The sequence below is a fragment of the Pseudomonas syringae KCTC 12500 genome (assembly GCF_000507185.2).
In the GTDB taxonomy this organism is placed as follows: Bacteria; Pseudomonadota; Gammaproteobacteria; order Pseudomonadales; family Pseudomonadaceae; genus Aquipseudomonas; species Aquipseudomonas syringae.
In genome coordinates this window covers 3,852,512-3,966,458 of record NZ_AYTM02000002.1, presented here as the reverse complement: position 1 = coordinate 3,966,458, position 113,947 = coordinate 3,852,512, and the positions used below count along the sequence as shown (strand labels likewise).

Here is a 113,947-nt window from a genome sequence, read left to right as displayed (position 1 = left end):
CTCTTCGCGAACAAGTTCGCTCCTACAAAAGCTCGCGGATAACCTGTAGGAGCGAACTTGTTCGCGAAAGCGCTATTCCTCCTACAAAAGCTCGCGGATAACCTGTAGGAGCGAACTTGTTCGCGAAAGCGCTATTCCTGACGCAGGAAATGCATCGACTCCTTCGCGAACAAGTTCGCGGCTACAAGGCCATCGGAACATCAGCGTGCTTCGCCCACTGTCCACATCAGGCCGCTGGCTCGGGCGCGCTCGTCACAGAGGCCGAGCACCACGCGGCGCTCGTCGTTGCTCATGCGGCTCCAGCGGGTGATTTCGGTGACGGTTCGCTGGCAACCGGTGCATATATCCTGCTCATCCAGTGCACAGATACTTATACATGGGGAACGGACCGGTTTTTCGATCGGGGTATCAGTGCTCATCACTCTTCCTGCACCGCCAGGTCACGGGCGTAACGCTGGGCATTGTGTACGTAATGGGCTGCGCTGGCTTCCAGCATCTTCTTCTGCACGTCGGTGAGTTCGCGCACCACTTTACCCGGTGTCCCCATGACCAGCGAGCCATCAGGAATCACCTTGTTTTCTCCGATCAGCGAATTGGCGCCGATGATGCAGTATTTGCCGATCTTCGCCCCGTTGAGGATGACCGCATTGATACCGATCAGGCTGTAATCATCAACGCTGCAGCCATGCAGCATGGCGTTGTGGCCGATGGTCACGCCTTTGCCGATACTCAGCGGCGACCCCATGTCGGTGTGCATCACCGTACCGTCCTGCACATTACTGTTTTCACCGATGTGAATCAGCTCGTTGTCGCCCCGCAATACCGCGTTGAACCACACACTTGCGCCGGCTTCGAGCCTGACATTGCCGATCAGCGTTGCATTGGGGGCCACCCAGCTCTGCGGATCAGTCTGGACACGGGATTCTCCCAGGCGAAATTTCATGCGGCCTCCTCGGGCGGGTCGTACTCATGGGGGCGAACTATAAACAGTGACGCTTAAGGTGCCAGCGGCTCAGATCGTCGACCGTTCGGGCGGATGATGCAGGCTGATTCTGGTGTCGTACAGCACGTTGACCAGTTCGACGATCATGATCGCGGTAAGCCCCCAGATCTTGTACTCGCCATAACGATAACTGGGCACGTACCAGCTGCGGCCTTCGTAATCGATGCGGTGAGTATGCTCGCGCGTGTCCTGACGAAAGAATTCCAGCGGCACGCTGAATACTGCAGCGATCTCGCCGTCATTGGGCTGGTATTCGACGAAGTCAGGTATCACCCCCACGTAGGGCGTGACCTTGATACCGTGCTTGGAGATCAGCGGACTCAATGGCCCGATCACCTCGACCAGCCCGGGAGGCAGGCCGATTTCCTCCTCGGCTTCGCGCAACGCAGTGAAAATCAGATCGGGGTCGCCGGGGTCGCGCCGGCCACCCGGAAACGCCACCTCACCCCCATGCGTCGACAGGCCACTGGCGCGCAGGGTCAGAATCAGCTCGGGTTGCTCGCTGCGGGTAATCGGCACCAGAACAGCCGCCTCGGGGAATTGTCGATCCGAGTCGAGGGTTTCTGGCGTGTGCCTGACTACACGGCGAAGTAGCTCATCCAGCATGGGAAATCTCGATCTGTTGCCTGTCTGGCATCATGCACCAAAGCAACGCTGCGCCCAAGCCCTTGTAGGACAACTCCTGTCACACAGAGGGTTGCCGAGCCGCTGCACGACAGGCCAAGATAGCGACTGCGTTCACTATCGACTGATCCCATGAAATTTTGCAGCCAGTGCGGCAACCCTGTTATCCAGCGCATTCCCGAAGGCGACAGCCGTTTGCGCTATGTCTGCGAGCATTGCCACACCGTTCATTACCAGAACCCGAACATCGTTGCGGGCTGTCTGGTGACGCTGGGCGGCAAAGTGCTGCTGTGTCGCAGGGCCATCGAGCCGCGCCTGGGTTTCTGGACGCTGCCGGCCGGTTTCATGGAAAACGGCGAAACCATCGAACAGGCTGCACGGCGCGAAACCATGGAGGAAGCCTGCGCCACCCTGAGCGAACTGCATCTGTACACCTTGATCGACGTGCCGCATATCAATCAGGTGCATGTGTTCTATCGTGGAGAGATGGCGAATGAGGCATTCGCCGCAGGCATCGAGAGCCTGGAGGTGCAGTTATTCGACGAAGCAGACATTCCGTGGTCGGACCTGGCTTTCATGACAGTCGGGCGTACCCTAGAATACTTCTTCGCGGATCGGCGTCGCCAGGCCTACCCGGTTCATACTAGCGCCCTTCCCCCGTCACGTCCGTTGCTGGACACCTGAACGCCAGGGTCGCACACAACATCGGCGCTTTTTGTCAAAGAAGTATCTTCAGGGAAATTGTAATGCGCTGGTTGCTCGCCCTCTTTTGCATGTCGTTCATGCCGCTTTCGCAGGCCGCGTTTACTCAAACCATCGTGCCCAAGGGCAGCGAACAGAAAATCATCAATAACAAGGTCATCAATACCGAGAGTATCGCCAGCAAGCCGATCGATAAGGTGCTGGTGCTCAAGTCAGCGCGCCAATTGCAGCTGATCAGCGGTGGCGAGGCCTTGAAGACCTACCGAATCTCGCTGGGCAAGAACCCCAAGGGCACCAAGCTGCAGGAAGGCGACCAACGCACGCCGGAAGGTTTCTACTGGATCGACTGGCGCAAACCCAGCAATAACTACAACCTGTCGATGCACATTTCCTACCCGAATGTCTCGGACTCGGCACGCGCACGCTCCGAGGGCGTGAAACCGGGCAGCATGATCATGCTTCATGGCACACCGGTGGATGAAGAGTATCCGGAATGGTATTTCCACACGCTGGACTGGACCAACGGCTGCATTGCGCTGAAGAACAACGACATGCGGGAAATATGGGATCTGGTGAAAGACGGGACGATGATCGAAATTCGACCTTGAATGTGCGGCGTTGCGCATTCGCGAGCAAGCTCGCTCCCACAAGATTTATGTACAAGTCTGAGTGCGTAGCATTGGCACGATAGTTACAGGATGATTATCGTCCCCACGCTCCAGCGTGGTAACGCATTTGCGGACGCTCTGCGTCCAGCTTTGCAGGCGATTCAGAACTCTGCCAGCCGCCATACTTCGTAAGCAGGCGTTTCGTAAGGATGGCTCTGCTTGAGCGCCACCACCACGTGCTGAATCAGCTCGTCAGCGACGACAAGCTCGACCTTCCACTCTTCCACCGACTCGACCACACCGCTCTGCCCGATAAATGGCTGACTGCCATCCAGCGGGCGGAACTGGCCCTGGCCGAGCACTTGCCACGAGCAGTGATCGTAAGCGCCGATTCGCCCTGCACCAGCAGCGAATACGGCGTTCTTGACCTCGTCCACATGGCTCGGCGGAACGAAGAAGGCGAGCTTGTACACGCGCCTTAGTTAACCCAGGCCCGCGCGTTGCGGAACATGCGCATCCAGGCACCGTCCTCGTTCCAGTCCTCGGGACGCCACGAGTTCTGCACGGCACGGAATACACGCTCCGGGTGCGGCATCATGATGGTCACACGACCGTCGAGGGTGGTCATGCCGCCGATACCGCGTGGCGAGCCATTCGGGTTGGCCGGGTAGGTTTCAGTGACCTTGCCGTGGTTATCGACAAAGCGCAGTGCCACGGTGCCGGACACGTCCGCCTCGAGCAGTGCGTCGTCATTGCGGAACTCCGCGTGCCCCTCGCCATGCGCGATGGCGATTGGCATGCGCGAACCGGCCATGCCCTGCAGGAAGATCGACGCCGACTCCTGAACCTGGACCATGGCCACGCGCGCTTCGAACTGCTCGGAGCGGTTACGCACGAAATGCGGCCAGAACTCGCTACCCGGAATCAGCTCGTGCAGGTTGGACAGCATCTGGCAACCGTTGCACACGCCTAGCGTGAAGCTGTCGGAACGCTCGAAGAAGCCCTGGAACGCATCACGCGCACGGCTGTTGAACAATGCCGACTTGGCCCAGCCTTCGCCGGCACCCAATACGTCACCGTAGGAGAAGCCACCGCAGGCGACCATACCCTTGAAGTCGTTCAGGTCGACACGACCGGCCAGGATATCGCTCATGTGCACGTCGATTGCGTTGAAGCCGGCACGATCAAAGGCTGCCGCCATCTCGACCTGACCGTTGACACCCTGCTCGCGCAGAACGGCAACCTGAGGACGAACACCCGTCTTGATGTACGGCGCGGCGATATCTTCGTTGACGTCGAAGCCCAGCTTGACGGTCAGGCCCGGATTGTCTTCTTCCAGCAGCGCATCGAATTCCTGATCCGCGCATTCGGCGTTGTCACGCAGGCGCTGGATCTGATAGCTGGTCTCGGCCCACTGACGTTGCAACAGACGGCGCTGGCCACTGAATACCGGCTCGCCATGGAAGCTGATCGACACTTCATCGTTGTTGATCGGCTGACCGATCACCGCCACGCAATCCTCCAGACCGGCCGCGCTGAATTGCGCCAGCACCAGTGGAGTAGCGTCCTGACGCACCTGAATGACCGCGCCCAGCTCTTCGTTGAAGAGGATCGCGCTCAGTTCGGAGACGTTGTCGGCAACACCGTCGAGGTGCAGGTTCAGACCGCAGTGACCGGCGAAGGCCATTTCCAGCGTGCTGACCAGCAGACCACCGTCGGAACGGTCGTGATAGGACAGGATATGACCGTCGGAATTGAGGCCCTGAATCACCGCGAAGAAGGCCTTGAGGTCTTCAGCGTCGTCGACGTCCGGAGCGACGCGGCCGAGCTTGCCGTGAGTCTGCGCAAGAATCGAGGCGCCCATGCGGTTCTGGCCACGCCCCAGATCGATCAGGATCAGGTCGGTGATGCCCTTGTCCATGCGCAGCTCGGGCGTCAGGGTCTGACGGATGTCGACCACTGGCGCAAAGCCCGTCACGATCAATGACAGCGGCGAGGTCACGCTCTTTTCGGTGCCCTCGTCGCTCCAGCGGGTCTTCATGGACATCGAGTCCTTGCCCACTGGAATGGTGATCCCCAGTTCCGGACACAGCTCCATGCCGACCGCTTTCACGGTGTCATAAAGACGCGCATCTTCTCCAGGGTGACCAGCCGCCGACATCCAGTTGGCCGACAGTTTGATGTCAGAAAGCTTTTCAATACGCGAGGCCGCGATGTTGGTCAGCGTTTCGCCGATCGCCATACGGCCCGAAGCCGGAGCATCCAGCAACGCCAGCGGAGTCCGCTCGCCCATCGCCATGGCTTCGCCGGTGTTGACGTCGAAGCTGGTGGCGGTGACGGCGCAGTCAGCCACAGGCACCTGCCATGGACCGACCATCTGATCGCGAGCAACCAGGCCGGTAATGCTGCGGTCACCGATGGTGATCAGGAAGCTTTTGCTGGCGACGGCCGGGTGGCGCAATACGCGCTGCACACTTTCTTCGATGTCCAGCGTGCTCGGGTCGAAATCATCGCCGATCTCTTCTTCTCTGGCGACCGAGCGGTGCATGCGCGGCGCCTTGCCCAGCAGGACTTCCAGCGGCATGTCTACCGGACTGTTACCGAAATGACTGTCGGTGACGGTCAGTTGCGGCTCTGCAGTGGCTTCGCCGACAACCGCAAACGGGCAGCGCTCGCGCTCGCAGATAGCCTTGAAGCGCTCGAAGTCTTCGACGCCCACGGCCAGCACGTAACGTTCCTGGGATTCGTTGCTCCAGATTTCCAGCGGGGCCATGCCCGGCTCGTCATTGGGTACGTTACGCAGTTCGAAACGTCCGCCGCGGTCGCCATCGTTGACCAGTTCGGGGAAGGCGTTGGACAGACCACCGGCACCCACGTCGTGGATGAAGCTGATCGGGTTACGGTCGCCCAACTGCCAGCAGCGGTCGATGACTTCCTGGCAACGACGCTCCATCTCGGGGTTTTCACGCTGAACCGAAGCGAAATCCAGGTCTGCAGAACTGGTGCCGGTCGCCATCGAGGAAGCCGCGCCGCCACCCAGGCCGATCAGCATCGCCGGGCCACCCAGTACGATCAGCTTGGAACCTACAGTGATCTCGCCCTTCTGGACGTGATCTTCGCGGATATTGCCCATACCGCCCGCTAGCATGATCGGCTTGTGGTAACCACGAACCTCGTCACCGTGCGGCGTAGTGATGGACTGCTCGAAGGTACGGAAGTAGCCGGTCAGCGCCGGGCGACCGAATTCGTTGTTGAACGCCGCGCCACCCAGCGGGCCTTCAATCATGATGTCCAGCGCAGTCACGATGCGCTCGGGCTTGCCGTACGGCACTTCCCAAGGCTGTACGAAACCGGGGATCTGCAGGTTGGAGACGGTGAAACCGGTCAGCCCCGCCTTGGGCTTGGCACCGCGACCGGTTGCACCTTCGTCGCGAATCTCGCCGCCGGAGCCAGTCGCCGCGCCAGGAAACGGCGCAATGGCGGTCGGGTGGTTGTGGGTCTCGACCTTCATCAGAATGTGCACCGGCTCCTGAACCGCGCCGTACTGACGGGTTTCAGGGTCCGGGAAGAAGCGACCGGCGACGTTGCCGACGATCACCGAAGCGTTGTCCTTGTAAGCGGACAGCACGCCTTCGCTGTGCATCTGGTAGGTGTTCTTGATCATGCCGAACAGGCTTTTTTCCTGGCTCTGGCCGTCGATGTCCCAACTGGCGTTGAAAATCTTGTGGCGGCAGTGCTCGGAGTTCGCCTGGGCAAACATCATCAGCTCGATGTCGTGCGGGTTGCGCCTCAGACCATTGAAGCTGGTGATCAGGTAATCGATTTCATCTTCGGCGAGAGCCAGGCCCAGCTCGACGTTGGCTTTTTCCAGCGCCGCGCGGCCGCCACCCAGAATGTCCACCGCGGTCAGCGGCTTGGGCTGGGCGTGGCTGAACAGGTTGGCAGCCTGCTCGAGGTCGCCCAATACCAGTTGCGTCATGCGGTCGTGCAGGCTGTCGGCGATTACCTGAGCCTCGGTCTCGTTGAACTGGCCTTCTACATAGAAGGCAATCCCGCGCTCGAGGCGCTGGATTTTGCTCAGGCCGCAATTGCGAGCGATGTCGCTGGCCTTGCTCGACCAGGGTGAAATGGTGCCAAAACGCGGCAACACCAGAAACAGACGGCCGCTCGGCTCTTGAACCGGCACGCTGGGGCCGTATTTCAGGAGACGGTCGAGAACCTGCTGTTCTTCGCTGGTCAGAACGTCGTTGACGTCAGCGAAGTGAGCGAATTCGGCGTACAAGCCACTGACAGCTGAAACTTTTTGTTTCAGTTGTTCTAGTAATTTGCTGTGGCGGAAAGCAGAAAGGGCAGGAGCACCGCGCAGGATCAACATCTTCGGGACAGCCTCGAGAAGGGGGTGTGCTTTGAGGCCGCATATTCTAGCCTAAACCGGGCATTTGATCACCCAAAACGGCGGCATCCGCTGCGCCCGAATGTCGCCCCAGGCAAAAAAACTCCGGAAATGCCTGTAAAAGCCACTCGCCTATCAGACGCAAGCTTCACTGTCGAGATATGGCGCCCGGTGCGCTTTGCGTATACTGCACCGATGTTCTTCAAACCAGACTTCCGCCCACGTTGCGCCAAATGGCTCATCGCAACCGGACTCTTCCTGATGCTCGGCGCCTGTGTGGAAAAACCCACCACACTGGAGCGAGTCAAGGAGGACGGCGTACTGCGGGTGATCACTCGCAACAGCCCGGCGACTTATTTCCAGGATCGCAACGGTGAAACCGGCTTCGAATACGAGCTGGTCAAGCGTTTTGCCAAGGACCTGGGCGTCGAATTGAAGATAGAAACGGCTGACAATCTCGACGATCTTTTCGACCAGATGAACAAACCAGGCGGTCCGGTACTCGGTGCCGCCGGCCTGATCGAGACACCAAAGCGCAAATCGCAGGCGCGTTTCTCGCATTCTTATCTGGAAGTCACCCCTCAGGTGGTCTATCGCAACGGTCAGTCGCGGCCGACCGATCCCGGCGATCTGGTGGGCAAGCGCATCATGGTGCTCAAGGGCAGCGCGCATGCCGAGCAACTGGCGGCGCTGAAGGCGCAGAATCCCCGCATTGAATATGAAGAATCTGACGCGGTCGAGGTCGTTGATCTCCTGCGCATGGTCGACGAAGGCCAGCTCGACCTGACCCTGGTCGACTCCAATGAGCTGGCAATGAACCAGGTCTACTTCCAGAACGTGCGCGTCGCCTTCGATCTGGGCGAAGCGCGCGCGCAACGCTGGGCCGTCGCGCCGGGTGAAGACAACAGCCTGCTCAACGAAATCAACGCCTACCTCGACAAGGTCGAAAAGAACGGCACGCTGCAACGCCTGAAAGACCGCTATTACGGTCACGTCGATGTACTCGGCTATGTGGGTGCCTATACCTTTGCCCAGCACCTTCAGGAACGCCTGCCCAAATACGAAAAACACTTCCAGACATCGGCCAAGAAAGAACAGGTCGACTGGAGACTGCTGGCCGCCATTGGCTATCAGGAATCGATGTGGCAGCCGACCGTGACCTCTAAAACCGGCGTGCGCGGCCTGATGATGCTCACCCAGAACACCGCGCAAGCCATGGGTGTATCCAACCGGCTGGACGCGCGCCAGAGCATTCAGGGCGGGGCAAAGTACTTTGCCTACATAAAGGATCAACTGGACGACTCAATTAAGGAGCCGGATCGCACTTGGCTAGCTCTCGCTTCCTACAACATTGGCAGCGGTCACCTAGAAGATGCGCGCAAATTGGCCCAGAACGAGGGGCTGAATCCTGATAAGTGGCTCGACGTGAAAAAAATGCTGCCGCGTCTGGCACAGAAGAAGTGGTACAGCAAAACGCGTTACGGCTATGCCCGAGGCGGTGAGCCGGTGCATTTCGTGGCCAACATCCGTCGTTATTACGACATTCTGACCTGGGTGACGCAGCCCCAGCTTGAAGGCAGTCAGGTCGCCGACGGCAATCTGCACGTTCCAGGTGTCGACAAGACCCAACCGCCCGTCCCGCCAGCCTCTCCCGTCCCATCGTCCAGCAATAGCACGGACGAATCTGCGTTCTAAACGTTGCCTTGGCCTTTGCCAGCGTCCTTGGCTGCCCGTCGCATCCTGAAAAACTCGCTCAACATCGTCCCGCACTCCTCGCCCAGCACGCCGCCTTCGAACAGCACGCGGTGATTGAGAAATGCCTGACTGAAAAACTGCCCTTGGCTCTGCACGATGCCCGCCTTGGGTTCGAGCGCTCCGTAGACCACACGCGCCACCCGTGAGTGCACGATCAGCCCCGCACACATGCTGCACGGCTCCAGCGTCACATAGAGCGTGCTGCCTGGCAGGCGATAATTGTCCAGCGCCTTGGCGGCGTCACGAATCGCGACCATTTCGGCATGCGCGCTGGGGTCGCTACCGCTGATCGGGCAGTTGTAACCACGACCGATGATCTCGCCGTTCTGCACCACCACTGCCCCGACTGGCACTTCACCCAACAGCGCGCCTTGCGCGGCGAGCGCCAGCGCCTCGCGCATGAAGTACTGATCATTGCTGCGGTCGATGATCTGCGGTTGCCGCATCATGCCACCTCGATGGCGGCCATCAGGCCGGTTTCCATGTGATCGATCACGTGGCAATGGAACATCCATACACCGGGGTTATCCGCCACCAGCGCCACTCGCGCCCGCTCGTTACGCCCCAGCAAGAAGGTGTCGGTAAAGTACGGGATGATCTTGCGCCGATTGGAGGCGATCACCTTGAAACTCATACCGTGCAAATGAATCGGGTGCTGATACTGAGTCATGTTCTTCAGTTCGAAGATATAGCTCTTGCCCAGCTTCAACCTGGCGATAGGCCGATCGGCGCAGGTCTTGTCGGTAATGTCCCACGCTTCGCCATTGATCTGCCACAGGCTCGGCGGCTTGCCATTGTCGGTGTTGACCGACATCGAGCCCACCCACTCGAAGTTGAAATTGATCTTCTCGGCGTTTTCCATGTCAGGCTCGGCCACCGGATTGGCCGGCAGCTCGGGCGGCCACTGGCCAGGCGCGTCGTTATTGGCGACCGAGCGGAACGTACCCAAGCGCACTGGGCCGTTACGCAGCGAGATCTCCTCGCCCGCCGGCGGGGCCTTGATTGCCAGACAGATGCGCATGCCCGGCCCCAGCCAGTATTCGTCGCCGAAGGGACGCGGCTTCACCGGATTGCCATCCAGCGCATAGATCTGCGCCTCGGCGTCCGGCAGATTGAGTCTATAGGTCACGGTATTGTCGAGATTGAGCAAGCGCACGCGAGTGATCTGCCCGGCAGGCAGCTCAATTACCGCCTGCGCAATGCCGTTCAACGTTGAAAGCCGCCCCGCCGTGCCCTCACGTGCCGCTTCACGCAGCACACTGAACTCGGTGAACACACCCACTTCGTCCACATGCCAGCTTTTCAGACTGACCGTGCGCTCATGGGCAAAACCGGTCGGCTCGCGTTCTTCGACAATCAGCGGCCCGACCAGACCGCGGCCCAGCTCTTCACTGCTGCTGACGTGCGGGTGATACCAGTAGCTACCGGCGTCCGGCACACGGAATTTGTAATCGAAGTATTCACCCGGCTTGACCGGCAACTGCGACACATACGGCACGCCGTCCATCTCCAGCGGCAAGCGGATGCCGTGCCAGTGAATGGTCGTCTCGACCGGCAACTGATTGATGAAACGCAAGCGCAGCCACTCACCCTGCCGCACGCGCAACTCCGTGCCCGGCGCAGAACCGCCGAAGGCCCAGGCAGGCGTCTTGTGGCCCGCCACCAGTTCCACATCCAGCGGAGCGGCGATCAGAACGAAGTCAGAGCCCGCTTCAGACTCGCGACGCCCCATCCAGTAACGCGAAGCACCACCCGCGCCTAGGCCGACTACGGCCAGACCGGCGATGCCTGTAAGGATTTGACGACGGGTAAAGGACATGAACGGCGCAACCTCGAAAACGACGACTGAGCGCATCTGCGAGCAAATGCGAGGGGCGAATACGATACACCTGCATTTGCGTAAAGATAAGGGTGGATACCACGAACTGAAGTCGAGGCGTAAAAAAGCCGGGCAAGGCAGTGACGCCCGCTCCGGCTTTTTGCATCAATCAACCGCTATGCCTGGCTCACCCGCTCCAGCCATTCGATGTAGGCCGGCTCTGTATCAGGCGGAAGATTGACGCGGTAGTCCTCCAGCTCTGCCTGCATGCCGAACACTTTCCATACCAACGGTGCAAGGCGCCATGCCGGGCTGTTTGCCCGTTCCAGTTCGCTCAGCACTTGCAGGCTTCGTTGCTGGTGCTCGGCCACTGTCTCCGACTTGTAACCGAACGCCTTTCCCAGCCCTGAGATGTACATCAGTTTTGCGGTCTCCATCTCAGGCCACTGGAGCGCCATATTCAGGGGCCATTCGAGCATGGCCCGCTCACCCCACATTGACGACTTGGGCAAATGGTCGTTCGCAAGCAACGTCAGCATGAATGATTGGCCCAACTGGGTCAGATACACCGGCAAGACCTCGGCTGCAGGCTGCTGGTAAAACACATCCAGTGGCTGCTCACGCTTGAGTCCGATACCGGCCAGCAAGCGCTGTTGAAGATCAAGTACCAACGCACCAAGTTCTGCCTTGCCTGCACTACCGTTTTCAACGGTTTGCCGGGTGCGGGTCGCACAATTCCATAGGCTCAGTGAAATCCGCCACTGGGCCTGATCGCCCTCACCCGAACAACCCACTTCGCCCGTCACGAAATACTTCGTCGTTGGCGGGACGATATCGAACAGTGTGTTGCCGTCGACCTCAACCCCCGATACAACCGGCCCCGCACCCTCCGCGACCTGAACATAACAATTGGCTACATAGTCGTTCCAGTAGTGAACCGACTCAGCCATGTAAAGAGGAATGGCACGCGTATAGCGCCCCACATCATCCTCGCGCTGCGATTCGGCAGGCTCTGCTTTCTCCATGATTTTGGACAAGGCGAAGAAACCGATTTCTGGCGCACCTTCCGGTTTTTGCGCGAAGAGCCAGTCAGCATTGCGCAAACCGTAGTGCCAGACCGGCTTGTTCAGCGCCAAGGTACTGATCGTCACGCTGGCAGGATCAATCGGAATGCCTTTGTCTTCCTGCCTGCGCACGTCCTCGAAAGCATGCGCAAACTGGTCAAGATGACTTTTGATAGGCGCAAAGCCGAGTGCATACAAGCGAGTAAGCAACGCCTCGCCTTCATCCACCCTGCCCAGTTCCTGATAGGCACGCAGCAAGTTGAGACCTGCCGTCGAATCATGTTTGTGCTCATCATAAGCAGGCCCGACAATCTCGATGATCAGCGGAATGTGGCCATTGTTGCCCAAGTCACCCGATATCATCTGCAAGGCACTGCGGTCGAAATGACCGCCCGCCAGTACCTCTTCATACAACACACGCGCCTGCGCGACGTTCTGCTGCTGCAGGTAATGCCGCGCCATCCACAACTGCGCACGCCAACTGCCCGGCAACGCCGCTACAGTGCGTAGAGCATCGAGATAGGCGGCCTCACCGCCCCGTTCCTGCTGAATGCTCAGCCACCATAACAGGCCGTTTTCCTGATTCGGATCGGCCTCAACCGCCTGCCAAAGCGTCGCCTCTGCAACTGATTGATCACCACGCTCGGCAAACACCTTGGCCAGATTGGTCAGAATGATTCCCGACACGCCGACTTTAGCCAGCCCTTCGCGCAGCGTGGCTTCTGCAGCATCGAGCAGGGCGTTATGCATCAGCACGATGCCGTTCACCACATAACTGCGCTCGGGATTAGCGTCGATCTCGACCAGTCGTTCGGCGGCAGGCATCAGGTCAGTCGCAAATCCATCGTTGAGCCCCGAAACAATGAGGTTGTAAAGCTCGTCAGCATCACCCCACTGCTGTTTCAGATTGGGCAGGAACACCTTCTCGCGCCACTCGCTCCGAGTGATCTTCATCTCGCGCCCGTAACTGTCGTAGACGGTGATCAACTCGCCGTCGTGAGCTTCTGGCGGCGTCGTAGCAGCAGGCGCGTTATCTGTTGAAGCTTGAGATTTCTTGCCGCTGAGAGCGGACAGAATGCGTTTGAACATAAATGGAGTCGCCGCAGTTTGGGGTTAATGGGCAAGTGGCTTCAGGTGCTTCAGGTCATAACGTGTGCGGAGGGCTAGCGTGTATATTCAGTGAGCTTTTCAGGTGGCTGGTGGATTTACGGCTGCATCTGGTTACAGCGCGGGTTTCTTTTTTAGTAGACCCTTCACAGCGCTATGCGAAGGGTCTGTGCGTGATCAGTCTCGCACGAGCTTCAGCAGTCCGCCGTCATACCAGGAAAGAGCTAACGACCCGTCCTGTGCCAGGAAAAATGCCGGCGTGTCTTTATCAAAAGGACCCCAGCTTCCAGATTTGCATTCAACGCTATAGCGCACAGCTTTTTCGATGCCAAGCTTGTGGAGTTGCGGCTCCAGTTCAGCTCCAGTCATCGCCGGAAGCTTATGAAAAACAGGCCCCTTGCACACATCTTCCGTAGAGTCTGTGGACGCTTTCCATGCAAGCTGGTCGTGATTGAAGTTGAGACGTCGCCCCATAAAGCTCGGATCATCATCCCCCAGTGCCTGCACGCCTGAGTCTGATACCGCTACGCCTGCAACATGCCAACTGCCGTAAAGCGCACTTTCTCCAGGCTGATCGTGCTTTGGAGCATCCATATTCGCTGCGCACCCTGTCAGCGACAACAGGATCAGGAAAGATGAACTGAGAGAAAATCGGGATTTCATGAACGGGGGTCATTGGTTTTTGGGGATGTGAATATCGAATCTTTTTGCTGGGCGCCCCCTGCGTCGATGTTGGGCCTGGGGTGCCTTTGAGCGGATTTTCCTCGAACTTCAAGCCAGTTTCAAATGAGGTGCTTTACGGTCGGTAAGGAGCTGAGACGTCCGTCACGACGGCAGCCTCTTACGCGAAAGTGCTCATTGGGACGTATCACCAGCGGGTAAAGTAGCGCTGATTCCTTTGCGTTCTCGGGCCGTTTGATAGATCACATAAGCCCCAACCCTGATTGATTTTTGCCCAGCATCTAGCGTGAAGTTCGAGGTGGTGATTGGCGGAAGTTCCGTTATAGCTCACCTGTTAGAAATTGAGCGCGCCCCAGACCGAAACTCCAGTCTTCGTCACTGTTGATCACTATCGAAACCATGACGTCCTCTGCTGCGATGCCACAGTTGCGCTCCAATCCTTCTGCTATCAGGGCATAAAACCGCTTTTTCATCTCTGCTGGACGCGGCCTGCTAATGGCGGTGATGACAACGACTTTGTCGGACCGCGTAAATCCAAGCCCCGTATCCTGAATGATCAGTCGATCTCTTTTGTGTTCATTCAACACCTGGTATCGGTCACGTTCAGGAACCTGGAATGCGTTCACCATCGCGTCGTGGATCGCATCCAGCAACGTCTCGATTTCCTGATCCGAACGGCCCTCTATTACATCAATTTTCAGCAATGGCATTGATTGTCTCTCTACAGGAAGGTTGTGGATTTAGACGCTGAACGCATCTCTTCCACCAGGGTTTTGATCAATTCTGCTGCAGGGAGTGCGCGTGCGAGCGGCGCCCCTTGCCCGGCCCATTGAGCGGCAAAATCATGACAGCCTTTTAGAACAGCGGCGGCGTGCAGTGCTTTGGTCACATCATAAGCCAAGGGATATTCGGCTGGGACAGGGATCTGCTGTCCAGTGCTTTCCAGGTACAAACGATTCGCCAAGCCACGGGCAGGACGGCCGGATACATAGCTGGTTACTCGAGTTTCATGGGCTCTTGCGGAGATAAGCGCTGCGCGATGCTCGGGCGTAGCTGAGGACTCCGGACACAGGATAAAGGCGGTTCCCATTTGTACCCCTGCGGCTCCTAGTGCCAATGCTGCATTAATGCTTGCGCCGTCCATGATCCCACCGGCTGCGATCACCGGTAAGCGTATGTGCGTTGTCAGCATGCGGGTCAATGGGAACAACCCAAGCTCGTGGTCCTGATTGGGCGCATCGTCGAATACGCCACGGTGCCCACCTGCCTCATAGCCTTGCGCGACAATGGCATCTACGCCGGCCTTCTGAAGCATTTGTGCTTCTTTAAGCGTGGTGGCACAACCCAGCGTAACAATGCCCGCCTCTCGTAGCTCAGCTACCCAGGCCGAGTCGGGTGTGCCGAAGTGGAAGCTGACTACGGCGGGCCGCTCGGCTAACAGCACTTCAAGCATCACCCGGTCACTCAGAAAACTTTTATAAATTTCGCGTATTTCTTGAGGAGGCGCTGCATCGAATTCGGAGAACCATTTTGCGGTATAGGCCAGCCAGGCATCATTCTGCGTATGGCTAAAACGGGCAGGTCTATGGCAGAACATGTTCACGTTGAACGGTTGGTCAGTCAGTTCGCGCGTCTGTTTTATAAGGGCTCGTGCCTGATCCGGGGTGCTGGCGCCAAGGCCGATCGATCCCAGGGCTCCTGCGTTACTAACCTCGGCAGCAAGTACTGGAGTTGAAACGCCAACCATCGGCGCCTGAATAATGGGTAGCCGAACCCCTATGCTGGACCAGAAATTAGTGGTGTTCATGTCACTACCTGCCTGTCTGGAGTGGTGAAGGAAGTCGAACGGTCAGCAGTGTCGAGAGCAGCAGGCCAACGCCTGCGGCGATCAGCGAGGTGTTAAACGAGCCGCTGTATGCGAACAGGTAGCTCGCTAATAACGGCCCAATGATTTGACCTATGCCATAGGCTGCAGTCATGACAGCGATAAGGTTGTGCTTAATAGTGTGTGAAACGCGTTTTGCGGCGGGCATGGCTATGGTTACGGTGCCCATGAATGTTCCGCCGACAATTATCGCGCTGCCCACGTATCCCACCACGGTAGGTGATATAACTGGCAGAATGACGCCGAACGCTTGAAGCAGAAGGTTTGCACGGAGCGCAACGTGAGTACCAAATCTCAGGTGAAGTGTGTGCCAGAGGTAGCAGGAGGGCGCGGCTCCAAGACCGAAAATAGCCCAGATGTGAACGGGGTTCATATCTCCAAAGGCGCTTTTCACCAGCATCGGAAGGTACGTCGCCGTAATAATGTAGCCAAAACCCGCCAACCCATAGGCCGCAATTAAAGGCCACGCGCCTAACACCATATGACGCCCAGGAGCCTCACTGGCTGATGGGGCTATTAAATGGGTGGAGCGCTTATCCAGTTTCTTTATGGCAATGCCGCTTAGTACGGCGCTGCTCGCGCCCAGCGTAAGCCACAGACTAAAACTGTTAAGTCCGACGCCTTGAGCAATGGCCAAAATTTCTGCTGACAAGAAGATTCCTATGCCCACTCCTGAAAAGAGTATGGGGGCTCCCTCATGATGCCCCTTGTGCTGCAACAACCACTGCGATGCGGCGATCATGGACAGCGCACTGAAGAGCCCTGCCACGCCTCGAATGCTGATAATTAGCCAAGGCAGTGCGGTATAGGCCAGCGCAATCAGGCACGCCACGCTGGCGAGGATAGAGACCACTATCCACCTGCGTGAATGACCGCTTGATAAGCGCGCAGCCAGTAAAGCGCCTAACAAGTATCCGGCATAATTGGCTGATGCAGCCAAAGTGCCGTCATGCAGGCTCACTATGCCCTCGTGAACCATCACAGGATAGACGCCGGTATAAGCAAAACGTCCAAAGCCCATGCCAATGGCCATTACCATGGCCGCAGCGACCGCAGACCATAGCAAGTTCTGGTTTTGATTATTTCGTGCAGGTAACGCCTGGTTATGCATCACTCTGATCTCATTTATTGTCTTTGAGCCGAATCTGCCAAAGCAAATACGAACTCTTTAGCCACTGCCCTAGAGTTGCCTTGCAACCTCACGCCAAGGCTTGCGCGGGACCGAAAAACTCATACCGGGCCTGCTTCTCTGGTACTCCCAGATCCTTTAAGGCCCGTTTCATGAATGCCATGAATGGTTTGGGTCCCAGGAAATAAACGTCGACATCGCGGTCGGCCGGCAGCCATTGTTCAAGGTGAGTGATTAAGGGAAAGCCAATGGCGTCTGGCGTGTAGACTTCATGATCGGCCCGCTCTGCATAAACGACATGAGCCCTGAACAGCGGATAGCGTTGTTGCCAGTCTCGCAGGAGGTCTGAGAACGCATGCACCTGACCATTACGTGCGTAGTGAATGAAGGTTAATGGTCGCTCCCCGGACTCCAGCGCTTGCTCGGCCATTGCCAACGTTGGCGTGATACCGACGCCGCCGCTGATAAGTATCAGTGGCTTGATATGGTCGTTAAGCGTGAAATCCCCGGAGGGAGGAAACACATCGAGGGTGCTTCCCTCTTCCACATAATCATGCAGATAAGTAGACGCGAGTCCCCCCAGCTCACGCTTGACGCTGATTCGATATCGAACACCGTTAGCCTGCTCACTCAAAGAGTAGTTACGCCGCACTTCCTTACCATCGATCATGAGCCGTACGCCGATGTACTGGCCGGCTTTATGCCGGATAACGGGCTGATGATCAGTGGGCGCAAGATAAAATGACGTAATTTCAGCGCTTTCGGCCACCTTTCTCAGAACTGTGAATGGGCGGGCACCCCGCCATCCGCCCGGTGCTGCAGCAATGGCGTCATAGGCACTCTGCTCACCGGCGATGAGGATATCTGCAAGCTGTTGATAGGCTGCGGCCCACGCTGCGATGACTTCATCTGTCGCGATTTCTGCGCCCAGCACCTCGCGGATAGCCTGCAAAAGGCAGGAGCCGACAATAGGGTAATGCTCGGGAAGGATCTGCAGCGCCACATGCTTGTTGATTATCTGGCTCGCCAGCCCTCCCAGATTTTCGAGCCTGTCGATGTTCCTGGCATACATCAGCACGCCATTGGCAAGCGCACGGGGCTGCGCCCCGTTAGCTTGATGCGCCTCATTGAACAACGGACGCACCTCAGGGTGCGTATCGAGCATGAGTTGATAAAAATAAGTGATCAGCGCTTCCCCTCCTGTTTCAAGCAGAGGCACAGTTGCTTTGATGATGTCGCGCTGGACTGAGGTCAGCATGGTGGGCTCCAGAGGGTAGGAATCTATACCCTGGTTAGAGCAACCGCCGTGCCAGGCATAAAAGCCTTGTAAAACAGCAAGCCGAAGGCGTATAGAGTCTTTATGACTGTGTTATTAAGACCTGATCCGTGAAAAAAGATGTCATTTCGACTCATCAATTGAAGGCGTTGCATGCCCTTCTTCCGCTCTTGGGGGATTTAGCAGTAGAGCTGCCTGCCGAGCATCGTTACTACCGTGTTCTGGACGCGTTACGAGAGCTGGTCCCCTCGGATGCTGTGGCATTACTGCGCTTGGAGCAGGGCGAACTTATTCCTGTTGCCGCGCATGGTTTGGCCGGTGACGCAATGGCCCGACGCTACCGTGTCGCAAACCATCCTCGACTGAAGGCAATCATTGAAGCGCAGGGGGCCGTTCTGTTTCCACCGAACTGTGATCTTCCAGACCCCTATGACGGACTGATCGGTTCAAGCGCCTTGCCCGTGCACGACTGCATGGGCTGCTCGTTGCGGATCAATGACAAAACCTGGGGGGTTCTGACCCTGGACGCCCTGACCGTGGGGCAGTTCTCCGAGCAGGATCTTCAAACCGTCGAGACCTTTGCCATGTTCGCCGCGGCGACCGTCGTAGCGGCATCCCGATTTGATGATCTATTGCGCACCGTTGCCGGAGAACGGAAACGAGCAGAAGCCTATCGACTCTCTGCACGCAGGCCCAAGCCTGAAATGATTGGGAACAGCGACAATTTCAGGCAACTCCTCTCTGAAATCGATCTGGTCGCTTCAAGCGACCTCACGGTTTTGATTACCGGCGAAACCGGAGTAGGTAAGGAACTGGTTGCCCAGCGGCTGCACGATCTCTCGGCGCGAGCGGACAAACCGTTCATAACGGTCAATTGCGCCGCCCTTCCTGAGCACCTGATTGAAAGCGAGCTTTTCGGACACGTCAAAGGCGCCTTTTCGGGAGCCATCGAAAATCGGCTGGGTAAATTTGAAGTGGCCAGCACTGGCACACTATTTCTGGATGAGATCGGCGAGCTGCCGTTGGCCGCACAAGCCACCCTGCTTAGAGTACTTCAGGGCGGCCAGCTTCAGCGGGTCGGTTCCGACAAGCTCCATGTCGTCGATATTCGTTTGATTGCCGCCACCAACCGAGACCTGATTGAGGAAGTGCGTGCGGGTCGCTTTCGAGCAGACTTGTATCACCGACTAAGCGTCTACCCATTACGCGTCCCCTCTTTGAAAGAACGTCGGGACGACATCATGTTGCTGGCCGGAGCTTTCGCGGAAGAAAACCGCTGGAGGGTCGGCGTACCTTCGTTGCGATTTTCCGACTCCGCCCGCCAGGCATTAGTCGGCTACTCGTGGCCAGGGAATATTCGGGAGCTGGAACACCTGATGGCAAGGGCGGCGCTGAAGGCAAAAAAAAGAGCGGCGTCTTTGAAAAGGCAGAGTGTCTTGTCGCTGGAATTGCAGGACCTTGACCTCCTGGAATCGCCCTCCGAGAGGGTTGCGGAAAAGTCAGGCTCTATCCTTGCACAGCAGCTCCCGTCTCACGATTTCAAATCATCTGTCGACGGATACAAGAAAGCGATATTGGAAGAGGCTCTCAGGCTTTCAGAAGGCAATGTTTCTGCTGCAGCTAGAGGTCTTAATCTGGATCGCGCGAACCTGACTCGGCTCGCAGGTAGGCTGGGGGTGAGCATATTGCGTGAAAAGTAATCACATCATTCTCAAAAAGAGATCGGCCAGACCCAAAAAGCCCGCAATTAAGCGGGCTCCATGGCATTTCTTGCTAGTGGGTGCCGGACAATGCCGGACGTCCAATCATTCCCACTCTATTATCAATAAAAAATAAAAACCAATATAAATCAATTAGTTATAAACAACACAAATGTAGAAATCATGAAATATACCATTCAAATCCTGACTGATGCTTGCCTGCCTACCATCAGATACGTCTGTCGATTGGCAAGGCTCATGACAACCTCTCAACGTCCGACCAACCTAAGCACATGTCGGGCTGGTAATTCGTGCTGAAATTCAGTTAGTGTTCTGACCAAATTTTATGAAAAGCAGGGAGCAAACCATGTCATTTGATGCATTTATGAAGGTTGATGGGGTTGAGGGCGAGTCGCTGGACGACGGGCACAAAGGTTGGATTGAGCTGCTTTCCTATCACTACGATGCTATGCAGTCCATTAGTCAGACAGCCAGCTCCAGTGGCGGTGCTACCGCTGGAGGTGTTTCCCTCGGGGATTTTCAGATCAGCAAGTACATTGACCGTGCCACTCCTAAGATATTTGAGCTTTGCTGCACAGGCTCGCATATCAAAACCGTGACAATTCGAGTCCATCGTGCAGGAACAGAAAAATTTAAGTATTTGGACATCGTGCTTGAAGAGGTGCTGATCGCATTGGTCAGCGGACAAGGCGCAGAAAACTCCGGCTTCCCTGTCGAAGTCGTAACCCTGAATTACGGGCGCATTAAATTCGAATACACGCAGCAAAGACGTTCAGATGGCGGCAGTGCCGGTATCGTCTCGGGCGGCTGGGACCGGACCGCTAAAAAGCCTTTTGCGTAAGGAAACGCGTCATGTCTGACTTTGAGGATGGAGATTTTCGCGTTGCCCTCAGCTTCGCACAACTAGCTGCTATCTTAACGCAAGAGTCGCTTACGCCTGCGGAGATAAGGTCAAATCGTATATTTGGAAGCCTTCGGCTGGTCGGCGGAATCATTGAGCTTGCTGGTTCTGGCGTATTATTTGCATTACCTGAGCCAACGATGATTTCAAAAGTCGGGTGCGTGGCCATGGGCGTTCATGCATCTGACCAGCTTTCGGCAGCTACCACGCAAATCGTTACGGGCAGGCAAACCGATTCATATGCATTCAAAGCCGGGGCAACTGTTGCAGAGGTATTGGGGGCTTCAAGAACAACTGGTCAGGTAATTGGCTTGGCCACCGAATTTGCGGTTCCTCTTACCACTGCTTCGCTTTATAACGCTTTTCGAGCTTCATCAGTAAGAGCAGGACGCATATCCGTTATTACCAGTGAAAAACCACTTCAAGCGCCTAAAAAACTGGGCGGCGGGCATACAATTTTAAAGCACGTCGATAAAAATATAGAAAATTTGAAAACACGATTTTCATCAAAAAAAGTTCACATCTCATCTACATTTTATGATCTAGAAACGGCAGAATGGGCGGTAAGCCAAGTCCTACAAAGAAACAGACTTAAAATACTAATGCAATCTAAAGCCAGGCTTATCCTTAAAGAAAAGCGACTTGAGCTTTCGACAACTTTGGAAAAACCAATTGGCTGGGGTATAAAAAGAGAAGCGCCCAACACTAAAATAAACATGTCAAAAGTAACAGTAGTGATTAAATTTGTTGAGTACAACCATATGCCATACTTCATAGTAACTGCCTTTCCATCAATATGAGACTAGAGTTATGGCATACGGGTTAATAATTGACTTCATTTATGATGTGGGTGAGGGTGTCGGGGAGTTCCTACCAGATGATGAGAAGGCGCAGTTTACGCCTTTGAGCCTGGACCAAATAGTTAAGAGCTACATTGATGAACGCAACCTGCTTAATGTCTTCTTCCTAAAGAGACAAATCAAAAGATATATCAAAAATCACATGACCTCGGAAGGTTTGGAATATGTAGCTCCCCCGTTCGGGCAAGAAACATCTTTCGTTGAAGATTATTTTGATGGAGATCTGCATGTATTTTTAACGAATGTTGTAAGTTTGCTTGATAAAGAATACGAAGTCCGCGTACAAAACTTTTTATCAAAATTTACAAGGCAGGGTTGAGAAAGTGTTCCATACCGGCAATTCAGCCCCTGACCACATCTGCAAAATTAACACTCTCCATACCATGCCGGCATTACTAATGCCGAACATGGTATCGAGGCACTTCTCTGCTGATACCAACCATGCGCACCATGAAAAACGACATTGATGACCTAGTAAGCATCACTATCTAGTTTTATTTTTCACAAAAAATCAAATAGATGACAATAATCCCTACTCCCACTCAATAGTAGCCGGCGGCTTGCTCGACACATCATAAGTCACCCGCGAGATCCCTTCGATCTCATTGATGATCCGGCCGCTCACCGTCTCCAGCAGCTCATAAGGCAGGTGTGCCCAACGAGCAGTCATGAAGTCGATGGTTTCCACCGCGCGCAGTGCGACGACCCAGGCGTAGCGGCGGCCGTCGCCGACGACGCCGACTGATTTGACCGGCTGGAACACGACGAATGCCTGGCTGACCTTGTGGTACCAGTCGGCCTTGCGCAGTTCTTCGATGAAGATGTGGTCGGCACGACGCAGGATGTCGGCGTATTCCTTCTTCACTTCGCCGAGGATGCGCACGCCCAGGCCTGGGCCTGGGAATGGGTGGCGGTAGACCATGTCGTAGGGCAGGCCGAGTTCGAGGCCCAGGCGGCGGACTTCGTCCTTGAACAGCTCGCGCAGTGGCTCGACCAGCTTGAGGTTCATTTCTTCCGGCAGGCCGCCCACGTTGTGGTGCGACTTGATGACGTGGGCCTTGCCGCTTTTCGCGCCAGCCGACTCGATGACGTCCGGGTAGATGGTGCCTTGCGCCAGGTACTTGATGTTGTCCAGCTTGCAGGACTCGGCATCGAACACGTCGATGAAGGTGCGGCCGATGATCTTGCGCTTCTTCTCTGGATCGCTCTCGCCTGCCAGGTTGTTCAGGAACTGCTCTTCGGCGTTGGCGCGGATCACCTTGACGCCCATGTTCTCGGCGAACATGGCCATCACTTGCTCGCCTTCATGCAGGCGCAGCAGGCCGTTGTCGACGAATACGCAGGTCAGTTGATCGCCGATGGCCTTGTGCAGCAGCGCCGCGACCACAGAGGAGTCAACGCCGCCGGACAGGCCCAGCAACACGTTGTCAGTACCCACTTGGGCGCGAACCTGAGCGATAGCGTCTTCAGCAATCTTCGAAGGGGTCCACAGGGCTTCACAGCCGCAGATGTCGAGGATGAAGCGCGACAGGATGCGACCGCCCTGCTTGGTGTGGGTCACTTCCGGGTGGAACTGCACGCCGTAGTAACCGCGAGCGTCGTCAGCCATACCGGCAATCGGGCAGCTCGGGGTGCTGGCCAGAATGTGGAAGTTTTCCGGCAGTTTGGTGACCTTGTCACCGTGACTCATCCATACGTCGAGGCCAAACAGGCCGTCTGCGTCAATATGGTCTTCGATACCATCGAGCAGACGGCTTTTGCCGACTACGTCAACGCGAGCGTAGCCGAACTCGCGCAGCTCGGAACCGGCAACCTTGCCGCCCAACTGCTCGGCCATGGTCTGCATGCCGTAGCAGATACCGAAAACCGGCACACCCAGGTCAAATACCGCTTGCGGGCAGCGCGGGCTGTCGGCTTCGTGTACGGACTCGGGGCCGCCGGCGAGGATCACGCCTTTTGGAGCGAATTCGCGAATCGCTTCGTCGTCCATGTCAAACGGATGCAGCTCGCAATACACGCCGATTTCGCGCACGCGGCGGGCGATCAGCTGGGTGTACTGGGAACCGAAGTCGAGGATCAGGATACGGTGGGCGTGAATGTCGAGGGCCATGGAAACTCTCTGAGCAGCTGCAAGCTATACGCTGCAAGCGGCAAGTTGTCGGAATCAATGCGGTAGTTACACTTGCGTAACTACCGCTTGTAGCTGATTGCTTGGGGCTTGAAGCTGGAGGCTTTAGCCGACGCGATAGTTCGGCGCTTCCTTGGTGATCTGCACGTCATGGACGTGGGACTCAGCCATGCCGGCACCGGTGATGCGAACAAACTCGGGCTTGGTGCGCATCTGCTCGATGTCGGCACTGCCGGTGTAACCCATGGAGGAACGCAGGCCGCCCATCAACTGATGGATGATGGCCGACAACGGACCTTTATAGGCCACACGGCCTTCGATGCCTTCCGGCACCAGCTTCTCGGCACCAGCGGACGAATCCTGGAAGTAGCGATCGGACGAGCCTTGCGCCTGGGACATCGCACCCAGCGAGCCCATGCCGCGATAGGCCTTGTAGGAACGGCCCTGAAACAGTTCGATCTCGCCTGGCGCTTCTTCAGTACCGGCGAACATCGAGCCCATCATCACGCAGGAGGCGCCAGCCACGATGGCCTTGGACAGGTCACCGGAGAAGCGGATACCGCCGTCGGCGATCATCGGCACGCCAGTGCCTTCAAGGGCAGCGGAGACGTTGGCGATGGCGCTGATCTGCGGCACGCCGACACCAGCAACGATACGCGTGGTGCAGATGGAGCCCGGGCCGATACCGACCTTGACTGCATCGGCGCCTGCGGCAACCAGTGCCCTGGCTGCTTCGCCAGTGGCTATGTTGCCGCCGATGACCTGCACCTGCGGGAAGTTTTCCTTGACCCAGCGGACGCGGTCGATCACGCCTTTGGAATGGCCGTGAGCAGTATCGACGACCACGACGTCAACGCCAGCCGCGACCAGTGCGGTGACGCGCTCGCCGGTGTCCTTGCCGGTACCGACTGCAGCGCCGACACGCAGGCGAGCCTGATCGTCCTTGCTGGCCAGCGGGTAAGCCTTGGCTTTCTCGATGTCCTTGACGGTCATCATGCCCTTGAGCGCGAAATTGGCATCCACGATCAGGACTTTTTCAAGACGGTGCTTGTGCAGCAGTTCGCGCACTTCGTTCTTGTCGGCGCCTTCACGCACGGTGACCAGACGCTCTTTGGGCGTCATCACTTCGCGGACAGGGACATCAAGACGATTTTCGAAGCGTACGTCGCGGGACGTCACGATGCCGACCAGGTCGCCATTGTGCAGGACCGGTACGCCGGAAATGTTGTGCATGCGGGTGAGTTCGAACAGATCGCGAACAGTGGCGTCGGCTTCGATCGTGATCGGGTCCTTGACGACACCGGCCTCGAACTTCTTGACCTTGCGCACTTCGGCAGCTTGCTGCTCGATGGTCATGTTCTTGTGGATGATACCGATACCGCCTTCCTGGGCCATGGCAATTGCCAGACGGGCCTCGGTGACTGTATCCATTGCAGCAGAGACCAAAGGTATATTCAGCTCGATGCCACGGGTCAAACGGGTTTTCAGACTGACTTCGTTAGGGAGTACCTCGGAATAACCGGGCACAAGGAGAATGTCGTCGAATGTAAGGGCTTCTTGACTGATACGCAGCATCGCGGGGGCTCCCGGGCGGGAAATTGGAAGCGCGCCATTATACCCACAGACCCCGCCCGGCTCAATGTAAACCTCAGCCTATTATCAAAGCTGTTTATAGACGCACATTAACGCAGGAGACCGGGCGATCCAGACGTTCGGCGAAGTCATCCAGAAAGGTCTGCGTGAACGACGCATCCAGCCAGTTGTTGAAGATGAAACCGAGGTTGGAAAACCCGCAGGCGTCGAGAAAAAGAAAGCCGTTGATGTCATCTTCGTGGCGGCATTCGGGGCAGGTGAAATTATCGGTGTGACCGGGCATCCAGTCTTCCAGGCTGTCGAACAGCGCCTCCCCCACTTCGCGGCGACACTCCGGGCAACCGGCCTCTTCGGCAAAGTCGTTCAGCGGGGTATAGATGCAGCGCTTGGTGACGATTTCCAGGCCGTTGACGACCTGTCCGAACGGCAACGCATCGGGATTCTTCACCACCCGCTTCGCGCCGGGAGCCACTGCGTAGGCCATCTTGTTATAGGTACGCCCGCACGTGGTCAGCTCCGGCTCGACCACATTGAGCTTGACCAACCAGCGCAGGATCAGCCGCGCCCTGGCCTCGTGCCCGGGAAAGGTGGAGATTTGCGGGACGATGATGCTTTGGGTGTTCATAACGGAGCGTCGCTTAAAGCTGTTCGAGGCCGCAGCTTAATGGGCTGGCCATTCAGGTCAAGAAGCAATCCTGCCTTTACCGACGAGACAGGCCTGTGCGCCAGACCGGCATTGCCATTATGATGCCCGACATGATCAAAGACCCTTTCGCAAGACTCGGCCTCGACCGGGAAGTCCTTACTGTCAGCCAGCTCAACGGCCGCGCCCGCGTGCTGCTGGAAGACGTGTTCAGCAGCATCTGGGTCGAGGGCGAGATCTCCAACCTCTCGCGCCCGGCGTCGGGCCATGTGTACTTCACGCTGAAGGACTCTGGCGCACAGGTACGCTGCGCGTTGTTCCGGCAGAGCGCAGCGCGGGTGCGTCAGGCGCTCAAGGACGGCTTGCAGGTCAAGGTGCGCGGCAAGGTTTCGCTGTTTGAAGGTCGTGGCGACTATCAGCTGATTCTCGATACGGTGGAACCTGCCGGTGATGGTGCGTTACGCCTGGCGTTCGATGCGCTGAAGGCCAAGCTCAGCGACGAAGGCCTGTTCAGCGCCGAGCGCAAGGTCGCACTGCCGCTGCACCCGCAACGTATCGGGATTATCAGTTCTCCGACGGGTGCGGTGATCCGCGACATCATCAGCGTGTTCCGCCGTCGCGCGCCACGGGTCGAGCTGACCTTGATTCCCACAGCCGTTCAGGGCCGCGAGGCGATCAACCAGATTGTCCGCGCACTGAAGCTGGCCGACAGCAGGGGCTTCGATGCATTGATCCTGGCTCGTGGCGGCGGCTCACTGGAGGACCTGTGGTGCTTCAACGAAGAAGCCGTCGCCCGCGCCATCGACGCGTGCGTGACTCCGATTGTCAGCGCTGTCGGGCATGAAACCGATGTGTCCATCAGCGACTTTGTCGCCGACGTGCGTGCACCGACGCCCTCCGCTGCCGCCGAACTGCTCGCCCCGGATTCCAGCGACCTGCATCGACGCGTCGACAACCTGCACCGGCGACTGGTCAGTCGCATGCAGGACCGTCTGATGCGCGAGCGGTTGCGTCTTGAGGGTATTTCCCGGCGTCTGCGCCACCCTGGCGAGCGCTTGCGTCAGCAGTCGCAACGGCTGGACGACCTGGACATGCGCCTGCGCCGCGCCTTCGAACAGAACATGCATCAACGTCAGCTGCGTCTGGCGCACATGCAAAGCCGCCTTGCTGCCCAGCATCCAGGCCGAACCCTGGCCTTTTTGCGCCAGCGTCTGGATGCCCTGGCCGAGCGTCTGCCGAGAGCCATTCGCGAACAGATCAAGGCGCGCAAGCTGCAACTGCAAAGTCAGGTGCAGACCCTCAACGTGGTCAGCCCACTCGCCACACTGGGACGCGGTTACAGCATCCTGCTCGACGAGCGCGGTCACGCGATCCGCAACGCTGCACAGACGCAAACGGGCCAACGGCTTACCGCCAGGCTCGGCGAAGGCGAACTGCACGTGCGCGTCGAAGACAATCACCTCACACCCGTGACCCTCTCCCTTCTGGACTGACTGCCTGATGCTACGTTTTATCGCCCCGCTGTTCGCCCTGCTGCTCTGTCTCCCGGCCCACGCCGACAGTTTCATCACTCGCGCACTCGACAAGCCGGTGCCCGGCGGTGTCGCGGTTATCGACCTGGGCACGGGCGCTCAGGCACCGACCGCCACCTATCAAGGCAAACCGGTGCTGGTGGTCAAGGAACAGGGCACACGCTGGCTGGCCATCGTCGGCATTCCGCTGACCGTCAAACCCGGCACCCAGCAAGTCACGTCCGGCGGGCGCACGCTCAACTTCACCGTTGGCAGCAAGAAGTACCCGGAACAGCACATCACGCTCAAGAACAAACGTCAGGTCAATCCCAATCCTGAAGACAACAAACGTATCGAGGGCGAACTGGCCGAGCAACTGCGCGCCTACCGCAGTTTCAGCCCGGGCACGCCAAGCAATCTGATTCTGGACAAGCCGGTCAACGGCCCGTTGTCGAGCAAGTTCGGTGTGCGTCGCTTCTTCAACGGCGAAGAGCGCAACCCGCATTCGGGCCTCGACTTCGCGGTTCCTGCAGGCACGCCGATCAAATCTCCGGCAGCGGGTAAGGTCATCCTGACCGGCAATTACTTCTTCAATGGCAACACGGTATTCGTTGATCATGGTCAAGGCTTCATCAGCATGTTTTGCCACATGTCGAAGATCGACGTGAAGGTCGGCGACCTCGTCCCGCGTGGCGGAGTGGTTGGCAAAGTCGGCGCAACCGGTCGCGCAACCGGGCCGCACATGCACTGGAACGTCAGCCTCAACGATGCGCGTGTGGACCCGGCGATCTTCATCGGCGCGTTTCAGCCGTAAGCCTGTTGGTGAGCGAGTGTTACCCCGCTCGCTCACCTGCCCCCTCATTGCGCACATCGCTTTCGTCCAACAACAACCTGTACATAAAGCGTCATATCCCGCTATAAAAAATCGCTAAAAGCGCCTTTTCGAGAATTTATTCCAATCTTTTTCAAATGCTTGCCATCATCCATGCCAATGGTTACGGTTGGCCTCATGAAAACCTCTCAAACCCTTATTCTGTTGCGCCAACATCGGTGCCTCAGCCTGGTCAGCGCCCGACTGCCTGGCTAGCATGCTGTGCCTCGTCCCTGTGTTCGCAACTCCCTGTGCTATCTATCCAGAACGGCAGGCCGCCCAACCCGGCCCCGTGAATACAAAAGGATTTCCTGATGACTATGCTCAAAGATCCCTCGAAGAAGTACCGTGCGTTCCCGACCATTGATCTGCCTGACCGCACCTGGCCTTCGAAGACCATCGACGCAGTGCCGATCTGGTGCAGTTCCGATCTGCGTGATGGCAACCAGTCGCTGATCGAGCCGATGGACGCGGCCAAGAAGCTGCGCTTCTGGAAAGCCCTGGTCAGCGTCGGCGTCAAGGAAATCGAGGCATCCTTTCCATCGGCTTCGCAGACTGACTTCGACTTCGTGCGTACTCTGATCGAAGACGGCCACATCCCGGATGACACCACCATCCAGGTACTGACCCAGGCTCGCGAAGACCTGATCGCCCGCACCTTCGAATCACTGCGCGGCGCCAAAAAAGCTATTGTTCACCTGTATAACGCGACCTGCCCGTCGTTCCGCCGCATTGTCTTCAATCAGGACAAGGCCGGGGTGAAGGAGATCGCGGTCAACGCGGCCAAGCTGTTCGTTAAATACGCAGCACAACAGCCGGAAACCCAGTGGACCTTCCAGTACTCGCCGGAAACCTTCAGTGCGACCGAGCTGGAATTCGCCAAGGAAGTCTGCGATGCGGTAATCGAGGTGTGGAACCCGACGCCCGAGAACAAGGTGATCCTCAACCTCCCGGCGACCGTGGAAGTAGCGACACCCAACATTTACGCCGACCAGATCGAGTGGTTCGGCCGCAACATTACCCGCCGCGACAGCGTGCTGATCAGCCTGCATACCCACAACGACCGTGGCACGGGCGTTGCCGCCACCGAACTGGGCCTGATGGCCGGTGCGGATCGCGTCGAGGGCTGCCTGTTCGGTAACGGCGAGCGGACCGGCAACGTCGACCTGGTCACCGTAGCGCTGAACCTCTACACCCAGGGCATCAATCCCGGGCTGGACTTCTCGGACATCGACGGCGTGCGCAAGGTCGTCGAAGAGTGCAACCAGATCCCGGTTCACCCACGTCACCCGTACGTTGGCGACCTGGTTCATACCGCGTTCTCCGGCTCGCACCAGGATGCGATCCGCAAGGGTTTCACCCAGCAGAAGGAAGGCGAGTTGTGGGAAGTGCCTTACTTGCCGATCGACCCGGCTGACATCGGTCGCAGCTACGAGGCGGTGATCCGCGTCAACAGCCAGTCGGGCAAAGGTGGCATCGCTTACCTGCTGGAACAGGAATATGGCATTTCCCTGCCACGCCGCATGCAGATCGAGTTCAGCCAGGTGGTTCAGGGTGAAACCGATCGTCTGGGTCTGGAGATGACGGCCGAGCAGATTCACTCGCTGTTGCGTCGTGAATACCTGCAAGCCAACGTTCCTTATGCGCTGATCAGCCATAAGTTGCAGGAAGAGAACGGCAACAGCTCGGTGGATGCCGAGGTGCACGTCGACGGTGAAACCCAGCACTGGCGCGGCAAGGGCAAGGGCGCCCTGGAAGCACTGGTGGCCGGCCTGCCATTGGCCGTGGAAATCATGGACTACAACGAGCATGCGATCGGCTCGGGTACCACCGCCAAGGCAGCTGCCTACATCGAGCTGCGCGTGAATGGCGAACGCGCCGTGCATGGTGTGGGCATCGATGAAAACATCACCACGGCGAGCTTCCGCGCCCTGTTCAGTGCTCTGAATCGTTCAATCAGTCAGACGCAAGCCAAGGCTGCCTGATTCGATAGCCGGATGGCGGACGCAGGTCCGTCATCCGCATCGCACTCTTCCCTCCCCGCCTCACGCTGCACCCACCTCTTGCATTCCGCGCATGACCCTGCCTGTTTCGGCATAATCTTTTTCATTTATGCTGTGGTAGCATGCTGCCCTTACTCCAGAGCGCGCCCAATCCAACAGCAATTCATATGCTGACGATGCCTGCTCGGACTTACCTGCCAGCTGCACCTTTCCTATAAAACCAAGACGACTATTGCATTGATTTCCGGACGAAAAGAATGCTCGGGCAGACCCACCGTGCATTGAAATTACCATCGGCCTCGGTACGCTGAGCTGATCCAATCACATTTGGAGCGATTATGCCCAAGGCTTCCCATCAAGATTTGCGCCGCAGCTTCCGTGCGCTCACCTCGTCGAACGCTTGCTTTCACACAGCCTCGGTGTTCGACCCCATGTCAGCGCGAATCGCAGCGGACCTAGGCTTTGAAGTAGGCATCCTCGGCGGCTCCGTGGCGTCGCTGCAAGTCCTGGCAGCCCCTGACTTCGCCCTGATCACCCTGAGCGAATTCGTTGAACAGGCCACGCGCATCGGCCGTGTCGCACAGCTCCCGGTCATCGCGGACGCAGACCATGGTTATGGCAATGCCCTTAACGTCATGCGCACCGTTGTCGAACTGGAACGTGCCGGTATTTCTGCACTGACGATCGAAGATACCCTGCTGCCGGCGCAGTTCGGACGCAAATCCACTGACCTGATTTCCACTGCAGAAGGTGTTGGCAAGATCCGCGCAGCGCTGGAAGCGCGTGTCGATCCGGAGATGTCGATTTTCGCTCGCACCAACGCGGCAATCATTCCGGTTCAGGAAGCCATCAGCCGGGTTCAGCAGTACCAGGCTGCCGGGGCTGACGGTATTACTATCGTCGGCATTCGCGACTTCGATCACCTGGCGCAGATATCCGAAGGCGTGACCGTGCCGCTGATGCTGGTGACATACGGCAACCCGGAACTGCACGACAACGCGCGTCTTGCCGAGATGGGCGTGAGGGTCTGCGTACATGGTCACGCGGCGTACTTCGCTGCGATCAAGGCCACCTATGACTGCCTGCGCGAGCAGCGTCAGATCCTGGGCAGCGAATCGAACATGAGCGCGACCGAACTGACCCACACCTATACGCAGCCTGAAGACTACGTAGAGTGGGCCCGCAAGTTCATGAACGTCAACGAGTGACAGGCAACGCTGGACGCTGCGCCACCTGATCAGGGGCGCAAGCAGCTGAATGCCCGCGCAACACTGTGCGCGGGCATGATGAGCGTCACTTCGGACGCAAAGCAGGCGATATCACGCGGTGGTGTTTACACCGCCACCGGTTTCCAGCTGCAGCAACGAGGCCTGCAACGTCTGCAGGTTAGCGCTGATGGTCGCGATCTGGCCCTGAATCGCCATGGATTTCTGCGCCTTTTCTTCCGCTGAGCCGTTACCGCTTTGAGCAGCAGCCAACTGCGCCTTCTGCTCGGCGAGTTGCTTCTGAGCGTCCTTGATCTGCTGCTTTATCTGTTCGATGGTCTGATTGAGCGACGATTCGCTGGAACCACCCACGCTGCCACCACCACCCGCCGCACCGGCCTTGCCACCTTCGGTGGACGCCTGATCAGAGCTTTTCTCTGTTTCAGTAGTCGTGGTGGCAGCAGCAGTCGCGGCCTTGGCTGTTTCAGCGTCAGTAGGTTTGATCGCTAAGGTCAACGAGCTTGTGTAACTGTTCAGCGTGGAGGTGTTGATAATAGTCATAACGGTCTCCTGGAGGTCTGGAACAGCTATCGGCCGACTTGAAACATTCTGAAGTACTTTTATTCAATATTAAACGAATCCGCATCCAGCCCGGCTGGAAACCGTGTGCGATAGGCATGCAAGTCTGCCGCGCCAAGCGTCGCCTTGAACACCCCGTCCGCTTCGCCCACGCTCAACAGGCTCTCGCCCTGGAAATCCAGGACCTGACTGTCACCGGTGTACGCAAAGCCCTTGCCGTCCGACCCAACGCGATTGACTGCCGCCACATAGCACAGGTTTTCAATGGCTCTGGCAGGCAGCAGGCGGTTCCAGTGCAGGCGCCGAGCACCCGGCCAGTTGGCGGTGTACAGCAACAGGTCGGTATCCTGGGAGTCACGGCTCCAGACCGGAAAACGCAGGTCGTAGCAGATCAGCGGCCGTACGCGCCAGCCGTTGAGTTCAAACATCACCTGGCGATCGCCCGGCGTGTAGTGCTGGTGTTCACCGGCCATGCGAAACAGATGACGCTTGTCGTAATGCAGCAGCTCACCATCCGGTCGCGCCCACAGCAGGCGATTGCGATGACTACCATCGGCCGCGCGCATCATGACGCTGCCGGTCACCACGGCGTCGATACGCTTGGCCTGAGCCAATAGCCATACCGATGTAGGCCCGGCTTCCGGTTCTGACAGGGCCTCGGACTCCATAGAGAACCCGGTGGTGAACATCTCTGGCAGGATCACCAGGTCCGCGCCGCGCGCCTGATCCAGCAATGGCTCGAAATGCTCGAGATTGGCCTCGCGATCATGCCACGCCAGCGTGGTCTGGATCAGCGCTAGGTTGAGGTTCGGCAGCCCGCTTATATCGCGCATAGTTTCTCCGCCGCCTGACGCAGCGTCTCTTCCTGTTTGGCGAAGCACAGGCGGATCAGGCGCTGGCCTGCTGGAGGGCTCTGGTAGAACACAGAAATCGGAATGCTCGCCACACCATGCTCGCGGGTCATCCACAAGGCCATGTCGACGTCGTTCAGGTCGGGCCTGATCTGCGAGTAGTCGACCAACTGGAAATAAGTCCCGCCCACCGGCCGGAAGCTGAAACGCGACTCAGCCAGATGACCACAGAAAAAGTCGCGCTTGGCCTGATAGAAGCCTGGCAGCTCGTCGACATGTTCCGGGTGTTCGGCCATGAAGTCGGCCAACGCGTACTGCAACGGCGTGACACCGCAGAAGCTCACGTATTGGTGCACCTTGCGCAGCTCGGACGTCAGCGCAGGCGGCGCGACCACGTAACCGGTTTTCCAGCCTGTGACGTGATAGGTCTTGCCGAACGAACTGACGACGAAGGCGCGCTGATACAGCGCTTCGTGGTCGAGCACGCTGACATGGCCTGCGCCGTCAAACACCAGGTGTTCATAGACTTCATCGCTGAGCAGGTAGATATCACGATCCGCGATCAGCGCGGCCAGCCGATCGAGCTCTGCACGGCTGATCAACGCGCCGCTGGGGTTGTGCGGACTGTTGATGACGATCATGCGGGTACGCGGGCTCAGCGCATCGCTCAGCTTTTGCCAGTCGATGGCGAAGTCATCCAGCCCCAGTTGCACATGGACGCAACGCCCACCGGCCAGTTCGACGGCGGGCTCGTAGCTGTCATAGCAAGGGTCGAAAATGATCACTTCGTCGCCAGCGCGAATCACGCTGTGGATCGCGCAGAAAATCGCCTGCGTAGCACCCGGCGTGATAGTGATTTCGCTGTCCGGATTGACCGTACGCCCATAGCTGCGGGCGATCTTTGCCGCGACTTGCTGACGAAGCGCAGGCAGCCCGGTCATCGGGGAGTATTGGTTGTGGCCTTGGGTGACATGTCGGCAGACCGCATCACGCAGCGCCTGCGGCCCGTCAAAATCGGGAAACCCTTGGGACAGGTTGATAGCCCCGGTTTCGGCGGCCAGCTGTGACATGACGGTGAAGATAGTGGTGCCCACGTTGGGCAACTTGCTGTCGATCATGGAACCCTTTTCCTGCAATCTCCCGGCACCGGGCGGCACGGGTCAAGCAGGATAGCCCATTAAACGGCCACAAAAAAAGGCGCCGAAGCGCCTTTTTCCCGATGCTGACTCAGCGCTTGTCGCGGCGCTTCTTGTCGGCCTTCTTGTGGTGCGACATCATCCGACGCTTCTTGTTGACCTGACGGTCAGTGAGCGTGTTCTTGTTGCCTTCATACGGGTTCTCGCCGCCCTTGAACTCGATACGGATCGGCGTACCGACCAGTTTGAGCACACGCCGGTAGGTGTTTTCCAGGTAGCGGACGTAGGACTTGGGTACCTTCTCGACCTGGTTACCGTGAATCACGATCAGCGGCGGGTTGGCACCCCCCAGGTGGGCGTAGCGCAGCTTGATGCGGCGGCTGCCGACCATCGGTGGTGCATGCTCGCTGACCGCATCTTCGAGAATCTGCGTCAGGCGGCTGGTTGGCCAGCGTGTGACCGCGGACTTGAACGAGTTCTGTACCGACTGATACAGGTTGCCCACGCCCGTGCCGTGCAGCGCGGAGATGAAGTGGATGTCGGCGAAGTCGACGAAGAACAAGCGGCGCTCCAGCTCGATCTTCACGAAATCGCGTTCGCCCGGCGTCATGCCGTCCCACTTGTTCAGCGCGATGACCAGCGCACGACCTGCTTCAAGGGCGAAGCCCAGCAGGTTCAGGTCGTGGTCGACCACACCTTCGCGGGCGTCCATCACAAAGATCACCACGTTGGCGTCCTTGATGGCCTGCAGCGTCTTGACCACCGAGAACTTTTCGACTTCCTCGTGGATCTTGCCGCGCTTGCGCACACCGGCGGTGTCGATCAGCGTGTACTTCTCTTCGTTACGCTCGAAGGGAATGTAGATACTGTCACGCGTGGTGCCTGGCTCGTCATAGACGATAACCCGGTCTTCACCCAGCATACGGTTGACCAGCGTCGACTTGCCGACGTTGGGACGACCGATGATGGCGATCTTGATGCCGTCTTTCTCGCTCGGGCCGGGGATGCGCTTGGCTTCCTGACCTTCGGCGACTTCCTCGACCTCAGCGCCCTCTTCAAGCTCGTCCTCGTCCCTGGGGAATTCCCGCAGGGCGATTTCGAGCATCTGCGAGATGCCACGGCCGTGGGCACCGGCCACCGGAATGGCGTCGCCCAGACCCATCGGGCTGAACTCGGCACGCGCCAGGTTCTCGTCGATGTTGTCGATCTTGTTGGCAACCACGTAGGAACGCTTGTTGCGCTTGCGCAGGTGCTCACCAATCATCTGATCAGCAGCGGTGTAGCCCGCACGGGCGTCCACCAGAAACAGCACCACATCGGCTTCTTCAATGGCCAGCAGCGACTGCTCGGCCATCTTTTCGTCCATGCCATGCTCGTCACCGGAGATACCGCCGGTGTCGATCAGAATATAGGAGCGCCCTTGCCACTTCGCCTCTCCGTATTGGCGATCACGGGTAAGACCGGACAGATCGCCGACAATGGCGTCGCGAGTCCTGGTCAGGCGGTTGAACATGGTGGACTTGCCGACGTTCGGTCGACCCACCAGGGCGATTACGGGAACCATGCGGCTCTCCACTTCGTTATTTCAGAAAATACAAAAGCCGCTGCAGGGCAGCGGCCGGAGTTCGGGGCGATGCCACAAAGGCACCGCAGCCTTGCCGAAGCAAGGGCACCCGAGGCCAATGGCCCCGGGCATGGACACTTATTGCTTGATGGTCAGGGCTTCCAGTTTGCCGCTGTTGCCATACACGTAAATCATGTCCCCAACCACCAGCGGACGCGCACGCAGGCCGTCGCTGTCGATACGTTCGCGACCGACAAAACGACCGTCCACCTGGCTCAACAGGTGCAGGTAGCCTTCCATGTCACCGACCGCTACGTAGCTGGAATACACTTCCGGCGCGCCGAGCTGGCGGCGAGCCAGTGATTCGTTGCTCCACAGTGCAGAGGACGAACGCTCGTCGATACCTTCGACAGTACCGGAGGCCAGAGTGGCATAGACGCTGCCAAAGCCCTGGGCGACACCCGAGTAGCTCGAAGCATCACGCTGCCAGAGCACACGACCGCTTTCCAGATCGAGACCGGCGACGCGACCCTGATAGGTAGCGACGTACAGCGTACCGCCGGACAGCAACAGGCCACCGTCGATATCGACGACACGATCCAGTTCCGAGCGACCTTGCGGGATGGCAACGCGCTGTTCCCAGACCGGCACGCCGTTGGTGATGTCCAGAGCGACGACCTTGCCGGTCGACAGACCCGCTACGGCAAGACGGTTGGTTGCCAGTGGAGCACCAGTGCCGCGCAGGGTCAGCACCGCTGGGGTACTTTCGTAGATCCAGAGCTGCGAACCGGTAGAGGCGTCGAAACCGACGATACGGTCATCCTGAGTCTGGACAACGACCACAGAACCGTTGGTGGCAGGCGGAGCCAGCACTTCGCTGGTGACACGAGCGCGCCACTTTTCCTCACCGGACGTGGCGTCCATGGCAATCACTTCACCCTTGAGGGTGCCGATCATTACCAGACCATAGCCCACGCCGACTGCGCCGGAAACGGGCAGGTCGAGATCTTTCTTCCAGATCACGTCGCCGGTCAGACGGTCCAGCGACACGACTTCGCCCGTGACGTCAGCCGCATAGATGCGGTCGCCATCAATGGCCGGCACGAGCATGTTGTAAGTCTTGCCCTGACCGTCGCCGACGGAACGGCTCCACTGCTTGTGCAAAACCACTTCTTCTTTGAAGTCGGTCAGCTCGGCCGGAGGCAATTCCTTTTTGCTGTTGCTGCTGCAACCCGCGGCCAGAATGGCCAGAGCCAGCAATGCTGCATGTTTCCAACGAATCACGTCACGCATCCCCTTTCGCCAGATCGTCGAGCTTCATTTGCAGGCCACCCACTGCTGCGTCTTCGGACAGAGCAGATTTGGCCTTTTGGTATGCAGCATACGCCTCGTCGGTACGACCCAGCTGTACCAGCAGGTCACCCTTGAGTTCTTCACGACTGGCGAGGAAAGCCTTGTCGGCATCGCCGTCGAGCAGCTTCAGCGCGTCATCGGTCTTGTTCTGCGCAGCCAGCACGCGTGCCAGACGCTGACGGGCAATCTCGCCCAGCGTGTCGTTGGCAGGTTTGTCGGCCACGGGTTTCAGCTCGGCTGCAGCATCATCCAGCTTGCCGGCATCGACCGCCACCTTGGCGACGAACAGGCTACCGAACTGTGCGTAGGTAGTGCCACCGAATTCGCTTTTCAGTTTGCCGGAGATCTCGGCGACACGTGCGGTGTCTGCCTGGCCACTGGGCGTCAGTGCGGTTTCCAGCAATTGCTGATAAAGCATCGAGGCGCCTTGCGACTGGCTGGCCTGATACCTGTGCCAGAACTGCCAACCCAGAACCACGACCAGCGCCAGCAGACCGCCGGTCAACAGAGGTTTGCCGTTGCGCTGCCACCAGTCCTTCATTACCGCCAGCTCTTCATCTTCGGTACCCGACACCCCAATACTCCTATTCGCTAAACGGCTGTTAAATCAGCTTCAACCCTGCACGACGCAGGAGGCCAAGTGCTCTGACAGAGCATCCCAGGCAATATTTTGTTGTTCACCCTGGCCACGCAGGGGTTTGACGCCAATGACCTTCGCCGCCAGCTCTTCTTCGCCGAGGATCAGCGCGTACAGCGCACCGCTCTTGTCGGCTTTCTTGAACTGGCTCTTGAAGCTGCCGGCACCGGCGTTGACCTGCAAGCGCAGGGTCGGCAACTGATCACGGACCTTTTCGGTAAGTGCCAGTGCCGCCAGCTCGGCCGCTTCGCCGAATGCGCACAGGTAGACATCGACCTGACGGGCAATTTCTTCCGGCACCTGCTCAAGGGTTTCGAGCAGCAGAACCAGTCGCTCGATGCCCATCGCGAAACCGACGCCTGCAGTAGGCTTGCCACCCATCTGCTCGACCAGACCGTCGTAACGACCGCCTGCACAGACCGTACCCTGGGCACCGAGTTGATCGGTGACCCACTCGAAAACGGTCTTGCTGTAGTAATCCAGGCCACGCACCAGCTTGGGATTGATCACATAAGGAATACCGGCGGCGTCCAGACGGGCCTTCAGGCCTTCGAAGTGAACGCGGGATTCGTCATCCAGGTAGTCCGCCAGCTTCGGCGCATCGACCAGCACAGCCTGGGTTTCAGGGTGCTTGGTGTCCAGCACGCGCAGCGGGTTGGTTTTCAGTCGGCGCTGGCTGTCTTCGTCCAGTTGGTCGAGACGTGCCGTGAGGTATTCGACCAGCGCCTCGCGATAACGCGCACGCGCCTCGCTGGTGCCCAGGCTGTTCAGCTCGAGCTTGACGGCGTTGCGAATACCCAGCAGGCCCCACAGGCGCCAGGTCATGACGATCAGTTCGGCGTCGATATCCGGACCGTCCAGGTTGAAGACCTCGACACCGATCTGGTGAAACTGACGATAACGGCCTTTCTGCGGACGCTCGTGACGGAACATCGGACCTATGTACCACAGCTTCTGAACCTGGCCGCCGCCAGTGATGCCGTGCTCGAGGACTGCACGCACACACGCGGCAGTGCCTTCAGGGCGCAGGGTCAGAGAGTCGCCGTTGCGGTCGGCGAAGGTGTACATCTCTTTCTCGACGATATCAGTCACTTCACCGATGGAGCGCTTGAACAGCTCGGTGAATTCGACGATAGGCATACGAATCTGCCGGTAACCGTAGTTATCCAGCAGACGGGCAACAGTGCCTTCGAAGTGACGCCACAGCGGCGTCTGCTCGGGCAGAATGTCGTTCATGCCACGAATGGCTTGTAGAGACTTACTCACAGAAAATCCTTAGCAATCCGGGTTAGCCGCGCACGATGACCGAGGCGTCGGCTTCGGCTTTTTCAGCCGCTTTCTCGCGAATCAAGCGTTCCAGCTCATTCACGAGATTGTCATTGGTCAGTTTCTGCGCGGGTTTGCCGTCGATGTAGATCAGGTTCGGCGTGCCACCGGTCAGGCCGATATGCGCCTCTTTGGCTTCGCCCGGACCATTGACCACACAACCGATGACCGCGACATCGAGCGGAACCAGCAAATCCTCGAGTCGACCTTCCAGCTCGTTCATGGTCTTGACCACATCGAAGTTCTGCCGCGAGCAGCTCGGGCAGGCGATGAAGTTGATTCCACGCGAACGAAGGCGCAACGATTTGAGAATGTCGTACCCGACCTTCACTTCCTCGACCGGGTCAGCCGCCAGCGAGATGCGGATAGTATCGCCAATTCCTTCGGCAAGCAGCATACCGAGACCGACAGCCGATTTCACCGTACCCGAACGCAAGCCACCGGCTTCGGTGATGCCCAGGTGCAGCGGCTGAACGATCTCTTTGGCCAGCAGCCGATAGGCAGCGACCGCCATGAACACATCGGAAGCCTTGACGCTGACCTTGAAGTCCTGAAAGTTCAGGCGCTCCAGGTGCTCGACATGGCGCAGCGCAGACTCTACCAGAGCCTCTGGCGTGGGCTCGCCGTACTTCTTCTGCAGGTCTTTTTCCAGCGAACCGGCATTGACGCCGATACGGATCGGGATGCCGCGATCACGCGCAGCATCGACCACGGCCCGCACACGGTCTTCACGACCGATGTTGCCCGGGTTGATACGCAGACAGTCGACGCCCAGCTCCGCCACACGCAAGGCGATGCGGTGATCGAAGTGAATGTCGGCGACCAGCGGCACCTTGACCAGTTGCTTGATGCGGCCGAATGCTTCGGCAGCGTCCATGTCCGGCACCGAAACACGCACGATGTCGACACCTGCCGCTTCGAGACGATTGATCTGTGCCACGGTAGCGGCGACATCGTTGGTATCACTGTTGGTCATGCTCTGCACCGCGATCGGCGCATCACCGCCGACAGGTACGGAACCGACCCATATTTTCCGGGATTCGCGACGCTTGATTGGAGATTCGCCGTGCATGACTTATTGCCCTAGCTTCAGGCGAGCAGTTTCGCCGCTGGTAAAAGGTGCTACATCCACAGGCTGACCGTTGTAGCTGACCTGCGCACCACGCGCGTAACCCAGACGCAGGGTCAACGGCGGCTTGCCGTTGACGTCCAGACTCTCGCCCTTGCGCTTGAGGCCGCTGACCAGCACCTTGCCGTTCCCGTCAGTGACCTGGGTCCAGCAGTCGGCAACGAACTGGACGGTCACCTGACCGGCACCCGCTACGACAGGCGCCGGCTGCTCGGCAGGTGCAGCCGGCATCGACGGCACGTTCGGCGCAGCAACGGGGGCCTGAGGCGCGCTCGCCGGCGGCGTAGCGGCAGCAGGTGTCTGCGGTTGTGCGGTTGCGTGACTGGTGACGCTGGAAGCCGGGGCCGCAGGCGCAGCTGCTGGCGCCTCACTGGCAGGCGCACCGGTATTCAACGGCAAGGAGGTTTGTCCGGAGGCAGGCGTTTCAGCCACAGCAGGCTCGTCCGGTTCGTCAAGCGGGTGAATCTGCGTGGTGCCGTCAGCGCTTTCGACTTCGACGTGCTCCATGTTCAGCCCGGACTGATCCTTGCCGCGCAAGGTCGCCTGATCCTGCCACCAGAAGAAACCACCGCCAACCAGAATCACCAGCAACAGCAGGCTGACGATACGCAGAATGTTGTGCGACAGCCTGACCGGCTCTTCGATACGGCCCAGCGCATGAACCGAACTGCCTTTACCGTCAGTGCCGGTGAACTGGTCGAACTGTTCGACCAGCGCCGCCTGATCAAGCTCAAGCAGTTTGGCGTAGGCACGCACGTAGCCCCTGGCAAACGTATGCCCAGGCAGCTTTTCAAACTGGCCGTTCTCCAGATTGGTCAGGGAGGTCACGGTGAGATTGAGTCTCAAGGCCACATCTGGCAGCGACCAGCTCCTGCTCTCGCGGGCCTGGCGCAGGGTTTCTCCAGGATTCACGCGATTGGTTGCTACAACTTCGGGATGCGCCGCTTTCATCATTGCTCCGACAGGTATTGCTGATATTCCGGCGTACCGGGATAGAGTCTTTTCAACAGCAGGCCAAAGCTGGCCGCCTTGTTACGATCATCATATATCTTCGCCAGCCGTGTACCGAGCAATAGACTACGTGCATTTTGCTCGCTGAGCTGGCTAAAACGGTCGTAATAGTCACGCGCCGGCACATATTGCTTGTCTTCGTAGGACAGCTGAGCCATTTCCAGCAAGGATAACGGCAACTGACGGTCCAGGCGCAATGCCTTGGTAAAATGCTCGCGAGCCTGCTCGCGGTTGCCCAGTTTCAGCGAGGTCATGCCCAGGCTTTCAAAAACCCGTGACCGCTCAGGATACAGGTTGTCAGCAGCCGCCTGTTCAAAACGCTCGTAGGCTTCCTTGTAACGCTTTTGTTCGAACAGAAAACTGCCGTAATTGTTGACGATGCGTGTTTCGTTATTGCTGGCGGCCAACGCCTTGCGAAAGTACTGCTCGGCCAGCTCTGGCTCCATCTCTGTCTGGAACACCAGGGCCAGCGCGGCGTTGGCCTGTGCATCCGAGTTGTCGAGTTCCAGCGCCTTTTTCAGCGGAACCTTGGCTCGCTCGGTCTGGCCCTGCTGAAAATAACCCAGCCCCAGTTGAACGTAAGCCTTGCGCGCTTCCTCGCGCCCCTGGGCCGTCGTCAGCGGGTTGACATTGCCGGTGGATACGCACGCTGTCAGCAAAACGACAACACAGAGCAGCAGCGAGGCACGCACAGGCATGGGGTCTCTCTCGATCAGGTTCGCAGTCAGGTTCGAGTCACCGCGACAGGGGCCGCATCGACCTCGGCGCTCAACTCACGCACGGCTATATAGCGTTCGCTACGACGTGTGCGGTCCATCACCTGCCCGACCAGTTGGCCGCATGCAGCATCGATGTCCTCACCACGTGTGGTACGCACAGTGACGTTATAACCGGCCTGATGCAACAGGTCCTGAAAACGACGTATCGCGTTATTGCTGGGACGCTCGTAACCGGAGTGCGGAAACGGGTTGAACGGGATCAGGTTGATCTTGCAAGGCGTGTCCTTGAGCAGTTCGATCATCTCGACCGCGTGCTCTACCTTGTCGTTGATGTCCTTGAGCATGGTGTACTCGATGGTGAGCACACGTTTTTCGCCCAGACTGGACATGTAGCGACGGCAGGACTCGAGAAGCACTTTCAACGGGTATTTCTTGTTGAGCGGCACCAACTGGTTGCGCAGCGCATCGTTAGGTGCGTGCAGCGACAAGGCCAGGGATACGTCGATGTGCTTGGAAAGCTCATCGATCATCGGTACCACACCGGAAGTGGACAAGGTCACCCGGCGTTTGGAAATGCCATACCCCAGGTCATCCATCATCAGATGCATGGCGGCAATGACATTGTCGAAGTTCAGCAGCGGCTCACCCATGCCCATCATCACCACGTTGGTGATGGCACGGTCGACGGTCGCCGGGACGCTGCCAAAGGATTTGTTGGCAATCCACACCTGACCGATGACTTCGGCGGCGGTGAGGTTGCTGTTGAAGCCTTGCTTGCCCGTGGAGCAGAAACTGCAATCCAGAGCACAGCCCGCCTGGGACGAAACACACAAGGTGCCGCGCTTGCCCTGCGGGATATAGACGGTCTCGACACAGCTGCCGGACTCTACGCGCACCACCCATTTACGGGTGCCGTCGCTGGAGATGTCCTCGCTGACCACTTCAGGACCGCGAACTTCAGCACAGGCCTTGAGCTTTTCGCGCAAGGCCTTGCTGACGTTCGTCATCGCGTCGAAATCGTCGACGCCGAAGTGGTGAATCCACTTCATGACCTGACCGGCACGGAAGCGCTTCTCCCCGATAGAGTCGAAGAATTTCTCCATTTCCTGTTGAGTCAGCCCCAGCAGGTTGGTTTTACCAGTCGATGCAATCATGAATTCACCCTTCACTCGTCAGTCAAAAATGACTTAGCGAGCGGTTACTTCGGTAGCTGCGAAGAAGTACGAGATTTCGCGAGCGGCGGCTGCTTCGGAATCGGAGCCGTGAACAGCGTTGGCGTCGATGGAATCAGCGAAATCAGCACGGATGGTGCCGGCAGCTGCTTCTTTAGGGTTGGTAGCGCCCATCAGCTCACGGTTCAGAGCGATAGCGTTTTCGCCTTCCAGAACCTGAACGACAACCGGACCGGAGATCATGAAAGCAACCAGGTCGCCGAAGAAACCGCGAGCGCTGTGCTCAGCGTAGAAACCTTCAGCTTCGGCCTTGGACAGTTGCTTCAGCTTGGAAGCGACAACGCGAAGACCGGCTTTTTCGAAACGAGTGGTGATCTCGCCGATTACGTTCTTGGCAACGGCGTCAGGCTTGATGATGGAGAAAGTACGTTGAACAGCCATGGTGAAACTCCAGAAGCAGTGATTGAAGCGAAAAATTAAACCCGCGAATTATACGCGGGTTCTGGTGTATTGCCTAACTGCGCGCGTTACTGAACGTCAATCCAGCTCTTCGATCCACAATGTCTGGATCGCTTCCAGGACCTTTTCCCCGCTGCGGTCCGGATGGTCATCGAATTCAGGCAAGGCCATGACCAGACCACGTAACCTGGGGAAGCTCACGGTGAGCGGATTTACTTCCGGGTGGCTTTCAGCCAGCTGGATGGCGATTTCCTGCACATCAACCCATTTGAGACTCATGAGCAATCCTTGAATCAGTGCGGCGCTTCAGCGGCGTGGTTGAGCGAATACTTGGGTATTTCGACCGTGAGGTCTTCGTTGCCGACAATGGCCTGACAGGACAGACGCGACTGCGGCTCCAGCCCCCACGCCTTGTCGAGCATGTCTTCTTCCAGCTCATCGGCTTCATTCAGCGAATTGAACCCTTCGCGAATGACGCAATGGCAGGTAGTGCACGCACACACGCCACCACAGGCGCTTTCAATCTCGATGTGGTGCTCGTGGGCAATGTCGAGAATAGACGTGCCGGGCTCCACTTCTACAACCAGCCCGTCCGGGCAATGCTCGGCGTGGGGCAGAAAAATTACCTGCGGCATCAGTTATTCCTCAATCTCATTCAAGTTGCGCCCGGCCAGTGCGGCTTTTACCGTCGAATCTAGGCGTCGGGCAGCAAATGCATCGGTCACCTGCGACAGACGCTTGGCCTGCTGCTCGATGGCATAACCATCGGTGCCTTGCATCAGTTCACGGAGTTCGTCCATCTGCAGGTTGATAACCAGGCGCTCTTCTTCGTCGAGAAGACGCTCGCCATCGGCGTCCAGGGCACCCTGAACAGCTTCGAGCAGGCGCTCGGCATCAACCTGATGCTCACGCAGCACACGAGCGACCTTGTCGTCGCCGGCATACTCGAAGGAATCCTTGAGCATACGAGTGACCTCGTCATCGGTCAGCCCGTAGGACGGCTTGACCTGAATGCTCGACTCGATACCCGAGCCCATTTCACGCGCCGAAACGCTGAGCAAACCGTCTGCATCGACCTGGAAGGTGACACGAATCTTTGCCGCACCCGCGACCATCGGCGGGATGCCACGCAGTTCGAAGCGCGCCAGCGAACGACAGTCGCTGATCAATTCACGCTCGCCCTGCAGGACATGAATCTTCATGGCCGTCTGGCCATCCTTGTACGTGGTGAATTCCTGACCACGTGCCACAGGAATGGTGGTGTTGCGCGGAATGACCTTCTCCATCAGCCCGCCCATGGTTTCCAGCCCCAGCGAGAGCGGAATCACATCGAGGAGCAGCAGTTCGCCACCGTCACGCTTGTTGCCGGCCAGAGTATCGGCCTGGATCGCAGCCCCGATGGCCACCACTTGATCCGGGTCGATCTCGGTCAACGGCTGACGACCGAACAGCTCGGCCACCGCTTCGCGCACGCGTGGAACACGGGTCGAACCGCCGACCATGACCACCGCCTCGACTTCTTCAAGCTCGATACCGGTATCACGTACTGCTCGGCGACAGGCCTTGAGGCTGCGCGCAACCATAGGTTCGATCAGCGCATTGAGTGCCTCGCGAGTCAGCGTGCCACGCCACTCACCGTAGGCGACCTCGACAGACTCGGCGTCAGTCAGCGCTTCCTTGGCCGAGCAGGCAGCCTGCAGCAGGCTGCGTTGCGCAGAAGGGTCGATATCGGCAGACAGCCCGGCATCGGTGACAATCCAGCTGGCGATCGCATGATCGAAGTCATCGCCACCCAGAGCGGTATCGCCGCCAGTGGCCAGTACTTCAAACACACCACCGGTCAGGCGCAGGATAGAGATGTCGAAGGTTCCGCCGCCCAGGTCGTAGATGGCAACCACGCCTTCGGCCTTTTGATCCAGGCCGTAGGCCACCGCCGCAGCCGTGGGCTCATTGAGCAGGCGCAGTACATTGAGGCCCGCCAGCCTGGCAGCGTCCTTGGTCGCCTGACGCTGAGCATCATCGAAGTAGGCGGGAACGGTGATCACCGCGCCTACCAACTCGCCACCCAGTGAGGCTTCTGCACGCTGGCGCAGAACCTTGAGGATGTCGGCAGACACTTCGACCGGGCTTTTCGGCCCCTGCACGGTGTCGATGAACGGCATGTGCGACTCACCGCCGACGAACCGGTACGGCAGCTGCTCGCCCAGTTGCTTGACGTCGGTCAGACCACGCCCCATGAGACGCTTGACCGAAAGAACGGTATTGAACGGGTCCTGGGAGGCGGCGATCTTCGCTGACTGCCCTACTTCGACACGATCAGCGTGATAGCGCACGGCAGAAGGCAGAATTACCTGCCCCTCTGCATCGGCCAGCGGTTCGGACAGGCCGCTGCGTACTGCAGCGACCAGAGAATTGGTAGTGCCCAGGTCGATACCCACAGCCAGACGACGCTGGTGCGGTTGAGGACTCAGGCCGGGTTCGGCGATCTGCAGTAAAGCCATGCTGTTCAGAATAATCACTGGCGCGCGGCAGAAGCCGCGCGGGGTTAATCGTCGAGGCGCTCTTCTAACTGGCGCACTTCGTGAGAGAGCTTGTCGAGAAACTGCATACGCCGCATCAGCTTTTCAGCGTGCTCGCGTTGTGCAGCATCATTCCAACAGGCTGCGAAGCTCTGGTTCAGTTCGTCCTGAGCGATCTTGAGCTGACGCTTGAAGGTCGCAACGCCGGCCAGATCGGCCTCGTCCTGCAAGTCCTCGAGGTCTTCGCGCAATTGCATCTGCTGCAGAAGAAACTCGGGATCATGCACCGTGACTTCGAGCGGCACTTCGTTGCCGTTCATTGCCAGCAGATAACGCGCCCTTTTCGGCGGGCTTTTCAGGGTCTGATAGGCCTCGTTGAGACTGGCCGAGCGCTCCAGCGCCACACGCTGCTCACGCTCGGGGGCATCCGCAAAACGATCCGGATGCACGTTGCGCGCAAGCTCACGGTAACGCGTGGCCAACTGGTCAAGATCAAGCTGAAACTCGGGCTTGAGGTCGAACAGGGCGAAGTGACAGGGAGTACCCACAATAAAAGCCTCAGACGTTGAAGCTTTCGCCACAGCCGCACTCACCGCGCGAGTTGGGATTGTTGAACTTGAAGCCTTCGTTCAACCCTTCGCGCACGAAGTCGAGCTCGGTGCCATCCAGATAGACCAGACTTTTCGGGTCAATGATCACCTTGACGCCGTGCAGTTCAAACACGGTGTCTTCGCTGGCCGCCTCATCGACGAACTCGAGCACATAGGCAAGACCTGAACAGCCTGTGGTGCGAACACCCAGACGAACGCCGTCACCCTTGCCGCGCCCCTCAAGGGAACGTCGTACGTGGTTAGCGGCAGCTTCTGTCATGCTGATAGCCATCGGAACTCCTTAGCCTGTTGCATTAGCCTGTTGCAGTTAACTCTGTCGCAAGCTTCTGTTGAAAAGCCTGCTTACAGCAGACCTTTCTTCTGCTTGTAGTCGCGCACGGCCGCCTTGATGGCATCTTCAGCGAGTACCGAGCAGTGAATCTTCACTGGCGGCAGTGCCAGCTCTTCAGCCAGTTGAGTGTTCTTGATGGTCTCTGCTTCATCCAGAGTCTTGCCTTTCATCCACTCGGTCGCCAGGGAGCTGGACGCAATGGCCGAACCACAGCCGTAGGTCTTGAACTTGGCGTCTTCGATAACGCCCTGCTCGTTGACCTTGATCTGCAGGCGCATCACGTCGCCGCACGCAGGAGCGCCGACCATGCCGGTGCCCACATCAGGATCTTCCGCGTTCATCTTGCCGACGTTACGTGGATTTTCGTAGTGGTCGATGACCTTTTCGCTGTAAGCCATGATTCTATTCCTCTCACATCAGGGAGCCGCTCTGCAGGTCACGCGCAATTGCCCATGACCTGTATTGGAGGCGACTTTAAATTAGTGCGCCGCCCACTCGATCTTGGAGATGTCGACGCCGTCTTTGAACATGTCCCACAGCGGCGACAGTGTGCGCAGCCGGGTAACCGCCTCGCAAACCTTCTGCGCGGCGTAATCGATTTCTTCTTCGGTGCTGAAGCGGCCGAAGGTGAAACGAATCGAGCTGTGTGCCAGCTCATCGTTGCGACCCAGGGCACGCAGCACGTACGAAGGCTCAAGCGACGCCGAGGTACAGGCCGAACCGGACGATACCGCCAGATCCTTGAGCGCCATGATCAGCGACTCGCCTTCGACGTAGTTGAAGCTCAGGTTCAGGTTGTGCGGTACGCGGGCAGTCAGGCTGCCGTTGACGTACAGCTCTTCCAGATTTTCGACCTGTTTGAAGAAACGATCGCTGAGTGCCTTGATGCGCACGTTTTCAGCAGCCATTTCTTCTTTGGCGATACGGAATGCTTCGCCCATGCCGACGATCTGGTGAGTCGCCAGGGTGCCGGAACGCATGCCCCGCTCATGACCACCGCCGTGCATGGTCGCTTCAAGGCGAACACGAGGCTTGCGGCTGACGTAGAGTGCGCCGATGCCTTTAGGGCCGTAGGTCTTGTGTGCAGAGAACGACATCAGGTCAACCTTGAGGCTGGCCAGATCGATTTCAACCTTGCCGGTCGACTGCGCGCCATCGACGTGGAACAGCACACCGCGCGAGCGGGTCAGTTCACCGATCGCGGCGATATCGTTGATGGTGCCGATCTCGTTGTTCACATGCATGATCGAAACCAGAATGGTGTCGTCGCGCAGTGCCGCCTCAATCATGGAAGGCGTGATCAGACCGTCTTCACCTGGCTCGATGTAGGTCACTTCGAAACCTTCGCGTTCCAGCTGGCGAGTGGTGTCGAGGACAGCCTTGTGTTCAACCTTGGAGGTGATCAGGTGCTTGCCTTTGCTGGCGTAGAAATGCGCAACACCCTTGATAGCCAGGTTGTTGGATTCGGTAGCACCCGAGGTCCAGACGATTTCGCGCGGATCGGCGCTGACCAGATCAGCGACCTGACGACGGGCATTCTCGACCGCTTCTTCGGCTTTCCAGCCAAAGACGTGGGAGCGCGAGGCCGGGTTGCCGAAGTTTCCTTCGACGGTCAGGCAATCGATCATTTTCTGCGCGACACGCGGATCGACCGGGGTCGTCGCGGAGTAGTCGAGGTAAATTGGCAATTTCATTGAAGCTCTCCTATCAGGCAGGCGCACCGCTCATTCATCTGCGTTCATTCGACGGCGGACGTTTCGATCTTACCCAGTTGCGACATGTGGTTATGACCACGGCGCATATCCTGGCGCTGAGCGACTTCTTGTACCTCACGGCGAGTGACAAGATCCGCCAAGCTGATACCGCTTAGAAATTCGTGAATCTGCTGGCTCAGGTCGCACCACAAGTGATGGGTCAGGCAGGTATCGCCAGCGTGGCAATCGCCCAGACCCTGACACCGCGTAGCATCGACCGATTCATTGACTGCATCGACAACCTGAGCAACCTGGATGCCTTTCATGTCGCGCGACAGCTGGTAACCACCACCCGGACCACGAACACTGGAAACCAGATTGCCGCGACGCAGCTTGGCGAACAGCTGCTCGAGGTAGGACAGGGAAATACCCTGCCGCTCGGAGATGTCGGCCAGAGACACTGGCCCGTTCTGCGCATGCAACGCCAGGTCAAGCATGGCTGTTACAGCGTATCGGCCTTTAGTAGTCAGTCGCATGGCGTATACCGCAGAGGTTCGGAATGAGAGCGAGTATGCTATTCCCGAGTAAAAGAGTCAACTATTAGACCAAGCAAAACAGTCGGGATTAGCGAAAAGTGCGGGCTGCATCATAGCAAAGGTGCGGCGTAATGGCACGCGCTCGCCCGCTGCAATACCTAGCCGACCTTGTCGTCCTGACGGTCTTTCACGCAGTCGAATACCTCATCGCGCAGCTCCGGCAGCTCCGGCAGCTCCTTGGCGCGGTAGTCGCTGCCAAGCCTGCCGAGCGCATCACACATGCCCTCAAGACGACCGTCGACAGCCTGCAAATGGTCAAGCAACTGGCCAATGGCGCGCGCGACCGGATCAGGCATATCTGCACTGACACCGTAGGCATCAAAGCCGAGCTTCTCGGCCATGGCTTTGCGCCTGGCCTCAACCTCGTCGTCCGACTTGACGATGATCCGCCCCGGGATGCCCACTGCGGTTGCGCCCGCAGGCACAGCCTTGGTGACCACTGCGTTGGAGCCGATCTTGGCGCCCGCCCCCACCGTGAATGGCCCGAGCACCTTGGCACCCGCCCCGACCACTACACCATCTTCCAGCGTCGGATGGCGCTTGCCGGCATTCCAGCTGGTGCCACCCAGGGTCACGCCCTGATAGAGGGTGACGTCATTGCCGATCTCGGCGGTTTCACCGATCACGATGCCCATGCCGTGATCGATGAAAAAACGGCGACCTATACGCGCACCTGGATGGATCTCGATACCGGTCATCCAGCGGCCGAAGTTCGACACCACACGCGCCGGCCATTTCCAGCCGGTGCGCCACAGGATATGGGCGAAGCGGTGCAGCCAGATGGCGTGCATCCCCGGATAGCAGGTCAGGACTTCAAAGGCATTGCGCGCCGCAGGATCGCGGTGGAATACGCTTTGAATGTCTTCTCGCAGACGCTCGAACATCACTGATCCTTTCGCTTGTAGGGTTCACCACGTGCGGCTTTCTGGGTTTCGGTGAGCACACCGCGCAGAATACTCAGCTCGGATCGCTCGACTTCGCTACGCCCGTACAGCCTGCGCAGCCGGGCCATCAGATGCCGCGGCTTTTCCGGATCAAGAAAGCCGATGGCCACAAGCGTGGCCTCAAGATGGGTATAGAAACCTTCCATTTCGTCCATCGTCGCCAGCTCGGCATTGTGCGCCGACGCAGGTCTGGAAGCCTCACCCTGCTCCGTGGCAGCCAGCCAGGCCACGCGCACTTCATAACTGAGCACCTGTACGGCAGCCGCCAGATTGAGCGAGCTAAACGCAGGGTCTGACGGGATGTGCACATGGAAGTGGCAGCGCTGCAGCTCTTCGTTGGTCAGGCCCGCATGTTCGCGACCGAACACCAGCGCCACCTCGGCACCCTCGCCGGCCTGCTCGATGACTTTTTCACCCGAGGCACGCGGATCCAGCATAGGCCACGGCAGGCTTCGATCCCGCGCGCTGGTGCCCAGCACCAGACGGCAGCCGACCAGCGCTTCTTCAAGGGTCGCCACCACCTGCGCGCCCTCGAGAATGTCGGTAGCCCCGGACGCACGCGCATCGGCATCGGGCGAAGGGAAAATGCGCGGATCAACCAGCACCAGACGCGAAAGCCCCATGTTTTTCATGGCGCGAGCAGCCCCGCCGATATTTCCGGGATGGGTAGTGCCGACCAGGACAACACGAATGTTCTGCAACAAAGCGAACGCTCACTGACACGAATTAGGGGGGAAAATCTTACAGAAACGGCTCGGCTAACGCTATGAAGCTGTGCGGAGCGCAACCGCAGAAGCGACCGCACCGGACGCAAAAAAACACACACGAACCCGACAACCGTAACAACGCAAGGCTGGAAATAATTCGAATCAGCCCATAGAATGCCCGGCTCTCTTTAACAACCTTAGGTGAATTATCCATGCAGCCCATGCTGAATATCGCGCTGCGCGCCGCCCGCAGCGCCAGCGAATTGATTTTCCGCTCCATCGAGCGCCTGGATACCATCAAGGTTGACGAAAAAGAAGCCAAAGACTACGTCACAGAGATCGACCGCGCTGCCGAGCAAAGCATCATCACCGCTCTGCGCAAGGCCTACCCGACTCACGGCATTCTCGGCGAAGAAAGCGGCCTGCACGAAGGCAGCGGCGAAGGCACTGACTACCTGTGGATCATCGACCCACTGGACGGCACCACCAACTTCGTTCGCGGCATCCCGCACTTTGCCGTCAGCATCGCCTGCAAATACCGCGGCCGCCTCGAGCACGCCGTGGTTCTCGACCCGGTCCGCCAGGAAGAATTCACCGCCAGCCGTGGTCGTGGCGCAGCCTTGAACGGTCGCCGTCTGCGCGTCAGCCAGCGCAAGAGCCTGGAAGGCGCCCTGCTCGGCACCGGCTTCCCGTTTCGTGACAACCAGATGGACAACATCGAGAACTACCTGGGCATGTTCCGCAGCCTGGTAGGCCAGACCGCCGGCATCCGCCGTGCAGGCGCTGCGAGCCTCGACCTGGCTTATGTCGCTGCCGGCCGCTTCGATGCGTTCTGGGAGTCAGGCCTGTCCGAGTGGGACATGGCTGCAGGCGCCCTGCTGATTCAGGAAGCAGGCGGTTTGGTCAGCGATTTCACCGGTGGTCACGACTTCCTTGAGAAAGGCCACATCGTTGCTGGCAACACCAAGTGCTTCAAGGCGGTACTGACCGCGATCGCACCGCACCTGCCAGCTTCGCTCAAACGTTAAGCTGCAGGCATAAAAAAACCGGCGCAAGCCGGTTTTTTTATGTCTTGTGAAGCCCAGCGGCTGGCGTTACTGCGCCTGACCCAATATCAGCTGACCGTTCTTGTCGACCGGAATCTGGCTACCCGGATCACGCTCCATACGAACCTGACCCACCTTCTCGTTCAACTTGTACTTGACGTTGTAGCCCACAACCTTGTCGCTCACATCGTTGACCGTTGTGCAGCGGTTCTGCGTAGTGGTGTAGGTGTCACGCTCCTGCATGCCTTCCTGAACCTTGTTACCGGCATAACCACCGCCGAGCGCGCCTGCGACCGTTGCGATTTTCTTGCCATTACCACCACCCACCTGATTGCCGAGCAAACCACCGGCAACCGCGCCAATAACGCTACCGACGATCTGATGCTGGTCCTTGACCGGCGCCTGACGGGTAACGGTTACGTCCTTGCAAACTTCACGGGGGGTTTTGATTTGCTGGTTGATCGGCTCTACCGCCAAAACATCCGCATACTCAGGACCACCCTTGACCAAGCTATAGGTGGCAACGGCGCCGCCAGCAGTCACGACAGCAGCACCTAACACAGCACCAACAAGCATAGACTTGTTCACTTGAACCTCCTGACCAATCGAAACGCAGCATGGCTGCGCAATGCCTAGCCTTGGAGCATAAAAAAAGGCGCGAGTTCAGCACTCGCGCCTTTTTTATGATGGCCGGACCTACGGGAGGTCGTCAGCCTTCTCGACGACCACTGGCGGAATCAAATCCTCGGTGGTCAGGTTCAGCCAGATCAGCACTACGTTGGCGATGTAGATGGACGAGTAGGTACCCGCCAGTACACCGATGAACAACGCGATGGAGAAGCCTTCCAGGCTGTCGCCGCCAAACACCCACAATGCCACGATCGCCAACAGGGTCGAAACCGAGGTGGCAATGGTACGCAGCAGCGTCTGCGTGGTGGAGATGTTGATGTTCTCGATCAGCGAAGCCTTGCGCAGCAGGCGGAAGTTTTCGCGTACCCGGTCGAAGACCACGATGGTGTCGTTCAGCGAATAACCGATGATCGCCAGCACCGCCGCCAACACCGTCAGGTCGAAGGTGATCTGGAAGAACGACAGGATACCCATCGTCACCACCACGTCGTGGATCAGCGAGATGATCGCCCCGACTGCGAATTTCCACTGGAAGCGGAATGCCAGGTAGATCAGAACACCGCCCAGCGCCATCAGCATGCCGAGGCCGCCCTGATCGCGCAGCTCTTCACCGACCTGCGGGCCGACGAACTCGACACGCTTGACCACGGCCGGGTTATCGGCACCAGCCTTGCGCAGCGCTTCGGCAACCTGAGTGCCCAGCTGCGGGTCTTCACCCGGCATGCGCACCAGCAAGTCAGTGGTGGCGCCGAAGCTCTGTACAACGGCTTCGTGATAGCCCGCCGAAACCAGCTCCTGACGGACCTTGCCGAGGTCGGCGGGACGCTCGTAGGTCAGCTCGATGAGCGTACCGCCGGTGAAGTCCAGACCAAAGTTGAGCCCTTTATGGAACCAGCTGAACAACGCCAGTGCGGTAAGGAGCATCGTGATGGCGAACGCAACATTGCGAACGCCCATGAAGTTGATGGTACGTAACATGGCAGCCCCTTAAATCCACAACTTCTTGAAGTCACGACCGCCGTAGATCAGGTTGACCATAGCGCGGGTCACCATGATGGCCGTGAACATCGAGGTAAAGATCCCGAGCGACATGGTCACCGCAAACCCTTTGACCGGGCCGGTGCCCATCGCAAAGAGAATGCCGCCGACCAGCAGCGTCGTCAGGTTGGCGTCGAGGATCGCCGTGTAGGCACGATCGAAACCTTCGTTGATAGCACGCTGGACCGTCATGCCGTTGGCGATCTCTTCACGAATCCGCGAGAAGATCAGCACGTTGGCGTCCACCGCCATACCCATGGTCAACACGATACCGGCGATACCCGGCAGGGTCAGTGTGGCACCCAGCAAGGACATCAAGGCCAGCAGCATGACCATATTGAGGGCCAGTGCCACGGTCGCGATCAGACCGAAGAAGCGGTAGATCGCCATGATGAAGATCGAGACGAACAGCATACCCCACAGGGATGCATCGATACCCTTGGTGATGTTGTCGGCACCCAGGCTAGGACCGATGGTGCGCTCTTCAGCGAAGTACATCGGAGCGGCCAGACCACCGGCACGCAACAGCAGCGCCAGCTCGGAAGACTCACCCTGACCATTCAGACCGGTAATCCGGAACTGACTGCCCAGTGGCGACTGAATGGTCGCCAGGCTGATGATTTTCTTGTCTTCCTTGAAGGTCTGGACCGGCACGTCTTTTTCGACGCCGTTGACCATCTGTTTGGTGTAGGTGGTGGTCGGACGCTGTTCGATGAAGATCACCGCCATGCTGCGTCCCACATTGCTGCGGGTTGCACGGCTCATCAGTTCGCCACCGTGACCATCGAGGTTGATGTTCACCTGTGGACGGCCATGCTCGTCGAAGCCGGCCTTGGCGTCAGTCACCTGATCACCGGTAATGATCAGACCGCGCTCCACCGCCGCTGCCGGACGACCGCCTTCGCGGAATTCGAACATCTCGGTGGTGCCTTTCGAATCATCCGGGCCTGCACCCAGACGGAATTCGAGGTTGGCGGTCTTGCCCAGAATACGCTTGGCTTCGGCCGTGTCCTGCACACCCGGCAACTCGACCACGATGCGGTTGGCACCCTGACGCTGAACCAGCGGCTCGGCAACACCCAGCTCGTTGACCCGGTTACGCACGGTGGTCAGGTTCTGCTTGATCGAGTATTCGCGAATCTCGGCCAGCTTGGCCGGCGTCAACGCCATGCGCAGTACCGGGATACCGTTCAGCTCGGCAGGCGTGATTTCGAAATCGGTAAAGGTCTTGCGTACCAGTGCACGCGCCTGCTCACGCTCTGCGTCGTCGGTGAAGCCCAGCTGAATCACATTGCCCAGCTGCGGCAGGCTGCGATAACGCACCTTTTCCTTGCGCAACAGGGATTTGACTTCGCCTTCGTAGACTTTCAGACGTGCATCGATCGCCTTGTCCATGTCGACTTCCAGCAGGAAGTGCACACCGCCGGACAGGTCGAGACCGAGCTTCATCGGGCTTGCACCCAGCTTACGCAACCAGGTCGGCGTGGTACGCGCCAGGTTCAGTGCGACGACATAATCGTCACCCAGCGCCTTGCGCACGACATCCTTGGCTGGCAACTGGTCTTCCTGCTTGCTCAGACGCAACAAACCGCCCTTGCCATTCTCGGCCAGAGAAGAAGCCTTGACCGAGATGCCGGCATCGGCAAGCGCCTTGGCTGCACGATCCACGTCCGCCTGATTGACTTGCAGCGCAGTGCTTGCGCCGCTGATCTGGATGGCAGAATCATCAGGGTAGAGATTGGGTGCGGAATAAATAAAACCGACCACCAGCACCGCCAGGATCAGTACGTATTTCCACAGAGGGTATTTGTTCAGCATCACGCCGCCCGCTTAAAACGCGGGGCGCCTTGCGCGCCCCGTCGATGGGTAAAAAGTTGTTGCTCAGATCGCTTTCAGGGTGCCTTTAGGCAGAGTGGCCGCGATGGCGCCCTTCTGGATTTTCAGCTCAACGGTGTCAGACACTTCGATGACCACGAAGTCATCGGTCACTTTGTTGATCTTGCCCGCGATACCGCCACTGGTGACAACTTCGTCGCCTTTCTGCAGGTTGCCCAGCAGGTTTTTCTGCTCTTTGGCGCGCTTGGCCTGTGGACGCCAGATCATCAGATAGAAGATGACCAGGAAGCCGACCAGGAAGATCCACTCGAAACCACTGCCCGCAGGACCGGCAGCTGGTGCAGCAGCATCCGCAAAAGCGGGAGAGATGAAAAAGCTCATTTGTCGCTCCAGTTACATAATTAGTATAAAAAGCAGGAAAAACTCGTTCTGTTTCAACCCAGAGGCGGCGTTGGAAGGCCGCGTTTGGCATAGAAGGCATCGACGAAGGCGGCCAATGTACCCTGTTGAATAGCCTCGCGCAAACCAGCCATAAGCAGCTGGTAGTGCCGCAAATTGTGGATTGTATTGAGCATGCTCCCCAGCATTTCCCCGCACTTGTCCAGGTGATGCAGATAAGCGCGCGAGAAGTTCTGGCAGGTGTAGCAATCGCAGGTCGGATCCAGCGGCGTATTGTCGTGGCGATGGAACGCGTTACGGATTTTCAATACACCGGTATCGGTGAACAGATGGCCGTTGCGGGCGTTGCGGGTCGGCATCACGCAGTCGAACATGTCGACGCCACGACGCACACCTTCGACCAGATCTTCCGGCTTGCCTACACCCATCAGGTAACGAGGTTTGTCTGCCGGCATGAGGCCTGGCAGGTAGTCCAGCACCTTGATCATCTCGTGCTTGGGTTCGCCCACCGACAGACCGCCAATCGCCAGACCGTCGAAACCGATTTCGTCCAGGCCTTCCAGCGAGCGCTTGCGCAGGTTCTCGTGCATGCCGCCCTGAACGATGCCGAACAGCGCGGCAGTGTTTTCGCCGTGGGCAATCTTGGAACGCTTGGCCCAGCGCAGCGACAGCTCCATGGAGACTCGCGCGACATCTTCGTCGGCCGGGTAAGGCGTGCATTCGTCGAAGATCATCACAACGTCCGACCCCAGATCACGCTGGACCTGCATCGACTCTTCCGGCCCCATGAACACCTTGGCACCATCGACCGGCGAAGCGAACGTCACGCCCTCTTCCTTGATCTTGCGCATGGCGCCCAGGCTGAACACCTGAAAGCCGCCGGAGTCGGTCAGAATCGGCCCCTTCCACTGCATGAAATCGTGCAGGTCGCCGTGGCCCTTGATGACCTCGGTACCCGGACGCAGCCACAGGTGAAACGTATTGCCCAGAATCATCTGTGCACCGGTCGCCTCGATATCACGGGGCAGCATGCCCTTGACCGTGCCATAGGTGCCCACCGGCATGAACGCCGGGGTCTCCACCACACCACGCGGAAAGGTCAGCCGACCGCGACGGGCCTTGCCATCGGTGGCCAACAACTCGAAAGACATACGACAGGTGCGACTCATGCGTGATCCTCTGGTGCCGATTCCTGTGGGGCCGCCGGCGCGGGATTGCGGGTGATGAACATCGCATCACCGTAACTGAAGAAGCGGTAGCCGTGCTCGATGGCCGCCGCGTAGGCCGCCATCGTCTCGGGATAACCGGCGAACGCCGAAACCAGCATCAACAGCGTGGATTCAGGCAAATGGAAATTGGTCACCAGGGCATCGACCACGTGAAACGGCCGGCCTGGATAGATGAAGATGTCGGTATCGCCGCTGAACGGCTTCAGTTCGCCATCACGCGCGGCACTCTCCAGCGAGCGCACGCTGGTGGTCCCGACGGCAATCACCCGCCCGCCCCGTGCACGGCACGCGGCGACGGCGTCGACCACGTCCTGGCCAACTTCCAGCCATTCGCTGTGCATGTGGTGATCTTCGATCTGCTCGACGCGCACCGGCTGGAACGTCCCTGCGCCGACATGCAGGGTGACGAACGCGGTTTCTACACCCTTGGCGGCAATCGCCTCGAGCAGCGGCTGATCGAAATGCAGGCCGGCAGTCGGCGCAGCCACCGCACCGGCACGCTGCGCGTAGACGGTCTGATAGCGCTCGCGATCCGCGCCTTCATCCGGACGGTCTATATAAGGAGGCAACGGCATATGGCCGACACGCTCCAGCAACGGCAGCACCTCTTCGGCGAAACGCAGCTCGAACAGCGCATCGTGCCGAGCGATCATCTCGGCCTCGCCACCGCCATCGATCAGAATCGACGAGCCAGGCTTGGGCGACTTGCTCGAGCGCACATGCGCCAGCACACGATGGCTGTCCAGCACGCGCTCGACCAGAATCTCCAGCTTGCCGCCGGAGGCTTTCTGCCCGAACAGGCGTGCAGGAATGACCCGGGTATTGTTGAACACCATCAAGTCGCCCGGGCGCAAATGCTCGAGCAAATCGGTGAATTGACGATGTGCCAGCGCGCCCGTCGGCCCATCGAGGGTCAACAGACGACTGCTGCGACGCTCGGCCAGCGGATGGCGAGCAATCAGGGAATCGGGGAGTTCGAAGGTAAAGTCAGCGACGCGCATGATCGGGTTCGTTTAGCAGGGCCGGGAAGTTTATCCGGTTTGACGGCATTAGTAAAAAACCTGCGTAAATCCCTGTTGACCAACAGAAAACTCATCCTTATACTTCGCCGCCATTGAGCCCTGATGGCGGAATTGGTAGACGCGGCGGATTCAAAATCCGTTTTCGAAAGAAGTGGGAGTTCGATTCTCCCTCGGGGCACCAGCACAATGAAGAAAGGCCTTGATTATCAAGGCCTTTTTTTTTGCTTGGCGTAAAGTTGGCGTAACGACAACTAAGCGCGCTTTGGGAGAGCTCAAGCCTGATGAAGCCCTGGGCAGGTCGGTTGGACGCATAGGTGCAAACCGGAGAGCCCGAGGTGAAGAAAGACTCCGTAGGAGAAGCGTCTCTAAGGTGAAAAGTGGTACTGCTCAAAATGGAATTTCACTCACAGTCCCAATCATTGAGGCTTAATAACAATGGATTCGTTTACTGTTCCGCTAGCAGATTCCCAGAGCCTTAATATTCCGCTTGCCGCAGGTGACGCTTTATATTTATTAGGAGCGAATGGGACTGGTAAATCTACACTACTATATCAGTGGGCACATTCCAAAAATAATTCTGTGCTTATTTCCGGAAGCAGAGATATAACCTTAGACAGTCCAGCCGTTTCAATTAGTGCTAACCAAGCGCTGTTGGAGGCAGGTTATGCCAAAGGCCAACTTACTCAATCCGGGGCAAGGTATGCTAAAAGCTTTCACAACAATGAATCTTGGCTAAGAACCCTTTTTTTCAAACTGAAAGCGAAGGGCGACTATCAAAATGATCAATATAGAATAGCTGATCAACAAGGTGATGTAGCCGAAAAGAACAATCTGCATGAGACCATGCCCATTGAACTACTGAACAGGGCATTCGAAGCAGCGCATCTACCGCTAGTATTTGGATGGTCAGAACTTTCAGAACTATTGGTTACTAGAAAGACGATTGACAATCCTTACGGAATGAACCAAATGTCCGACGGGGAAAGATCAGCTTGTATTATTGCGGTACAAGTGATTCTTGCTCCCGAGCACACTATCCTTTTCATAGATGAGCCTGAGCGTCACCTACATCGAGCGATTTCAGCCCCGCTTATCAGCTATCTACGTCAGATAAGACCGGACATCAGCTGGGTCATTGCCACGCATGACTTGAGTTTGGCTAGAGATGATTCTAGCTCGTCAAAACTACTCGTATATAGTTATCGTGAGAATTGTTGGAATGCTGACCTAATAACCGGTACGGCAGAGATTACTCACACCATCGCTGAAGCCATTTACGGGGCAAAACAGAAAGTGCTTTTTGTCGAGGGCGACGCTGACAGCTTGGACCTCTCGCTCTACAAATTGCTATACAGTAACATCACAGTCGTTCCGACGGGGTCATGCAAAGAAGTTGAACAGGCCATTGCAGGTCTCAACAATATTCAAAGCATTCACCACATGGATGCTTTTGGCATAGTGGATGCTGACAATCGTGTTAATCTAGAGAATCTGCAAGAAAAAGGAATCTACTCCCTCGGCCTTTATGCAATTGAGTCAATCTACTACCATCCTATCATCATCTATGGGCTGCTAGAGACAGCTGGCACAGATTTATCATTTGAAGAAATAATTGAAGCAGCATGCTTGACCATAAAACCAACGGACGTAACTCGACTGGCGAGAGACGCGGCCTACAAAGCGTTCAGAGCTGCTTATTTAAATGCAATCCCTTCCGTTAACGAATTTTGCGATGGACGGATATTCCAAGAAGCCTCAACGACTCAAGTCGATAGGCCAGAGCAATACGAACAAAATTTCAGGAAAATGATAGATTCAAGAGACTGGGAGTCGGTCCTTACCTCATTCAAAATAAAAACAACTAGCGCACCCAATGAAATCGCGAGAAAGCTAGGCTACACGAACGCTTCGAATTATGTAACCGCCGCTAGAAAGCTGATCAAGAACAACCTGAATATCCGAACCGCTCTTTGTCAAATTTTACCTGACCCATTTGAGATATTTATCAACTTGCAGACCTCATAGTTCAAGTCGCGATTGAACAGGCAATGGAACGCAGGACTTCCACTGCCTTGACTGGCTCAGTTTTCCAAGTCGATAAGGCGCGATGCTACAGCCAGAGGAATCGAGCCGCGCGCTGGATGTCGGTAAGCGTTCGGGGCGAGTCATCTTCTGCCACTCAAATACTTGGCGCGCGCTGAGTGCCCATTTGAACTGACGGGCGAATTCTTCAAGGTGATTTTGGACGACGCGATATAGCGTCACCAGGTCTCCGTTGATGTCATTCAAGACCTCGACGGGAGCTGCCTGGGGACGCAGAAGTAGAGGGCCGCACCGCCTGCGAACACTTCGACAGCATTCGTGAGGTGGGAACAGCGGGATGAGGCGTTTGCCTCCCATCCAAGGGATGATGGGTGTGGACATAGAAAGCAAGACCTTTACTGTATACATAGACAGTTACTAGGCTCGCTTCGCTTTGTGCACGAAGCGAGAGCCTTGGCTGGACTTGCAGGGGTAATCTGCGGGGACGGCGACCAGGCGTGGTGTTGACGCACCATGACTGGTCGCTCTTTTTTCATTTACGGCTACAGCTGATTGACTTGTAACTGACAGAACTTGATCTGCTCAGCCCGATGGAGGTCAGTGAACTGCCGCCACCTTTGCGGCCTACAGCCGATCAATCCGTCTACAGGCCGATTTTGCCCAAAGCTGGCAGGCGCACCACTGAAAAATTATTTTGTGTATGATTGAGAGACAAGGGCCTCATTAAAAGGAATTTACTATGTCATTTGAAGCATATCTCCAGATTGAAGGTGTACCAGGCGAAACCCTCTCCGAGGGCTACGAGAACTGGATCGAATTACAGGATTTCGACCTCTCTGCAAACCAGACAGCATCTGCGACGTCCACCTCAGCTGGTGGCGCGACCTCAGGGCGTGCCTACATGAGTGACATGCTTGTCCGGAAAGCCGTAGATAACGCCACGCCGAAGCTTCATGAAGCTTGCTGCAGCGGTAAGCATTTTAAGCAAGTCTCCGTGCACGTTTTTCGCGCCGGAGATCCGAAAGTCAAATACTTAGAGATAAAACTGGAAGAGGTTATTATTAGTTCATTTACATTGACTGGTAATGGCAATCAACCCGGTGCTTTTCCTAGCGAGCTTGTTGCCTTGAACTATGGGCGCATTCAGGTCGTGTACTCAAAGCAGAGCAGGAAGTCAGGGCAAAGCGCGGGGCAAATTGCGGGCGGCTGGGATGCAATAAGCAACAAAGTCTATTCATGACTATATCCACTTAAGAACAAGGAATAGTTATGGATATTATTATACCGCCCGTTATACCTCCTCACGTGAGTGTTGATGTGCATATGAAGCTGGCCAATGACCGCTGGCAACGAGACCCTGCAACTGGCGCATTTATGAGCTGGTTCTACCAAAAGGTTCGTGGTCGCGGACCATGGGATTACAAGCAGGAAAATCGCAAATGGGAGGACTTCGGTAACTTCCACTACGGTGCTGTTGGTAGAGCTGGTCAGTTATCCGAACAGCTTTTACTAAGAGCTGCCGGCTTTGCTCAAAAGGACGCAGGAACACAAGACCCTGATATTGACTGGGGTCATTGGTTTTGGAGGGCTCCTTATGGTGATGATCCTAAAGATCAGGTATGGATAGAAAGAGGGATCCGCTATGCAGAACTCAAAGGCTATTGAGCTTAAACTAAATTATAAATTTTTCTTCTGGGCGCTAATTATCATAATCGCGCTAAGATTTATTTCTGATGGATTCCTTTTCGGCAGAGGTGATGCTGACGAAGTTGTCATTAAACGTGAGCTTTCTGACGGCGCGTGGCTGTACGTCACCGAATATTTCGCGCCCGCCACCGACCTTAACACGCTTCGCTTTTACATTAGCAAACCCTTAAGCGGCAACGATAAAGAGGTATTGAAAGAGCTAAATAAAGCCGACCTTTTCATGATCACAGATAGCGCTGTCAAGGATGTAAAAATACGTGACACAGAAAACGGCATTGGGATCGAGATAAAAGGCGCTGTATATCGCTACTACAGCAAGCAATACCTCACTGAAGGTGAGACGCTGAAGAGCTATCGCATAACGTTAAGCCAGCAAGATACGACTCCGAGAGATTGACGCACACGCCCCATACACATAACTTCATCAGAAGACAGAATCAAGCAAGCACCTTCAAGGCACGCTCGTAAAGCATTTGCCGATCAGCCTGGCCATTGGTGCCGCCATTGATGCGTTTGGTGATGGTCAGGAAGTCGCCTTTGTCTGCCAGGGTGTTGAGCCCAGCCCGATGCCAGAACCAGGCAGCCGACAAGGCTGCATGCTCTGGACGCTCCATGAGTTCAGGATGCTCTAGCAGATCCGGGCCCAGTGCCTCTGCGCACGCGGCGTAGTTGTCTCGCCCGGTGACCTGAATAAGTCCCCTGCCCCTATACAACTGACCGTCGTCATCGTCCTCTGGCGTGTTATCCAGGCGTTCAGCAAGTCGCCCGGTGTCGTACTTGTCGAGGTATTGATCGCTGCCCAGCTCGCGCACGTACCGGAGCTGGCCGGACTCGTGCCCTACTTGCGCCAGAAATGCAGCTATGCGCAATTTGGTGACGATGGCGTACTTGCTCATCGCAACGTTTAGGACAGGAACAAAAACGCCAGCTCGGGAGCTGGCGTTGGGGAGGATCTGCAGCAACTGCTGCGTGGTAATCGACATGCGTGACTCTCCTGGTGAGTAGGTGATGATCTGTCTGTTTAAAGCTGTACGACCTTGACCGGTTTCTTCTCTTTCTTTTTCTTGCCCTTCGCCTTGGCCTTGCCGGATTTTCCGCCGTTGCACTCCACTGCTGTGGTCCAGCCAGACTGTGTGAAAACCTGTTCAACCGAGTCGACCAGATACTCGCCATCAAGGCCTACCTTGAAGTCCAGGGCATTGATCATTCGCTCTGAGAACAAATCGGTGCGCCCAGCCATTTCCAGCCGAACACCTGCGGTACTGCGATTGAATGCTGCGAGGCGCGCTTTGGCAGCCTGCTCAGCCGCGGACTTATTGGGATGGATATGGCGGTCGGTATGGAAGGGAGGGAGGCCGTTGGGGGATTGATCGTTGCTCAACTCCACCACCTGTAGTTTTCCAGTCTTCTTGCCCAGATGCTTAGTCTGGACGGCTTTCTGTGTGGTCTTGTCGCTGAAACGAAACTGCCACCGCGCCACTTCATGACGACGGATCGTTATGACACCCAGCGCTTTACCGCTAGCGCTCAATCCGTCCTGGCGAGGCAACACCAGCAGCTTGCCGTCTGCGATCTTCGCAGTGCAGTCATACTTCTTGGCCACCCGGGTGATGAAGTTGTAATCCGACTCGTCGAGCTGATCGACACGAGGCACTTTTGTCATGACGGTACACGTGGGCTTCCAGCCATTACGTGCTGCAACGTCGCTGACGATCTGCTGCAGAGTGACGTTCTCCCAACTGCCGGAGCGTGTGGTCCGACCGCTGCCGCGCATATCGCTGGCCTTGCCGCGAATGACTAGGGTGTCCCTGACCCCAACCGCCCCTTAACCACTGGCTGGATCGGGTCGATGCGTCGACCCGGTCCGCGAGGACTGCAAACATGAGCATCACCAAACCTGAAACGCTACCCAAGCCAATCCAGCAAGCGCTAAACCAGATCGCTCACAGCCGGTCCCTGCTCTACCAGGCAGCCTGCCGCGATCAGATCCGGAAGGAAATCGACACGCTACTGGCCAGTGGCATGAGCCACCAGGACGCGATCGAGGCGCTGCGGGCCAGCCCTCCGACCCTGGACCCCGACTACTCAGTCTGATGGCTGCCCACCACGCCGATTCCGTAAGATACGCACGATTTCGGCATCGAATGAGAGTATCTCTCATTCGCATGCGGGGCGGGTCGAGACTTTGGGCCTTTGGCGCCGGACACCGCCCCCGACTGCACGCCGAGATTTTTTCCCCCTCACAGATTTTTTTTAAAAATTTGTCAACCCCCCCCCAAGCCCCCTCCCTCGCCAGAAGCACTGTAGCCAGAGGGCTGCGCTCGCTTTTTAACAAAATTTTTGTTTTAACAATTTCAGAATTTGTTTAACGGTAGATCGCCAATCATGTGGCTCTTGCTTTCTACCTGTGAGTCTGAGAGAAAGAAGGCTAGGAACACCATGTGCTAATTACGCTGAAAAGGAGTTTGCGGAATGATAGGGAAACTGAATATTTGTGAAGAGCTGAGCAGCGGAGCTCGCTTCTACAGAGGCGACCTGCACGTACACTCTTATGGAGCCTCACACGATGTGAATGACCCGAATATGACTCCAGAGGCAATAGTAAGAACAGCCGCACAAGAAAATCTAAGCATCGTCGCGATCGCAGACCATAATGAGATTAGTAACGTTCAAGCGGCATTAGATGTGGGATCAGAGCTAGGAATACTTGTAATACCCGCTATAGAACTATCAACTCCAGAGGGCCACTTACTATGCTATTTCGAAACCATTGAGGCATTATCAACATTCCATGGACGCTTAAATATTGTCGAACGACACACACAGACCAGTCGATGCCAAAATAGTATGCACGATTGATTAAATATTGCAAAGTCCCTTGGAGGATTTGGAATACTTGCACACGTGGATGCTGGAAGTGGGCTAGAAACTAAGCTTCCAGGTGCCACGCCTCACAAGCAAGATATCATCTCCCACGAGGCACTCCTCGGCATCGAACTCAAAGACTCGAAATCCGAAGTTAGTTATTCCAAAAACGATCCAGATCGCGCGCGGCAGGGAATGGGGGAAAAACGTATCAATTCTTTAGGGCTAGGAGAGAGGCAGTACCTAGCTAGGATTCTGAACTCAGACTCGCATACACTCAACGCACTGGGACGAAATGCTATAAATGATCGAAAGCTTACTCGATATAAGATGGCGTCACCTTCATTCCAAAGCCTGCGCCATGCCCTTGAAGAGGGCGACTCACGGATAAGATTGGAAAATGAAATACCTAACTCAACCCCGTTCATTTTAGGAGTCGCTCTAGATGGGGGGTACTTGAGCGGCCAAACTATCCATTTCAGTCAGAATTTGAACTGCATCATAGGCGGTAGAGGGACTGGAAAATCTACTACGTTTGAGGCAGTTCGCTGTTTGACCGGAACTGAGTCTGGAGCTGCTGTTGTAGACTCATCGGTCTGGCCTAACCAACTGCATCTATTCTGGCAAGATGAAGCAGGAACCAAGCACTCATTACTACGCTCAATGGGTAAATCACTGTCAAATGTTGATGACCCTAGCGATGGTCCAATCTCTTTTGAGATAGATTGCTTCGGTCAGGGCGAAGCAGCAAGCGTGAGAGAGCAAGCAAAAAGCAATCCGCTCACCTTATTGAATTACCTGGACAGATTTACCAATGCGGAGGAGCTCCTGAAGGAAGAAGCTTTGGCTCTCAAAGAAATCAAAGCCCATCAACAAAAGATGCTTAAGGCAACAGAGAATATTTCAGAAATACCAAATGCACAGCGGGCGCTGACGGTAATTCAACAGCAGATACAGGCATTTCAGTCGGCGAACGGAGCGGAAGTAATAAAATTACAGCGAAACCTGGCAAGCGAGCAAGCCAAAAAAGAAAGTATTGAAGAGTTCACAAATGAAATTGTAATACTGCTTGGTGATTCAGCAATTGAAGAATTGATCCATCGTGCCAAAGAAACCCTAGCAGCAGGGGACATTGTGAATGGTGCCCTCGAGGCAGCTAATATAGATACAGCGCTGAGTGAATTCGAAGCGGAATTTGCTGCAGCGAAAATTACGCTATCTCATAAATATCGCGAGCTCCAACACGCTGTTGACGCGTCCATCTCAGCTTGGACGGAGAAAGAAAAACCGATACGCGAAGATATTGAAAACAAGCGAGCCGCACTAGAGCTTAAGGCGTGCGGCTTGATATGTCGCACATCACTAAGCTGACAAACGAGGAAAGTAGATTATCAAAAAATCTCGAAGACTTAAAAACTTGGCAGCCACATCTGAAGCAGCTTGAGGTGGCTTACAACACCATGCTCGAGAGTAGACGGAAAGCCCGCATCAAGGTAGCGCGACGCAGGCAAAACTATGCCGTAGCAGCTACCCGCGCTCTTAGTGAGGTATTGAGCGAATTCCAGGTGAAGTTACAATACGCCGAAAGTAGTCACTCTGATGAAGCAGTTCACTTGATTAACAAAGAGATGGGATGGAGAGGCGGGAACAAAGCGAAACTGTTAGTTGAGCAACTTACTACACCTAAATTAATTGACGCTATATCCAAGTCTAACTGGTCAGCGATTACTGCGATTAAGTTAGAAGATGAAGTGCAGCAATTTTCTGAAGCTGAAGCGAAAAGCATCATTGAAACGCTCAAGAGGCCGACTTCTTCATTTAAGCTTCAAGCTTGCCATGTGAATGACCTGCCTCGGTTAACGGTATCTAAGCAGGTAGATAATGCAGGGAAAATTAGAAACTTACAAAGAGAATTCGCAGAGCTTTCTTTGGGGCAGCAGCAGTCCGTACTCCTCGCGCTGATATTATCTGCGGAAAGTACTCGCCCCCTAATTATTGATCAGCCTGAGGACAATCTAGATAGTGAGTTCATCTTTCATACATTCGTTCCTGTATTGCGGCGTGCCAAGGAAAGAAGACAAGTGATAATTATCACCCACAATGCCAATATTGCGGTTCTTGGTGATGCGGAACAGTTAGTCGTTCTAAAGAGCAATAATGACAAGAGTATCATCGCTGCCAGAGGGTCTATTGACGATATTGAGGCACGCGACGCTGCATGTAAGATACTTGAAGGCGCAAAAGAAGCATTTACAAGGCGCGCAAGAATCTATGGAATCCGATGATCGGCGCAGTTGGCCACCCGACGAGCCTTCATGCACTACTCATCGCGTGTAGGCAGCTCCGCAACCATCAGCACAAGCCTTGCGAGCGGGTGGGTTGACCACCTGCTATACGATTTGCGCACTGACGGTTTTCAGTTGCCGAACACATGTCTGCCGATATGCCATGAGCTTATGTCAAAAGCACATCGACATGTGTGAGTAGGAACGGGAGTATAAAGCGAATGAAATACGGCAAACCCCTTGTAAACCAAGCGCTGCAATAGCGGTGTTCGATTCTCCCTCGGGCACCACCTTAAAAAAAGACCTTGAAATTCAAGGTCTTTTTTTCGTCTGGTGGAAAGTGTCTTGTTGTCGTTTACCGCATGCATCTCCTGAAAAAAATCTGCCTGGCTCAATCTCTAAAAACGCCGTTCTCTCCCATGATAGGCTGCCTGGAACCATGAAACAGATTCACGGCAAGCCTGTGTTCGAGCAAGGGAAGAATACGCCGGAGAATGGCCCCTCAGGTCCGTCTTCCTGGCCCCGCGCCTTTGGGATGTTCAGCAATTCATACTCATTCCAACCTGAACGCAGGGTTGTCGGGATTGTATCCGGCGCTCTTGAAAGCATTGCGCAGCTTCTTCTCCAGTGACGACCTGCTGGTGTCTGCCAGTGCCGACTCGATTATGCTGGCGCGCGACATTCCGTGGCTTGTCCTGTCCTGCGGTGTACGCTCGGCGTAACACAGCCCCTTGCCTATGGATTGCATTCCAGCTGGCGTATGATTGATAAACGCATCGTCAGGGAGCAGTGCCTGAAGCTCTTTTGCAAGTGTCTGCGCAGCGGAAAAATCTCCGCTTACATAGAAAACCGCTGCATCTGTAATCGTGCCAATCTTTGCAGGACCTGCCACTTTGGCAGTAATGATATCGTGACGCTCAGCGGTCAACCTGACCGCTGCGTCGACCATGGCCTTCTGGAATTGAGGTTTGACATTTATCGTCAGGCGCGCCTTGACAGCCTCATCCGGAAATTGCGTGCCCGAACGTTCGATCTTGTAGAACTCGTCCGCTGCTTTGGGGTTGTTCATCATGAACACTTTTGTGTCATGTTTTAGCTGCAACCCGCGTACGCCATCCAGAAACTGCGGCCAAATACTGATACCGTCCTTACCGTTCAGCTTATACATATGCGCCAGACACGCCCGGTGCTCAGTGCGTGGCAGCAGTTCTACACGCGGGAGTTCTTTTGCGTAGATCTGATAAAGAGCACTGGAACTTGTGCTGCCATTGGCTTTCGCCTTTTCGGCCCATTGCAAAATACTGCTGTTTACCAAGCGGCCATTGGGCAGCCTGCTGTTCTGTACGGACGTGGCGGCCGAACTGCCTTGCCCCTCTTCGATGTTGAATTGCATACGGCCCAGATGGGTCTGCCCCTGGCGTGTAAGACGGGGAACGGAAGAGCCGCGCTTGTCATTCAGTACCTGCGCAATTTGATCGGACTGACTGCCGGAACTCCCACTTAACCCTGCTTTTTTGAAAAACTTGCTCATCGCCATCTGTTTGTCAGAACGCTGGACAGTCAGGTCGTTATTGGCAGCCGCGCGAATGTCGTAGCATTTGCCACCCACTTCTATTTGACCGTGTGCTTTGAGCTCCTGTACATCCACCTCTGAATGTCTAAGTGCTTCGACGTTAGAGAAACGCGTTTGTATCGGGTTCATGACTCATCCTCTTTCAATGCGCGTCGCGCCACGTTTTTATCCACTCTACAAGTTCAGCGATCGCCTGCTTGAGCGTCACCACACTCACATTTTCTCTGGGAATTGCCTTAAAGCCGATATACAGCTCGCTGCCTGCATGCCATCCCAACCCGGGTCCATCATTGAACAGAGGGTTAAGTGCGCCACTCAACAAACGCTGCAAGGGAAGATCGGGGGAAATGTCCATCAGTCCGATCAGCAACAGACGCTGGAATACGGGGTCCACGACCACTTTCAGCGCAATCTCTTCATCGACCACCACGTCGCAAGCGCCTGTGTCGTCGAACATCAAAGGTTGCATCGTCAAAGACGTTGATAAGTCGGCAAGAACAGTTTTGTATAATCGGTCAGTCATGAGTACACCTCGGTGTCCTGAACACTGTACGAATGAACGAGGTCGATAAATCACTTCCCCAGGCGGGATATTAATCATCGAAGTCTGCAAAACAACGCATGCTCGGAACAGGACGGAAGATAAGGTCGCCGCCCTGCTCCATTGCATCAATGCGCCTTGTCAATCCCGAACTGATCCAGCACCGGGTCAACGTTACGATCAAACGCCTTCTGCGCCTTGTGCTTTTTGACTGCGTCGATAATCGCCGAAATACCAAAACCCAACGCCATGGCGCCGTCGATGGCCCAGCCGATGACCGGGATTGCAGCACCCAGCGCTGCGCCTGCGGCAAGCCCTGTGGCTTCACCGGCAACCAGACCGACGGCACGGCCGATCATCTGGCCGCCCAGACGACCAAGACCCGCGGACGCCTCGCGGCCCATCATTTTCGCGCCGGTGTCTATGCCGCCCTTGATTGCCTCCGCGCCCAACCTGGAGCTGTCGATGATGCCCTGAGCAGCGCCCAGCTTGTCACCGCTGGCGAGCCTGTCAGACACTGACGCAAAGCCCATGACCGAGTTGAATGCCTTGCCTCCGACACCTTGCTCGGCGAGCTGCTCGGCCAGCGAGGGGCCGCCCTCTTCATCGGTCTTGCCCTCCAGCAACTTGCGGCCTTTTTTGGAGTTCTGCAGTTCGGACAAGGTGCTGGCCGTGTAGCTCTCACGCTCATCATTAACGAAATCAGCGGGGAGCACGCTTTCATACGCCGCTTTCTGGTTATCTGCGGTTTGCAAAGACTCGCCGGCGTCAGACTTTTTCTGGCCAAGCAGTTGTTTCAGAGCGCCCCCCTCGCTGAAATTGCGGACGTAGGAGTCGGCGATCTTCGTTTGCAGTTCATCAGACTGGTTGTTGAATACTTGCTGGGCAGTGGGCACCTGGGTATCGGGAAACAGGTCTTTTTGCAGTTGCAGTTGAGCCGACAGGCCGGTGATGGCGCCGCTGTAATCGGGGTTGGGGTTGTGTTTGTCGACGGCCTTGTCTGCGGTTGCCATGTCGGCTTGCAAGGCCTTTCCGCTGTTGACGTTTTGAGCCTGCTCAGTCACGGCCTTCTGCAGCGCCGAATCGCTGCGAACCAGGCTGCGCTCCTGCTCGGGAATGCTTTTGTTGAGGTACTCCTGAACGTCTGGATCCTCTTGCAACCGGGCAATTCGGTCGTTAAGGGCCGCCTCGGTCTTCTCGGTATTGCGCAAATCCCGCCCGGCTATCACGCTTTGCTGGGTCTGCTGCAACTTGATCATCACAGCGGCTTTCTGCGCGCCGGTGTAAGCCTCGGGCTTCTCGAAAACCTGAGCGTTGAGTTTGCTGATATCGATACCGGCTACCGAATTCAACGTCGCGGCATCGCTGAGCATGCTGGCGAACTGGCCACCATTTTTGGGGGCGCTCTTCCTGATCCACTCGCTCATATTGGACGCATCGAACACCTGGTCGGGGCTATGCGCAGCCTTCTTGCGCCCGGTCAGACCGGCTTCATCCACCTGGCTGAGGAAGCCCGCCTGCGACCACATGTTGCAGGACTGTTTGAACGTACCTGACAACCCGGGGTTACTTTTAATCAGCGCTTTCAGCCCCTCGGCGCTGACATTACCATCGACATCGGTTTTGTCCGCCGCCCCGACGGCATGATGAGGGTCGGCTGCCGTCGCCAACGGCATATTGGCGCGCATCACCGCTGCGCTGCGCACCATTTCAAGGGATTGAGGATCAACGCCGGGGTTATCTTCCATGTACTTGGCCACATCCTTGTCGGCATTGTCGGCCGCCTTCTCCATGTTTTTGGCGAACGCCTTGAGGTCTTTGTTGGTGATTTTGCCATCCGCATTACCACCATCCTTGCCGACGTCCACCGCCGTCTTCAACGCAGGGTTGGCATTGATGAACGCCATCGCCTTTTCGGCATTGGGACCATCCTCTCTGGCCATCCACGCTGCGGCGATGGGCCGGTTGAGTTCTTTGGCCGCCTGCTCGCGCTCTTCGGGCGGCAGGTTGGCAACCATCGGCTCCCAGCGCTTGAGCGCCTCGGGCGAAGAATATTCGGAGTTATCGAGAAACGCTGCATCGGTAGCGCTTGGGGCATTCGCCGGGCTGGAGGCCGCCGTGGATGCCGAGCTAGCTGTGGCCGAGACCGATGTCATCGGGGACACCTGATCACCGTCCTGATCGACGCTGGAGGTGCTTTCACTGCTGCTGCTGCGAGTCAGCAGACTCATCAGCGATGAACCGCTTTGCTCGGTTCCCGAAAAGGAAGAGGGGCTGTCGTTGGCCTGGCCGAACTGCACAAAAGCCTGACCACCACCTGCGCTGCCCTGCGTAAGCGAAGCTTTGGCCAATGGCGTCTCAGCAGCCAGTTCGCCAGAGGTGGGTTGATTCACGATGCTGCCGAGGGCAGGACTGGGAGAACTGGATATACGCATGGTTGCCATCCAAGTGGTGAGGGATGGCAACTGTGTGGTTTTGCGCGCAAGTTGGTTCCAGACAGATGTTCACTCAGGCGAACGGGTCTATCTGTTGCTTGAGCTGCACCCGTGCCCGGGACAGTCGGGAGCGGACGGTGCCGATAGGAACACCGAGCATGTTGGCGGTTTCCTGATAATTGCCATCCATTTCCAGAGAAACTTCCAGAACCTTCTGCATGTTTGTCGGCAGGCAGTCGATGGCCTCTATGACGCGTGCCAGCTGTCGGTGCCCGTCTACCTGATGGGTGATATCGCCGTTCGACTCCAGGTCCGTATGGACCTCGTCTTCCCAGCTTTCCTGATAGGGCTGACGATACATTTTGCGAAAGTGATTACGGATCAGATTCAGCGCAATGCCACACAACCAGGTTTGCGGTTTGCTGGCGTGCTGAAACTTGTGCTCATTGCGTAACGCCTCGAGAAACACGCATTGCAGGATGTCATCCACATCATCAGCGTTCTTCACCCGCTTCTGGATGAACGCTCTGAGCATCTGGACCTGATCGGCCGTCAATTGCCGGATACCGGCGGACGACGATGGTTGGCGTGGTTCGGTTGCATCAAGGATCACAAGATTCGGGAGCATGGGCTTGCCTCAATTGATGGAGTGCAAGTCCTATAGCGATAACCATGCCAGTCCAAAAATAATCATAACCACATGATTTATATAACTATTTTAAAATGTGAAATTCTTTGTAATACATTTTTTTGCGCAACATGATTTTTAGCTCTGCAGCTTTTGGCACAAACGCATGAGCCTTCGGCACCAGGGAACCGAACCGGGCCAACGACCCACTCAGCGGTCACACCAGGCCCAGAATCGTCCTATGAAAATTGTCGCCCCGCCTACATTGCCCATTCGTCCGGTAGCGCCAATCCGCGCCATCACACCGGCTGCGCGAGCGATTCCCGGCAGCGGGTTGCCTGATGAAAAAGGCACCTCGTCACTGCAGGTTTCGCGCTTCGCTGCGGCTCTGGTGCAGCACAGCCGGATATTGCGTGAGCGAGAACTGATCGCGAGCAGGAACGCGTTGCAGTCGCGGGCCGTCAAGCTGGGCGAGCTTTATCAGTTGCTGATGAGCACCAGCGACACCGGGCTGGATAACGCCGCCAGACTGCTGCGCAAAAAACTGCTGCAGGACAACGACGCCGATCTGGAACAGGTTCTGGAATTCGCTGACGGCGACGCTGCCAAGGCTCACGTGGTGTTGCAGGCAGCGCGCAAACAGGCAGAAGACGATGGGGCTGAAGCAGAATATGCAGCGCTGACCCAGACGCTCAAACATCTGCGCCGCCAATTCGGCCCGCGCGCACGCGCCGGTATCAATACCGCAAGAGCCTTCGGGCGCCAGAACATCGATAACAAGCGCCGCACGGCCTTGCGCAATCTGTATGGCGTAGCGGTTTCCGGACAACCCAACGTCACGGGCTTGATCGAAGCCTTGATTGGCGAGCAACAGGAACCCGGCGAGTTCGACCTGAACCTGCGCGACATGCGCATCGCCATCGCCGACGATCTTTCGGCGATTACCCCGTCGGCTTCTCATGAACAACTGCGCACGCTGATGCATGGCCTGACCACCGCGCGCCATGTCACTACGCTGTTGCGCGGCTGCGAACACCTGCTGGGGCGCATGCGTAAAAAGAATCCCAAACTGACGGTGGACCCACCGGCCTTCCTCAAACACATGCTGACCCTGACGGCCAATGGCATGAATGTGAATCAGACCTTGCAACTGACCCAGCACATCGGGGGCAACAGGCTCGAACACCAGTTGGCGTTTCTCAATGGCCTGCGGCCGATGCTGATGCAGTTGCCGATCCTGCTCTGGCGGGACCTGAAAAGCCGTCAGGCCGCGCTGAATAATCTACTCACGCTGATGGCCGAGCTCACGCATAAGGAACAGAAGCAATTATACGAGGGGCTTGCCTGATGAACCGGGTCATCAACTTTCTGAACATGGTCGCGCTGTCGGCCATGCGCCGCTCGGAACTGGTCGGTGCGTTTTTTGTGATCGCCATCGTGTTCATGATGATCACGCCGCTGCCCACCGGCTTGATCGACGTGCTGATCGCCGTGAACATCTGTATTTCCTGCCTGCTGATCATGCTGGCGATGCACCTGCCCAGGCCACTGGCGTTCTCGACCTTCCCTGCCGTGCTGCTGCTGACCACGATGTTTCGCCTGGCCCTGTCGGTGTCTACGACGCGGCTGATTCTGCTCAACCAGGACGCCGGGCACATCGTCGAGGCGTTCGGGCAGTTCGTGGTGGGCGGCAACCTGGCGGTGGGTCTGGTGATCTTCCTGATCCTGACGGTGGTCAACTTTCTGGTGATCACCAAAGGCTCGGAACGGGTCGCCGAAGTCGGCGCGCGTTTTACCCTGGACGCGATGCCCGGCAAGCAGATGTCCATCGACAGTGACCTGCGCGCCAACCTGATCACCGTCCACGAGGCCCGTAAACGACGCGCCGAACTGAACAAAGAAAGCCAGTTGTTCGGTGCGATGGACGGCGCCATGAAGTTCGTCAACGGCGATGCGATCGCCAGCCTAATCATTGTGGCCATCAACATGATCGGCGGCATATCCATCGGCGTGCTGCAGCACAACATGGCAGCGGGCGACGCCTTGCAGCTGTATACCGTGCTGACCATCGGTGACGGCCTGATCGCCCAGATTCCTGCGCTGCTGATCTCCGTCACCAGCGGCATGATCATCACTCGCGTGCCCAACACCGAGGCAGGGGCGGAAGCCAATATCGGCCGCGAGATCGCCGAGCAGATCACCAGTCAGCCCAAGGCCTGGATCATCGCCTCGGTGGCCATGCTCGGCTTCGCTGCCCTGCCGGGAATGCCGACCGGTGTTTTCGTCACCATCGCGATCATCTGCGGTGCCGGTGGACTGCTGCAGTTGCAACGGGCAAAACCCAAGGCCGATGAGCAACGTACAGCCGCTGTGGCGCCAGAAATGAACGGCAAGGAAGACCTGCGTACCTTTTCCCCCAGCCGGCAGTTTGTGCTGCAATTCCACCCCGGCCAGGACAGCGCGCAGATCGAAGCGCTGGTCAGCGAAATACGCAAGCGCCGCAACCGTCTGGTGGTGCAGTACGGCCTGACCCTGCCTTCGTTCATCATCGAGCATGTCGATGACATTGCCCCGGATGAGTTTCGCTTCACCGTCTATGACGTACCGATGCTCAAGGCCACCTTCACGCAGAGCCATGTCGCCGTGGAAGCGCGTCAGCTGGAAGGCGAAAACCTTCCGGCGGCCATCCCGGGCAACACCGACCGCCAGGAAGATCAATGGATCTGGCTGCCGGCCGAGCAGTCTGGCGACTTGAACCCGGTCAGCTCCACGACCCTGATCATCGAACGCATGGAGCGCACATTGCAGTCCTGCGCGCCGCAGTTCATCGGCTTGCAGGAAACCAAAGCTATCCTCAGCTGGCTAGAGTCCGAGCAACCGGAACTCGCTCAGGAAATGCAACGGGTCCTCACCCTTACGCGCTTCTCGGCCGTCCTGCAACGCCTGGCCTCGGAGCGTGTGCCGCTGAGGGCGATCCGGGTCATTGCCGAAACCCTGATCGAGCACTGTCAGCATGAACGCGATACCAATGTGCTGACCGACTACGTACGCATTGCGCTCAAGTCGCAGATCTACCACCAGTACTGCGGTGCCGAAGGCCTGCAAGTGTGGCTGCTGACGCCGGAAAGCGAGGGGTTGTTGCGGGATGGCCTGCGCCAGACGCAAACCGAAACATTCTTCGCGCTGAGCAACGAGATCAGCCAGATGCTCGTGCAACAGCTGCACATTGCCTTCCCGGTACGAGCTCCCGAACAGGCGGTTCTGCTGGTGGCACAGGATCTGCGCAGCCCTCTGCGTACCTTGTTGAGGGAGGAGTTCTACCATGTACCCGTACTATCTTTCGCGGAAATCAGCAATGCGGCCAAGGTCAAGGTCATGGGTCGATTCGACCTTGAAGACGATCTCGAGCCGCTGGACAACGAGCATGCTGCTTGAGCCTGCAAGGCCTGAACGCACGGAGACTTTCAGATGTTTGAATTACGCGTACTGAACGGCCAGCACCAAGGCGCGGCATTACCGCTGATCGGTGAGCAATGGTCGATTGGCTCTGCCGGACAACACGATCTGGCGCTGGACGATGCGGGCGTGGAAAGCCTGCATTGCCGCCTGCAACGTGTCGACGACAACTGGACACTGAACGCTGAACAAGGCGCGGTCTGCGACGAACAGGGCAACGCCCGGCCGAGCATCGACCTGACGCTCAACAACGCCTTCATGCTGGGTTCGGTGTGGCTGTGCGTTTCGTCTGCGGGCGATGAATGGCCCTCCGTGCCCGCCGTGATTCCCAAACAGCCTGAGGCCGAATCCGGGCCGGCACGCAACGACGTGCCGCTGGAGAAGGTCAAGTCCCGCTCGCAGTTTCTCAACCGCACCACGGGCATCATCGCCGGGCTGCTGGTGGGCGTCATCGGCAGCGCCTGGAGCCTGACCCGCCCGCCCGCTATTGCGATGGATCAGAGCCCGGCACACCTGACGGCCGCCACGACAGAGGCCTCGCCCGATATACCCAAGGCGCCAGCCAGGGCTGCAAACCCTGTGACCGACAAACGCATACGTCTGAGCAGCGCGGATGACGTCCGCCACCAGTTGAGCACCATGCTCAGCGACCGCCTGCTGACTGATGTCAGCGTAGAAGAGACGCCCGACGGGCTGGTCCTAAACGGCGATCTGAAAGAAGAATCGCTGCTGGTCTACCAGCGCATGCTTCAGCGCTTCAAGACCCTGTACGACTCGCCGGTAACCGTTCTGGACAACGTGGGCAGCAATCGCAACACCCTGCCCTTTGTGGTGGTTCAGATCATGACCGGGCCGCATGCGCATCTGGTGACTGCCGACGGTCGACGGGTTTACGTAGGTGACGAAGTGGATGGCCTGCGCCTCACCCGAATCGATAATCAGCGCCTGCAATTCGACGGTAATCGCCATATCGAGGTGAACTGGTGAATGCAGCACTGAACCTGTGGAAAGACGCGCACGCCAAGCGTTTGAGCCAGTACTGCGCGGTGCGCGTCATTGGCCGCGTCAGCGCCGTGCGCGGAATTCTGCTGGAGTGCAAGATTCCATCGGCCAAGGTCGGCGATCTGTGTGAAGTGAGCAAAGCCGACGGCTCGTTGCTGCTGGCCGAAATCGTCGGCTTCACCCAGGAATGCACGCTGCTCAGTGCCTTGGGCCCACCCGACGGTATTCAGGTCGGCGCGCCGATCCGCCCGCTGGGCGTGGCACACCGGATCGGCGTCGATGACAGCCTGCTCGGCTGTGTACTGGACGGTTTCGGGCGCCCGCTGATGGGCGATTGCCTCGGCGCTTTCGCCGGCCCCGAGGACCGCCGCACGACGCTGCCGGTGATCGCCGACGCCCTGCCGCCGACCCAGCGACCGCGTATCACCCGGGCGTTACCCACCGGGATACGCGCCATCGACAGCGCGATTCTGCTCGGCGAGGGCCAGCGTGTCGGGCTGTTCGCCGGAGCAGGCTGCGGCAAGACCACGCTGATGGCCGAACTGGCGCGCAACATGGATTGTGACGTCATCGTTTTCGGCCTGATTGGCGAACGGGGCCGCGAACTGCGCGAGTTTCTCGACCACGAACTGGACGAAACCCTGCGCCGCCGCTCGGTGCTGGTCTGTGCAACATCCGATCGTTCCAGCATGGAGCGCGCCCGCGCTGCGTTCACCGCGACCGCCATCGCCGAAGCCTTTCGCGCCCGAGGCCAGAAAGTGCTGTTGCTGCTCGACTCGCTGACCCGCTTCGCCCGCGCGCAACGGGAAATCGGCATTGCTTCGGGCGAGCCGCTGGGGCGCGGCGGTCTGCCACCCTCGGTGTACACCCTGCTGCCACGCCTGGTGGAACGCGCCGGGATGAGCGAGAACGGTTCGATCACCGCGCTTTACACGGTGCTGATCGAACAGGACTCGATGAACGATCCGGTCGCCGACGAAGTGCGCTCGCTGCTCGACGGGCACATCGTACTGTCGCGCAAACTGGCCGAGCGCGGGCACTACCCGGCGATCGATGTGTCGGCCAGCATCAGCCGGATTCTGAGCAACGTCACCGGTCGCGAACATCAACGGGCGAACAATCGCCTGCGCCAGTTACTGGCTGCCTATAAACAAGTGGAAATGCTCCTGCGCCTGGGTGAATACCAGGCCGGGGCCGACCCGGTCACCGACTGTGCCGTGCAACTGAACGAGGCCATAAACGCGTTCCTGCGCCAGGACCTGCGTGAACCCGTGCCCTTGCAGGAAACCCTCGACAGGCTGCTGCAACTCACCTCTCAACTGCCGGAGTAGCCATGGACGAACCACTGGAAGACGACCCGCAACAGGTCGCTCTGCAGCAGGTGATCGGTCTGCTCACGCCACTGCGCCAACACCGTCAGGCCAGTGCCGAGCGTGCCCATCGCCAGGCGCAGTTGGAACTGAAATCGATGCTCGACCACTTAGCAGAGACAAGGGCGTCGCTGAATCAGGAACGCGACAACCATAAGCGCCGCCGCGAGAGTCTGTCCCATGCGCATTTGCAAAAGACGCTCAGCCTGACTGATGTCGACGGCTGGCACGAAAAGGAAAGAACCATGCTCGACCGCCTGGCTTACATCCGCCAGGACGTGCAGCAACAGCAAATGCGAGTAGCTGAACAACAGGCGTTGCTTGAACAGAAACGGCTGCAAGCCAAGGCGTCTCAGCGCGCGGTCGAGAAACTCGCCTGCATGGAGGAGACGCTCAACGAAGAAGGTTAAGTGACGATGACCGCACCGATCAAAACCCCTGCCAAAGCGCCACCCGCGCCGAGCGCCCCGCCAGCCACCTCGCGCCCCCTGCCTTCGCTGCGTCAGCCCGCCAGGTCCGATGACCAGCCACCAGCCTTTACCGGAGCACCACGGGGCGATGTGCAGAAGGTTCGTTTCGCGCTGAACCGTTCAGTGGCCGACAGCCCGATGAGCGCCGACGGCATGTTCTTCTCGCAACTGCTGATACCGCTGGTAGGCGAAGAGCCGGATCAGCAGGGCTTCGGAGGCAGCGGTGTGGCCTTCTCTGCACAGTCCGAAAACGTACCGACTCAGCTGATCGACGAGCTGGCGCAGCGTTTGCCCGATCAGCCGGACGGTCCGCTGGCGTTCAGCCTGCTCATGCCCAATCTGGGCAGCGTGCGGGTCAACGCCAGCAAATCCGAAAACCGTTGGAGCATTCAACTGGGGTTTGGCCGACGTGACGTTCTCAAGCGCTTGCAGGGCCAGGTCGGCGCATGCCGGGAATCGCTGGCACAGGCGCTTGGTCAGGACGTCGAGCTGGACATGCATGAAGACTTCACAGCATGAGCGCCCTGCGTCTGCGCAAGGTCGACGCTCTGCTGGCCCAAGCCACACGCGCACTCGGCGCCGGACGACGCCTGGGCTTCAGCGCCCGCGGTTGGCACGCCGAACTGAGCCTGCTGCCGCAGCACGAAGACGCGCGGATACCGGCAGACGGTGTCTGGTTGAATACGGCGGTCGGCCCCTTGTTGCTAAGCGATGCCGAAGCGTTGCTCAGCCTGCTGGGCGAAGTGCCCTTAACGCTCGGCGGCGAGTACCAGGCCTGGTACTGGCAGTTATTCAACCAGCGCCTGAGCCCGGTGATCGCCGATCTGCTGGCGCCTGTTGCGCCGTTTTCAGACGCCCCGACCGAGCCAGCCATCGGCTGCAGGATTCTCGTGCGACTGGGCAGCGAACGACTCGATGCCCACCTGCACGCCGCACCCGCCACCCTGCTCAGGCTTCTGGGTTCGGCTGACTGGCAAGTCTTGAATCGTAACGTGGACGAATCCTGGTCGGTGGCGACACCACTGATCGTCGGCGAACTGTCACTGACTCGGGAACAAATCGCCTCGCTACGCCCCGGTGACGTGGTGCTACCCGCCCGCTGCCGGTTCGACAGCGCCGGACAAGGGTCCGTGACACTCGCTGGACGTCAATGGGCGGCCCGCACCGACCAACAGGCCCAGCATCTTTTTCTGCAGCTCGGTCATGAGGAGCACAGTCACCATGAGTACTGAAGATCTGTATCAGGACGACGTCGAGATGCTCGACGACTATGAAGAACCGGTGCCTGAACAGGCTGATCAGCAACTGCGTGACGACGAGCACGCCGAGCACGCATTCGGCTATGCGGACAGCGAAGCGGAGCATGAAGAGGCGTCGGGAGAACACAACGAGTCGCCGATGCTCGACTCACTGGAGCTGGCCCTGACCTTGCGCTGCGGCGAGCTCAGACTGACCCTTGCCGAACTGCGCCGACTGGACGCCGGAACCATTCTCGAAGTCAGCGGCATCGCGCCAGGCCACGCCACGCTGTGCCATGGCGAGCAGGTGGTTGCCGAAGGCGAGCTGGTCGACGTCGAAGGCCGCCTCGGTTTGCAGATTACCCGGCTGGTGGCGCGCTCATGATCATGGAGGGCGTCAACCCGATCATGCTGGCGCTGTTTCTCGGCTCGCTGTCGCTGATCCCGTTCCTGTTGATCGTCTGCACCGCCTTTCTGAAGATCGCCATGACGCTGCTGATCACCCGCAACGCGATCGGCGTTCAGCAAGTGCCGCCGAACATGGCGTTGTATGGCATCGCCCTGGCCGCGACGATGTTTGTCATGGCCCCGGTGGCGCACGACATACAGCAGCGGGTGCATGAACACCCGCTGGAACTGAGCAACGCCGACAAACTGCAGAGCAGCCTCAAAGTGGTCATCGAGCCGCTGCAACGCTTCATGACACGCAACACCGACCCGGATGTCGTAGCCCATCTGCTGGAAAATACCCAGCGCATGTGGCCCAAGGAAATGGCCGATCAGGCCAACAAAAACGATCTTCTGCTGGCGATCCCGGCCTTTGTTCTGTCGGAGCTGCAGGCCGGTTTCGAGATCGGTTTTCTGATCTATATCCCTTTCATCGTCATTGACCTGATTGTCTCCAACCTGTTGCTGGCACTGGGCATGCAGATGGTCTCGCCGATGACACTGTCGCTGCCGCTCAAACTGCTGCTGTTCGTGCTCGTATCGGGCTGGTCGCGTCTGCTCGACAGCCTGTTCTATTCCTACATGTGAGGCGGTCATGGAAGCGTTGGCGTTGTTCAAGCAAGGCATGTTTCTGGTCGTCATCCTGACCGCCCCGCCGCTGGCCGTTGCGGTGCTCGTGGGTGTGGTCACCTCGCTGCTGCAGGCACTCATGCAGATTCAGGATCAGACATTGCCCTTCGGCATCAAACTGGGGGCCGTTGGACTGACCCTGGCCATGACCGGCCGCTGGATCGGCGTCGAGCTGATCCAGTTCATCAATATGGCCTTCGACCTGATTGCACGCTCCGGGGTCAGTCACTAAATGCCCTTCGACGCGCACAGCGCCTTTCAATTCATGCTGGGCATGGGACTGGCAATGGCACGGCTGATGCCCTGCATGCTGCTGGTGCCAGCCTTTTGCTTCAAATATCTGAAAGGCCCGTTGCGTTATGCCGTCGTGGCGGTGATGGCGATGATCCCGGCACCGGCCATCAGCAAGGCTCTGGAGTCCCTCGACGACAACTGGTTCGCAATCGGCGGCCTGCTGATCAAGGAAGCGGTACTCGGCACGCTACTGGGGCTGTTGCTGTATGCGCCATTCTGGATGTTCGCCTCGGTGGGCGCGCTGCTCGATAGCCAGCGCGGTGCGCTCAGCGGCGGCCAGTTGAACCCGGCGCTGGGCCCTGACGCCACGCCACTGGGCGAACTGTTTCAAGAAACCCTGATCATGCTGGTAATCCTCACCGGGGGGCTTTCGCTGATGACTCAGATCATCTGGGACAGCTACAGCGTCTGGCCTCCGACGGCCTGGATGCCGGGCATGAACGCTGGCGGCCTGGATGTCTTTCTGGAGCAGTTGAACCAGACGATGCAGCACATGCTGCTGTACGCCGCGCCCTTCATCGCGCTGCTGCTGTTGATCGAAGCAGCGTTCGCGATCATCGGCCTGTATGCGCAACAGCTGAACGTTTCGATCCTCGCCATGCCAGCCAAAAGTATGGCCGGCCTCGCTTTTCTGCTGATCTATCTGCCGACGCTGCTGGAACTGGGCACAGGTCAATTGTTGAAGCTGGTTGATCTGAAGTCGCTGCTGACGCTTCTGGTGCAAGTGCCGTGAGCGAAAAAACCGAAAAGGCCACGCCCAAGCAACTGCGCGACGCGCGGGAAAAGGGTCAGGTCGGGCAGAGTCAGGACCTGGGCAAACTGCTGGTGTTGATGGCCGTCAGTGAAATCACCCTGGCCCTGGCTGATGAAAGCGTCAACCGACTGGAGGCACTGTTGTCGCTGTCCTTTAAAGGCATCGACCGCAGCTTTGCCGCGTCGGTCGAGCTGATCGCCAGCGAAGGATTCACCGTACTGCTCAGCTTTACCTTGTGCAGCGTCGGTATAGCGATGCTGATGCGCCTGATCAGCAGCTGGATGCAGATCGGCTTTCTGTTCGCGCCCAAGGCGCTGAAAATCGATCCCAACAAGATCAACCCGTTCTCCCACGCCAAACAGATGTTTTCCGGGCAAAACCTGCTCAACCTGCTGCTCAGTGTTCTCAAGGCCATTGCCATCGGCGCGACGCTGTATGTGCAAGTCAAACCTGTGCTGGGCACCCTGGTGTTGCTGGCCAACAGCGATCTGACGACCTACTGGCATGCCCTGGTCGAGCTGTTCAGGCATATTTTGCGAGTGATATTGGGGCTGCTGCTGGCGATCGCCATGATCGACTTCGCCATGCAGAAATACTTCCATGCGAAAAAACTGCGCATGAGCCACGAAGACATCAAGAAAGAGTACAAGCAATCGGAAGGCGACCCGCACGTCAAAGGCCATCGTCGGCAACTGGCCCAGGAGATCCTCAATCAGGAGCCCAGCGCTGCGCCCAAGCCGGTGGAAGACGCCGACATGCTGCTGGTCAACCCGACCCACTATGCGGTGGCCCTGTATTACCGACCAGGCGAAACGCCTCTGCCGCTGATTCATTGCAAAGGTGAAGACGAGGAAGCCCTGGCATTGATTGCCCGCGCCAAAAAAGCCGGCATCCCGGTGGTGCAGAGCATCTGGCTGACCCGGACGCTATACCGCTCCAAGGTGGGCAAATATATCCCCCGCCCCACACTGCAGGCTGTCGGCCACATCTACAAAGTGGTTCGGCAACTGGACGAAGTCACCGATGAAGTGATTCAGGTCGAAGTCGAGCTGTGATGGCTGTTTAGCCACAGGCGTACTTCCGGCCAAGTCACCTGAACCGACGTCATCTGGTGAACGTCGAAACCCGCATGAATAACCGACAGAGTCACACCGGGCCGCATTGCCCATTGTCGGCCTGGATGTTTGGGACTACCTTGTGCACAACCGGTACGGGACACAGCATCGATGCACAAGATAACCCATTGGCCCCTGACCCTCTATTTTGACGGTGAATGCCCACTCTGCGCGCGCGAAATCAAGATCTTGCGTGCGCGCGCCAAACCCGATCGCCTTCGTTTTGTCGATATCAGTGGTGAAGCGTTTGATGCCGGATCTGTGGGGTTCACGCTTGCGCAGATGGAATCATCATTGCACGCCCGATTTGACGATGGGACATGGGTCACAGGCCTGGACGCTACGCTCTGGAGCTGGCGAGCAGCAGGGCTGGGTGTCTGGGCTGCACCGTTGTCATGGCGCTTGACCAGGCCGCTACTTGATATTGGCTATCGTCTTTTTTGTCGCTGGCGTCCGCATTTGGCCTGGTTGCCCCATCCGGATGGCAGTGCTCGCTGCCGGGGTGACCGCTGTGCAGTGTCGAAAACCGACCGAGCTCCGCACGACCAGTGACTGCCTGACGCTTGTAGATTGCATCTGCGCAAAAAAAGACCGACCCATCTGCACTGGGGCGGTCTTTTTTTCATGCGGGTGTTATCTCCTAAACCAGATGATCCAGGCCTGCCAGTATCAATTCGTTTCGCCGGATATCATCGAGGTTGGTGACGGCATGGGGGGCGTCGCTCACCGCGTGCCACACGACGAAATCACGCCGCATATCCAGGAACAGAAAGTAGTCATTGAATCGTTCGGCTTCTGAGAACCTCAGTTGCAGCGCCTCTCTAAGTTGTTCGGGACGCAGCGCTCGCCCCTCGATGTGCAGCGCAATGCCCCAGTCATGATGCTCGCGCCGGCTGACAAAAGAGACTCCGTTTGCCACCGGCCACACCGCGGGACTCTGCGCCGCAACGTTGTAGTAGAACGCTGTTTTCTCCTCGACCTCGATCATGTCTAGTCCCTTAACTTCACGACGGTGTAATCGCGCTCGTGGTCTTGATCATCAAGACCGTCACGCATGTCCGGAGGCCACCAGATGACCAGTTCACGGCTGGTGGAGTCCGGGCGTTTGCAGGCAGTTCCCGAACAACCGTGGGTGGCGCACCCGATCAGGGTAGCGAACACCACCAACACGACTGCAACGCTGCTGATCTTCATGGCTTTGCCCCCCGGAGCAGTGATGGCCGACTCTCTTTGGCCATTTTTGATATCTGTGGCTGACGTACCGCGATATACACTTCGCTCTCCTCGCCCGGTTGCAGCCATGCGTGGGGCCAGGCGGCGACGCCGATGACCCAGCGACCACCGCAGCGACTCTCGTCGATGCGTACCGGTTTGTCGGTATTGTTACGCGCTACCACAACAGCCACACCCCAGTCCTTGCGTGCATACCATTGCGAGCGCTGGCCATCGAGGGTCAGGCCCTGGCCCGGGTCACACAGGCTGTCGGTTTCAAAGGGCAGTGTTTCGCCGTCATGCATACCCTCTGGCGCAGCGCCATCGACCATCTGCGTGAAGACTTTCTGAATGTCGCCGCGGGTAGGCAGCTCACCGCCGTCACGCCGTTCCTTGATCCTTTTCATCTGGTCATCGACATCGTGAGGGTTGCCGTTCTGCACATAGCGAGCCGGGTTGACCTGGTCGCCAATCAGTCTTGGCGTCAGAATGAACAGGCGCTCGCGCTGGCTCAATTCACGGCTGCGGGACTGGAACAGCAGCTTGCCGACGTAGGGGATATCGCCCAGCAACGGAACCTTGTGGATCTTGTCGTTGGCTTCAAGGCCATGGAAACCGCCGATGACCAGTGAACCGTGTTCGGCTATGACGGCCTGGGTACTGACATTGCCTTTGCGCACACTTGGCTGCGTGTCATTGATGTCGGAGATGTCGATCTGACCATCCTCGATATCGACGATCAGTTGCACCTGAGGCTTGCCATCGTGATCCAGCGAGCGCGGAGTCACCTGCAGACTGGTGCCAGCGGTGATGGGCTCGATATTGGCCACACGTTCCGACGTCGCAGTGAGGTATTCGGTGCGACTGAAGTCAATCACGGCCGGCTGGTTTTCAAGGGTAAGAATCGATGGATTGCCGATCACCGAGGCTGAGCCGTTACCTTCCAGCGCATGCAGTTCGGCAGCGAACTTGCCGGCGTTCTGAATGAACAGAGTGGAGCTGGTGCCCGCGTCGAACATGTTGGCACCCCCGTTGACACTCCCGGCATTGAAGTTCCAGCGGCTGGACAGTTCTGCCAGCTCGTTGCGATCGATGTCGAGAATCACGGCGTCGATTTCGATCAGGTTGCGCGAAACATCCAGCTCTTTGATGAGCTTTTCGTACATGGCCTTGCGTGAGGGCAAGTCATAGATCAGCACAGCATTGTTACGGACATCGGCCGTTACGCGGATGTTGGCCCGACCGCCAGAGCGGCTTTTTCCACCGCTTTTGCTGCCGCCGCCGCCATAGTGCAGCACCTGATCGAGGCCCTGCTCCAACGCATTGGTATCGAGGCCGCTGGAGCTCATCGGCAGACTCGGAGCGTCCGGGGCGCCACCGCCCGCCAGACCGTTACCGCGACCGCCTCGCCCCAGCAGATCCATACCATTGATGGACCCGCCATGAGAACGGGTATCCAGCAAATCCTGGAGAATGCTGGCGACACCGGCGACCACCAGTTGTTGATCGCGATAGCGAATGGTGCGGTCCGCGGCACTGGCGTATTTGAGCGGAAATACGATGATGTCCTGCTTGTCGCCCTTTTCAGGTGCTTCGACTTTCTTGCTGTAATCGCGCACCAGTTCCACATATTTTGCAGGGCCGCGAACCAGAACCACGCCTTCGTTCGGCAGTACACCCCAACCAAAGCGCTTGTCCAGCAGCCCCACATCGGTCAAAGCAGTCTGCAGGTCATCTACCGCGTCGGATGACACTTCGATGCGTGCCGAGGTGTGCTCGCTAGAGGGGCTGACGTACAGCGTGTCGTTATACACAAACCACTGGAAGTGATATTCCTGGCCCAGACGGTCGAGAAACTCTTCCGGACTCTGAGCGCGTATCCGGTCATCGAGGACCCCCGGAATGGGCGGCATATCCAGCGCCATGCCGAATTCTTTGGCGAAGTCGGCCAGCGCTGTCGCCAGCTCGGTCTGCCGGGCATCGTAGGCGTAAGCCGTATGTTTCCAGGCTTCGGGGGTCACCGCCCACGTGGCGGGGGACAGCCCGATCAACAATAAAGGCAACCACATCAAGGCCTTGCGCATTTCAAACTCCCGGTTGCCGGTGATTGAGGGTCGTGCGCCCGGCTAAGGCGGGCACAGAATTGACCAGAGTGGTGTGCATCAGGCTGAGCAAGGCCGCGCGCTGATTGGCCAGGCTTTCCAGACGGTTCAGCAGATCGGCAAGGCTGCAGGGGCCAGGCATCCAGCTGACCAGCACCATGCAGCGCGTTTGCGGATCGATGGCGAACGCGCCGTCACAGGCACACGCCAGGCTGGCACCGCCATGACTGAGCAATGCTTCGATACGCTGAGGGTCGTTGGCGTCATAGGGGTCGAGTAACTCGATGCTGCAACGGACTCCGCCACCCACCATTTCCAGCCGTGCGTTGGCGTCGTCGACCCAGCAGTCGAGCGGGCTCGCCGGACGCTGATCACGCCACAGGCCGACGACCTCCTCGAACTCACTGAAATCCATCGATGACATTTTTGGTCATTTTATAACCAGCCTGCTGGCATTGATCAGCGATGTTGGAGCTGACCGCAGCCTGCTGGCTCGCCTCACTGAAGGCATCGATGTCGTCGGCGGTGAAATGCCCATTGCCCCCGTCCAGCACGTCATCCACGTCGGACAACGCGCGAGTGAGCGTGGAATCGAGGTTATTTTGCAGGGATTTGAAATTTATCATGTCCGGATGCTCCAGCAGAAAGGTTCAAACCTTGAGTGGAGCAAACAGGTGGAGCGGTTCCATTTTCGCCGCAAGAGTCTGTTTCAGGCAGCTGGCTCAGTGCCTGCCAACCCGTTGCGCAGCGTTGCCCAATCGATTTCGAACGCGCCGTTGGCGTCGCTCAGGCGCAGGCTTTCAGTGGTCAGCGTCGCATCACGTTTGAGCTCCCAGTGCTCGGCAAAACGACTCTCTGCCAACCATTCGGCGACTGGCTCGGCCATCTCCGGATGAACGCTGAGCGTGGCCACTGCTTCGTTGAGCTGACTGGCTGCCAGGTTCCTGACCAGTGCCCGAGCGCGCTCGGCAAGGGTCGTTTCGTCGAGCAACTGGCGCAATCCCTCAGTCAACAGCTCCTCGACAGCAGTCATGGCCTGCTGCTGCAAGGCTTCGCGCTGGACGTGCAGCTCGTCCAGAAAGGCATTGGCGCGCTCCCAGAACTGCGCAAGCGCCTCCTGATGCCGACGATCGGCTCTAGCCTGCTCAAGTACCAGCAACTGCTCCGCCTGACGTTGCGCGTCCGTCAGAATATCGCGAGCCAGCAGACTGTTGGCGATGTCTTCACGGCGCAATACCGGCTCGGGCAGCACCGCGTCGGCAGTCAAGGTAATACTGCGTTTGGCAAGCATGGGGAAATTCCTGGTGCAGAGGAAAGCGGATATTCAGGCCGCAGTGACACGCCATAGAACAGCCTGCCACAGCGTCTGAAGTTTATTTTCGGGGGCCGAGCAAGGGCTGTCGGCGACCTCATCGGGCGCCCAGGCCAGACGCAATCGCGGCCAATACTCAGGCCCGAGCCAGGCACCCAACAGCAAGCGCGCATCTTCATGTTCAAGATCCAGCCAGACACCGGGGCGCAACGCCTTGGTCAGGGACCAGCACCACTGTCCGTCATGTCCGTCGCTTTCGTTACGGGAAAAACAGATGCGTTGCGCCAGATCCAGCGCCTGATCACGCTGCACGGTCGTCAGTGCCAGCCAGGTCAACACCGGCGCTGCAGGCATCGGCGGTTGACTTGGCGTGATGCCGACACTCTGCAGGAACACGCTGTGACGGCTGACCATCAGGGCTTCACAGTCGCTGACGGTCAGTCCGCAGCGCTCGGCGAACCGGCTTTGCCAGCCCGCATGCGCCCATGGCCAGGGATTGCACCACCACTGAGTCCAATAGTCCTCGGCGGTCAGGTCCATCACGCGCGCGCCGGTACGGTCGAGCGGCTACGGCCGGCAAAGCCGATCCGCCGAAGCACCGAGGCGCGCCAGTCACTGCGCAACAGCAGCGCGATGATCAGCAGCAACACCGCCAGGCCAACCGGCACCAGCCAAAGCATCAGGTTCCAGAACGGCAGATTGGCGCTGTCCAGCTTGAACGGTCCGAAACTGACCCACTGTGTGGTTTCCTGAAACTCGGTAGCCGGTACGAACACAATGGAAAACTTTTTCGACTCTGCCGATTGCGTCGACATGCCGGGGATACTGCTGGCGACCATCTGTTGAATGCGCCCACGCACGCTGTCCGGGTCAAGCGCTGCGGAGTGTTTGATGAACACCGCAGCAGAAGCAGGTTGCACTGGTTCGCCCGGTGCGATGCGTTCCGGAAGTACCACGTGCACCCTGGCCACGATGACGCCGTCTATCTGCGAAAGCGTCGCTTCGAGTTCCTGAGACAGGGCATAGATGTAGCGGGCGCGCTCTTCGAGCGGGGTCGAAATGACCCCTTCTTTCTTGAAGATATCCCCCAGACTGGCGCGAGACTGCCGTGGCAGGCCGGCAGCGTTGAGCACCCTGACGGCGCGGTTCATATCGCTGGTCGCGACGGTGACGACAACGCCGGTTTTTTCCAGGCGTTTGCGCGCGTCGATATGCTGATCGGCAAGACGGGCAACGACCTCGTTGGAGTCCTGCTCGGACAAGCCGGTGAACAGATCGGTTTCATCACTGCAGCCGCCGAGCAACACCATGCAAATCAGCAGCAGCCCTGCGCTCAGAAATTTCACGGAAACCTCTACTGCAAGTTAGTCAGCTTGTCGAGCGCCTGCGCAGTCTTGCTCACCACCTTGGTCGTGAGCGCAGTCTGCAACGAACATTGCGACAGGGTCCTGGTCATCGCCGCGATATCCAGCGCGTCTCCCGTGCCGGAAGCTTTTTTCATCGATCGCATCGCTTGCTGAGACATTTTTTCGGTTTCGCCCAGACCGCCGGAAATTGCGCTGGCGATATGTTCGGAAAGCGGCGCTCCGCTCGAAACGCCGTCCGGCTGCGTGGCAGCGGTGAAGATGTCGACATCCGCCTGGGCCGGTTCTGAAACGAGCCCCTGTGGCACATCCTGCCCGAGTTCCGGCGAGATGCTTTTAACATTACCAAGGTGGGAAATGGTCACGTGAGTTCTCCGTCAGGCGGTTGTCGGTCAGGCTGCAGCCTGATTGCGGGTGCCTTGCAGCAGCGTACTGACCAGCAAGGTGGCGATTTGCGCAGCGCTCGACTGCACGTCGGTAGCGGTTTGACCGGCATCCTTGAGCGTCGCTTCAAGGCCCTTGAGCAGCAAGCCGCCCAGCAACTGGTCAAGATCCTGAGCGGACTGTCCGCCATTCGCCGCCGTACCGGTCTGCGGGGTGTTTACGGGTGTGCCCAGTCCACCACCGGCCAATACCGATTGCAGGCCACGGTCGATAAGCTCGCCGATCAGTTGCCCCGCCTCACCACTGCTATTGCCGCTGTCACCGGGACCGGTATTGGCGTCGATCAGCGGATCACCCGTCACGGACGAGTTGTTAGAAAAACTGCTCGGAGTGCCCAGACCTCCACCCGTCCCCGCCAGACCGCCAGCGCCACTCTGCTGATTACCCAGTTGCTGGCCAATGATGTCGAGTGCCGAGCGGAACGCAGCCGTTTCGTCGCCATCAAGGAAGTTGTCTTCCTTGAGTTCGTTCACCCAGGAACCCGAGTCCGGCTTGGGAAACTGTGCGGGATTGTCATCCATGAACTGCGCGATCTTGTTCAGCATCGGCATATCGTCTTCGGAGAAGCTTGCCCCGCCATCCTGCTTGGTCAGAAGATCATCGAGCATAGACTTGGCCAGGCCACTGAGCACCTGAGTCATCAGGTCCTGCTGTCCGGTACCCGAGGCGTTGTCCGCAGACGCGCCGAAGTTGTCACCCAGCTTTTCATGAATCAGCTTGTCCAGCGCAGCGATGACATCCTCGATACCGCCGCCTGCCTTGCCATCCGCGGCCATCGACTTGGCCAGCAGTTTGCCCAATGGCGAGCTGTCGTCGAGTTGACCATTGCGCATCAGTTCCTCGGCCAGCTTCACGACAACTTCCTGAAGCGCCTTGCTCGACGTACTGGCGCCAGTCGTCTCGGTTTCAGGACGTACCAGGACAAGGGCCATTGCCGGGGTTTGCAGCGAGCTGCTGTTAAGACTGAGACTCTGCATCACAACCTCCTCAAAGTAGCAGCCCCCTCAGGTGCGAAGGGGCTTCAAGAAATCAGAACTGGACGACCGAGTTCCGGATCTTGCTTGCGACGATCTGGTTGGAAAGCGCCTCTTTCTTGTCCTCAAAGCCCGCCAGCATGCTCGATTCGCGCAGCAGGCCGTTCTCTTCGTTCGCAGTACCATCAAGCTCGGCACTTTTTGCATCGCCTTTGCTGATGCTGGAACGGGTCGCGTCGATACTGTCAGTGCTGCCGGTGTTGCTCACCAGTGCAGCATTACGGTCGGCGCTGCTCTTTACGCTGTTGATGCCTTGAGCGGCACCACCGATCGTGTTGACGACACCGCGACCTGCACCCGCCAGAGAACTCATGATAGTCATAACGTCATACCCCTTCGTCTGTACCAGCGTAATTGCTTGGTACACCTAGGTGGCCTGTGCCCGGGAATCGGTTCCAGATCTTCTGCAAAAAATCAGATGCTCAATTCCTTGATGCGGCGGTAGAGCGTACGACGTGGAATATCGAGCTCCAGGCTGGCCGCGTCGATGCAATTGCAGTGGCGCTTGAGCGCTTGCTGAATCAAGGCCTTTTCGATCGCTCGCAGCTGGAACTTGAGCCCGCACGCCAGGTGATCTTCGGTCTGCGAGTCAGCCCCGAGCAGAGGAAAGCCCAACACATGGCGCTTTGCAGCGGCCTTGAGCTCGCGGATATTGCCGGGCCAGCGATGCCCCGTCAGTACCTGCTGAAGCAACGGACATACATCGGGAATCGCGAGGTTAAGTTCTTTGGCCGACGCCGCCAAAAATCGGGTGAACAACGGCAGGATACGCTCGGGCTGATCGCGCAGCGGCGGCAGTTTGAGGGTCAGTACGTTCAGGCGAAAGTACAGGTCGCGTCGAAACTTCCCCTCTTCGACGGCGTCGTCCAGACAGGCTTGGGCCGAGGCAATCACACAGATATCCAGGTTGATCGTGGAGGTCGAACCCAGACGCTCCAGTGCACGGGTTTCAAGCACCCTCAGCAGCTTGGCCTGCAGGGCGAGCGGCATGCTATCGATCTCATCCAGGTACAAGGTTCCGCCCTGCGCCGCCTCGATGTAGCCCATTCGGGAACGGTCGGCGCCGGTATAGGCCCCACTCACCACTCCGAACAGCTCGCTCTCGGCGAGCGATTCCGGAATGGCTGCGCAGTTCATCGGGACGAAGCGCCCCTGGCGCCCGGACATGTTGTGAATGCGCCGGGCAATGGTGTCTTTACCGGTACCGGTCTCGCCCGACAGCAGGACATCAATGCCGAGCTGCGAAATACTTTCGGCGACGATCCCCAGATTGGGTACGCGCTCCGCATCCAGGTGATCGTCAAACTCATCGTCGAGATTCATTTCATGACTCCAATGGCATCAGCGTTGCGCGAGCGCAGCAGCGATTCAGGACTCGGCTACCAGGTCGATATGCGAAGCAACACCCAGCTCTTTCATGCGGTGGTAGAGGGTGCGCCGGGGCAGTTCGAGCTCCTCGAGCACAGCGTCGAAATTGTGCCGATGTCGCTTCAAGGCATCCTGAATGAGCATTTTCTCGATGACGCGCATCTGCATGCGCAGCCCTGTTACCGGGTCACGCGCTTCGACCGGCTCAGCGCCCAGCAACGGCAACCCCAGGACAAATCGCTTGGCAGCCGACTTCAGTTCGCGCACGTTGCCGGGCCAGTCATGGCTCAACAGGATCTGTACACGTCGATTGTCGAGCGTTGGAACGGAGCGGCCGGCTTCTGCGGCGACGTCCTGGGTGAACTGGTCGAACAATGGCAAAATCTGCTCGCGACGCTTGCGCAAGGCTGGCAACTGCAGTGTCAGCACATTGAGCCTGAAAAACAGGTCACGACGAAAAAGTCCTTGTTCCACCAGTTCATCCAGCGGACGCTGGGCCGAAGCAATCACTCGCAGATCCAGTGGTATGAAATCGGTCGAGCCTAGCCGCTCGACGCCCCTGCTTTCCAGCACCCGCAAGAGCTTGGCCTGAAGGCTCAACGGCATGCTGTCGATTTCATCCAGATAGAGGGTGCCGCCGTTGGAGGCTTCGATGTAGCCCTCGCGAGCCCGGCACACGCCGGTGAACGCACCATTGACCACGCCGAACAACTGGCTCTCTGCCAACGATTCGGGGATGGCCGCACAGTTCATGCCGACAAAGGGCCCGGTCCTGCTCGACAGCTCGTGAATCCGGCTGGCCAGGGTATCTTTGCCGGTGCCGGTTTCCCCGCAAAGAAGCAAGTCCATATCCAGTAGCGCGCTGTTCATTGCAATTTGATGACCAGCCGATAATGCAGTTACGTTCCAACACGTTCGAACGTCGTTATCAATGTCTGTGCTCATCGATCACTCTCATAGCGGGAGGAAGGCGGGATATTAATACCACGTCTTACAAGGCACACATATAGCCATTTAGTTCCCCAGCGACTGTGAAAAATTTCACAAATTCGAGAATCACTATCAAGTAGCGACAGCGCCTTAAGCGCCACTCGGTATAGCGCAAGCGCTTTGAAATGACCCTATTAATATATCCTTATTCCAAAATTATCATAGACTTACGCTGGCTAATCGTCGCTGCAGCCCCCGTGGCTGCACGGGAATCCAGCCCTATGCCCGATCATGGGTCATAATGAAATCGAAAAATTTGTAACTTGCCAATCGCAGAAAAAACAGATAGCCACCCCATGAACCTGATAGCACACTTAATAGGCGCCGCAGCACTTTAGTTCTTTACAGCCATAAAAAATGAGCACCCCACAACAGCCATTTGTACGAACGTACTGTATTAACTTTCCATACACCCACAACTAACACACTCAAGAAAAAACCGGTTAACGTTTAACTTACTCCACACGTCCAAATAGGGAGAACCGGTTGCAAGACAGAACCCGACAACTGGGCTGATATAAACAAGAGTTCAGTCGGATTTCCGAACGAGGTCGCATCTCTGGCTTGGTTGGATCCTGAATTGTCCCAGTTTTTGGGGGCATCTCGCGATAGCTTTTTGCCATCCTCGCATTCGGCAAACCGAACGCGTCACCTTTTGAGAATGTGGATGTGCAGGTTTTGAAAATGGCTAATTAGCTGAAAGGATTCACTGTAGGACAATCTGGCAATCCACGCTTATAGCGCTGTGAAGGCCTACCACCATAAGCAGTGCTGATACCTCATCATCACTGAGATTGTTTCAAAAAATGTGTAAGTATTTCCTTACAATTCTTTACAAAGTTTGCGTGAGCCATTGAGAAACATATTTGGTAAAGCTTGGTCCGCCCCCCTTTTTACGCCCCTATAAAGGCAAAAAAAGGAGCAGAATTTTTCATTCGCAGGTTTTGGGCACACGCTGGTAACGCGAAAAAGCACTAAAAAAGGGCAATTTTCAGGTGCTTTAAGCGCTCAGGAGAAAAAAATCGAGAGGTTATTGGCGTGGATCGCTTGCGTACACCACGACACGAGGACCGTTCGGCAGCTCACGCGGCTCATCGCGGTACGCGATTTCGTCGCGCTTGCGTGGCGACGAACGGTCATCGATGTACAGCCTCTTTTGTATTCGACGGTCCAGCAGCGAACGCTCGTTTGTCGCCTGCGGTGGCGCCTGACGCGCTGGCTGGATGGATTCGGACACAGTCACCTGGTCGGCAGCCTGAACGGGTTGCGCTGGGCCGGGCAAGGGCTCCTGCCTGGCAACCTGGACGACTTTCGGTTGCGGTTCACGTCTGACCGGTTGTACCGATTCCGGTGCAGGCTCGCGCTCAAGCACCTGCATCAGGCCTGCCGTCTGCTCGCGCCCTGCTGCTTGCAACGGTCCAGGCACCGGAGCGCGCTCGGCCAACTGTGACGCTGGCTGGCGCTCGATCACACGCTTTCCGGGGCTTGCCGGGATCACAGCGGTTGTCGGCGACTCTCCGGTGATCCGCTCGATACCTGCCGTCAAGACCTGCGTGTGGGTCTTGGGAATCAGCAAACGTCCCGGCCCATCCGGGGTCTTTTTTCGCAGGAATGCCGGGTTGAGGCGTAACAACTGCGCCTCATCTACCCCGGTTGTGGCGGCGAGCTGAGTCAGGTCTACCGTGTGGTTGAGCTCAACCACATCGAAATACGGCATGTTGGCGACCGGCGTCAGTTGCACGCCGTAGGCGCCTGGATTGCGCACCACCAGCGAGAGTGCCAGCAGGCGCGGAACGTAATCCTGGGTTTCACGGGGTAGATTCAAATGCCAGTAGTCGACAGGCATGCCACGCCGACGGTTGGCGTCAATCGCTCGTGCAACCGTGCCCTCGCCTGCGTTATAGGCCGCCAGTGCCAACAGCCAGTCGTTATTGAACTGATCATGCAGGCGAGTCAGATAGTCCATCGCCGCCTTGCTTGACGCGACGACATCGCGGCGGGCGTCGTAGGTAGCACTCTGGTTCAAGTTGAACTGGCGACCGGTAGACGGGATGAACTGCCAGAGGCCCGCTGCGGCCGCCGGGGAGTTGGCCAAGGGATTGTAAGAGCTCTCGATCATGGGCAGCAGCGCCAGCTCCAATGGCATGTTGCGCTCATCGAGACGTTCGACAATGAAATGCAGGTAAGGCGTGGCACGCTTGCTGGCCCCGGTCAGGAAGCCGCGATTGTTCAGCAGCCAGTCACGCTGGCGAGCGATACGTTCATTAACGCCCTGCCCGTCCACCAGCCGGCATCGCTGCGCCACCCGTTGCCAAACGTCTTCACCGTTGTAGACGGGCAAATCGGAAACAGTCGTTACAGCTCGAGGGTCGGCCTGCGCGTCGTCAGACCTGTGCCCCAGCCCGGCGACCAGTCGCGGCAAGCGGTCAAGGCGCGACTGTGAGTCATCGACTGACTGACAGCCCACGCACAGCGCCCCCAGGGCCAGAACGGCGATCTGTACCGAACGCGCCAGCAAGCGAGGAGACGAAACGTGGAGGGCAACGGCGGCCATGTGCGGAATGTCCTGAACGTGTCCCCCTACGTGGCACGCCCGCCTTTCCAGTTCCTTGCAAGGCATATTTCGCTTGCGTACGCACGAGCCTGAAACGTTTCAGCCAGCTGTTTTTCTTTGGAACCGGTGCCTTTCCCATGCCACACAGGAACTGAAGGACTTTTCAAAGGGTTACACAATCGCCGTCGTCGGGCGGCAAAAGGAAAGGGAGATGCACCGTGCAGGTACCAACGGTCAACCGCGATACCGGAAACGTCATTGCGCCAGAAGCGACAGCAAGAGCCGACAACCCTTCAAATCTCCGGCAGCAAACCGAACAGCCGACCCAGCGCTCATCACATTCCCTAGGGAGCATGGGAAAACGGCTGCTGAAAAGTGTCGGCAAGGTTTTTCAGAAATCCAGGACACCCCGGCAGTCGGCAGCAAGGCCGCCCAGTACACAACCCAACTCAAGCTCAGCGCCGCGCTCCAGTCGCGAGGCCAGCAGAAACACCGCTCATGGCACTCGTTTGCCGGATAACCCGCCACAGCACAGCGATCATCTCCCCAAGTCCATTCTGCGCACCCGTACGAATAGGGCGAACGCTTCAGGAACGACGACGCATGAAATAGAAGAAGAATCGACGCGGACAGACACTGCCCCCCGTAACAATCGCCGTGTCACGTTCAATCTTCCGCAGGATCAGCTCACGCGTAGCGCTTCAGAACAACTATCCGCAGAGCCCATGACTGACGAAGAGGCGGTCGCCAGCGCTATGCGCGAACGCCGTACCCCCGGCGGCCGCCTGAAAGGCTCCGATGGTACACGCCAGTCAATGCAGCCTGTCGACACGAACGCGGCAAGCGGTTCCGGCACCAAAGCCGGCGATCCTGACGGGCCGCTCGCGCTGCGCAACCCCGGGCTGGAACATGGCACCAGCGGGCGCTCCGAGCTCAGGAGTGAGCAACTGATACGCAATGCGCGACCACAGCCCACTGTCAGGCTGAGTGCCGACGGCAAGCCGGATTTCTCTTCGTTCAAGACGCCCGGCATGGCCGCGCTGCTGGACGACATACTCGCCAAGCCCGGACAAACCTATCTGGCGCAGCAGAGTGAGCAAGGCGCGCAGGGCCACCAACTTCTGCAAGCCAACGGGCATCTGCTGCATCTGGCGCAGGGCGACAGCTCGCTGGCCGTCATCCGCAGCAGTGAGCCAACACTGCCGGTACCGGGCGGAAAACCTCCGCCGGTGAACATGCAGCGTGAAGAAAACCACATTCATCTCGACACCCTTGACGGGCGGCGCAGCCAGGAGTTGCCGGGCAAGGCACATATCGCTCACCTCACCGACGTCCATCAGACCACCAACGGCGACCGCCTGCGCGTGCACGAAGACCGGCTGTACCAGTTCGAACCGCTCCCCGCACGCTGGAAGCCGGTGGATGAAATCGAGAACATCGCTTTCAACCGCCTGATAACCGGAGGCAACGGCTCGGTCTACGCCAAAAGTGACGATGTGGTCGTCGATCTCTCCAGCCCGTTCATGCCACACGCCGAGTTCAACGACCTGAAGTCATTTTCGGTCGCACCTGACGATAGCGCGGCACTGCTCAGCGGCTCGGACGTGCAGACCGTCCTGCTGACCGACATGAGTCCGGTGATTGGTGGGCTGACCCCGAAAAAAACCAAAACCCTGGAACTCGACGGCGGTCAGGCACAAGCCGCCGAAGTCGCCCTGAGCAACGACAGGCTATTTATTGCCGACACGCAGGGCAGGCTTTACAGCACTGATCGCAGCGCCTTCGAAAGCAACGATGCAACGTTGCGCCTGATGCCCGAACGGGCCGGCTACAGGCTGGACGACCAACCAATGGGCGGCCACAACAGCGTCAGCGGATTCATCAGCGGCGATGACGGTCGCGTGCACGCACTGATCAGGAATCGTCAGGGCGAGGTGCACTCCCATGCGCTCGACGAGCAGGGTGCGAAGCTGGAAAGCGGCTGGAACCTGACCAATGCGCTGGTTCTGGACAACACACGCGGCCTGACGGTTATGCCTGCGCCCGTCGGGGCCGACCGCCTGCACCTCGACCGTGCAGGTCTGGTCGGTTTGAGCGCCGGTCGCATCCAGCGTTGGGACGCGACGCCGCAGTGCTGGAAAGACGCAGGCATCAAGGATGTCGATCGCTTGCAACGCGGAGCCGACAGCAACGCCTACGTGTTGAAAGGTGGCAAGTTGCTCAGGCTCGACGTGGCCCCTAAACACCCTAATGTCGCCTTCGACCACAATACGGCACTGGCCCAGATAGCGCGCTCGACCAAAGTGGCGATGGGCAAGGAAATCGCAGGGCTGGAGAATCGGGTCGTGACCGCTTTTGCCATGGTCAGCGACAAGCGCTTTGTCGCGCTCGATGATCAGAACAGGTTGACGGCCCATAGCAAGGACCACAAACCCATTGATCTGGATACGTCCGCAATTGACGGTGACATCAAGGAACTGGCACTGGACGAAAAGCACAACCTTTACGCGCTGAGCAGCACCGGCAAGCTGTATCGCATGCCGCGAGAGGCATGGCAGGCAACCCGATTCGGAGGCCAGCTGGCCGCTAAATGGACGCCTCTTGCAGCGCCTGACGGCCAACCGGTCAAAGCGCTGTACAGCAATGATGACAATCGCTTGAGCGTCCAGGTCGAGGACGCCGCCGGTCAAGGCCTGATGCAACTCAAAGAGGGGCAGTGGCAAGCGTTCGAACAGCGTCCCGTAGAAAAAAACGGCTTGAACGACGTTTACAACCGCATCACGCGCGCGCACAAGACCTGGCGGATTCCAGGCACCGGGTTGACAGCAAAGCTGGACATCAATGCATTCGGGCGCAGCGGCATGGAGAAAAGCAATCGCCCCACCGCCAGCGAGGCCATTCGCGCCAACGTTTACAAGCACACGCTGGAACCGCCTCGCTGGATGAAGAACGTCGGCAACAACATCCAGCATCGCTATCATGGTCGCGAGGGCCTGAAGGAGCTCTATAAGAAAGAGCTGATCGCGTTCAAACAACTCGAACTGATTCATGAAGCCGGCGGCGCACCCCCGACTCCGGGCAACGATCTGAAAGCGCGCATTGCGCGCCTGCAGCTTGGCCCTGAGGGCGCTGAGCTGGCAAAAGAACTCGAAGTCTTCCGCGACGAACTGGAAAAGCACGCCAGAACTGCGTTGGAGAACATTGGCAAGGACTACGGCAAGCTCAAAAACCTCAGGCAGAACGACGGTGTGCTCAACCAGCACAGCGCAGTGGCAAAGTCGTCAAAACGCACTCAGCTCGGCAAGAAGCTGGCTGAACTGGGGTCGATGCTCAACTTCAAAAGCTCCGGCCATGATTTCGTGAAAGAGCTGGATGACGCCCTGACGCAAGTCGCCCCATCCGCAGAAAATCCGACGGCCACAACGCTCAAGCGGCTGAAAGACAACGGAGTGAAGCTTTCTCACACCAAAACCGATATCGGTCTGGGACAGCGCCGCGATGCCAACGAAGATCACGGGCTGAGCAAGGCCCGTCTGGCGCTGGATCTGGTCACCCTGAAAGACCTCGGCGTGCTGATCAGCAAGGTTGAGCTGCTGACACGCAGCAGCGACCTGCCCAGGCTGCAAGCGGAATTGACCTCGTTACGCGATGTGACCTATGGCGAGAACCCGGTCAAGCAGGTCACCGACATGGGCTTTACCGATAACGCAGCACTGGAAGGCGCGTATGACGCAGTCAAGGCGTTCTCGAACGCGCTCAAGAAATCCGACCACGCGGTCAGCGTCAATATGCGCGCGGCAACCGGCAGCCAGGATCAGTCCGAACTGGCCGACACGCTCAAGGCCATGCTCAAAAACCTGGAGCATGGCGACGATGAAATCGGCGTGCAACGCAGTTACGGGCTGAACCTCACCAGCCCGTTCGCCGTATTGGCCGACAAGTCGACAGGCCCGTGGCCGACCGCCGGCGCTACCGGCAATCGCAACTACCTCTTCAGTGCCGAACGCTGCGAAGGTGGCGTGACCCTGTACCTGATGAGAGAAGCGGCCGGCAACATCAGCGGCGGCGTGGGCGGCGGCAAGGACTACTGGCCGGGGTTCTTCGACGACAACCACCCTGCCCGCAGCGTCGATATCGGCAACAACCGCAAGATGACCCCGAACTTCCGTCTTGGCGGAGACGTGACCGCAACCGCTGCCGCCAGCCAGCGTGCCGGGGTGATCTTCAATGTGGCGGACGACGAAATCGACGGGTTCGTCGACGATCTGTTCGAAGGCAAGCTCAACCCCTTGCAGCTGTTGAACAAGGTCAAGGACCACGAAACCTATGAAGCGCGCCGCTTCAATTTCGATATCACGACAGGCTTCAGCGCTGATATGCGCGTCGGCTTCGGTCTGTCGGAGGCCGACAGCGCGCCGCTTTCCGCAGTTGCGCGTCTGGGCGTGGCGGCGAATGTCACGGTCAACCTGCTGAGCTACACCGATTACTCCCTGACCCAGAAGAACGACAAGACAGAGCTGCGCGAAGGCGGCAAGAACCGGCCGCGCTTTTTCAACAGCCTGAACGTCGGCGGGCAGGCACGCGGGCAAATCAGTGGCACACATACCAACGCCACAGCGACACCCGCCTCCGCCTCCGCTGCCGGGCCGACGCCAGCGACGCAATCGGCAGCCAATAACCTGGGGGTCGCAGCGAACGTGACCATTGATGACAAAACCGTCAAACGGGTCAAGTTCCGCTTTAACGTAGCGACCCCGATGACCACCGAGAGCCTGGACAAACTATCGAAAAGTCTCGGTGCGGCCTTCAAGGATAAAGCCACGACCGCCCGCCTTGCAGACCTGAAGGATCCGCTGAACGCTCTTTACGCCGACATGAACCCTGAGCAGGCCATTCAGGCTCGACTTGACGGGCTCAAAGCGCTGTTTGCCGACAAACCGTCGCAGAACGACACGCAATACAAGGCGCTTCGAGACCTGAAACGGGCGGGCGTGCAACACGAAGCGTCGATCAACAATCACAGTGTGCTGGACAATGCCCGCTTCCAAACCAGCAAGACCAGCCTGTCCGGCCTGAGCAAGGAAAGCATCCTCACCAGAATCATGGGGTCGATACGCGAAGCCAGTGCGCCCGGCAACGCGGCCAGGGTCGCCGAGTACATGCGTCAGGACCCGACGCTCAGCGCCATGGTCAAGCAGCTTGAAAACAGCCAGGGCACCCTCGCCCGGGTACGCCTTGAACCGAAAGACTCGCTGATCGACGAGATCGACGAAGGCAGCCGCAGGGGTACGCTGACGCAGACCCAACTCTCCGGCCTTCTGGAAAATCGCAACAACATGAGGATCAGAAGGCTGGTGGTGTTCCATGCCCCACCGCAGACCGAGAATTTCACGTCACCCACGCCACTGATCAGCTACAACAGCGGGGCGTCGTTGAGCGTGAACAAGACCCTCGGGCGGATCAATTTCATCTATGGCGAAGATCAGGACAAACCCATTGGCTACACGTTCGACGGGGAGCTGTCGCGGCCCTCGGCGTCGCTGAAAGAGGCGGCAGGCGAGTTGAAACTGTCGGGCTTCGAAGTCAAAAGCTGATAGCTGAAACAACGCAAAAGCGCCGCATGGAAGCGACGCTTTTGCGTGCAACCCCGCCTGTTCAGGCGTGCAGAAATGCGCGGGCTTCGCGTGCCTGAGCAATAAAGCCACGCGTTACGTCGCAAAAGGCTGGCTCATCGAGCGAAACCAGCTCACGTTGCGCACACAGGCGCACATCGCCCTGATCGACGGCAAACCAGCAACCGTGCAAGCGGGCGACGTCGAAGTTCAGGCTCAACAAGTGCTGCAAATCGGCAGAGCGTTGAGGGCATCGCCCGACACGGCAATGAAAGATGACCATCTCACTGTGCTCGGGCAACTCGATGACGGCGGCTTCGTTGTCCTGGCCGTCATACAGCGCGCATACCCCGTTCTGCCAGGTAAGCGAAGTGCCAAGCTGGGCACCCAGCGCAGTGATGAAACGGGAAAACTCATGTTGCGAGGTATTCATCGTCATAGTCCTTTAAGAAAAGCCTGAGCTGACCAGGCATTGAGTGGCTGCCTGGCGTTGTCGGTTCCACAAAAAGGGGCCGCCAGGGACACAGCCCCCCGTGTGTTTATCAGCCTCTCGGTGCGCTGTGGGTCCACACCATTTTTTTGCTGGCGTGTGCGCACTGAGTCGGAGGGCAAGGCGTTTTGGTTCCTTGGCGCGAGTCGGCCTCTCCAGCCCGGTGCAGCGGAGTCATCGCCAGTCAACTCACACAAACGGGAACCCATCCCCCCGTGCTGCCACTCACTTCGGGCAACGCCAAGGCAGAGTCCTCATCGACCTATAGAACCCGACAAGGACGCGGCGATCAACGCCGGTAACTCCGGAAGACGACGCTGGTTCATATGTCCATCCCATCGAGGTAAAGCACCATGAGCATCGGTATCAACTCCTCCACCTCCTACCAACCCGCTTCAACCCAGCTGGACTTCTCGGCGCTGAGCGGCAAAAGCCCGCAGACCAATACGTTCAGCGAGGAGAGCACTGCACAGGCCGTCGACCCGAGTGCCCTGCTGTTCGACACTACCAGCCAGAAAGACGTCAGTTTCGGAAAACCCGACAATACGGTTCAAAGCCCCACCGACAGCAATGCTGCAACTGACCCTCAATCCAATGTCGTCAAGCTGCTCAGCGCGCTCGTCACATCGCTGCTGCAAATGCTCATGAACCTCAATAAAAAACAGGACACGGGTCAGGACGCCAACGAGTGGCAAGACCCGTTTCAGAACAATGGCGGACTCGGTACACCATCGACCGAAGGCGGTGGCGGTGGTACTGAGGCGGCTTCAGGCGGGGACGACGGCGGAGGCGGTACTGAGGCGACTTCAGGCGGTGACGGCGGCGGTACAACAGCGGCGTCGGGTGGTGGCGATGGTGGCGGTACATCCCCGGCCACTGAAGGTGACGGCGGCGGCAGCTATGCGTCGACTGGCGCAGACGGCAGCGGCACGCCTTCGACCGACAACGGAAGCGACAGCGGTGATGGCGTAACACCTCAAGTCACCCCGCAACTGGCCAATCCCGGCCGCAACTCGGGCAACGGAACGGTTTCGGATACAACGGGCTCTCTTGAGCAATCCGGCGAAGTCAATGTCGTGAGAGACACCATCAAAGTCGGTCCTGACCAGGTGTATGACGGCCACGGTGCAACCTTTACCGCCGACAAGTCGATGGGCACCGGCGACCAGGACGAACATCAGAAGCCCCTGTTCGAACTGGCCGAAGGCGCTGTACTGAAAAACGTGAACCTGGGCGAGAACGAAGCCGACGGCATCCACGTGAATGCCAAAAACTCGGAGCAAGTCACCATTGATAACGTGCACGCCCAGAACGTCGGTGAAGACATGATCACGGTCAAGGGCGAAGGAGGCGCAAAGGTCACCAACCTGAACATCACTAACAGCAGCGCCAACGGTGCCGATGACAAGGTCATTCAGCTCAACGCCGATACCCACCTGAAAGTCGACGGTTTCAAGGCCACCGATTTCGGTACGCTGGTCCGCACCAATGGTGGCAAGCAGTTTGATGACATGAGTGTCGAGCTCAATGGCGTGGACGCGACCCATGGCAAGTTCGCCCTCGTCAAAAGCGACAGTGACGATCTGAAACTGGCCACTGGCGACATCGCCATGACCGACGTCAAGCACGCCTATGACAAGACCAAGGCGTCTACCCAGCACACCGAGCTCTGATACGACGCATACATGAGGAACAAGCAAAGGGGCGCATTCCGTAGAGGGCGCCCCTTTCCTTTACCGGCTATGATTGGAGACGCTTATGAGCGCCCTGGCTGGAACGGCACCGCGCTCGGTGAACCCGCTGCAATGCCACCCTCTTCGATGTCCGGCTCACGAGCATTGCGACGACGTAATGTGTCACGCAAGGATGCCCCGGTCGCAGTAATCGCTTCGCCACTCGCGTCAATGCCCGCCTTGGCCAGCTTGACGGTCTGGTCGGCTACATAGCTGGTCGAACTCGACGCCGCCGATTTAACCGTATCCTGCAAGAACGACTCGGCTTTTTTTACTGCGGGATCGGTTGCGACCGCTGCGGTGGTCCAGGCCGCAAAAACGCCTGCCGAGCCGGCCATATTGGTCAGTTGGCTGACCGCCGCCTTGGTGGCCGGGTCAGTGATATTTTTGGTCGCCATCTCCTGTAATTTGCCCACGCCGGCAAAGCCGCCTGCCAGGGCCAACCCGTTTTGCGCAAGACCGGTGGCCGACACCAGGCTTCTCACTGCTTTCAGGCCGTCGGTGGCGACGTCCAGCGGCAGACCCGCCAACCGCTTGCCGGCGTTCAGCGCCGCGCCGGCGTAGCTGGCTGACTTGATCGCATTGTAGGCATCGAGCCAGTCGGTTTCTTCACTCAAGTCTGCCTTGGGTTGCTTGTCCTTGATGCCGAGCACGAATGCACCGCCGCGCAAGTGATCACGCGCCTGCACACTGAGCATCCGATTGCCGAACCCCGCGTTGGCCACCAGGCCGCCTGCCGCCGACACGCTGATGTCGACCGCACCCTGCACGGCGGGTCTGGATCCCAGTGCTGGCGACAGTACGGTACGCACCGCATTACGCGCGCTGTAAGTCTGAACGGCAATGCCCAGATCGACCGCCTGACGCATGACACCCGGCGAATGACGCTTCACGGAAGCAGCCATCGCATCATGCAGTTTCTCAGGCGAGGTGCTCAGGTAGTGCAGGTTGCCCGTGGCGCGATTCATGACCGTGGTGCCGACCTGATCCATGATCCCGGACAGCGCTCCGGACACAAATGGCGTCAGGGGTTTGAGCGGCGTCGGCAGCCAGTCGCCCTTGTTGATGGCAGGCTGCATGTATTGCAGCACTGACGCAGCGGCAAACGGCGTGGCGCGCAGCGCGGTCGAAGCGGTGGTTGCCATCCTGTCGAACTTCTCCGCCTTGGCGAAGGTGTCGGCAATGGTGGCAGGCGTATCCCCCTCGTCCAGCAAACGTCTGGCGCGAGAGTCGATAATGTTGTCGATCTGCTCGTTGTGCGCACGAACGGCATCCTGGTCGACGGTCGACTCACTCAACGGCAGTTTGTGCGCAGCGAACACATGATCTTTCAGGTAATCGGTAATGGAATCCAACATGGTCTGCTCGGCAGGGCTGAGCTCGCGTACGGAACTGGAGGCCAATGATTGCGATGCGGAATAAAAGCGCTCCAGCTCGATGCTGGGCTGCGGGCTGCCGTTTCGGTTGATGTGCATTGAAACTCCCTCTCTATTGCGTAAGTTGCGTAGCAACGCGACGAGACGGGTCTGGCCGGACGACTGGCCTGCGAACAGGCAAGGCAATGGGGCGTCGGTCCGAGAGTGGTAACAATTGCAAACGTCCGGGAGCCCGTCAGCGAAGAAGACCGACAAGGCTGTGTGGTCGCAAGGGTGCCGGGGGTTCCAGCTGTTGAAATGGTCAAGACAGGCGTAACTGTTTCGCCACCATGGAGAATTAAGCGAGCTTTAAGCCTCGGTCAGTAAGTTTGCAGCGTGGTGTGTTGATTGACCGCGCCAAACCCCTTCCAACCCAGCAAAGGAGTGCCGCAATGCCTGGTCCTTTTGAAAAAAAATGGCGGTGCATCAGCAGAACGGTCACCTACGTTGGCTGGTCACTGTTCTGGCTTCTGCTCTGGGACGTGGCCGTGACCATGGACTTCATGTTGATCCAGGGTGCGGGGATAGATCTCCCCCTGATGCCGCTTACGTTGTTGTGCTCGGCGCTTATCGTGCTGATCAGCTTCCGCAATTCCAGCGCCTACAACCGCTGGTGGGAAGCACGCACGTTATGGGGCGCGATGGTCAACAGCTCGCGCAGCTATGGCCGCCAGGTACTGACCTTGATTGAAGGCAATGCCAACGAGCGTGGCAACCCGGTGAAAGAAGTATTGTTCAATCGTCACGTGGCTTACCTGCGGGTACTGCGCGCTCATTTGAAAGGCGATGTCAGCACAGCAAAACTCGAAGGGCTGTTACCGGTTTCCGAGATTCAGCGCGCAAAGGAGAGCAATAACTTTCCCAATGACATCCTCAATGGCTCGGCGGCCATGATCTCCGAAGAATTTGCCGAAGGGCGAATCGACAGCATCCGTCTGGCGCGACTGGAGTCGACCATGGTCGAACTGTCCAACTGCCAGGGCGGCATGGAGCGTATCGCCAATACGCCGCTGCCTTACCCGTATGTCTATTTCCCCAGACTGTTCAGCACGCTGTTCTGCATCATCATGCCGCTGAGCATGGTGACCACTCTGGGCTGGTTCACCCCGGCGATATCCACGGTGGTCGGCTGCATGCTGCTGGCAATGGACCGCATCGGCACTGACCTGCAAGCTCCGTTCGGCGCCAGCCAGCACCGGATCCGCATGGAAGACCTGTGCAACACCATCGAAAAGAACCTGCGCTCGATGTTTGACGCACCGGCAAGGCAAAGTCTGGTGATTGAAGCGCAAGACCAGCAGGACAGCGCCTGGCAACCGCATCGGCTGGTCGTTTAGAAGCGCTTGGCTGGCGTGCCGATATTCAACGTTGGCACGCCACCCGGGACATTGAGCATCCCATTGCCAGACCACAGGCAGCACGGTTCAAAACACAAATCCCTGCCCCAGTTCGCCTTCCATCCATTCAAGAAATCGCCTGACTCTGGGGAAGCTGGAGTGCGCCTTGGGGAATACCAGATGGTGCGCAGCGACCGGTGCAGTCAGGGCTTGAGGGGCAACTTCGATCAGCTCGCCCGTGGCCAGGTATTTTTGCGCCAGCAACGTACTTTCCAGCGCAAACCCCAGCCCGTGGCTGGCCGCTTCGAGTGTCATGTATGAGCGGTCGAAACTCAGCGCGTAGGGTTTTTCCGGGCGAGCCAGGCCATGCCGGGCAAACCATTCAGGCCACTTCAGCAGTGTGGCCTCGGACAGAATCAATTCGCGGTCGAGCAAGCAAGCGGCGCTCTCCACCGGACGGCGCGCCAACAGCTGCGGAGACGCCAGCACAGCGAATTTCTCATCACGCAAGGTGCGCACTTCATAACTCGGCCAGTTCGGCCTGCCATGCCGGATATCGACGTCGATCTTGTCCCTGCTGAAATGCAGCGACTCGTAAGAACACGACAGGTTGATCTGAATGTCCGGGTGGCTTACCCGAAAGGCTTCCAGCCTCGGCATCAGCCACAGCAGCCCGAAACTGGGCGCAGAATGCAGACGCAGGCAATCGAGGCTGACATCGCTGGTGGCACGCTCGGTGGCGACGGCGAGGCTGTGCAGCACTCCAGAGACATCTTTCAGATACTGCTCACCCACCGGCGTAAGGGTCACACCACGCGCGGCCCGAACGAACAGCTGGCGACCAATCAAGGCCTCCAGACGAGCCAGTTGGTGGCTGACTGCCGACGGCGTCAGGTCCAGCACTTCGGCGGCTCTGGCCAAATTGCCAAAACGCGCCGTCTGCTCGAAGGCCTGAAGCGCTTTCAGCGGTGGCAGGCTCAGAGGTGCCTCGTCATCAGGCCGCATGGATGCTCCGCTGTGTCCGATTATTTGAATTTCGTTCATTCAACCACTCACCTGCCGAATTGACGAGAGGTGAATTTTTTTCAGCATCCAGTGATTTTTGCGGCATTGCTCAGGACCGACACCGGGAACACTCTGAAGTCATCGATCACCCGAATCGAACCCATAACAATAATCAGAGGTAACCCTCATGCTTCTTCAAGGCAAAATTGCAGTGATCACCGGTGCGGCATCGGCGCGCGGTATCGGTCGCGCAACTGCGATCACCTTCGCCAACCATGGCGCACGTGTGGTGATCATCGATCTCGACGAGTCCGCAGCACGCGATGCCGCCGCCGCACTGGGCGAAGGTCATCTGGGCCTGGCAGCCAACGTCGCCGACGAACACCAGGTTCACGAGGCCGTCAGCAAAATCATCGCGCACTACGGTCGCATTGACATCCTGGTGAATAACGCCGGTATCACACAGCCCATCAAGACCCTGGACATCCGCCCTGCCGATTACGACAAGGTGCTCGACGTCAGCCTGCGCGGCACCTTGCTCATGTCGCAAGCGGTGATCCCGACCATGCGTGCCCAGTCCTCGGGCAGTATCGTGTGTATGTCTTCGGTTTCCGCCCAGCGCGGCGGCGGCATTTTCGGCGGGCCTCATTACAGCGCCGCGAAAGCCGGCGTGCTGGGACTTGGCAAAGCAATGGCGCGGGAATTCGGACCCGATCAGGTGCGTGTCAACTCCATCGCCCCCGGCCTGATCCATACCGATATCACCGGCGGCCTGATGCAGGACGAGCGACGCCACGCGATCATCGATGGCATCCCGCTGGGTCGTCTGGGCGCGGCGCAGGACGTGGCCAATGCTGCGCTGTTTCTGGCCAGCGACCTGTCGTCCTACCTCACCGGTATAACGCTGGATGTGAACGGCGGCATGCTGATTCACTGACCGCGAGTGGACGGGCTGGCAAACAGCCTGTGTTTGTTCTGGATCGACGATACGCCAGGCGGTTGCCTGGCGATCTATAAAAACAAGAGATCAGACCATCATGATAACCACCATGACCCTCGACGCGGTGTCGACCACGCGCGCCAATGCCTACCGCAAGACCGCCTGGCGACTGATGCCGTTCCTGATGCTGTGCTACCTGTGCGCGTACCTGGACCGGGTCAATGTCGGCTTCGCCAAGCTGCAGATGATGAACGACCTGGCCTTCAGCGAAACCGTCTACGGGCTGGGTGCAGGCATGTTTTTCATCGGTTATTTCCTCTGTGAGGTGCCCAGCAACCTGATCCTTCACCGGGTCGGTGCCAGACGCTGGATCGCCCGCATCATGATCTCCTGGGGGATCATTTCCGCGCTCTTCGCCTTTGTCGAAACTGCCTGGCAGTTCTACGCCCTGCGCTTTCTGCTCGGGGTGGCGGAAGCCGGTCTGGCACCCGGTCTGCTGCTGTACCTGACGTACTGGTTCCCCTCTTATCGCCGCGCGCGCATGACCGTGCTGTGGTTCATCGCCATCCCGCTGTCCGGGATGATCGGCGGCCCGCTGTCGGGCTACATCATGACCCGCTTCGCAGGCGTTCATGGCTGGGCCGGCTGGCAATGGATGTTCGTCCTCGAAGCGATCCCGACGGTGATCGTCGGCTTGCTGGTACTCAGCTATCTGAAGGATGGCGTGCATCAGGCGACATGGTTGTCCGCTGAAGAAAAGGAACTGGTCAACAAAGAGCTGCAAGAGGACAACAACCAGAAAGTGGTACACGCGTCGGTAGGCGCCTTCATTCGCGACAAGCGTCTATGGCTGCTGGCGTGCATCTACTTCTGCGTGGTGATGGGCCAGTACGCGATCACCTTCTGGCTGCCGACGCTGATTCGCAATGCGGGCGTTTCAGACCCGCTGCATATCGGTCTGATGACCAGCCTTCCCTACCTGTGCGCAATCGTCGTGATGCTGTTGATGGGGCGCAGCGGCGACAAGCATCGAGAACGCCGCTGGCACCTGGTCGGCCCGATGATCGCAGGCGCGCTCGGGCTGAGTCTGGCGGCGCTGTTCGGCGGCAATCTGCTGCTGTCGGTGCTCAGCCTGTGCCTCGCTGCAGCGGGCATTCTCTCGGCATCATCAATGTTCTGGATGCTGCCCACCACCCTGCTGGGCGGGGTATCGGCGGCCGCCGGGATCGCCGGAATCAACAGCTTCGCCAATCTCGCCGGCTTCTGTTCGCCCTATCTGATCGGCTGGATCACCACCACGACCGGCTCAAGCGCCATCGGTATGTACCTGATTACCGGCGTGCTGTTCATCGGCGCGTATCTGGTACTGCGCATCCCTGCCGCCTCGGTCAATCGTTGAGTCAACGGAGTAATCACCATGACAGCCACTACTTTATCTGCGCCTTCCACCTCGCTGGCGCAGCGCGCTCATAACATTCGCCGGCACGCATTACGCATGGGCCAGGTTCAGGGCCAGGGTTATGTCGGACAGGCGCTGGGCGCTGCGGACCTGCTCGCCGTGTCCTATTTTCACTCGCTGAACTATCGCCCTGAAGACCCTGAATGGGAACAGCGCGACCGCTTTTATCTGTCGATCGGTCACTACGCCATTGCGCTGTACGCGGCGTTGATCGAGGCGGAAATCATTCCGCTCGATGAGCTGGAAACCTACGGCTCCGACGACAGCCGATTGCCCATGTCCGGCATGGCCACCTACACCCCCGGCATGGAAATCACCGGTGGCTCACTGGGTCATGGGCTGGGCATTGCGGTGGGGGCCTGCCTGGGCTTGAAGCGCAAGAACTCCAGTGCCTTCGTCTACAACCTGCTGTCGGACGGCGAGCTGAACGAAGGCTCCACCTGGGAAGCGGCGATGTCCGCCGCGCACTGGAAGCTGGACAACCTGATCGCGATCATCGATGTGAACAACCAGCAGGCCGATGGCCACTCCAGTGAAGTACTGGCGTTTGAACCCATTGTCGATCGCTGGCAGGCGTTCGGCTGGTTTAGCCAACGGGTCGACGGCAACGATCTGGACGCGCTCGTCGCAGCTTTCGACAACGCGCGCCAGCACGCCGGTACGCAGCCCAGGGTCATCATCTGCGACACAAAAATGGGCAAGGGCGTGGCGTTTCTGGAAACCCGTGAAAAGACCCACTTCATCCGTGTGGATGAGCATGAATGGGACGTCGCACTGAATAACCTCGACGAGGGGAAGACCGTATGAGCTCTGCCAATCACACACCGGCTCCGTCCGGCGCCACGAAGAAAAAACTGACCACCTCGGCGATGATCGCGTCTATCGCGTCCGAGGGTCAGGCCACTCGCCCGGCTCCGTTCGGCCATGCATTGGCGGCGCTCGCTGAGCAACGTCAGGACATCGTCGGACTGTCGGCTGACCTGTCGAAATACACAGACCTGCACATCTTCGCCAAGGCGCATCCCGAACGTTTCTATCAAATGGGCATGGCCGAACAGTTGCTGATGAGCGCAGCGGCCGGCATGGCCAGGGAGGGTTTTGTACCGTTTGCGACCACTTATGCGGTATTCGCCTCCCGACGCGCGTATGACTTCATTTGTATGGCGATTGCCGAAGACAACCTCAATGTCAAAATCGTCTGCGGCCTGCCGGGCCTGACCACCGGTTACGGTCCCAGCCATCAGGCCACCGACGACCTGGCGATCTTTCGCGCCATGCCCAATCTGATGATCGTCGACCCCTGTGATGCACTGGAAATCGAACAGGCGGTTCCGGCAATCGCAGCGCATCAAGGCCCGGTTTACATGCGCCTGCTGCGCGGTAACGTACCCTTGGTGCTGGACGAGTACGGCTACACGTTCGAGATCGGCAAAGCCAAGACACTGCGCACTGGCAACGACGTGCTGATCATTGCCACCGGCCTGATGACCATGCGTGCACTGGAAGCGGCCAAGCAGCTGCAGGCTGACGGTATCGACGTGGCAGTGCTGCACGTCCCCACCATCAAACCGCTGGACGAGCAGACCATACTCGCTGAAGCCAGAAAACCGGGCCGGCTGGTGGTGACGGCCGAAAACCATTCGGTCATTGGCGGGCTGGGCGAGGCAGTGGCGACGGTGCTGCTGCGCAATGGCGTGACGCCCACGTTCAGGCAGATCGCCCTGCCGGACGCTTTTCTCGACGCTGGCGCGCTGCCTACACTGCATGACCGTTATGGCATTTCCACGCCCGCCGTCTGTACGCAGATCAAGGCGTGGCTTTAAGCACTGGCAGGCGCAGGGGCTGATCTCCCTGCGCCTCGGGAGCACGTATTGAACGCCAATGAATTACTGGACCCGGCCTATCGTTGGTTCATGGACGAGCCGTCGAGCAACTGGACGCTGCACACCCTTGCCGACATCAGGGCTCGCGTCAGCGCCACCTGGGCCACCGCCGCCACAGCGCGCGGCGAGCAACACTGGACCTCCTCCGATCCGGACAATGGCATCAGGCTATGTCTTTATCGCCCGGACCTTTCACACCCTCACACCGACCTCCCGGTCATTTTGTATATCCATGGCGGCGGCTTTGTACTGGGCAGCCCGGAGATGGCCGATGATGACCTGGCCAAGCTGGCCGTCGAGCTCCAGGCAATCGTCATTGCCGTCGATTACCGGCTTGCCCCCGAGCATCCGTTCCCGATCCCGCTGGAGGACTGTTACGCAGCGCTGGAATGGATATTCTGCAACGGAGCGGCGCAGGGCATGAACACCAGCAATCTGGTGATCATGGGCCACAGCGCCGGCGGCGGGCTTGCTGCCGCGCTCGCCCTGCTGGCAAGAGACAGAGGTCTGCGGACCATCGCCGGCCTGGTGCTGATCTACCCGATGCTGGATCACCGCACAGGCACACCCGACGCTCCGCCAGCCAACCCGACTACCGGCACTTTCAGCTGGTCGCGTCAGGCCAATCATTTTTGCTGGGAATGCCTGCGCGGTGCCTACGCAGTGGACGATGATCGCAAGGCCCTGTTCTCCCCCGCACTGGCCACCGACCTGAGCGATCTACCGCCCACTTTCATCTGCGTCGGCGCACTCGATCTGTTTCTGGAAGAGGACCTGTCATTCGGGCTGGCCCTGTCGCGCTCGGGGGTGCCGGTGGAATTGCATGTCTACCCAGGCGTGCCGCATATGTTCGATCAGTTGCCGGGGGAGCAGACCACGCAGGCTACGCAAGATATTGCCCGCGCCATGCGCAGGATGATCGCCGCCGGGTTATGCGACTAGAATGACGCACATGTTGCATCAATTCGGAAACAAGGGAATGTATGTTCAAGCAATGCCTGTTACTCGCTACGGCCATCTCACTGAGCGGCTGTTGGAGCCTGATGTATCACCTCGATGGTGAACGTTGCGTCTATCCCGGCACACGACACGGCTGGGCATGGGGTACTAAAGATGTGACATCGACCTGGCCATGGCTGATAGACGTGCCGTTCTCTCTGGCGCTGGATACGCTGTTTTTGCCCTACGACCTCACCGCTTTCCTGCCGGAAAACCTTGGCGGTGATGATCGCGAGTGCCATTTCAATGATGGGCTGAATGTGCTTGGTTGACAGGCACCCATAGAGTAAGGACACGTTGATGCTCGCCACCAGACTTCACCTCCTGTGCGGCAAGATCGCATCCGGTAAATCGACACTGGCAAAATCAATCGCGACCGAACATTCAGCGATCCTGCTGAGTGAAGATCAATGGCTCTCTCGGCTCTACCCTGACGAGATCACATCAGTGGCGGACTACGTGCGCCTGGCCCATCGGATTCGCGACATCATCGGCCCTCTGGTTATCGACATGCTGAATTCGGGCATGTGCGTGGTTCTGGATTTCCCTGCCAATACGCTCGCCGACCGCCAGTGGCTTCGCAGCCTGGCTGATGACGCGCAGGTCAAGCATCGACTGCACTATCTTGATGTGGAGGACGATATTTGCCTTGCCAGACTGCATGCCCGCAACGAAAGAGCCGAGCATGACTTTGCGGCTACAGATGCGCAGTTCAGGCTCATCACCCGCTACTTCCAGATTCCACACACTGACGAGGGGCTGGATATTCTGGTTCACGGCCTGTAACTCACCGCCTGTAACTCACCAAAGGGTGCGTGGCGATGTCCTTCCGGCACTCTGATTTCTGAGGTTCCTGCAACAGGCACCCTGCGTAACCGGTCGGCGAAAACCGGAACAAACGGATGCCTTCACGCCACCACCCAACGATGCCTGCCATATGAACCTTCGGCCGATATGGCGCTCACTTTATAGGTTGCCTTGTCTCATTGCCGAAAGGAATTCGCATGCTTTCGACCTCACCAGCGCCCCCTCTTGCCAGCCCTGTCGAGCGTGAGCTCAGTCTACGCGCGGTCATTACCGGGGTCGTACTCGGTATCCTGTTGACGCCTTCCAATGTGTACGCCGGGTTGAAGATCGGCTGGTCGTTCAACATGTCGATCATTGCGTTGTTGATCGGTTATGCGATCTGGCAAGGGCTGTCAAAGCGCTCGTCCGCGCAGCTGCCGTGGACGCTGCATGAGAGCAACATCAATCAGACTGTCGCCTCCGCCGCTGCGTCTATCATTTCAGGCGGGCTGGTCGCGCCGATTCCGGCTTATACCTTGCTGACCGGCCAGCAACTGGATGCCATCCCGATGATCGCCTGGGTCTTCTCGGTGAGCTTTCTGGGGATCTGGATTGCCTGGTATTTGCGGCCGTCACTGCTCAATGACACATCGCTGAAATTTCCCGAGGGCATGGCCACTCTGGAAACCCTCCTGCACATCTACAATCATGGCCGTGAAGCTGCGACGCGCCTCAAGGTGCTGCTCAGTACTGCGTTGCTGTCGGCGCTGGCCAAGTGGGTCGACACGTTCGTGTGGGCGTTCCCGCGCTGGTCGCCGAGCGCTCAGTTGGAGCGCCTGACCTTTACCGCTGACCCTTCGCTGCTGCTGGTGGGGTTCGGGGCGATTATCGGTATTCGCGTCGGCTTGACCCTGCTGATCGGAGCCTTGCTAGCCTGGGGTGGCCTGGCGCCGTGGCTGCTGGAACAGGGGCTGGTGACGCTACCGGCCGACAGCAGCGGCCCGCAGTTCGCCGCGCTGGTGGAATGGTTGCTGT

General features: G+C 58.1%; 109 protein-coding genes, 1 tRNA gene and 3 pseudogenes (1 of these 113 only partly in view). 45 read left to right on the top strand and 68 right to left on the bottom strand.

Annotated elements, in window-relative coordinates:
- Nucleotides 1-200: 200 nt before the first annotated feature.
- From V476_RS18090 to V476_RS18080, 3 genes are all read right to left on the bottom strand, one after another.
- Entirely contained in the window at nt 201-419 is a 219-nt protein-coding gene (locus V476_RS18090) for a DUF1289 domain-containing protein (protein ID WP_024959263.1), read from the bottom strand.
- A complete protein-coding gene (locus V476_RS18085) occupies nt 419-943 on the bottom strand; it encodes a gamma carbonic anhydrase family protein (RefSeq protein ID WP_003314213.1) in 525 nt (174 codons plus the stop codon). The genes V476_RS18090 and V476_RS18085 overlap by 1 nt, the downstream gene beginning before the upstream one ends.
- A gap of 69 nt (nt 944-1,012) precedes the next feature.
- Nucleotides 1,013-1,609 carry a CoA pyrophosphatase gene (locus V476_RS18080; RefSeq protein WP_003339685.1) on the bottom strand — a complete coding sequence of 199 codons (597 nt, stop codon included), beginning with the start codon at nt 1,607-1,609 and terminating at the stop codon, nt 1,013-1,015.
- Nucleotides 1,610-1,759: 150 nt separating this feature from the next.
- Between V476_RS18080 and V476_RS18075 the strand changes: the two genes are divergently transcribed.
- Complete coding sequence (locus V476_RS18075) at nt 1,760-2,311, top strand: NUDIX hydrolase (RefSeq protein ID WP_003421963.1); 552 nt, start codon at nt 1,760-1,762, stop codon at nt 2,309-2,311.
- A gap of 203 nt (nt 2,312-2,514) precedes the next feature.
- A pseudogene (locus V476_RS18070) lies at nt 2,515-2,937 on the top strand (L,D-transpeptidase family protein); the annotation flags it as partial.
- A 161-nt stretch (nt 2,938-3,098) separates the two neighbouring features.
- On the opposite strand, the gene V476_RS18065 reads toward V476_RS18070, so the two are convergent.
- Nucleotides 3,099-3,410 carry a YqfO family protein gene (locus V476_RS18065; protein ID WP_003314208.1) on the bottom strand — a complete coding sequence of 104 codons (312 nt, stop codon included), beginning with the start codon at nt 3,408-3,410 and terminating at the stop codon, nt 3,099-3,101.
- A gap of 5 nt (nt 3,411-3,415) precedes the next feature.
- Nucleotides 3,416-7,312, bottom strand: coding sequence for a phosphoribosylformylglycinamidine synthase (purL, locus tag V476_RS18060; protein ID WP_024959264.1), 3,897 nt, complete (start codon nt 7,310-7,312; stop codon nt 3,416-3,418).
- Between the two features lie 213 nt (nt 7,313-7,525).
- Between purL and mltF the strand changes: the two genes are divergently transcribed.
- Nucleotides 7,526-9,025, top strand: a complete 1,500-nt coding sequence (gene mltF / locus V476_RS18055; protein WP_080278423.1) for a membrane-bound lytic murein transglycosylase MltF — start codon at nt 7,526-7,528, stop codon at nt 9,023-9,025.
- On the opposite strand, the gene tadA is transcribed toward mltF, so the two are convergent.
- From tadA to hmpA, 8 genes are all read right to left on the bottom strand, one after another.
- Complete coding sequence (gene tadA / locus V476_RS18050) at nt 9,022-9,531, bottom strand: tRNA adenosine(34) deaminase TadA (protein WP_003421956.1); 510 nt, start codon at nt 9,529-9,531, stop codon at nt 9,022-9,024. The two genes, mltF and tadA, sit on opposite strands and share 4 nt — an antisense overlap.
- Entirely contained in the window at nt 9,531-10,904 is a 1,374-nt protein-coding gene (locus V476_RS18045; protein ID WP_024959266.1) for a multicopper oxidase family protein, read from the bottom strand. The genes tadA and V476_RS18045 overlap by 1 nt, the downstream gene beginning before the upstream one ends.
- Before the next feature lie 176 nt (nt 10,905-11,080).
- Complete coding sequence (locus V476_RS18040) at nt 11,081-13,057, bottom strand: tetratricopeptide repeat protein (RefSeq protein ID WP_024959267.1); 1,977 nt, start codon at nt 13,055-13,057, stop codon at nt 11,081-11,083.
- Nucleotides 13,058-13,252: 195 nt separating this feature from the next.
- Nucleotides 13,253-13,738 carry a hypothetical protein gene (locus V476_RS18035; RefSeq protein WP_024959268.1) on the bottom strand — a complete coding sequence of 162 codons (486 nt, stop codon included), beginning with the start codon at nt 13,736-13,738 and terminating at the stop codon, nt 13,253-13,255.
- Nucleotides 13,739-14,076: 338 nt separating this feature from the next.
- Nucleotides 14,077-14,466, bottom strand: coding sequence for a tautomerase family protein (locus tag V476_RS18030; protein WP_024959269.1), 390 nt, complete (start codon nt 14,464-14,466; stop codon nt 14,077-14,079).
- A gap of 11 nt (nt 14,467-14,477) precedes the next feature.
- Nucleotides 14,478-15,563: an NAD(P)H-dependent flavin oxidoreductase gene (locus tag V476_RS18025; protein ID WP_024959270.1), complete on the bottom strand. Its 1,086-nt coding sequence runs from the start codon at nt 15,561-15,563 to the stop codon at nt 14,478-14,480.
- A 4-nt stretch (nt 15,564-15,567) separates the two neighbouring features.
- Nucleotides 15,568-16,752, bottom strand: a complete 1,185-nt coding sequence (locus V476_RS18020; protein ID WP_024959271.1) for a YbfB/YjiJ family MFS transporter — start codon at nt 16,750-16,752, stop codon at nt 15,568-15,570.
- 88 nt (nt 16,753-16,840) lie between these two features.
- Nucleotides 16,841-18,028 carry an NO-inducible flavohemoprotein gene (gene hmpA, locus V476_RS18015; RefSeq protein WP_024959272.1) on the bottom strand — a complete coding sequence of 396 codons (1,188 nt, stop codon included), beginning with the start codon at nt 18,026-18,028 and terminating at the stop codon, nt 16,841-16,843.
- A gap of 128 nt (nt 18,029-18,156) precedes the next feature.
- Here hmpA and norR point away from each other — a divergent pair, with 128 nt between their 5' ends.
- From norR to V476_RS17995, 4 genes are all read left to right on the top strand, one after another.
- The gene (gene norR / locus V476_RS18010) at nt 18,157-19,746 is read left to right on the top strand and encodes a nitric oxide reductase transcriptional regulator NorR (RefSeq protein ID WP_024959273.1); all 1,590 of its coding nucleotides are present in this window, start codon (nt 18,157-18,159) and stop codon (nt 19,744-19,746) included.
- Nucleotides 19,747-20,113: 367 nt separating this feature from the next.
- Nucleotides 20,114-20,608, top strand: coding sequence for an Hcp family type VI secretion system effector (locus tag V476_RS18005; RefSeq protein WP_003421943.1), 495 nt, complete (start codon nt 20,114-20,116; stop codon nt 20,606-20,608).
- An 11-nt stretch (nt 20,609-20,619) separates the two neighbouring features.
- Nucleotides 20,620-21,468 carry an RNase A-like domain-containing protein gene (locus V476_RS18000; protein WP_024959274.1) on the top strand — a complete coding sequence of 283 codons (849 nt, stop codon included), beginning with the start codon at nt 20,620-20,622 and terminating at the stop codon, nt 21,466-21,468.
- Between the two features lie 10 nt (nt 21,469-21,478).
- A complete protein-coding gene (locus V476_RS17995) occupies nt 21,479-21,847 on the top strand; it encodes a hypothetical protein (protein WP_024959275.1) in 369 nt (122 codons plus the stop codon).
- Nucleotides 21,848-22,060: 213 nt separating this feature from the next.
- Here V476_RS17995 and guaA read toward each other — a convergent pair whose 3' ends face one another.
- From guaA to V476_RS17980, 3 genes are all read right to left on the bottom strand, one after another.
- Entirely contained in the window at nt 22,061-23,638 is a 1,578-nt protein-coding gene (gene guaA / locus V476_RS17990) for a glutamine-hydrolyzing GMP synthase (RefSeq protein ID WP_003421939.1), read from the bottom strand.
- A gap of 123 nt (nt 23,639-23,761) precedes the next feature.
- A complete protein-coding gene (guaB, locus tag V476_RS17985; protein ID WP_003314194.1) occupies nt 23,762-25,231 on the bottom strand; it encodes an IMP dehydrogenase in 1,470 nt (489 codons plus the stop codon).
- A 94-nt stretch (nt 25,232-25,325) separates the two neighbouring features.
- The gene (locus V476_RS17980) at nt 25,326-25,874 is read right to left on the bottom strand and encodes a hypothetical protein (protein WP_003314193.1); all 549 of its coding nucleotides are present in this window, start codon (nt 25,872-25,874) and stop codon (nt 25,326-25,328) included.
- A 131-nt stretch (nt 25,875-26,005) separates the two neighbouring features.
- Between V476_RS17980 and xseA the strand changes: the two genes are divergently transcribed.
- From xseA to V476_RS17960, 4 genes are all read left to right on the top strand, one after another.
- Entirely contained in the window at nt 26,006-27,385 is a 1,380-nt protein-coding gene (gene xseA, locus V476_RS17975) for an exodeoxyribonuclease VII large subunit (RefSeq protein ID WP_003421936.1), read from the top strand.
- Nucleotides 27,386-27,392: 7 nt separating this feature from the next.
- Entirely contained in the window at nt 27,393-28,217 is an 825-nt protein-coding gene (locus tag V476_RS17970; protein WP_003409128.1) for a M23 family metallopeptidase, read from the top strand.
- A 371-nt stretch (nt 28,218-28,588) separates the two neighbouring features.
- Complete coding sequence (gene leuA, locus V476_RS17965) at nt 28,589-30,259, top strand: 2-isopropylmalate synthase (protein WP_003421933.1); 1,671 nt, start codon at nt 28,589-28,591, stop codon at nt 30,257-30,259.
- 356 nt (nt 30,260-30,615) lie between these two features.
- A complete protein-coding gene (locus V476_RS17960) occupies nt 30,616-31,485 on the top strand; it encodes an isocitrate lyase/PEP mutase family protein (protein WP_003314188.1) in 870 nt (289 codons plus the stop codon).
- 111 nt (nt 31,486-31,596) lie between these two features.
- Here the strand turns inward: V476_RS17960 and V476_RS17955 are convergent, their stop codons facing one another.
- The 22 genes from V476_RS17955 to trmJ form a co-directional block, all read right to left on the bottom strand.
- Nucleotides 31,597-32,043 carry a FlxA-like family protein gene (locus V476_RS17955; protein WP_010424208.1) on the bottom strand — a complete coding sequence of 149 codons (447 nt, stop codon included), beginning with the start codon at nt 32,041-32,043 and terminating at the stop codon, nt 31,597-31,599.
- Between the two features lie 59 nt (nt 32,044-32,102).
- Entirely contained in the window at nt 32,103-32,894 is a 792-nt protein-coding gene (locus tag V476_RS17950; RefSeq protein WP_024959276.1) for an amidohydrolase, read from the bottom strand.
- On the bottom strand, nt 32,882-34,030 hold the full coding sequence (locus V476_RS17945; RefSeq protein ID WP_024959277.1) for a pyridoxal phosphate-dependent aminotransferase: 1,149 nt from the start codon (nt 34,028-34,030) through the stop codon (nt 32,882-32,884). The genes V476_RS17950 and V476_RS17945 overlap by 13 nt, the downstream gene beginning before the upstream one ends.
- Nucleotides 34,031-34,139: 109 nt before the next feature.
- A complete protein-coding gene (gene der, locus V476_RS17940) occupies nt 34,140-35,612 on the bottom strand; it encodes a ribosome biogenesis GTPase Der (protein ID WP_003409123.1) in 1,473 nt (490 codons plus the stop codon).
- Between the two features lie 138 nt (nt 35,613-35,750).
- Nucleotides 35,751-36,905, bottom strand: coding sequence for an outer membrane protein assembly factor BamB (gene bamB / locus V476_RS17935; RefSeq protein WP_003409122.1), 1,155 nt, complete (start codon nt 36,903-36,905; stop codon nt 35,751-35,753).
- Nucleotides 36,898-37,539 (bottom strand): YfgM family protein, encoded by a 642-nt coding sequence (locus tag V476_RS17930; RefSeq protein ID WP_003409121.1) that lies wholly within the window; start codon nt 37,537-37,539, stop codon nt 36,898-36,900. The genes bamB and V476_RS17930 overlap by 8 nt, the downstream gene beginning before the upstream one ends.
- A 39-nt stretch (nt 37,540-37,578) precedes the next feature.
- Nucleotides 37,579-38,868 carry a histidine--tRNA ligase gene (hisS, locus tag V476_RS17925; protein WP_024959278.1) on the bottom strand — a complete coding sequence of 430 codons (1,290 nt, stop codon included), beginning with the start codon at nt 38,866-38,868 and terminating at the stop codon, nt 37,579-37,581.
- Between the two features lie 22 nt (nt 38,869-38,890).
- Nucleotides 38,891-40,000 (bottom strand): flavodoxin-dependent (E)-4-hydroxy-3-methylbut-2-enyl-diphosphate synthase, encoded by a 1,110-nt coding sequence (ispG, locus tag V476_RS17920; protein WP_003339743.1) that lies wholly within the window; start codon nt 39,998-40,000, stop codon nt 38,891-38,893.
- A 3-nt stretch (nt 40,001-40,003) separates the two neighbouring features.
- Nucleotides 40,004-41,008, bottom strand: coding sequence for a RodZ domain-containing protein (locus tag V476_RS17915; RefSeq protein WP_003421923.1), 1,005 nt, complete (start codon nt 41,006-41,008; stop codon nt 40,004-40,006).
- On the bottom strand, nt 41,008-41,766 hold the full coding sequence (pilW, locus tag V476_RS17910) for a type IV pilus biogenesis/stability protein PilW (protein WP_004403131.1): 759 nt from the start codon (nt 41,764-41,766) through the stop codon (nt 41,008-41,010). The genes V476_RS17915 and pilW overlap by 1 nt, the downstream gene beginning before the upstream one ends.
- Before the next feature lie 26 nt (nt 41,767-41,792).
- The gene (rlmN, locus tag V476_RS17905) at nt 41,793-42,941 is read right to left on the bottom strand and encodes a dual-specificity RNA methyltransferase RlmN (protein ID WP_024959279.1); all 1,149 of its coding nucleotides are present in this window, start codon (nt 42,939-42,941) and stop codon (nt 41,793-41,795) included.
- 33 nt (nt 42,942-42,974) lie between these two features.
- Nucleotides 42,975-43,400 (bottom strand): nucleoside-diphosphate kinase, encoded by a 426-nt coding sequence (gene ndk, locus V476_RS17900; protein ID WP_002552482.1) that lies wholly within the window; start codon nt 43,398-43,400, stop codon nt 42,975-42,977.
- A gap of 96 nt (nt 43,401-43,496) precedes the next feature.
- Complete coding sequence (gene iscX / locus V476_RS17895) at nt 43,497-43,697, bottom strand: Fe-S cluster assembly protein IscX (RefSeq protein ID WP_003415412.1); 201 nt, start codon at nt 43,695-43,697, stop codon at nt 43,497-43,499.
- A 14-nt stretch (nt 43,698-43,711) separates the two neighbouring features.
- Nucleotides 43,712-44,053 (bottom strand): ISC system 2Fe-2S type ferredoxin, encoded by a 342-nt coding sequence (fdx, locus tag V476_RS17890; RefSeq protein ID WP_003314175.1) that lies wholly within the window; start codon nt 44,051-44,053, stop codon nt 43,712-43,714.
- Between the two features lie 3 nt (nt 44,054-44,056).
- Nucleotides 44,057-45,919: a Fe-S protein assembly chaperone HscA gene (hscA, locus tag V476_RS17885; RefSeq protein WP_024959280.1), complete on the bottom strand. Its 1,863-nt coding sequence runs from the start codon at nt 45,917-45,919 to the stop codon at nt 44,057-44,059.
- Between the two features lie 44 nt (nt 45,920-45,963).
- Nucleotides 45,964-46,485 carry a co-chaperone HscB gene (gene hscB, locus V476_RS17880; RefSeq protein ID WP_003339753.1) on the bottom strand — a complete coding sequence of 174 codons (522 nt, stop codon included), beginning with the start codon at nt 46,483-46,485 and terminating at the stop codon, nt 45,964-45,966.
- Nucleotides 46,486-46,495: 10 nt separating this feature from the next.
- Nucleotides 46,496-46,819, bottom strand: a complete 324-nt coding sequence (gene iscA, locus V476_RS17875; RefSeq protein WP_003314173.1) for an iron-sulfur cluster assembly protein IscA — start codon at nt 46,817-46,819, stop codon at nt 46,496-46,498.
- A 71-nt stretch (nt 46,820-46,890) separates the two neighbouring features.
- A complete protein-coding gene (gene iscU, locus V476_RS17870; protein ID WP_002552476.1) occupies nt 46,891-47,277 on the bottom strand; it encodes a Fe-S cluster assembly scaffold IscU in 387 nt (128 codons plus the stop codon).
- Between the two features lie 81 nt (nt 47,278-47,358).
- Nucleotides 47,359-48,573 (bottom strand): IscS subfamily cysteine desulfurase, encoded by a 1,215-nt coding sequence (locus V476_RS17865; RefSeq protein WP_003409112.1) that lies wholly within the window; start codon nt 48,571-48,573, stop codon nt 47,359-47,361.
- 44 nt (nt 48,574-48,617) lie between these two features.
- Entirely contained in the window at nt 48,618-49,109 is a 492-nt protein-coding gene (gene iscR, locus V476_RS17860; RefSeq protein ID WP_002552474.1) for a Fe-S cluster assembly transcriptional regulator IscR, read from the bottom strand.
- A 158-nt stretch (nt 49,110-49,267) separates the two neighbouring features.
- Nucleotides 49,268-50,053 carry a serine O-acetyltransferase gene (gene cysE / locus V476_RS17855; RefSeq protein WP_024959281.1) on the bottom strand — a complete coding sequence of 262 codons (786 nt, stop codon included), beginning with the start codon at nt 50,051-50,053 and terminating at the stop codon, nt 49,268-49,270.
- Complete coding sequence (gene trmJ / locus V476_RS17850) at nt 50,053-50,817, bottom strand: tRNA (cytosine(32)/uridine(32)-2'-O)-methyltransferase TrmJ (RefSeq protein WP_003339760.1); 765 nt, start codon at nt 50,815-50,817, stop codon at nt 50,053-50,055. Before trmJ ends, cysE begins: the two co-directional genes overlap by 1 nt.
- Nucleotides 50,818-51,032: 215 nt before the next feature.
- On the opposite strand from trmJ, the gene suhB reads away from it, so the two are divergent.
- On the top strand, nt 51,033-51,848 hold the full coding sequence (suhB, locus tag V476_RS17845) for a type III secretion system regulator SuhB (RefSeq protein ID WP_003314166.1): 816 nt from the start codon (nt 51,033-51,035) through the stop codon (nt 51,846-51,848).
- A gap of 66 nt (nt 51,849-51,914) precedes the next feature.
- Here the strand turns inward: suhB and V476_RS17840 are convergent, their stop codons facing one another.
- The 6 genes from V476_RS17840 to queA form a co-directional block, all read right to left on the bottom strand.
- Nucleotides 51,915-52,454, bottom strand: a complete 540-nt coding sequence (locus tag V476_RS17840; protein ID WP_003421912.1) for a glycine zipper 2TM domain-containing protein — start codon at nt 52,452-52,454, stop codon at nt 51,915-51,917.
- A gap of 108 nt (nt 52,455-52,562) precedes the next feature.
- Nucleotides 52,563-53,474, bottom strand: coding sequence for a protein translocase subunit SecF (secF, locus tag V476_RS17835; RefSeq protein ID WP_003314165.1), 912 nt, complete (start codon nt 53,472-53,474; stop codon nt 52,563-52,565).
- Nucleotides 53,475-53,483: 9 nt separating this feature from the next.
- Nucleotides 53,484-55,352 carry a protein translocase subunit SecD gene (gene secD, locus V476_RS17830; RefSeq protein ID WP_024959282.1) on the bottom strand — a complete coding sequence of 623 codons (1,869 nt, stop codon included), beginning with the start codon at nt 55,350-55,352 and terminating at the stop codon, nt 53,484-53,486.
- Nucleotides 55,353-55,415: 63 nt separating this feature from the next.
- A complete protein-coding gene (gene yajC / locus V476_RS17825) occupies nt 55,416-55,751 on the bottom strand; it encodes a preprotein translocase subunit YajC (RefSeq protein ID WP_002552468.1) in 336 nt (111 codons plus the stop codon).
- A 53-nt stretch (nt 55,752-55,804) separates the two neighbouring features.
- On the bottom strand, nt 55,805-56,920 hold the full coding sequence (gene tgt / locus V476_RS17820; RefSeq protein WP_003314162.1) for a tRNA guanosine(34) transglycosylase Tgt: 1,116 nt from the start codon (nt 56,918-56,920) through the stop codon (nt 55,805-55,807).
- Nucleotides 56,921-56,934: 14 nt separating this feature from the next.
- Nucleotides 56,935-57,999, bottom strand: a complete 1,065-nt coding sequence (gene queA / locus V476_RS17815; protein ID WP_024959283.1) for a tRNA preQ1(34) S-adenosylmethionine ribosyltransferase-isomerase QueA — start codon at nt 57,997-57,999, stop codon at nt 56,935-56,937.
- Nucleotides 58,000-58,116: 117 nt separating this feature from the next.
- Here queA and V476_RS17810 point away from each other — a divergent pair.
- A tRNA-Leu gene (locus V476_RS17810) sits at nt 58,117-58,201 on the top strand.
- Between the two features lie 254 nt (nt 58,202-58,455).
- Nucleotides 58,456-60,045 carry a DUF4435 domain-containing protein gene (locus V476_RS17805; protein ID WP_080278424.1) on the top strand — a complete coding sequence of 530 codons (1,590 nt, stop codon included), beginning with the start codon at nt 58,456-58,458 and terminating at the stop codon, nt 60,043-60,045.
- Between the two features lie 88 nt (nt 60,046-60,133).
- Here the strand turns inward: V476_RS17805 and V476_RS27435 are convergent.
- Nucleotides 60,134-60,444: pseudogene (locus V476_RS27435) on the bottom strand (DNA adenine methylase); the annotation flags it as partial.
- A gap of 358 nt (nt 60,445-60,802) precedes the next feature.
- Between V476_RS27435 and V476_RS17800 the strand changes: the two are divergent.
- From V476_RS17800 to V476_RS17790, 3 genes are read left to right on the top strand one after another with little or no spacing between them, the layout of a single operon-like run.
- Nucleotides 60,803-61,303, top strand: coding sequence for an Hcp family type VI secretion system effector (locus V476_RS17800; RefSeq protein ID WP_024959285.1), 501 nt, complete (start codon nt 60,803-60,805; stop codon nt 61,301-61,303).
- Nucleotides 61,304-61,332: 29 nt separating this feature from the next.
- Entirely contained in the window at nt 61,333-61,728 is a 396-nt protein-coding gene (locus tag V476_RS17795; RefSeq protein ID WP_024959286.1) for a polymorphic toxin type 44 domain-containing protein, read from the top strand.
- On the top strand, nt 61,706-62,167 hold the full coding sequence (locus tag V476_RS17790; RefSeq protein ID WP_024959287.1) for a hypothetical protein: 462 nt from the start codon (nt 61,706-61,708) through the stop codon (nt 62,165-62,167). The genes V476_RS17795 and V476_RS17790 overlap by 23 nt, the downstream gene beginning before the upstream one ends.
- Before the next feature lie 40 nt (nt 62,168-62,207).
- Here V476_RS17790 and V476_RS17785 read toward each other — a convergent pair whose 3' ends face one another.
- The gene (locus V476_RS17785; RefSeq protein WP_024959288.1) at nt 62,208-62,753 is read right to left on the bottom strand and encodes a glycoside hydrolase family 19 protein; all 546 of its coding nucleotides are present in this window, start codon (nt 62,751-62,753) and stop codon (nt 62,208-62,210) included.
- Nucleotides 62,754-62,791: 38 nt separating this feature from the next.
- Nucleotides 62,792-63,586 (bottom strand): annotated as a pseudogene (locus V476_RS17780) (phage late control D family protein); the annotation flags it as partial.
- Between the two features lie 65 nt (nt 63,587-63,651).
- Here V476_RS17780 and V476_RS17775 point away from each other — a divergent pair.
- From V476_RS17775 to V476_RS17765, 4 genes are all read left to right on the top strand, one after another.
- Nucleotides 63,652-63,864 carry a hypothetical protein gene (locus V476_RS17775; RefSeq protein WP_024959290.1) on the top strand — a complete coding sequence of 71 codons (213 nt, stop codon included), beginning with the start codon at nt 63,652-63,654 and terminating at the stop codon, nt 63,862-63,864.
- Between the two features lie 378 nt (nt 63,865-64,242).
- A complete protein-coding gene (locus V476_RS29180; RefSeq protein ID WP_345940300.1) occupies nt 64,243-64,629 on the top strand; it encodes a PHP domain-containing protein in 387 nt (128 codons plus the stop codon).
- Between the two features lie 45 nt (nt 64,630-64,674).
- Nucleotides 64,675-66,006: an ATP-binding protein gene (locus V476_RS28285; protein ID WP_146050745.1), complete on the top strand. Its 1,332-nt coding sequence runs from the start codon at nt 64,675-64,677 to the stop codon at nt 66,004-66,006.
- Complete coding sequence (locus tag V476_RS17765; RefSeq protein ID WP_024959586.1) at nt 65,985-66,920, top strand: AAA family ATPase; 936 nt, start codon at nt 65,985-65,987, stop codon at nt 66,918-66,920. Before V476_RS28285 ends, V476_RS17765 begins: the two co-directional genes overlap by 22 nt.
- A 553-nt stretch (nt 66,921-67,473) precedes the next feature.
- On the opposite strand, the gene V476_RS17760 is transcribed toward V476_RS17765, so the two are convergent.
- From V476_RS17760 to hrpL, 4 genes are all read right to left on the bottom strand, one after another.
- On the bottom strand, nt 67,474-68,622 hold the full coding sequence (locus tag V476_RS17760; protein WP_024959585.1) for a T3SS effector HopA1 family protein: 1,149 nt from the start codon (nt 68,620-68,622) through the stop codon (nt 67,474-67,476).
- A gap of 13 nt (nt 68,623-68,635) precedes the next feature.
- Entirely contained in the window at nt 68,636-69,016 is a 381-nt protein-coding gene (locus V476_RS17755; RefSeq protein ID WP_016567373.1) for a type III secretion system chaperone, read from the bottom strand.
- 146 nt (nt 69,017-69,162) lie between these two features.
- The gene (locus tag V476_RS17750; protein WP_024959583.1) at nt 69,163-71,469 is read right to left on the bottom strand and encodes a type III effector HrpK domain-containing protein; all 2,307 of its coding nucleotides are present in this window, start codon (nt 71,467-71,469) and stop codon (nt 69,163-69,165) included.
- 73 nt (nt 71,470-71,542) lie between these two features.
- Nucleotides 71,543-72,097 carry an RNA polymerase sigma factor HrpL gene (hrpL, locus tag V476_RS17745; protein ID WP_003314155.1) on the bottom strand — a complete coding sequence of 185 codons (555 nt, stop codon included), beginning with the start codon at nt 72,095-72,097 and terminating at the stop codon, nt 71,543-71,545.
- 241 nt (nt 72,098-72,338) lie between these two features.
- Here hrpL and sctW point away from each other — a divergent pair, with 241 nt between their 5' ends.
- The 13 genes from sctW (at nt 72,339) to V476_RS27430 (ending at nt 83,425) form a co-directional block, all read left to right on the top strand.
- Nucleotides 72,339-73,445: a type III secretion system gatekeeper subunit SctW gene (gene sctW, locus V476_RS17740; RefSeq protein WP_024959582.1), complete on the top strand. Its 1,107-nt coding sequence runs from the start codon at nt 72,339-72,341 to the stop codon at nt 73,443-73,445.
- Nucleotides 73,445-75,532 (top strand): type III secretion system export apparatus subunit SctV, encoded by a 2,088-nt coding sequence (gene sctV, locus V476_RS17735; protein ID WP_024959581.1) that lies wholly within the window; start codon nt 73,445-73,447, stop codon nt 75,530-75,532. Before sctW ends, sctV begins: the two co-directional genes overlap by 1 nt.
- Before the next feature lie 33 nt (nt 75,533-75,565).
- Nucleotides 75,566-76,540, top strand: coding sequence for a type III secretion system inner membrane ring subunit SctD (sctD, locus tag V476_RS17730; RefSeq protein WP_024959580.1), 975 nt, complete (start codon nt 75,566-75,568; stop codon nt 76,538-76,540).
- Nucleotides 76,537-77,886 carry a type III secretion system ATPase HrcN gene (gene hrcN, locus V476_RS17725; RefSeq protein ID WP_004418817.1) on the top strand — a complete coding sequence of 450 codons (1,350 nt, stop codon included), beginning with the start codon at nt 76,537-76,539 and terminating at the stop codon, nt 77,884-77,886. The genes sctD and hrcN overlap by 4 nt, the downstream gene beginning before the upstream one ends.
- 2 nt (nt 77,887-77,888) lie before the next feature.
- A complete protein-coding gene (locus tag V476_RS17720) occupies nt 77,889-78,335 on the top strand; it encodes a hypothetical protein (protein WP_003339800.1) in 447 nt (148 codons plus the stop codon).
- A gap of 6 nt (nt 78,336-78,341) precedes the next feature.
- Nucleotides 78,342-78,914, top strand: coding sequence for a type III secretion system protein HrpP (gene hrpP / locus V476_RS17715; RefSeq protein ID WP_024959579.1), 573 nt, complete (start codon nt 78,342-78,344; stop codon nt 78,912-78,914).
- Entirely contained in the window at nt 78,911-79,627 is a 717-nt protein-coding gene (locus tag V476_RS17710; RefSeq protein WP_024959578.1) for a hypothetical protein, read from the top strand. The genes hrpP and V476_RS17710 overlap by 4 nt, the downstream gene beginning before the upstream one ends.
- Entirely contained in the window at nt 79,617-80,018 is a 402-nt protein-coding gene (locus V476_RS17705; protein WP_024959577.1) for a FliM/FliN family flagellar motor switch protein, read from the top strand. Before V476_RS17710 ends, V476_RS17705 begins: the two co-directional genes overlap by 11 nt.
- Complete coding sequence (gene sctR, locus V476_RS17700; RefSeq protein WP_003409078.1) at nt 80,015-80,668, top strand: type III secretion system export apparatus subunit SctR; 654 nt, start codon at nt 80,015-80,017, stop codon at nt 80,666-80,668. Before V476_RS17705 ends, sctR begins: the two co-directional genes overlap by 4 nt.
- Before the next feature lie 7 nt (nt 80,669-80,675).
- Nucleotides 80,676-80,942, top strand: coding sequence for a type III secretion system export apparatus subunit SctS (gene sctS / locus V476_RS17695; RefSeq protein WP_003339811.1), 267 nt, complete (start codon nt 80,676-80,678; stop codon nt 80,940-80,942).
- Entirely contained in the window at nt 80,943-81,737 is a 795-nt protein-coding gene (gene sctT, locus V476_RS17690; protein ID WP_003339813.1) for a type III secretion system export apparatus subunit SctT, read from the top strand.
- Complete coding sequence (sctU, locus tag V476_RS17685) at nt 81,734-82,813, top strand: type III secretion system export apparatus subunit SctU (RefSeq protein ID WP_024959576.1); 1,080 nt, start codon at nt 81,734-81,736, stop codon at nt 82,811-82,813. The genes sctT and sctU overlap by 4 nt, the downstream gene beginning before the upstream one ends.
- A gap of 171 nt (nt 82,814-82,984) precedes the next feature.
- On the top strand, nt 82,985-83,425 hold the full coding sequence (locus V476_RS27430) for a thiol-disulfide oxidoreductase DCC family protein (protein WP_003339815.1): 441 nt from the start codon (nt 82,985-82,987) through the stop codon (nt 83,423-83,425).
- Between the two features lie 88 nt (nt 83,426-83,513).
- Here the strand turns inward: V476_RS27430 and V476_RS17680 are convergent, their stop codons facing one another.
- From V476_RS17680 to V476_RS17615, 14 genes are all read right to left on the bottom strand, one after another.
- Complete coding sequence (locus V476_RS17680; protein ID WP_003314145.1) at nt 83,514-83,861, bottom strand: hypothetical protein; 348 nt, start codon at nt 83,859-83,861, stop codon at nt 83,514-83,516.
- A gap of 2 nt (nt 83,862-83,863) precedes the next feature.
- Nucleotides 83,864-84,067, bottom strand: a complete 204-nt coding sequence (gene hrpT, locus V476_RS17675) for an HrpT family type III secretion system protein (RefSeq protein ID WP_024959575.1) — start codon at nt 84,065-84,067, stop codon at nt 83,864-83,866.
- Nucleotides 84,064-86,169, bottom strand: coding sequence for a type III secretion system outer membrane ring subunit SctC (sctC, locus tag V476_RS17670; protein ID WP_017277759.1), 2,106 nt, complete (start codon nt 86,167-86,169; stop codon nt 84,064-84,066). Before sctC ends, hrpT begins: the two co-directional genes overlap by 4 nt.
- Before the next feature lies 1 nt (nt 86,170).
- On the bottom strand, nt 86,171-86,611 hold the full coding sequence (locus V476_RS17665) for a type III secretion system protein HrpG (RefSeq protein ID WP_017277760.1): 441 nt from the start codon (nt 86,609-86,611) through the stop codon (nt 86,171-86,173).
- The gene (locus V476_RS17660; protein ID WP_003314139.1) at nt 86,589-86,813 is read right to left on the bottom strand and encodes a type III secretion protein; all 225 of its coding nucleotides are present in this window, start codon (nt 86,811-86,813) and stop codon (nt 86,589-86,591) included. Before V476_RS17660 ends, V476_RS17665 begins: the two co-directional genes overlap by 23 nt.
- Before the next feature lie 83 nt (nt 86,814-86,896).
- Complete coding sequence (gene sctL, locus V476_RS17655) at nt 86,897-87,478, bottom strand: type III secretion system stator protein SctL (RefSeq protein ID WP_024959574.1); 582 nt, start codon at nt 87,476-87,478, stop codon at nt 86,897-86,899.
- A gap of 33 nt (nt 87,479-87,511) precedes the next feature.
- Nucleotides 87,512-88,039 carry a hypothetical protein gene (locus tag V476_RS17650; protein ID WP_024959573.1) on the bottom strand — a complete coding sequence of 176 codons (528 nt, stop codon included), beginning with the start codon at nt 88,037-88,039 and terminating at the stop codon, nt 87,512-87,514.
- Nucleotides 88,039-88,845, bottom strand: coding sequence for a type III secretion system inner membrane ring lipoprotein SctJ (sctJ, locus tag V476_RS17645; protein WP_003314136.1), 807 nt, complete (start codon nt 88,843-88,845; stop codon nt 88,039-88,041). Before sctJ ends, V476_RS17650 begins: the two co-directional genes overlap by 1 nt.
- 8 nt (nt 88,846-88,853) lie before the next feature.
- Nucleotides 88,854-89,228, bottom strand: a complete 375-nt coding sequence (sctI, locus tag V476_RS17640) for a type III secretion system inner rod subunit SctI (RefSeq protein WP_003314135.1) — start codon at nt 89,226-89,228, stop codon at nt 88,854-88,856.
- A gap of 27 nt (nt 89,229-89,255) precedes the next feature.
- Nucleotides 89,256-90,284: a type III secretion system effector HrpZ gene (hrpZ, locus tag V476_RS17635; protein WP_024959572.1), complete on the bottom strand. Its 1,029-nt coding sequence runs from the start codon at nt 90,282-90,284 to the stop codon at nt 89,256-89,258.
- A 52-nt stretch (nt 90,285-90,336) separates the two neighbouring features.
- Entirely contained in the window at nt 90,337-90,663 is a 327-nt protein-coding gene (locus V476_RS17630; RefSeq protein WP_003314134.1) for a type III secretion system major pilin HrpA, read from the bottom strand.
- Nucleotides 90,664-90,755: 92 nt separating this feature from the next.
- A complete protein-coding gene (gene hrpS, locus V476_RS17625) occupies nt 90,756-91,664 on the bottom strand; it encodes a transcriptional regulator HrpS (RefSeq protein ID WP_024959571.1) in 909 nt (302 codons plus the stop codon).
- 45 nt (nt 91,665-91,709) lie between these two features.
- Nucleotides 91,710-92,654, bottom strand: a complete 945-nt coding sequence (gene hrpR / locus V476_RS17620; protein WP_016567365.1) for a transcriptional regulator HrpR — start codon at nt 92,652-92,654, stop codon at nt 91,710-91,712.
- Nucleotides 92,655-93,729: 1,075 nt separating this feature from the next.
- The gene (locus V476_RS17615) at nt 93,730-95,253 is read right to left on the bottom strand and encodes a lytic transglycosylase domain-containing protein (protein WP_024959570.1); all 1,524 of its coding nucleotides are present in this window, start codon (nt 95,251-95,253) and stop codon (nt 93,730-93,732) included.
- A gap of 218 nt (nt 95,254-95,471) precedes the next feature.
- On the opposite strand from V476_RS17615, the gene V476_RS17610 reads away from it, so the two are divergent.
- Nucleotides 95,472-100,847: an AvrE-family type 3 secretion system effector gene (locus V476_RS17610; RefSeq protein WP_024959569.1), complete on the top strand. Its 5,376-nt coding sequence runs from the start codon at nt 95,472-95,474 to the stop codon at nt 100,845-100,847.
- 61 nt (nt 100,848-100,908) lie between these two features.
- On the opposite strand, the gene V476_RS17605 is transcribed toward V476_RS17610, so the two are convergent.
- Nucleotides 100,909-101,298, bottom strand: a complete 390-nt coding sequence (locus tag V476_RS17605) for a type III secretion system chaperone (protein ID WP_024959568.1) — start codon at nt 101,296-101,298, stop codon at nt 100,909-100,911.
- Between the two features lie 410 nt (nt 101,299-101,708).
- On the opposite strand from V476_RS17605, the gene V476_RS17600 reads away from it, so the two are divergent.
- Nucleotides 101,709-103,028, top strand: coding sequence for a pectate lyase (locus V476_RS17600; RefSeq protein ID WP_024959567.1), 1,320 nt, complete (start codon nt 101,709-101,711; stop codon nt 103,026-103,028).
- 83 nt (nt 103,029-103,111) lie between these two features.
- Here the strand turns inward: V476_RS17600 and V476_RS17595 are convergent, their stop codons facing one another.
- Nucleotides 103,112-104,563 (bottom strand): hypothetical protein, encoded by a 1,452-nt coding sequence (locus V476_RS17595; protein ID WP_024959566.1) that lies wholly within the window; start codon nt 104,561-104,563, stop codon nt 103,112-103,114.
- Nucleotides 104,564-104,895: 332 nt separating this feature from the next.
- Here V476_RS17595 and V476_RS17590 point away from each other — a divergent pair, with 332 nt between their 5' ends.
- Nucleotides 104,896-105,840 (top strand): bestrophin family protein, encoded by a 945-nt coding sequence (locus tag V476_RS17590; RefSeq protein ID WP_024959565.1) that lies wholly within the window; start codon nt 104,896-104,898, stop codon nt 105,838-105,840.
- 87 nt (nt 105,841-105,927) lie between these two features.
- Here the strand turns inward: V476_RS17590 and V476_RS17585 are convergent, their stop codons facing one another.
- Nucleotides 105,928-106,845 (bottom strand): LysR substrate-binding domain-containing protein, encoded by a 918-nt coding sequence (locus tag V476_RS17585; RefSeq protein ID WP_016567358.1) that lies wholly within the window; start codon nt 106,843-106,845, stop codon nt 105,928-105,930.
- Nucleotides 106,846-107,032: 187 nt separating this feature from the next.
- On the opposite strand from V476_RS17585, the gene V476_RS17580 reads away from it, so the two are divergent.
- From V476_RS17580 to V476_RS17545, 8 genes are all read left to right on the top strand, one after another.
- Nucleotides 107,033-107,782 (top strand): SDR family NAD(P)-dependent oxidoreductase, encoded by a 750-nt coding sequence (locus V476_RS17580; RefSeq protein WP_003314121.1) that lies wholly within the window; start codon nt 107,033-107,035, stop codon nt 107,780-107,782.
- Between the two features lie 100 nt (nt 107,783-107,882).
- On the top strand, nt 107,883-109,184 hold the full coding sequence (locus tag V476_RS17575; protein WP_024959564.1) for an MFS transporter: 1,302 nt from the start codon (nt 107,883-107,885) through the stop codon (nt 109,182-109,184).
- An 18-nt stretch (nt 109,185-109,202) separates the two neighbouring features.
- Nucleotides 109,203-110,051, top strand: a complete 849-nt coding sequence (locus tag V476_RS17570; protein WP_024959563.1) for a transketolase — start codon at nt 109,203-109,205, stop codon at nt 110,049-110,051.
- On the top strand, nt 110,048-111,067 hold the full coding sequence (locus V476_RS17565; protein ID WP_003339860.1) for a transketolase family protein: 1,020 nt from the start codon (nt 110,048-110,050) through the stop codon (nt 111,065-111,067). The genes V476_RS17570 and V476_RS17565 overlap by 4 nt, the downstream gene beginning before the upstream one ends.
- Nucleotides 111,068-111,115: 48 nt before the next feature.
- Nucleotides 111,116-112,069, top strand: coding sequence for an alpha/beta hydrolase (locus tag V476_RS17560; RefSeq protein WP_024959562.1), 954 nt, complete (start codon nt 111,116-111,118; stop codon nt 112,067-112,069).
- A gap of 41 nt (nt 112,070-112,110) precedes the next feature.
- Nucleotides 112,111-112,398: a YceK/YidQ family lipoprotein gene (locus V476_RS17555; protein WP_003314115.1), complete on the top strand. Its 288-nt coding sequence runs from the start codon at nt 112,111-112,113 to the stop codon at nt 112,396-112,398.
- Nucleotides 112,399-112,426: 28 nt separating this feature from the next.
- The gene (locus V476_RS17550) at nt 112,427-112,912 is read left to right on the top strand and encodes a P-loop nucleotide/nucleoside kinase family protein (protein ID WP_003409034.1); all 486 of its coding nucleotides are present in this window, start codon (nt 112,427-112,429) and stop codon (nt 112,910-112,912) included.
- Between the two features lie 218 nt (nt 112,913-113,130).
- Nucleotides 113,131-113,947 carry the start of an OPT family oligopeptide transporter gene (locus V476_RS17545; RefSeq protein ID WP_010424392.1) on the top strand. 929 nt of this gene lie beyond the right edge of the window, so the window shows 817 of its 1,746 coding nt (coding positions 1-817); the start codon lies at nt 113,131-113,133; its stop codon lies beyond the right edge, outside the window.

What these genes read in the sequence shown, in the direction of transcription:
- V476_RS18090 (WP_024959263.1), bottom strand. Translation starts at nt 419, where the DNA reads ATGAGCACTGATACCCCGATCGAAAAACCGGTCCGTTCCCCATGTATA.
- V476_RS18085 (WP_003314213.1), bottom strand. Translation starts at nt 943, where the DNA reads ATGAAATTTCGCCTGGGAGAATCCCGTGTCCAGACTGATCCGCAGAGC.
- V476_RS18080 (WP_003339685.1), bottom strand. Translation starts at nt 1,609, where the DNA reads ATGCTGGATGAGCTACTTCGCCGTGTAGTCAGGCACACGCCAGAAACC.
- V476_RS18075 (WP_003421963.1), top strand. Translation starts at nt 1,760, where the DNA reads ATGAAATTTTGCAGCCAGTGCGGCAACCCTGTTATCCAGCGCATTCCC.
- purL (WP_024959264.1), bottom strand. Translation starts at nt 7,312, where the DNA reads ATGTTGATCCTGCGCGGTGCTCCTGCCCTTTCTGCTTTCCGCCACAGC.
- mltF (WP_080278423.1), top strand. Translation starts at nt 7,526, where the DNA reads ATGTTCTTCAAACCAGACTTCCGCCCACGTTGCGCCAAATGGCTCATC.
- tadA (WP_003421956.1), bottom strand. Translation starts at nt 9,531, where the DNA reads ATGCGGCAACCGCAGATCATCGACCGCAGCAATGATCAGTACTTCATG.
- V476_RS18045 (WP_024959266.1), bottom strand. Translation starts at nt 10,904, where the DNA reads ATGTCCTTTACCCGTCGTCAAATCCTTACAGGCATCGCCGGTCTGGCC.
- V476_RS18040 (WP_024959267.1), bottom strand. Translation starts at nt 13,057, where the DNA reads ATGTTCAAACGCATTCTGTCCGCTCTCAGCGGCAAGAAATCTCAAGCT.
- V476_RS18035 (WP_024959268.1), bottom strand. Translation starts at nt 13,738, where the DNA reads ATGAAATCCCGATTTTCTCTCAGTTCATCTTTCCTGATCCTGTTGTCG.
- V476_RS18030 (WP_024959269.1), bottom strand. Translation starts at nt 14,466, where the DNA reads ATGCCATTGCTGAAAATTGATGTAATAGAGGGCCGTTCGGATCAGGAA.
- V476_RS18025 (WP_024959270.1), bottom strand. Translation starts at nt 15,563, where the DNA reads ATGAACACCACTAATTTCTGGTCCAGCATAGGGGTTCGGCTACCCATT.
- V476_RS18020 (WP_024959271.1), bottom strand. Translation starts at nt 16,752, where the DNA reads ATGCATAACCAGGCGTTACCTGCACGAAATAATCAAAACCAGAACTTG.
- hmpA (WP_024959272.1), bottom strand. Translation starts at nt 18,028, where the DNA reads ATGCTGACCTCAGTCCAGCGCGACATCATCAAAGCAACTGTGCCTCTG.
- V476_RS18005 (WP_003421943.1), top strand. Translation starts at nt 20,114, where the DNA reads ATGTCATTTGATGCATTTATGAAGGTTGATGGGGTTGAGGGCGAGTCG.
- V476_RS18000 (WP_024959274.1), top strand. Translation starts at nt 20,620, where the DNA reads ATGTCTGACTTTGAGGATGGAGATTTTCGCGTTGCCCTCAGCTTCGCA.
- V476_RS17995 (WP_024959275.1), top strand. Translation starts at nt 21,479, where the DNA reads ATGGCATACGGGTTAATAATTGACTTCATTTATGATGTGGGTGAGGGT.
- guaA (WP_003421939.1), bottom strand. Translation starts at nt 23,638, where the DNA reads ATGGCCCTCGACATTCACGCCCACCGTATCCTGATCCTCGACTTCGGT.
- guaB (WP_003314194.1), bottom strand. Translation starts at nt 25,231, where the DNA reads ATGCTGCGTATCAGTCAAGAAGCCCTTACATTCGACGACATTCTCCTT.
- V476_RS17980 (WP_003314193.1), bottom strand. Translation starts at nt 25,874, where the DNA reads ATGAACACCCAAAGCATCATCGTCCCGCAAATCTCCACCTTTCCCGGG.
- xseA (WP_003421936.1), top strand. Translation starts at nt 26,006, where the DNA reads ATGATCAAAGACCCTTTCGCAAGACTCGGCCTCGACCGGGAAGTCCTT.
- V476_RS17970 (WP_003409128.1), top strand. Translation starts at nt 27,393, where the DNA reads ATGCTACGTTTTATCGCCCCGCTGTTCGCCCTGCTGCTCTGTCTCCCG.
- leuA (WP_003421933.1), top strand. Translation starts at nt 28,589, where the DNA reads ATGACTATGCTCAAAGATCCCTCGAAGAAGTACCGTGCGTTCCCGACC.
- V476_RS17960 (WP_003314188.1), top strand. Translation starts at nt 30,616, where the DNA reads ATGCCCAAGGCTTCCCATCAAGATTTGCGCCGCAGCTTCCGTGCGCTC.
- V476_RS17955 (WP_010424208.1), bottom strand. Translation starts at nt 32,043, where the DNA reads ATGACTATTATCAACACCTCCACGCTGAACAGTTACACAAGCTCGTTG.
- V476_RS17950 (WP_024959276.1), bottom strand. Translation starts at nt 32,894, where the DNA reads ATGCGCGATATAAGCGGGCTGCCGAACCTCAACCTAGCGCTGATCCAG.
- V476_RS17945 (WP_024959277.1), bottom strand. Translation starts at nt 34,030, where the DNA reads ATGATCGACAGCAAGTTGCCCAACGTGGGCACCACTATCTTCACCGTC.
- der (WP_003409123.1), bottom strand. Translation starts at nt 35,612, where the DNA reads ATGGTTCCCGTAATCGCCCTGGTGGGTCGACCGAACGTCGGCAAGTCC.
- bamB (WP_003409122.1), bottom strand. Translation starts at nt 36,905, where the DNA reads ATGCGTGACGTGATTCGTTGGAAACATGCAGCATTGCTGGCTCTGGCC.
- ispG (WP_003339743.1), bottom strand. Translation starts at nt 40,000, where the DNA reads ATGCACGGCGAATCTCCAATCAAGCGTCGCGAATCCCGGAAAATATGG.
- V476_RS17915 (WP_003421923.1), bottom strand. Translation starts at nt 41,008, where the DNA reads ATGAAAGCGGCGCATCCCGAAGTTGTAGCAACCAATCGCGTGAATCCT.
- pilW (WP_004403131.1), bottom strand. Translation starts at nt 41,766, where the DNA reads ATGCCTGTGCGTGCCTCGCTGCTGCTCTGTGTTGTCGTTTTGCTGACA.
- rlmN (WP_024959279.1), bottom strand. Translation starts at nt 42,941, where the DNA reads ATGATTGCATCGACTGGTAAAACCAACCTGCTGGGGCTGACTCAACAG.
- ndk (WP_002552482.1), bottom strand. Translation starts at nt 43,400, where the DNA reads ATGGCTGTTCAACGTACTTTCTCCATCATCAAGCCTGACGCCGTTGCC.
- iscX (WP_003415412.1), bottom strand. Translation starts at nt 43,697, where the DNA reads ATGAGTCTCAAATGGGTTGATGTGCAGGAAATCGCCATCCAGCTGGCT.
- fdx (WP_003314175.1), bottom strand. Translation starts at nt 44,053, where the DNA reads ATGCCGCAGGTAATTTTTCTGCCCCACGCCGAGCATTGCCCGGACGGG.
- hscA (WP_024959280.1), bottom strand. Translation starts at nt 45,919, where the DNA reads ATGGCTTTACTGCAGATCGCCGAACCCGGCCTGAGTCCTCAACCGCAC.
- iscA (WP_003314173.1), bottom strand. Translation starts at nt 46,819, where the DNA reads ATGGCTATCAGCATGACAGAAGCTGCCGCTAACCACGTACGACGTTCC.
- iscU (WP_002552476.1), bottom strand. Translation starts at nt 47,277, where the DNA reads ATGGCTTACAGCGAAAAGGTCATCGACCACTACGAAAATCCACGTAAC.
- V476_RS17865 (WP_003409112.1), bottom strand. Translation starts at nt 48,573, where the DNA reads ATGAAATTGCCAATTTACCTCGACTACTCCGCGACGACCCCGGTCGAT.
- iscR (WP_002552474.1), bottom strand. Translation starts at nt 49,109, where the DNA reads ATGCGACTGACTACTAAAGGCCGATACGCTGTAACAGCCATGCTTGAC.
- cysE (WP_024959281.1), bottom strand. Translation starts at nt 50,053, where the DNA reads ATGTTCGAGCGTCTGCGAGAAGACATTCAAAGCGTATTCCACCGCGAT.
- suhB (WP_003314166.1), top strand. Translation starts at nt 51,033, where the DNA reads ATGCAGCCCATGCTGAATATCGCGCTGCGCGCCGCCCGCAGCGCCAGC.
- secF (WP_003314165.1), bottom strand. Translation starts at nt 53,474, where the DNA reads ATGTTACGTACCATCAACTTCATGGGCGTTCGCAATGTTGCGTTCGCC.
- secD (WP_024959282.1), bottom strand. Translation starts at nt 55,352, where the DNA reads ATGCTGAACAAATACCCTCTGTGGAAATACGTACTGATCCTGGCGGTG.
- yajC (WP_002552468.1), bottom strand. Translation starts at nt 55,751, where the DNA reads ATGAGCTTTTTCATCTCTCCCGCTTTTGCGGATGCTGCTGCACCAGCT.
- tgt (WP_003314162.1), bottom strand. Translation starts at nt 56,920, where the DNA reads ATGTCTTTCGAGTTGTTGGCCACCGATGGCAAGGCCCGTCGCGGTCGG.
- queA (WP_024959283.1), bottom strand. Translation starts at nt 57,999, where the DNA reads ATGCGCGTCGCTGACTTTACCTTCGAACTCCCCGATTCCCTGATTGCT.
- V476_RS17805 (WP_080278424.1), top strand. Translation starts at nt 58,456, where the DNA reads ATGGATTCGTTTACTGTTCCGCTAGCAGATTCCCAGAGCCTTAATATT.
- V476_RS17800 (WP_024959285.1), top strand. Translation starts at nt 60,803, where the DNA reads ATGTCATTTGAAGCATATCTCCAGATTGAAGGTGTACCAGGCGAAACC.
- V476_RS17795 (WP_024959286.1), top strand. Translation starts at nt 61,333, where the DNA reads ATGGATATTATTATACCGCCCGTTATACCTCCTCACGTGAGTGTTGAT.
- V476_RS17790 (WP_024959287.1), top strand. Translation starts at nt 61,706, where the DNA reads ATGCAGAACTCAAAGGCTATTGAGCTTAAACTAAATTATAAATTTTTC.
- V476_RS17785 (WP_024959288.1), bottom strand. Translation starts at nt 62,753, where the DNA reads ATGTCGATTACCACGCAGCAGTTGCTGCAGATCCTCCCCAACGCCAGC.
- V476_RS17775 (WP_024959290.1), top strand. Translation starts at nt 63,652, where the DNA reads ATGAGCATCACCAAACCTGAAACGCTACCCAAGCCAATCCAGCAAGCG.
- V476_RS29180 (WP_345940300.1), top strand. Translation starts at nt 64,243, where the DNA reads ATGATAGGGAAACTGAATATTTGTGAAGAGCTGAGCAGCGGAGCTCGC.
- V476_RS17765 (WP_024959586.1), top strand. Translation starts at nt 65,985, where the DNA reads ATGTCGCACATCACTAAGCTGACAAACGAGGAAAGTAGATTATCAAAA.
- V476_RS17760 (WP_024959585.1), bottom strand. Translation starts at nt 68,622, where the DNA reads ATGAACCCGATACAAACGCGTTTCTCTAACGTCGAAGCACTTAGACAT.
- V476_RS17755 (WP_016567373.1), bottom strand. Translation starts at nt 69,016, where the DNA reads ATGACTGACCGATTATACAAAACTGTTCTTGCCGACTTATCAACGTCT.
- V476_RS17750 (WP_024959583.1), bottom strand. Translation starts at nt 71,469, where the DNA reads ATGCGTATATCCAGTTCTCCCAGTCCTGCCCTCGGCAGCATCGTGAAT.
- hrpL (WP_003314155.1), bottom strand. Translation starts at nt 72,097, where the DNA reads ATGCTCCCGAATCTTGTGATCCTTGATGCAACCGAACCACGCCAACCA.
- sctW (WP_024959582.1), top strand. Translation starts at nt 72,339, where the DNA reads ATGAAAATTGTCGCCCCGCCTACATTGCCCATTCGTCCGGTAGCGCCA.
- sctV (WP_024959581.1), top strand. Translation starts at nt 73,445, where the DNA reads ATGAACCGGGTCATCAACTTTCTGAACATGGTCGCGCTGTCGGCCATG.
- sctD (WP_024959580.1), top strand. Translation starts at nt 75,566, where the DNA reads ATGTTTGAATTACGCGTACTGAACGGCCAGCACCAAGGCGCGGCATTA.
- V476_RS17720 (WP_003339800.1), top strand. Translation starts at nt 77,889, where the DNA reads ATGGACGAACCACTGGAAGACGACCCGCAACAGGTCGCTCTGCAGCAG.
- hrpP (WP_024959579.1), top strand. Translation starts at nt 78,342, where the DNA reads ATGACCGCACCGATCAAAACCCCTGCCAAAGCGCCACCCGCGCCGAGC.
- V476_RS17710 (WP_024959578.1), top strand. Translation starts at nt 78,911, where the DNA reads ATGAGCGCCCTGCGTCTGCGCAAGGTCGACGCTCTGCTGGCCCAAGCC.
- V476_RS17705 (WP_024959577.1), top strand. Translation starts at nt 79,617, where the DNA reads ATGAGTACTGAAGATCTGTATCAGGACGACGTCGAGATGCTCGACGAC.
- sctR (WP_003409078.1), top strand. Translation starts at nt 80,015, where the DNA reads ATGATCATGGAGGGCGTCAACCCGATCATGCTGGCGCTGTTTCTCGGC.
- sctS (WP_003339811.1), top strand. Translation starts at nt 80,676, where the DNA reads ATGGAAGCGTTGGCGTTGTTCAAGCAAGGCATGTTTCTGGTCGTCATC.
- sctT (WP_003339813.1), top strand. Translation starts at nt 80,943, where the DNA reads ATGCCCTTCGACGCGCACAGCGCCTTTCAATTCATGCTGGGCATGGGA.
- V476_RS27430 (WP_003339815.1), top strand. Translation starts at nt 82,985, where the DNA reads ATGCACAAGATAACCCATTGGCCCCTGACCCTCTATTTTGACGGTGAA.
- V476_RS17680 (WP_003314145.1), bottom strand. Translation starts at nt 83,861, where the DNA reads ATGATCGAGGTCGAGGAGAAAACAGCGTTCTACTACAACGTTGCGGCG.
- hrpT (WP_024959575.1), bottom strand. Translation starts at nt 84,067, where the DNA reads ATGAAGATCAGCAGCGTTGCAGTCGTGTTGGTGGTGTTCGCTACCCTG.
- sctC (WP_017277759.1), bottom strand. Translation starts at nt 86,169, where the DNA reads ATGCGCAAGGCCTTGATGTGGTTGCCTTTATTGTTGATCGGGCTGTCC.
- V476_RS17665 (WP_017277760.1), bottom strand. Translation starts at nt 86,611, where the DNA reads ATGTCATCGATGGATTTCAGTGAGTTCGAGGAGGTCGTCGGCCTGTGG.
- V476_RS17660 (WP_003314139.1), bottom strand. Translation starts at nt 86,813, where the DNA reads ATGATAAATTTCAAATCCCTGCAAAATAACCTCGATTCCACGCTCACT.
- sctL (WP_024959574.1), bottom strand. Translation starts at nt 87,478, where the DNA reads ATGCTTGCCAAACGCAGTATTACCTTGACTGCCGACGCGGTGCTGCCC.
- V476_RS17650 (WP_024959573.1), bottom strand. Translation starts at nt 88,039, where the DNA reads ATGGACCTGACCGCCGAGGACTATTGGACTCAGTGGTGGTGCAATCCC.
- hrpZ (WP_024959572.1), bottom strand. Translation starts at nt 90,284, where the DNA reads ATGCAGAGTCTCAGTCTTAACAGCAGCTCGCTGCAAACCCCGGCAATG.
- V476_RS17630 (WP_003314134.1), bottom strand. Translation starts at nt 90,663, where the DNA reads ATGACTATCATGAGTTCTCTGGCGGGTGCAGGTCGCGGTGTCGTCAAC.
- hrpS (WP_024959571.1), bottom strand. Translation starts at nt 91,664, where the DNA reads ATGAATCTCGACGATGAGTTTGACGATCACCTGGATGCGGAGCGCGTA.
- hrpR (WP_016567365.1), bottom strand. Translation starts at nt 92,654, where the DNA reads ATGAGCACAGACATTGATAACGACGTTCGAACGTGTTGGAACGTAACT.
- V476_RS17615 (WP_024959570.1), bottom strand. Translation starts at nt 95,253, where the DNA reads ATGGCCGCCGTTGCCCTCCACGTTTCGTCTCCTCGCTTGCTGGCGCGT.
- V476_RS17605 (WP_024959568.1), bottom strand. Translation starts at nt 101,298, where the DNA reads ATGAATACCTCGCAACATGAGTTTTCCCGTTTCATCACTGCGCTGGGT.
- V476_RS17600 (WP_024959567.1), top strand. Translation starts at nt 101,709, where the DNA reads ATGAGCATCGGTATCAACTCCTCCACCTCCTACCAACCCGCTTCAACC.
- V476_RS17595 (WP_024959566.1), bottom strand. Translation starts at nt 104,563, where the DNA reads ATGCACATCAACCGAAACGGCAGCCCGCAGCCCAGCATCGAGCTGGAG.
- V476_RS17590 (WP_024959565.1), top strand. Translation starts at nt 104,896, where the DNA reads ATGCCTGGTCCTTTTGAAAAAAAATGGCGGTGCATCAGCAGAACGGTC.
- V476_RS17585 (WP_016567358.1), bottom strand. Translation starts at nt 106,845, where the DNA reads ATGCGGCCTGATGACGAGGCACCTCTGAGCCTGCCACCGCTGAAAGCG.
- V476_RS17580 (WP_003314121.1), top strand. Translation starts at nt 107,033, where the DNA reads ATGCTTCTTCAAGGCAAAATTGCAGTGATCACCGGTGCGGCATCGGCG.
- V476_RS17575 (WP_024959564.1), top strand. Translation starts at nt 107,883, where the DNA reads ATGATAACCACCATGACCCTCGACGCGGTGTCGACCACGCGCGCCAAT.
- V476_RS17570 (WP_024959563.1), top strand. Translation starts at nt 109,203, where the DNA reads ATGACAGCCACTACTTTATCTGCGCCTTCCACCTCGCTGGCGCAGCGC.
- V476_RS17565 (WP_003339860.1), top strand. Translation starts at nt 110,048, where the DNA reads ATGAGCTCTGCCAATCACACACCGGCTCCGTCCGGCGCCACGAAGAAA.
- V476_RS17555 (WP_003314115.1), top strand. Translation starts at nt 112,111, where the DNA reads ATGTTCAAGCAATGCCTGTTACTCGCTACGGCCATCTCACTGAGCGGC.
- V476_RS17550 (WP_003409034.1), top strand. Translation starts at nt 112,427, where the DNA reads ATGCTCGCCACCAGACTTCACCTCCTGTGCGGCAAGATCGCATCCGGT.